93 protein-coding genes, 2 tRNA genes and 1 pseudogene (1 of these 96 running past the window's edge) are annotated in these 115,343 nt (G+C 64.6%); 45 read left to right on the top strand and 51 right to left on the bottom strand.

Annotated features, from left to right (window positions below; genetic code table 11):
- The 3 genes in view from trpD to CBW50_RS11140 are tightly spaced (at most 30 nt apart) and all read left to right on the top strand, a layout consistent with a single transcriptional unit that may run on beyond the window.
- Positions 1 to 591, top strand: the 3' portion of a protein-coding gene (gene trpD, locus CBW50_RS11150; protein ID WP_086145600.1) for an anthranilate phosphoribosyltransferase. Its footprint begins 453 nt before the window's first position; 591 of the gene's 1,044 nt are visible here — the last part of the coding sequence; the start codon falls outside the window, past its left edge; the stop codon is at positions 589 to 591.
- Positions 592 to 621: 30 nt separating this feature from the next.
- Positions 622 to 1,422, top strand: coding sequence for an indole-3-glycerol phosphate synthase TrpC (trpC, locus tag CBW50_RS11145; RefSeq protein ID WP_086145599.1), 801 nt, complete (start codon positions 622 to 624; stop codon positions 1,420 to 1,422).
- Positions 1,423 to 1,442: 20 nt separating this feature from the next.
- On the top strand, positions 1,443 to 1,916 hold the full coding sequence (locus tag CBW50_RS11140; protein ID WP_086145598.1) for a hypothetical protein: 474 nt from the start codon (positions 1,443 to 1,445) through the stop codon (positions 1,914 to 1,916).
- Here CBW50_RS11140 and CBW50_RS11135 read toward each other — a convergent pair.
- The 9 genes and pseudogenes from CBW50_RS11135 to CBW50_RS11095 all read right to left on the bottom strand — a co-directional run.
- The gene (locus CBW50_RS11135) at positions 1,867 to 3,042 is read right to left on the bottom strand and encodes a GGDEF domain-containing protein (protein ID WP_086145597.1); all 1,176 of its coding nucleotides are present in this window, start codon (positions 3,040 to 3,042) and stop codon (positions 1,867 to 1,869) included. The two genes, CBW50_RS11140 and CBW50_RS11135, sit on opposite strands and share 50 nt — an antisense overlap.
- A gap of 251 nt (positions 3,043 to 3,293) precedes the next feature.
- Positions 3,294 to 5,180 (bottom strand): M61 family metallopeptidase, encoded by a 1,887-nt coding sequence (locus CBW50_RS11130; RefSeq protein WP_226936318.1) that lies wholly within the window; start codon positions 5,178 to 5,180, stop codon positions 3,294 to 3,296.
- A gap of 48 nt (positions 5,181 to 5,228) precedes the next feature.
- Positions 5,229 to 5,807, bottom strand: coding sequence for an NTP transferase domain-containing protein (locus CBW50_RS11125; protein WP_086145596.1), 579 nt, complete (start codon positions 5,805 to 5,807; stop codon positions 5,229 to 5,231).
- A gap of 13 nt (positions 5,808 to 5,820) precedes the next feature.
- The gene (locus CBW50_RS11120; RefSeq protein ID WP_086145595.1) at positions 5,821 to 8,085 is read right to left on the bottom strand and encodes a xanthine dehydrogenase family protein molybdopterin-binding subunit; all 2,265 of its coding nucleotides are present in this window, start codon (positions 8,083 to 8,085) and stop codon (positions 5,821 to 5,823) included.
- A gap of 10 nt (positions 8,086 to 8,095) precedes the next feature.
- Positions 8,096 to 8,554, bottom strand: coding sequence for a (2Fe-2S)-binding protein (locus tag CBW50_RS11115; protein WP_086145594.1), 459 nt, complete (start codon positions 8,552 to 8,554; stop codon positions 8,096 to 8,098).
- A gap of 130 nt (positions 8,555 to 8,684) precedes the next feature.
- Positions 8,685 to 9,407, bottom strand: a complete 723-nt coding sequence (locus CBW50_RS11110) for a DsbC family protein (protein ID WP_086145593.1) — start codon at positions 9,405 to 9,407, stop codon at positions 8,685 to 8,687.
- Positions 9,408 to 9,560: 153 nt separating this feature from the next.
- Positions 9,561 to 10,793 (bottom strand): FAD-dependent monooxygenase, encoded by a 1,233-nt coding sequence (locus CBW50_RS11105; protein WP_172404734.1) that lies wholly within the window; start codon positions 10,791 to 10,793, stop codon positions 9,561 to 9,563.
- 79 nt (positions 10,794 to 10,872) lie between these two features.
- Positions 10,873 to 13,077 (bottom strand): S41 family peptidase, encoded by a 2,205-nt coding sequence (locus CBW50_RS11100; protein WP_253251926.1) that lies wholly within the window; start codon positions 13,075 to 13,077, stop codon positions 10,873 to 10,875.
- A 97-nt stretch (positions 13,078 to 13,174) separates the two neighbouring features.
- Positions 13,175 to 13,447 (bottom strand): annotated as a pseudogene (locus CBW50_RS11095) (LLM class flavin-dependent oxidoreductase); the annotation flags it as partial.
- 187 nt (positions 13,448 to 13,634) lie between these two features.
- Here CBW50_RS11095 and CBW50_RS11090 point away from each other — a divergent pair.
- Positions 13,635 to 13,710: transfer RNA gene (locus tag CBW50_RS11090), tRNA-Phe, on the top strand.
- 50 nt (positions 13,711 to 13,760) lie between these two features.
- On the opposite strand, the gene CBW50_RS11085 is transcribed toward CBW50_RS11090, so the two are convergent.
- The 3 genes from CBW50_RS11085 to CBW50_RS11075 form a co-directional block, all read right to left on the bottom strand.
- Complete coding sequence (locus CBW50_RS11085; RefSeq protein ID WP_086145589.1) at positions 13,761 to 13,976, bottom strand: hypothetical protein; 216 nt, start codon at positions 13,974 to 13,976, stop codon at positions 13,761 to 13,763.
- Positions 13,977 to 14,109: 133 nt separating this feature from the next.
- Positions 14,110 to 14,661, bottom strand: coding sequence for a hypothetical protein (locus CBW50_RS29750; protein WP_216356344.1), 552 nt, complete (start codon positions 14,659 to 14,661; stop codon positions 14,110 to 14,112).
- A 234-nt stretch (positions 14,662 to 14,895) separates the two neighbouring features.
- Entirely contained in the window at positions 14,896 to 15,435 is a 540-nt protein-coding gene (locus CBW50_RS11075) for a DUF2058 domain-containing protein (protein ID WP_086145588.1), read from the bottom strand.
- 266 nt (positions 15,436 to 15,701) lie between these two features.
- Between CBW50_RS11075 and CBW50_RS11070 the strand changes: the two genes are divergently transcribed.
- From CBW50_RS11070 to CBW50_RS11055, 4 genes are all read left to right on the top strand, one after another.
- Positions 15,702 to 16,007, top strand: a complete 306-nt coding sequence (locus CBW50_RS11070; protein WP_086145587.1) for a PsiF family protein — start codon at positions 15,702 to 15,704, stop codon at positions 16,005 to 16,007.
- Between the two features lie 127 nt (positions 16,008 to 16,134).
- Complete coding sequence (locus CBW50_RS11065) at positions 16,135 to 16,413, top strand: energy transducer TonB (protein WP_086145586.1); 279 nt, start codon at positions 16,135 to 16,137, stop codon at positions 16,411 to 16,413.
- A 113-nt stretch (positions 16,414 to 16,526) separates the two neighbouring features.
- Positions 16,527 to 18,803 carry a bifunctional diguanylate cyclase/phosphodiesterase gene (locus CBW50_RS11060; RefSeq protein WP_086145585.1) on the top strand — a complete coding sequence of 759 codons (2,277 nt, stop codon included), beginning with the start codon at positions 16,527 to 16,529 and terminating at the stop codon, positions 18,801 to 18,803.
- A 92-nt stretch (positions 18,804 to 18,895) separates the two neighbouring features.
- A complete protein-coding gene (locus tag CBW50_RS11055; protein WP_086145584.1) occupies positions 18,896 to 21,298 on the top strand; it encodes a S9 family peptidase in 2,403 nt (800 codons plus the stop codon).
- Between the two features lie 94 nt (positions 21,299 to 21,392).
- Here CBW50_RS11055 and CBW50_RS11050 read toward each other — a convergent pair whose 3' ends face one another.
- The gene (locus tag CBW50_RS11050) at positions 21,393 to 22,376 is read right to left on the bottom strand and encodes a cytochrome-c peroxidase (protein WP_226936337.1); all 984 of its coding nucleotides are present in this window, start codon (positions 22,374 to 22,376) and stop codon (positions 21,393 to 21,395) included.
- A gap of 217 nt (positions 22,377 to 22,593) precedes the next feature.
- On the opposite strand from CBW50_RS11050, the gene CBW50_RS11045 reads away from it, so the two are divergent.
- Positions 22,594 to 23,022 carry a hypothetical protein gene (locus CBW50_RS11045; RefSeq protein ID WP_086145582.1) on the top strand — a complete coding sequence of 143 codons (429 nt, stop codon included), beginning with the start codon at positions 22,594 to 22,596 and terminating at the stop codon, positions 23,020 to 23,022.
- Positions 23,023 to 23,063: 41 nt separating this feature from the next.
- On the opposite strand, the gene CBW50_RS11040 is transcribed toward CBW50_RS11045, so the two are convergent.
- Positions 23,064 to 23,834, bottom strand: a complete 771-nt coding sequence (locus tag CBW50_RS11040; RefSeq protein ID WP_226936316.1) for a hypothetical protein — start codon at positions 23,832 to 23,834, stop codon at positions 23,064 to 23,066.
- A gap of 119 nt (positions 23,835 to 23,953) precedes the next feature.
- Here CBW50_RS11040 and CBW50_RS11035 point away from each other — a divergent pair.
- From CBW50_RS11035 to CBW50_RS11015, 5 genes are all read left to right on the top strand, one after another.
- Positions 23,954 to 24,029: transfer RNA gene (locus tag CBW50_RS11035), tRNA-Phe, on the top strand.
- Between the two features lie 776 nt (positions 24,030 to 24,805).
- Entirely contained in the window at positions 24,806 to 27,331 is a 2,526-nt protein-coding gene (locus CBW50_RS11030) for a PKD domain-containing protein (protein ID WP_139842474.1), read from the top strand.
- A 325-nt stretch (positions 27,332 to 27,656) separates the two neighbouring features.
- Positions 27,657 to 27,989 carry a hypothetical protein gene (locus tag CBW50_RS30190; RefSeq protein ID WP_086145579.1) on the top strand — a complete coding sequence of 111 codons (333 nt, stop codon included), beginning with the start codon at positions 27,657 to 27,659 and terminating at the stop codon, positions 27,987 to 27,989.
- A gap of 143 nt (positions 27,990 to 28,132) precedes the next feature.
- A complete protein-coding gene (locus CBW50_RS11020) occupies positions 28,133 to 30,502 on the top strand; it encodes an acyl-CoA dehydrogenase (protein ID WP_086145578.1) in 2,370 nt (789 codons plus the stop codon).
- Between the two features lie 72 nt (positions 30,503 to 30,574).
- Positions 30,575 to 30,823, top strand: coding sequence for a DUF1059 domain-containing protein (locus CBW50_RS11015; protein ID WP_086145577.1), 249 nt, complete (start codon positions 30,575 to 30,577; stop codon positions 30,821 to 30,823).
- 29 nt (positions 30,824 to 30,852) lie between these two features.
- On the opposite strand, the gene CBW50_RS11010 is transcribed toward CBW50_RS11015, so the two are convergent.
- A complete protein-coding gene (locus tag CBW50_RS11010) occupies positions 30,853 to 32,061 on the bottom strand; it encodes a TCR/Tet family MFS transporter (protein WP_086145576.1) in 1,209 nt (402 codons plus the stop codon).
- A 105-nt stretch (positions 32,062 to 32,166) separates the two neighbouring features.
- Between CBW50_RS11010 and CBW50_RS11005 the strand changes: the two genes are divergently transcribed.
- From CBW50_RS11005 to gdhA, 5 genes are all read left to right on the top strand, one after another.
- Positions 32,167 to 32,805: a TetR/AcrR family transcriptional regulator gene (locus tag CBW50_RS11005; RefSeq protein ID WP_086145575.1), complete on the top strand. Its 639-nt coding sequence runs from the start codon at positions 32,167 to 32,169 to the stop codon at positions 32,803 to 32,805.
- 190 nt (positions 32,806 to 32,995) lie between these two features.
- Positions 32,996 to 34,384 carry an FAD-binding oxidoreductase gene (locus CBW50_RS11000; RefSeq protein ID WP_086145617.1) on the top strand — a complete coding sequence of 463 codons (1,389 nt, stop codon included), beginning with the start codon at positions 32,996 to 32,998 and terminating at the stop codon, positions 34,382 to 34,384.
- Between the two features lie 92 nt (positions 34,385 to 34,476).
- Positions 34,477 to 35,838 carry a tRNA 5-hydroxyuridine modification protein YegQ gene (yegQ, locus tag CBW50_RS10995; RefSeq protein ID WP_086145574.1) on the top strand — a complete coding sequence of 454 codons (1,362 nt, stop codon included), beginning with the start codon at positions 34,477 to 34,479 and terminating at the stop codon, positions 35,836 to 35,838.
- Between the two features lie 183 nt (positions 35,839 to 36,021).
- The gene (locus tag CBW50_RS10990) at positions 36,022 to 37,269 is read left to right on the top strand and encodes a DUF819 domain-containing protein (protein WP_086145573.1); all 1,248 of its coding nucleotides are present in this window, start codon (positions 36,022 to 36,024) and stop codon (positions 37,267 to 37,269) included.
- 212 nt (positions 37,270 to 37,481) lie between these two features.
- On the top strand, positions 37,482 to 38,825 hold the full coding sequence (gene gdhA, locus CBW50_RS10985; RefSeq protein WP_086145572.1) for an NADP-specific glutamate dehydrogenase: 1,344 nt from the start codon (positions 37,482 to 37,484) through the stop codon (positions 38,823 to 38,825).
- 60 nt (positions 38,826 to 38,885) lie between these two features.
- Here gdhA and CBW50_RS10980 read toward each other — a convergent pair whose 3' ends face one another.
- Positions 38,886 to 39,443 carry a flavin reductase family protein gene (locus tag CBW50_RS10980; RefSeq protein ID WP_086145571.1) on the bottom strand — a complete coding sequence of 186 codons (558 nt, stop codon included), beginning with the start codon at positions 39,441 to 39,443 and terminating at the stop codon, positions 38,886 to 38,888.
- Positions 39,444 to 39,621: 178 nt separating this feature from the next.
- Between CBW50_RS10980 and CBW50_RS10975 the strand changes: the two genes are divergently transcribed.
- The gene (locus tag CBW50_RS10975; protein WP_086145570.1) at positions 39,622 to 40,251 is read left to right on the top strand and encodes a head GIN domain-containing protein; all 630 of its coding nucleotides are present in this window, start codon (positions 39,622 to 39,624) and stop codon (positions 40,249 to 40,251) included.
- A 43-nt stretch (positions 40,252 to 40,294) separates the two neighbouring features.
- Positions 40,295 to 41,092 (top strand): enoyl-CoA hydratase, encoded by a 798-nt coding sequence (locus CBW50_RS10970; RefSeq protein ID WP_086145569.1) that lies wholly within the window; start codon positions 40,295 to 40,297, stop codon positions 41,090 to 41,092.
- Between the two features lie 135 nt (positions 41,093 to 41,227).
- Here CBW50_RS10970 and CBW50_RS10965 read toward each other — a convergent pair whose 3' ends face one another.
- From CBW50_RS10965 to CBW50_RS29745, 5 genes are all read right to left on the bottom strand, one after another.
- Positions 41,228 to 41,965: an AIM24 family protein gene (locus tag CBW50_RS10965; RefSeq protein WP_086145568.1), complete on the bottom strand. Its 738-nt coding sequence runs from the start codon at positions 41,963 to 41,965 to the stop codon at positions 41,228 to 41,230.
- Between the two features lie 3 nt (positions 41,966 to 41,968).
- Positions 41,969 to 42,610: an AIM24 family protein gene (locus CBW50_RS10960; protein WP_086145567.1), complete on the bottom strand. Its 642-nt coding sequence runs from the start codon at positions 42,608 to 42,610 to the stop codon at positions 41,969 to 41,971.
- Positions 42,611 to 42,627: 17 nt separating this feature from the next.
- On the bottom strand, positions 42,628 to 43,245 hold the full coding sequence (locus tag CBW50_RS10955) for an AIM24 family protein (RefSeq protein ID WP_212592260.1): 618 nt from the start codon (positions 43,243 to 43,245) through the stop codon (positions 42,628 to 42,630).
- Between the two features lie 154 nt (positions 43,246 to 43,399).
- On the bottom strand, positions 43,400 to 46,564 hold the full coding sequence (locus CBW50_RS30185) for a S8 family serine peptidase (RefSeq protein ID WP_086145566.1): 3,165 nt from the start codon (positions 46,562 to 46,564) through the stop codon (positions 43,400 to 43,402).
- 1 nt (position 46,565) lies between these two features.
- Positions 46,566 to 47,384 (bottom strand): NF038120 family PEP-CTERM protein, encoded by an 819-nt coding sequence (locus CBW50_RS29745; RefSeq protein ID WP_193068926.1) that lies wholly within the window; start codon positions 47,382 to 47,384, stop codon positions 46,566 to 46,568.
- Positions 47,385 to 47,826: 442 nt separating this feature from the next.
- Between CBW50_RS29745 and CBW50_RS10940 the strand changes: the two genes are divergently transcribed.
- Positions 47,827 to 48,738: a histidine kinase gene (locus CBW50_RS10940; protein ID WP_086145565.1), complete on the top strand. Its 912-nt coding sequence runs from the start codon at positions 47,827 to 47,829 to the stop codon at positions 48,736 to 48,738.
- Positions 48,735 to 49,394, top strand: coding sequence for a response regulator transcription factor (locus CBW50_RS10935; protein WP_086145564.1), 660 nt, complete (start codon positions 48,735 to 48,737; stop codon positions 49,392 to 49,394). Before CBW50_RS10940 ends, CBW50_RS10935 begins: the two co-directional genes overlap by 4 nt.
- Here the strand turns inward: CBW50_RS10935 and CBW50_RS10930 are convergent.
- Complete coding sequence (locus CBW50_RS10930; RefSeq protein WP_086145563.1) at positions 49,391 to 51,892, bottom strand: TonB-dependent receptor; 2,502 nt, start codon at positions 51,890 to 51,892, stop codon at positions 49,391 to 49,393. The genes CBW50_RS10935 and CBW50_RS10930 overlap by 4 nt on opposite strands.
- A gap of 105 nt (positions 51,893 to 51,997) precedes the next feature.
- Positions 51,998 to 52,459 carry an Lrp/AsnC family transcriptional regulator gene (locus CBW50_RS10925; RefSeq protein WP_086145562.1) on the bottom strand — a complete coding sequence of 154 codons (462 nt, stop codon included), beginning with the start codon at positions 52,457 to 52,459 and terminating at the stop codon, positions 51,998 to 52,000.
- Positions 52,460 to 52,558: 99 nt separating this feature from the next.
- On the opposite strand from CBW50_RS10925, the gene ilvB reads away from it, so the two are divergent.
- Positions 52,559 to 54,334, top strand: coding sequence for a biosynthetic-type acetolactate synthase large subunit (gene ilvB / locus CBW50_RS10920; RefSeq protein WP_086145561.1), 1,776 nt, complete (start codon positions 52,559 to 52,561; stop codon positions 54,332 to 54,334).
- A 113-nt stretch (positions 54,335 to 54,447) separates the two neighbouring features.
- Here ilvB and CBW50_RS10915 read toward each other — a convergent pair whose 3' ends face one another.
- On the bottom strand, positions 54,448 to 55,305 hold the full coding sequence (locus tag CBW50_RS10915) for a helix-turn-helix domain-containing protein (RefSeq protein ID WP_226936314.1): 858 nt from the start codon (positions 55,303 to 55,305) through the stop codon (positions 54,448 to 54,450).
- A gap of 148 nt (positions 55,306 to 55,453) precedes the next feature.
- Between CBW50_RS10915 and CBW50_RS10910 the strand changes: the two genes are divergently transcribed.
- From CBW50_RS10910 to CBW50_RS10890, 5 genes are read left to right on the top strand one after another with little or no spacing between them, the layout of a single operon-like run.
- A complete protein-coding gene (locus tag CBW50_RS10910) occupies positions 55,454 to 56,908 on the top strand; it encodes a cytochrome P450 (protein WP_086145614.1) in 1,455 nt (484 codons plus the stop codon).
- Positions 56,909 to 56,944: 36 nt separating this feature from the next.
- Entirely contained in the window at positions 56,945 to 57,406 is a 462-nt protein-coding gene (locus CBW50_RS10905; RefSeq protein ID WP_086145560.1) for a GNAT family N-acetyltransferase, read from the top strand.
- Complete coding sequence (locus CBW50_RS10900; RefSeq protein ID WP_086145559.1) at positions 57,403 to 57,762, top strand: nucleotide pyrophosphohydrolase; 360 nt, start codon at positions 57,403 to 57,405, stop codon at positions 57,760 to 57,762. Before CBW50_RS10905 ends, CBW50_RS10900 begins: the two co-directional genes overlap by 4 nt.
- Before the next feature lie 49 nt (positions 57,763 to 57,811).
- A complete protein-coding gene (locus tag CBW50_RS10895; RefSeq protein WP_086145558.1) occupies positions 57,812 to 58,612 on the top strand; it encodes a hypothetical protein in 801 nt (266 codons plus the stop codon).
- On the top strand, positions 58,609 to 58,917 hold the full coding sequence (locus CBW50_RS10890) for an outer membrane protein assembly factor BamE (RefSeq protein ID WP_086145557.1): 309 nt from the start codon (positions 58,609 to 58,611) through the stop codon (positions 58,915 to 58,917). Before CBW50_RS10895 ends, CBW50_RS10890 begins: the two co-directional genes overlap by 4 nt.
- A gap of 75 nt (positions 58,918 to 58,992) precedes the next feature.
- Here the strand turns inward: CBW50_RS10890 and CBW50_RS10885 are convergent, their stop codons facing one another.
- The 3 genes from CBW50_RS10885 to CBW50_RS29740 all read right to left on the bottom strand — a co-directional run bounded on the left by CBW50_RS10885 (position 58,993) and on the right by CBW50_RS29740 (position 63,692).
- Entirely contained in the window at positions 58,993 to 60,657 is a 1,665-nt protein-coding gene (locus CBW50_RS10885; RefSeq protein WP_086145556.1) for a PAS domain-containing methyl-accepting chemotaxis protein, read from the bottom strand.
- 438 nt (positions 60,658 to 61,095) lie between these two features.
- Positions 61,096 to 63,246 carry a DEAD/DEAH box helicase gene (locus tag CBW50_RS10880; RefSeq protein WP_086145613.1) on the bottom strand — a complete coding sequence of 717 codons (2,151 nt, stop codon included), beginning with the start codon at positions 63,244 to 63,246 and terminating at the stop codon, positions 61,096 to 61,098.
- 200 nt (positions 63,247 to 63,446) lie between these two features.
- Positions 63,447 to 63,692 carry an alpha/beta fold hydrolase gene (locus CBW50_RS29740; RefSeq protein WP_193068925.1) on the bottom strand — a complete coding sequence of 82 codons (246 nt, stop codon included), beginning with the start codon at positions 63,690 to 63,692 and terminating at the stop codon, positions 63,447 to 63,449.
- Between the two features lie 150 nt (positions 63,693 to 63,842).
- On the opposite strand from CBW50_RS29740, the gene CBW50_RS10870 reads away from it, so the two are divergent.
- The gene (locus CBW50_RS10870; RefSeq protein ID WP_086145554.1) at positions 63,843 to 65,459 is read left to right on the top strand and encodes a M28 family peptidase; all 1,617 of its coding nucleotides are present in this window, start codon (positions 63,843 to 63,845) and stop codon (positions 65,457 to 65,459) included.
- 48 nt (positions 65,460 to 65,507) lie between these two features.
- Here the strand turns inward: CBW50_RS10870 and CBW50_RS10865 are convergent, their stop codons facing one another.
- From CBW50_RS10865 to CBW50_RS10855, 3 genes are all read right to left on the bottom strand, one after another.
- Positions 65,508 to 65,924, bottom strand: coding sequence for an SRPBCC family protein (locus CBW50_RS10865; RefSeq protein WP_086145553.1), 417 nt, complete (start codon positions 65,922 to 65,924; stop codon positions 65,508 to 65,510).
- A gap of 140 nt (positions 65,925 to 66,064) precedes the next feature.
- Positions 66,065 to 66,763: a dienelactone hydrolase family protein gene (locus tag CBW50_RS10860; protein WP_086145552.1), complete on the bottom strand. Its 699-nt coding sequence runs from the start codon at positions 66,761 to 66,763 to the stop codon at positions 66,065 to 66,067.
- A 91-nt stretch (positions 66,764 to 66,854) separates the two neighbouring features.
- The gene (locus CBW50_RS10855) at positions 66,855 to 69,779 is read right to left on the bottom strand and encodes a DUF6701 domain-containing protein (RefSeq protein ID WP_139842473.1); all 2,925 of its coding nucleotides are present in this window, start codon (positions 69,777 to 69,779) and stop codon (positions 66,855 to 66,857) included.
- A 115-nt stretch (positions 69,780 to 69,894) separates the two neighbouring features.
- Here CBW50_RS10855 and CBW50_RS10850 point away from each other — a divergent pair, with 115 nt between their 5' ends.
- Positions 69,895 to 70,899, top strand: coding sequence for a GlxA family transcriptional regulator (locus CBW50_RS10850; RefSeq protein WP_086145550.1), 1,005 nt, complete (start codon positions 69,895 to 69,897; stop codon positions 70,897 to 70,899).
- Between the two features lie 22 nt (positions 70,900 to 70,921).
- On the opposite strand, the gene CBW50_RS10845 is transcribed toward CBW50_RS10850, so the two are convergent.
- Both CBW50_RS10845 and CBW50_RS10840 read right to left on the bottom strand, forming a co-directional pair.
- Positions 70,922 to 71,155: a hypothetical protein gene (locus CBW50_RS10845; RefSeq protein ID WP_086145549.1), complete on the bottom strand. Its 234-nt coding sequence runs from the start codon at positions 71,153 to 71,155 to the stop codon at positions 70,922 to 70,924.
- Positions 71,156 to 71,272: 117 nt separating this feature from the next.
- Positions 71,273 to 72,379, bottom strand: a complete 1,107-nt coding sequence (locus tag CBW50_RS10840) for an S-(hydroxymethyl)glutathione dehydrogenase/class III alcohol dehydrogenase (protein WP_086145548.1) — start codon at positions 72,377 to 72,379, stop codon at positions 71,273 to 71,275.
- A 278-nt stretch (positions 72,380 to 72,657) separates the two neighbouring features.
- Here CBW50_RS10840 and CBW50_RS10830 point away from each other — a divergent pair, with 278 nt between their 5' ends.
- The 3 genes from CBW50_RS10830 to CBW50_RS10820 all read left to right on the top strand — a co-directional run bounded on the left by CBW50_RS10830 (position 72,658) and on the right by CBW50_RS10820 (position 75,554).
- The gene (locus CBW50_RS10830) at positions 72,658 to 74,121 is read left to right on the top strand and encodes a sorbosone dehydrogenase family protein (RefSeq protein ID WP_086145546.1); all 1,464 of its coding nucleotides are present in this window, start codon (positions 72,658 to 72,660) and stop codon (positions 74,119 to 74,121) included.
- 152 nt (positions 74,122 to 74,273) lie between these two features.
- Positions 74,274 to 74,717 (top strand): thioesterase family protein, encoded by a 444-nt coding sequence (locus tag CBW50_RS10825; protein WP_086145545.1) that lies wholly within the window; start codon positions 74,274 to 74,276, stop codon positions 74,715 to 74,717.
- A 51-nt stretch (positions 74,718 to 74,768) separates the two neighbouring features.
- On the top strand, positions 74,769 to 75,554 hold the full coding sequence (locus CBW50_RS10820; protein WP_086145544.1) for an ABC transporter substrate-binding protein: 786 nt from the start codon (positions 74,769 to 74,771) through the stop codon (positions 75,552 to 75,554).
- A 129-nt stretch (positions 75,555 to 75,683) separates the two neighbouring features.
- Here the strand turns inward: CBW50_RS10820 and CBW50_RS10815 are convergent, their stop codons facing one another.
- Positions 75,684 to 76,187: a DUF3016 domain-containing protein gene (locus CBW50_RS10815; protein WP_086145543.1), complete on the bottom strand. Its 504-nt coding sequence runs from the start codon at positions 76,185 to 76,187 to the stop codon at positions 75,684 to 75,686.
- Positions 76,188 to 76,623: 436 nt separating this feature from the next.
- Between CBW50_RS10815 and CBW50_RS10810 the strand changes: the two genes are divergently transcribed.
- A complete protein-coding gene (locus CBW50_RS10810) occupies positions 76,624 to 78,135 on the top strand; it encodes a DUF3369 domain-containing protein (RefSeq protein WP_086145542.1) in 1,512 nt (503 codons plus the stop codon).
- Between the two features lie 245 nt (positions 78,136 to 78,380).
- On the opposite strand, the gene CBW50_RS10805 is transcribed toward CBW50_RS10810, so the two are convergent.
- Positions 78,381 to 80,324: a GAF domain-containing sensor histidine kinase gene (locus tag CBW50_RS10805; protein ID WP_086145541.1), complete on the bottom strand. Its 1,944-nt coding sequence runs from the start codon at positions 80,322 to 80,324 to the stop codon at positions 78,381 to 78,383.
- A gap of 184 nt (positions 80,325 to 80,508) precedes the next feature.
- On the opposite strand from CBW50_RS10805, the gene CBW50_RS10800 reads away from it, so the two are divergent.
- The 5 genes from CBW50_RS10800 to CBW50_RS10780 all read left to right on the top strand — a co-directional run bounded on the left by CBW50_RS10800 (position 80,509) and on the right by CBW50_RS10780 (position 88,220).
- Positions 80,509 to 82,059 (top strand): C13 family peptidase, encoded by a 1,551-nt coding sequence (locus tag CBW50_RS10800; protein WP_086145540.1) that lies wholly within the window; start codon positions 80,509 to 80,511, stop codon positions 82,057 to 82,059.
- A gap of 42 nt (positions 82,060 to 82,101) precedes the next feature.
- A complete protein-coding gene (czcI, locus tag CBW50_RS10795; protein ID WP_086145539.1) occupies positions 82,102 to 82,470 on the top strand; it encodes a cation efflux protein, CzcI family in 369 nt (122 codons plus the stop codon).
- Positions 82,471 to 82,561: 91 nt separating this feature from the next.
- On the top strand, positions 82,562 to 83,794 hold the full coding sequence (locus CBW50_RS10790) for a TolC family protein (protein ID WP_139842472.1): 1,233 nt from the start codon (positions 82,562 to 82,564) through the stop codon (positions 83,792 to 83,794).
- A gap of 12 nt (positions 83,795 to 83,806) precedes the next feature.
- Entirely contained in the window at positions 83,807 to 85,012 is a 1,206-nt protein-coding gene (locus CBW50_RS10785; protein ID WP_086145538.1) for an efflux RND transporter periplasmic adaptor subunit, read from the top strand.
- A 25-nt stretch (positions 85,013 to 85,037) separates the two neighbouring features.
- Positions 85,038 to 88,220, top strand: a complete 3,183-nt coding sequence (locus CBW50_RS10780; protein ID WP_086145537.1) for a CusA/CzcA family heavy metal efflux RND transporter — start codon at positions 85,038 to 85,040, stop codon at positions 88,218 to 88,220.
- A 25-nt stretch (positions 88,221 to 88,245) separates the two neighbouring features.
- Here CBW50_RS10780 and CBW50_RS10775 read toward each other — a convergent pair whose 3' ends face one another.
- On the bottom strand, positions 88,246 to 88,755 hold the full coding sequence (locus tag CBW50_RS10775; RefSeq protein ID WP_086145536.1) for a hypothetical protein: 510 nt from the start codon (positions 88,753 to 88,755) through the stop codon (positions 88,246 to 88,248).
- A 180-nt stretch (positions 88,756 to 88,935) separates the two neighbouring features.
- Entirely contained in the window at positions 88,936 to 89,172 is a 237-nt protein-coding gene (locus tag CBW50_RS28780) for a hypothetical protein (protein ID WP_139842471.1), read from the bottom strand.
- A 211-nt stretch (positions 89,173 to 89,383) separates the two neighbouring features.
- Between CBW50_RS28780 and CBW50_RS10770 the strand changes: the two genes are divergently transcribed.
- Positions 89,384 to 89,758, top strand: a complete 375-nt coding sequence (locus CBW50_RS10770) for a hypothetical protein (RefSeq protein WP_086145535.1) — start codon at positions 89,384 to 89,386, stop codon at positions 89,756 to 89,758.
- On the opposite strand, the gene CBW50_RS10765 is transcribed toward CBW50_RS10770, so the two are convergent.
- The gene (locus CBW50_RS10765; RefSeq protein ID WP_226936311.1) at positions 89,759 to 92,803 is read right to left on the bottom strand and encodes a CHASE domain-containing protein; all 3,045 of its coding nucleotides are present in this window, start codon (positions 92,801 to 92,803) and stop codon (positions 89,759 to 89,761) included.
- A gap of 242 nt (positions 92,804 to 93,045) precedes the next feature.
- On the opposite strand from CBW50_RS10765, the gene CBW50_RS10760 reads away from it, so the two are divergent.
- Positions 93,046 to 93,729: an AraC family transcriptional regulator gene (locus CBW50_RS10760; protein WP_086145534.1), complete on the top strand. Its 684-nt coding sequence runs from the start codon at positions 93,046 to 93,048 to the stop codon at positions 93,727 to 93,729.
- 8 nt (positions 93,730 to 93,737) lie between these two features.
- Here CBW50_RS10760 and CBW50_RS10755 read toward each other — a convergent pair whose 3' ends face one another.
- The gene (locus tag CBW50_RS10755) at positions 93,738 to 94,631 is read right to left on the bottom strand and encodes a sterol desaturase family protein (protein ID WP_086145533.1); all 894 of its coding nucleotides are present in this window, start codon (positions 94,629 to 94,631) and stop codon (positions 93,738 to 93,740) included.
- A 79-nt stretch (positions 94,632 to 94,710) separates the two neighbouring features.
- Entirely contained in the window at positions 94,711 to 95,424 is a 714-nt protein-coding gene (gene queC, locus CBW50_RS10750; RefSeq protein ID WP_086145532.1) for a 7-cyano-7-deazaguanine synthase QueC, read from the bottom strand.
- A gap of 223 nt (positions 95,425 to 95,647) precedes the next feature.
- On the opposite strand from queC, the gene CBW50_RS10745 reads away from it, so the two are divergent.
- Together CBW50_RS10745 and CBW50_RS10740 are read left to right on the top strand one after the other, a co-directional pair.
- Positions 95,648 to 97,558, top strand: a complete 1,911-nt coding sequence (locus CBW50_RS10745; RefSeq protein WP_086145531.1) for an autotransporter assembly complex family protein — start codon at positions 95,648 to 95,650, stop codon at positions 97,556 to 97,558.
- Positions 97,558 to 101,982: a translocation/assembly module TamB domain-containing protein gene (locus CBW50_RS10740; protein ID WP_086145530.1), complete on the top strand. Its 4,425-nt coding sequence runs from the start codon at positions 97,558 to 97,560 to the stop codon at positions 101,980 to 101,982. Before CBW50_RS10745 ends, CBW50_RS10740 begins: the two co-directional genes overlap by 1 nt.
- Positions 101,983 to 102,062: 80 nt before the next feature.
- Here CBW50_RS10740 and CBW50_RS10735 read toward each other — a convergent pair whose 3' ends face one another.
- Genes CBW50_RS10735 through CBW50_RS10730 form a run of 3 tightly spaced genes read right to left on the bottom strand, consistent with a single transcriptional unit; the run spans position 102,063 to position 105,036 of the window.
- Positions 102,063 to 102,302, bottom strand: a complete 240-nt coding sequence (locus CBW50_RS10735) for a hypothetical protein (protein ID WP_086145529.1) — start codon at positions 102,300 to 102,302, stop codon at positions 102,063 to 102,065.
- Positions 102,299 to 102,475 carry a hypothetical protein gene (locus CBW50_RS29335; RefSeq protein WP_172404733.1) on the bottom strand — a complete coding sequence of 59 codons (177 nt, stop codon included), beginning with the start codon at positions 102,473 to 102,475 and terminating at the stop codon, positions 102,299 to 102,301. The genes CBW50_RS10735 and CBW50_RS29335 overlap by 4 nt, the downstream gene beginning before the upstream one ends.
- A 56-nt stretch (positions 102,476 to 102,531) precedes the next feature.
- Complete coding sequence (locus CBW50_RS10730) at positions 102,532 to 105,036, bottom strand: prolyl oligopeptidase family serine peptidase (RefSeq protein WP_226936309.1); 2,505 nt, start codon at positions 105,034 to 105,036, stop codon at positions 102,532 to 102,534.
- Positions 105,037 to 105,222: 186 nt separating this feature from the next.
- Here CBW50_RS10730 and CBW50_RS10725 point away from each other — a divergent pair, with 186 nt between their 5' ends.
- Complete coding sequence (locus CBW50_RS10725; RefSeq protein WP_086145609.1) at positions 105,223 to 105,741, top strand: hypothetical protein; 519 nt, start codon at positions 105,223 to 105,225, stop codon at positions 105,739 to 105,741.
- Position 105,742: 1 nt separating this feature from the next.
- Here the strand turns inward: CBW50_RS10725 and CBW50_RS10720 are convergent, their stop codons facing one another.
- The 9 genes from CBW50_RS10720 to CBW50_RS10680 all read right to left on the bottom strand — a co-directional run.
- Complete coding sequence (locus tag CBW50_RS10720) at positions 105,743 to 106,552, bottom strand: hypothetical protein (RefSeq protein WP_086145528.1); 810 nt, start codon at positions 106,550 to 106,552, stop codon at positions 105,743 to 105,745.
- Between the two features lie 31 nt (positions 106,553 to 106,583).
- Positions 106,584 to 106,847, bottom strand: coding sequence for a hypothetical protein (locus CBW50_RS10715; RefSeq protein WP_139842470.1), 264 nt, complete (start codon positions 106,845 to 106,847; stop codon positions 106,584 to 106,586).
- Positions 106,848 to 106,985: 138 nt separating this feature from the next.
- Positions 106,986 to 107,606 (bottom strand): nucleotidyltransferase family protein, encoded by a 621-nt coding sequence (locus CBW50_RS10710; protein WP_226936307.1) that lies wholly within the window; start codon positions 107,604 to 107,606, stop codon positions 106,986 to 106,988.
- 12 nt (positions 107,607 to 107,618) lie between these two features.
- Positions 107,619 to 108,629 carry a DUF4424 family protein gene (locus tag CBW50_RS10705; RefSeq protein WP_172404732.1) on the bottom strand — a complete coding sequence of 337 codons (1,011 nt, stop codon included), beginning with the start codon at positions 108,627 to 108,629 and terminating at the stop codon, positions 107,619 to 107,621.
- Positions 108,626 to 111,457, bottom strand: a complete 2,832-nt coding sequence (locus CBW50_RS10700) for an ATP-binding protein (protein ID WP_086145525.1) — start codon at positions 111,455 to 111,457, stop codon at positions 108,626 to 108,628. The genes CBW50_RS10705 and CBW50_RS10700 overlap by 4 nt, the downstream gene beginning before the upstream one ends.
- 8 nt (positions 111,458 to 111,465) lie before the next feature.
- A complete protein-coding gene (locus CBW50_RS10695) occupies positions 111,466 to 112,200 on the bottom strand; it encodes a hypothetical protein (protein WP_070221592.1) in 735 nt (244 codons plus the stop codon).
- Complete coding sequence (locus CBW50_RS10690) at positions 112,193 to 113,563, bottom strand: hypothetical protein (protein WP_086145524.1); 1,371 nt, start codon at positions 113,561 to 113,563, stop codon at positions 112,193 to 112,195. The genes CBW50_RS10695 and CBW50_RS10690 overlap by 8 nt, the downstream gene beginning before the upstream one ends.
- Before the next feature lie 243 nt (positions 113,564 to 113,806).
- A complete protein-coding gene (locus CBW50_RS10685; RefSeq protein WP_086145523.1) occupies positions 113,807 to 114,571 on the bottom strand; it encodes a DUF3108 domain-containing protein in 765 nt (254 codons plus the stop codon).
- The coding region (locus tag CBW50_RS10680) for a DUF3108 domain-containing protein (protein WP_139842469.1) at positions 114,572 to 115,343 on the bottom strand (772 nt) is incomplete at its 5' end. It lies immediately after the preceding gene.

Below are 115,343 nucleotides of genomic sequence, written 5' to 3'. Positions count from 1 at the left end.
GGCTTCATGTACGCGCCCAACCACCACGCGGCCATGAAACATGCGGCGCCCGTGCGCAAGGAACTCGGCGTGCGCACGATCTTCAATATCCTCGGCCCGCTGACCAATCCGGCCGGCGCGCCGAACATTCTGATGGGCGTATTCCACGCCGACCTGGTCGGCATCCAGGTGCGCGTGCTGCAACGCCTGGGCGCGCAGCATGCCATCGTCGTGTATGGCCGCGACAATATGGATGAAGTCTCGCTGGGCGCGGCCACCATGGTCGGTGAATTGATCAACGGCGAAATCCGCGAATATGAAATCCATCCCGAAGATTTCGGCATGTCGATGATCGCCAGCCGCAACCTGAAGGTGGCCGACTCCGTCGAATCGAAAGCGAAGATGATGGAAGCGCTGCGCGGCGAACCCGGCGCCGCCGCCGACATCGTCGCCCTGAATGCGGGCACGGCGCTGTACGCGGCCGGCGTGGCCAGCTCGATCGAGGATGGCCTGGCGCGCGCGCGCGCCGCCGTCAGCTCGGGCGCCGCGCTGGCGAAACTCGACCAATTCGTACAGGTGACGCAGCAGCTGGGCACCCCGGCGCAAGCGTAATCTCCCCTTCTCTATAGAACAGCGACCATCATGTCCGACATACTCGATAAAATCCTCGCCGTGAAAGCCGAAGAAGTGGCCAGAGCGAAAGCCCACCGCAGCCTGGCCAGCCTGCGCAGCGACGTGGAGGGTGACAGCGCCCTGCGCGCCGACTTGCGCGGCTTTGAAGCAAGCCTGCGCCAGCACATCGCCGCCGGCAAACCCGGCATCATCGCCGAAGTAAAAAAAGCGTCGCCATCGAAAGGCGTGATCCGCGCCGACTTCCGCCCCGCCGACATCGCCGCCAGCTATGCGGCGCATGGCGCGGCTTGCCTGTCCGTGCTGACGGACGAACAGTTTTTCCAGGGGTGCGTGGAATACCTGCAGCAGGCGCGCGCCGCCTGCGCCATCCCCGTGCTGCGCAAGGACTTCATGGTCGACATGTACCAGATCTATGAAGCGCGTGCCATGGGCGCCGACTGCATCCTCCTGATCGTCGCTGCGCTCGACCATGGCTTGATGGCCGAGATGGAGGCGTGCGCCCACGAACTGGGCATGGGAGTGCTGATCGAAAGCCACGACGGCGCAGAACTCGACGCGGCCTTGAAACTCAAGAGCGCGCTGATCGGTATCAATAACCGCAATCTGCGCACCTTCGACACCTCGCTCGACACCACCATCGGCCTGCTGCCGCGCATCCCGCAAGACAAATTGATCATCACGGAATCGGGCATCCTCAATACGGCGCACGTCAAGCGCATGCGCGACGCTGACGTGCACGGCTTCCTGGTGGGTGAAGCATTCATGCGCGCGCCAGATCCAGGCGTGGAGCTGGAACGCCTGTTCAGCTAAATCATGGTAGGCTGGCAGCCATGAGACACGCAATTATCATCGTTGCCGCCGCCGGCCTGCTGGCAGCCTGCCAGAATGCGCCACCGCCCGTGAGCCGCGCGCCCTCGCCAGTGGAGCGCACGCCCCCTGGCACGCCGGCCGCGATACAGCTCGCCGCCAGCATCGATGACTACAAATCCCTGGTAGCGCAGCAGATCATGGCCGCCAACGCAGAATACACGTTCAATGGGCGCCTGCCGCCCATGCTGCCGGCCATCGTGGTGCTTGACCTGAGCGTGGGTCCCGACGGCGAGCTGAAAAGCGTGCGCGTGCACCGTTCGCGCGACAGCGAAGCATCAGCCGCGGCGCTGGCCGCCGTGCGGCGCGTGCAGGTCCTCTTTCCGCCGGCGGCACACCTGATGCGCAGCCACGCCAAAACTTTCGATTTTTCCGAAACCTTCCTGTTCAACGACCAGTACCGCTTCCAGCTGCGGACATTGTCCGGTCCGCAGTAAAGCCGCTGGCATCGAATTCGATACGGTCGCGTCCCCGCTCTTTGGCCAGGTACAGAGCTGCATCGGCGCGCGACAGCAGCTGCTCCAGCCCTTCCAGTACCGATGCCTGACAAGCGACGCCGATGCTGACCGTACACGATGGCAGCCCCGCATGACTGGGCTCGCGCAGCAAGGTGCGGATGCGTTCAGCCACGCCCAGTGCATTATGCGCCGGCATGTCCGGCATCAGCACGACGAATTCCTCGCCGCCGAAACGCGCCACGCAATCCGATTCGCGCAGGGCGCCGCCAATGATGGTGGCCACATGCGCCAGCACCCGGTCGCCCACCGCATGACCGTAGCGGTCATTGATCGATTTGAAGTAATCGAGGTCGATGCTGAGCAGTGTCAGCGGCAAGCGGCGGCGGCGCAGATTGCCTATTTCGCGCGCGTAGGCATCGCCAAAGCCCCGCCGGTTCAACACCTGCGTCAGTGGATCGTGGGTCGAGCGGCGCTCCAGTATCTGCTGCAGGCGCCGCGTCGCCACCGTCATGAAACCCACCGTCAGCAGCAGTGCCATGAAATTGGCGACCGCCAGATAGATGCCGGCCGGCGTACCGGTCACCGTCAGGCTCACGCTGGCGCCGCCATGCAGCAAGGCGGACACGCCACGCGCCAGCACCACGGCGGCCTGCATCAGCATCAGCGCGCCAAAGAAAAAACTCGAAAAATGGCGTTCGCCATGACGCCATACCAGTTGCACCTGGCGCGCATAAAACAGGAAGACCAGCAGCGAAAAGACCGCCACGCGTGCCGAGAAATCGGGGTGCACCAGCAGCCACCAGCTACTGCCGGCAATGGACAGGACGAGTATCAGCAGATAAGCGCGGCGGCTGGGCGCCAGGCCGTAGAATTTCTCCGTGCCCAGCATCGACAATCCAATGCCGGCCACCAGCACCGCATTGGCCGCGATCAGGGACAAGGCCTGGGGCAGCACTTCGCGGGTGCCGAACAGCAGTGACGCACACACCAGCAACAGCAAGCCGGCCGCCCAATGCCCCAGGCCATGCACCTCGCGCCGGAAACTGCGATATACCGAGAACATGACGATGCTCATCGCCCCGCACATCAGGGTCGTCATCAGCATAATCGTTCGAGGATCGAGGGTTTGCACGTTGGGCGCGATCTAAAAGAGGCAGTTTGGCAATTTTAGTTTAGTTAAAGAAAAATTAGTTCATTTGCGGTAAATATGATGCCACTTTGCCAGTATTGGCTGGCAAGGCGGGATCCCAAAACGCGAGCGCCCGGGTCAGGTGAGTCACTTGTGAAAAATGTACTTTGAAATAGAAAACCGGCCTGTCACGGCCGGTTTCCAGTCTTACGGCCCGAAAAACAACGCTATGCCGCGCTAGGACGCTTCGGCCCCGTGGCTTTCTTTGGCGTCGGCGACAAGGCCAGGCTGACGCCAGGCACGCGGTCACCCTGCAGCACGGCCGTAAACGTCATCAGCTCATCGCGGCGGAAGGCGTGGATCGCTACCTTGGCCCCAACGGGGTATCGGCCCAGCAGAGTGTCCAGGTTTGCCGGATTGCCCGTCACGCGCAAGCCATCGACGGCCACCAGTACGTCGCCCGCCGACAGGCCAGCCAGATGCGCGGCGCCGCCCTGATGCACCTGCGCCAGCCTGGCGTCGTTGCCGTCGCGGCCCAGGTTCACGTCCAGGCTCGGTTTTTCCGCTTTGCGCTGGTCGCTGTACTTCACGCCGAATGGGGCCAGCAGACGCTCCAGCGGCACGTCGTCGGTGCCTCGGATGTAGCGCTCGAAAAATGGCTTCATGCGCGTGCCGGAGACCTCATCGAACAGGGCCTCGACTTCGGCCGGCGTCACGCCGCGCGCTTTGCCCTTGTAGAAATCGCGGCCATAGCTCTGCCACAATGCCTGCATCACGTCGTCCAGCGATTTCTCGCCGTTGGTCTTGGAGCGCAAGGTCAGGTCGAAGGCCAGCGCGATCAGCGAACCCTTGGTGTAATAGCTGACGATGGCGTTCGGCGCGTTTTCATCCTGGCGATAGTACTTGCCCCAGGCGTCGAAACTGGAATCGGCCACGCTTTGCTTGGTGCGGCCGCTGCCGCGCAAGACGCTGTTGACGGTCTTGCCCAGCAATTTGAAGTAGGCCGCTTCGTCGATCAGGCCCGCGCGCACCAGCATCAGGTCATCGTAATAGCTGGTGAAGCCCTCAAACAACCACAGCAGCGGCGAGTAGTTTTCCACTTGCAGGTTGTACGGCGCAAAGGCGGCCGGCTTGATACGCTTGACGTTCCAGGTGTGGAAGTACTCATGGCTGCACAGCCCCAGGAATTTCAGGTAGCCATCGCCGATTTCAGTGCTGTTCGAGGCCGTCGTCGGCAGGTCGGCGCGGGCGCAGATCAAGGCGGTCGAGGCGCGGTGTTCGAGGCCGCCATAACCATCGCCGACGGCCATGGTCATGAACACATAGCGGTCCATCGGCGCTTTTTTTGTCTTCGGCTCGAAGAAGGCGATCTGCGTTTCGCAAATGGCTTTCAGGTCGCGGCACAAGCGGTCCAGGTCCAGGTTTGGCACCGTGCCCGTGACAACGATATCGTGCGGCACGCCATACGCGGTGAAGGTGGCCAGCGCAAAGTCACCCATTTCCACAGGGTGGTCGATCAGCTCATCGTAATTGGCCGCCTGGTAGCTGCCGAAGCCATAGCGCTTGGCCTTCAGTTCCGGCAAGGTGGTGGCTACTTTCCAGCTCTTGCAGGCCGCCTCCTTCGGCTGCACGATGTGCACTTCGTGCGGCTCGGTCTCCTGGCCCAGCACGCGCAGGAACACGCTGGTGCCGTTGAAGAAACCGTGGTTCTGGTCCAGGTGGGCGGCGCGCACGGACAAATCCCAGGCATACACGTCGTATTCGACCGTCAACGGGCCCTTGCACGGGGCGGCTTGCCAAGAATGCTTGTCCAGTTTGGACAGCGCCACGGCCTTGCCTTCGGACTCGGCGCGGATACTGACGATATTGCGCGAGAATTCGCGGATCATGTAGCTGCCGGGAATCCAGGCCGGCAAGGACAAGACCTGGCCGATGGCGGCCGGCGACTTGACTGTCAAGGTCACTTTGAACATGTGGCCTGCCAAATCGGCTGCGGCGATGCTGTAGATGATGCCGGCGGCCGGTGTGGTTTTCACTGCGGCTTTGCTTGTGGCTTTGCCGCTTGCCTTGGCTCCCGCCTTGGCGATGATTTTTTTAGTCGCTACTTTCTTCATGTTTTCCTCGTGTCTGGCTAGTCTTCCCGGGAGCGCCACTGGCCCGCCTTACAAATCGTCAGGTGTATCAATATCGCGCAAGACGCCGCTGTCGTCCACTGTCACTTCGCACACGGCATGGCTGTTGACGATGCTGCGCGCGCCCTGATCGCCATCGAGCGCCAGCAGCAGCGGCAAGTGCAAGGCACTGAACGCGACGGGATTGCCGCGCCGGCCCTGGAAGACGGGCACGGCGATGTGCGCGCCATCTGCAATGGCATGCGACAAGGCGGCGATTGTAGCTGCTTCCACGCCAGGCATGTCGCCCAGCGCGATCAGCCAGCCCGGCGCGCCGCGCACGTAATCGATGGCGCAGGTAAGCGAGGCGGCCATGCCCGTGTCCGCGTCGTCGCAGACGCGCACCTCGCAGCCCAGCGCGCCGAGCACGCGCGCCACCTGCGTGTCGTCGGCGCGCACCACGGCCAGCACGCGCGGCAGGGCCGCCAGCATGTTTTTTGCCGCCGCCGCCACCACGGGCAAGCCCGCATGCGGGCCTTCGGCCAGCGGCTGCAATAATTTGTTCTGTACGCCGGAAGGGTCGAACCTGCGTCCCCTTCCGGCTGCCAGCAAGATGCCGACCGTACTCAAAAAAACGCTGCCGTCATGCGGCCGCCAGGTCGAACGGCAGCTTGCGCAGGCGCTTGCCCGTCAGCGCGAACAGCGCGTTGGCAAACGCAGGCGCCAGCGGCGGCACGCCCGGTTCGCCCATGCCCGTCGGCGCATCGCCGGAGGGCACCAGGTGCACCTCGACCACCGGCATGTCGGGCATGCGCGGCACCGGGTAGTCGCCGAAGTTCTGTTGCTCCACCACGCCATCCTTGAGCGTGATGGCCGCGCCGGGAATGGTCATGCCCAGCGCCATCAGCGCGGCACCCTGCACTTGCGCCTCGATCGTCAAGGGGTTGACGGCCAGGTTGCAATGCACGCCGGCCCATACCTGGTGCAGCTTGGGCGCGCCTTCCACCACGGAGGCCGTCACCACGTAGGCAACCACGGAATTGAACGACTCGTGCATGGCCACGCCCCAGGCCTGCCCTTTCGGCAGCTTCTTCCTGCCATAGCCGGACTTGGCCACGGCCAGGTCCAGCGCGGCGAGGTGGCGCGTATGCTTGGCGTCGATCAGCTGCTTGCGGTAGGCGACGGGGTCCATCTTCGCCACGTGCGCCGCTTCATCGATCAGGGTTTCCATGACGAAGGCCGTATGCGTCGAGCCGACGGAGCGCCACCACAGCACGGGCACGTTCGCCTTGGCCGTATGTACGGACAGCTTCATCGGCAGGGTGTACGGCTCGCCCATGCCCTCTACCATCGTGCCGTCGACGCCATTTTTCACCATGAACGCTTCGAACGGCGTGCCGGCCATGATGGACTGGCCCACGATGGTATGGTCCCAGGCGAGGATCTTGCCCTTGGCGTCGAGGCCGATCTGCGCGCGGTGCACATGCGACGGCCGGTAGTAGCCGCCCTTGATGTCATCCTCGCGGCTCCACATCAGCTTTAACGGGCCGCTCTTGCCGGCCGCCCGGTACGCCTTGGCGACGTTGACGGCTTCGACCACGTAGTCGGACGAGGGCACGGCGCGCCGGCCGAAGCCGCCGCCCGCCATCATCGTATGCAGGGTCACCTGCTCGGGTTTCAGGCCCGAGGTGGCGGCGATGGCCGCCTGGTCGCCCGTCTGGAATTGCGAACCGACCCACATCGTGCATTTGTCGGCCTGCAGGTCAACGACGCAATTGAGCGGTTCCATCGGCGCGTGCGCCAGGTAGGGGAACTCGTAGACGGCTTCGATCTTTTTCGGCGCCGAGGCCAGCTTGCCCATGTCGGCAGGCTTGGCGACGGTGCCAGGCGTCCTGGCCAGCGCCTTGAAGGCCGCCATTTGCTGGTCGCTGCTGACCTTTTCCACGGCGCTGCTGTCCCACTCGATCACCAGCGCATCGCGCCCCTGCTTGGCCGGCCAGTAACCGTCGGCGATGACGGCCACGCCGCTGCCGCCACGGTCGGTTTTGACTTCCAGTACTTCCAGCACGCCCTTGATGGCTTTCGCCTTGCTGGCGTCGAATTTCGCCACCTTCGCGCCAAACACGGGCGGGCGCGCCACCATGGCCACTTTCGCGCCAGGCGGCTTGAAGTCGATGCCGAACTGCTGCTTGCCGGTGGACTTGGCTGCCGCGTCGAGCCGCTTCACGGGTTTGCCGATGATGGCAAAATCGCGCGGCTCCTTCAGCTTGACGGTGGCGGGCACGGGTTGGCGCATGGCCGCGTCGGCAAACTCGCCATACGTCGCCTTTTGCCCGCCGGGGCCATACAGCACGCCTTTCGCGGCGCGCACCTGGTCGGGATTGACTTTCCACTGTGCTGCAGCGGCGCCCACCAGCATGGCGCGCGCCTTGGCGCCGATTTCGCGGTACTGCGTAAACGAATGGGCGATGCTGCCCGAGCCACCCGTCATCTGCATGCCGTAGGCGGCATCCTTGTACTGCTCGCCGGCCGGCGCCAGTGCGCCGTGCACCAGGCTCCAGTCGGCGTCGAGTTCCTCGGCGATCAGCATGGGCAAGCTCGTTTGCACGCCCTGGCCGAACTCCAGCCGGTTCACTTGCACCGTCACCGCGTTATCGGGGGCGATGTGCAAAAAGGCGTTCGGCGCATACACGGGCTTGGCGGGAGCGCCATCGGCCGCCAGCGCCAGCTTGCCGGCGCCCGGCAGGAAAAAGCCCAGCATCAAGCCACCGCCGGCCACCGCGCCGGCCTTCATGAAACCGCGCCGCGACACGCCGCCCGCATCCGGCTCCGCCGACGATGCCAGCGCCGCGCCCAGGGTCACGCCGCCATGCTGCAATGCTTCCTGATTCAACCATTCGATACGCATGTCGTTCTCCTCAGGCCAGGGTCTTGGCCGCGTCCTTGATGGCCGCGCGGATACGTTGATAGGTGCCGCAGCGGCAGATATTGCCGCTCATGGCGCCGTCGATGTCGGCATCGCTGGGCGCCTTGTTCGTGCGCAGCAGCGCCGTGGCGCTCATCACCTGGCCGCTTTGACAGTAGCCGCATTGCGGCACGTCGTGGCGTACCCATGCCGCCTGCACCGCCTTGCCCACCTGGTCGTTTTCCATCGCTTCGATGGTGGTGATCTTTTGCGCCCCGACCGAGGAAATCGGCGTGATGCACGAACGGATAGGCTGGCCATCGAGGTGCACCGTGCAGGCGCCGCACAGGGCCGCGCCGCAACCGAACTTGGTGCCGGTCATGTTCAGGTTGTCGCGCAGCGCCCACAGGATGGGCGTGGATGGATCGGCGTCGACCTGCGTGTCGTGCCCGTTGATATTCAATGTAATCATCTGCTGCTCCCCCTTTGAATTGTTATTGAGTCTACAAACAACACCTGATCATACGACAGCGGAAAAAAAAGCAAAAAAAAAGCGCGCCTTGCAAGGGCGCGCCGTCCAGCCTTCCTGGCGACAGCCCGGATTACTTGATGGTCGAGAGTTTCTGTTCCAGGGTCTTCGTATCGATGGCGCCCGGAATGCGGCTGCCGTCGGCAAAGAAGATGGCGGGCGTGCCCGAGACGCGCAACTGCTGTCCCAGCGCGAGGATTTTTTCGTGCGGGTTGGCGCAATTGGCGGCGACCGTGGCGGGCACCTTACCGTTCAGCATCCAGTCGTCCCAGGCCTTGTTGCGGTCTGGGGCGCACCAGACATTGCGCGACTTGACGATGGAATCGGGCGACAGGATGTTGTACATGAAGGTGTACACGGTGACGTTGTCGATTTCCTTCAGCGCATTCTGGCGGAAGCGCTTGCAATAGCCGCAGTTCGGATCTTCGAACACGGCGATCACGCGCTTGCCGTTGCCCTTGACGGTTTTCATGGCCGAATCGAGCGGCAGGTCGGAAAACTTGATGCGGTTGACCTCGTCCAGGCGCACCTTGGTCAGGTCTTGCGACGTCTTGGCGTCGAAGACGTGGCCGACGAACAGATACTGCGCGGCCTTGTCCGTGTACAGGATGTCGCCGCCCGTGCGCACTTCATACAGGCCGCCGTACGGCGTTTCCTTGACCGAATCGACCTTGGCGCCGTCGCCCAGGCGCGGCTCGATCAGCTTTTTGATGTTCGCTTCCGTCGGCGTTTCCGCGCCGGCGCACGACATCATCAGGCCCGAGGCCAGCACTAATGCGATTCTGCTCATTTTCATCACTGTCACTTCTCCACTTGAAACGCCCGGCAAGAGTGGCTACGCAGCCCAGGCCATTATCTTTTTAACAAAACGAGCGCCGCAGACCAGCTGCGGCGACCTTGAATTTTCACTGCTGCCATTATCCAGTGATATCTTAAGATGCACTGATATTTACTGATTTCCCAACGCGTGCGAAATCATTTTGCGCTTCAGGGCAGGTAATTTATCCAGCAAGTTTAATCCCAAATTGCGAACCACGCGCAACGGCTCGAGATCGGCGCCGAACAAACGCGCCAGGCCATCGGTCGCCAGCTGCATCAGCAGCACGTCTTCCTTGCGCGCGCGCGCATAGCGGGCCAGCACGCGTTCGTCGCCGATGCCGCGGTGCGCTTCGCGTTCGCTGATCGTCCTGACAAGCTGCGCCACGTCGGCAAAGCCCAGATTCATGCCGTGGCCCGCCATCGGGTGCACCACGTGGGCGGCGTCGCCCACCAGGGCCACGCGCGGCGCCACCATGGCGTGCGGGCGCATCAGGGTCAGGGGAAACGCGCGCACCAGTTCCGGCTGCAAAGGCGTCAGCTTGCCCAGTTTATCGTGGCCATACGCGGCCAGGCGCGCGGCCAGGGCGTCGGCCGATTCGCTCATCAAGGTATCGGCCAGCGCATCGGGCGCCGACCAGACCAGCGAGACGCGCTCGCCCGGCAGCGGCAGCAGCGCGACGATACCTTCGCTGCCGGTAAACCATTGGTGGGCCGCGCCATGGTGCGGTTTTTCGCAGGCGAAGTTGCTGACCACGCCGCGCTGGCCATACGAACGGTAATCGAGGCCGATATCGCACTGGCCCCTCACCCATGACTGGGCACCGTCGGCACCCACCACCAGCGCGCAGGTGATGGTGTCGCCGCCGTCGAGGTGCACGATGGCCGAGTCATTCGTCCATTCCAGGCGGCTGGCGCGCCCCTGCACCACATTGACGTTCTGCGCGAACTTCAGGGCCGCGTCCAGCGCCTGGCCCAGGTTGCGGTCTTCGATGATCCACGCCAGGGTGCCCACATGGGCGCCGTAGGCGTCGAAACCGAGTCCGCCCGCCTGCGCGCCGTCGCCGTTGACCAGCATGGCGTCGACTGGCGCCACCCTGTCGGCTTCGAGCGCGCCCCACACCTTCAGCGACGACAGCAACTGGTGCGCCGTGTGGTTGAGCGCATACACGCGCACATCCCAGCTGGCTTCGACCGGCTTGACCGCGGGTGCCGGAGGGCTCACCGGGGATAACAGGGTGACGCTTTGTCCTGCCTGGGCAAACGCCAGCGCCGTGGTTTTCGCGATGGCGCCGTTGCCGACGATGCAAACGTCGCTGTGGCTGTGCATGAAGCGCCGCATGGTGGGGGAAGAGGGACTGTTCATGCGGTCATTATAGCGTTTGCCGCCCCCGTTTCAGCATGCTTGCGCGCCAGAGAAAACGGGGGGAAGCCAAAGATTTTGACTATTCTTGATCCTGGCGTAGAAATGCCTGCGCCCGTTCCAGCACTTCATCGCGCCCGGCACGCAAGCCGGCCACCGAGGGCGCGGCCAGGATATGCGGCTGCACGCCCACTCTTTGCAGCTGGCGCCCATCCGCATGGCGCACCTCCAGGCCCGAATACCAGACATGAACATTTCCAGGAAGCACTACTTCGCGCAAGTCGCCATTCGACCCCGCGCTGGGCGTACCGATGAAGGTGACAGGCGTGGCCGCCTCCAGCATCAACGCCAGGTGTTCGGCCGCGCTTTGCGTTTGCTCGTTGATCAGCATGACGACCTTGCCCCGGTACAGCGGCCCTCGCGCCGGAAAGAGAGGGTCCACATACGCCAGTTGCGCGCCATGGCCCGCTTCCAGCGGCATTGCCAGCTGCTGGTACGAGGTGGAAAAGAAGGCGGCATGATTGACATTCAGGCGCCTGGCGATGGCGCGTCCTGTCGCATGCGGATAGCCGCGCATGTCGAGAATCAGCGCGCGGCTATCCTCGATGGTGTCAAACATGGCGTCGACTTCTTCGGGCAGCAGTCGATCCAGGTCGACATAGGCGATGCCCTGCTCCAGCCGCACGGCAGGCAAGGCATGGCGCAAGGGCAGCGCATCGCCCAGCGGCGTTGGCTCGAGTGTCACTGTGCGCCGCGCCCCATCGCCGCCGGAGAGCAGCAGTTGCACCTCGCTTCCGGCCGGGACGATCAACATCTCATACATTGCCTTGCGCCAGTGCCCCGCATCCGTCGAGGCGGCCGTCATGGTGCGCAAGCGCGCAAGGCGCACGGCCACGTCTTCGCCATCGATACTGATGATCTCATCTCCCGCATGCAGCAGGCCCGTGCGCTCCAGCGCGGGGTCGGTCACGCCGGCCACCACGATCTGTGCGTCGATGCGCGCAAGCTGCACACCCAGACCATGCGTACGCTCGTTCCAGCCCAGCGCCCGGCTAGCCGTGCCTACATGACTGTCATCAAGATGCACCGCCATCGCCTGCAGCGCCAGGCCATATTCTCGGGCATCCTGCACTCCCTCCATGCGACGCAGGCAGACCCGCAGGGCCTCGTCCCAGGAAGCGTCCATCAGACGGCGGGCGGGGAAGTACTTATCCATGGTTGCCCACAGCTTGATCGCCGCCAGCATGCGCCATTCGCGCTGCGGAAAACGCATGTCGCGATACGCGGCATCATCCTGCCGCACGGGGTAGATGGCCGCTTGCGCCACAGGCGCCACTGCGCGGGCCGGGCGTGCCAGCAGCGCCAGCGCCGCCTTCACGGGCGCGCTGCCCTGGCCTGTGGCCCGGTCCTCCGGCAAGGTCCGGTCAGCATGCCAGAGCGCCACGCTGCCGTCTGGCCAGACCTGCTGGCCCGCGGAAAACTCCACCGGCAGGCCTACGCCCAGCCACTGTATTTGCAGCGGGCCGGCGCGGCTGCGCCAGGCCCCTTCCTCGGCCACGATGCGCGCGCGCCCCGCACGCTGCAACGCCAGCAAGGCGCCTGGCACGGGCTGCGTATCGTTCACGATCGCCACCATGGGCAGGGCACGCGCACCGGCCGACGGGTACAGGCGCTGCGTTTCCATCTGTATGAAACCGGGCGCGATGCCTTCCCAGTCCTGCGGATCTTGCGGCCGTGGCCCCGTGGAAAAGCGGTAGCGTCCCGCCGGCAGCAACAGCGGCTGGCCGATCAACTGGGCCAGCACCGCGTGCAACCTGACTGGCGACGGCATGGACGGAACTTCAGCGATCGGGCGCAGGTCCAGAATCACCCGCCTGGCACGTGCCGGCAGTACGAACGGCGCGGTATCAAGACGCATGCCCGGGTGCAGATGCAGCAGCGCGGTATCGCCGGGCAGCCATTCCAGCACGGCACCGTCGGCCAACCAACGCACGAACTCCTGGCTTGGCAAGCCAATGCGCAACGCAGCGTCATGTAACGGCGCCATCAGCGTGCGGGCGGCGCCGAGCAAGCTGGCCTCGCTATCCATGCCCTGCAGCTGCGGCAAGGCAGCGACCAGCGCGCGGTCCCAGTCGATGGCGCCATCGGCCAGGGCCGGATGCGTGGCGCGCGCCTCGCTCCACAGCCGCGCCAGCGCGAGCACATCGCCCTCGCCTGCCTGCGCGGCGGCCATGTGCAGGACGAGCACGGACAGGACCGCCAGCCGCCATTTCACCGTCTGTATCACTTTCAATCGCCACTCCCCGCCGGTTCCGCCATGAAAAAGCGCCGCGCATGAACTTCGGGTTCACGAGCGGCGTTGAGTGCTTGATTATCCGGCAACATCATGCGCTACACAAGCGCTCAGACGGATGGACTCTCTCCTTCTGCGTGAAATGCGGCAGCACATATGCCGCGATCTCCTGCAAGGTCTCTGTCAGCGGGCGGCGGTTCTGCCGCAACTGCAGGCCGATATGCCGCACGCCGGCCGCACGCATGGCGTGCAGCTCCGCGATCAGGCCATCGCGCCCCGTGCGGCAGCCGAAGCGGAAACGCTGCAGCGGCATGGGAGGATCTTCATCCAGGTCGAGGTGGAGGTGTGATTGGTGGTGGCGCTCATGCGGCAGTCCTCTCAAACAGATTTCGATGGCCACGCCATGCGCCATCGTTTATTGAGGAAAATACCGTTTACATCAAATCATATTTGATCCACAGGCAAGTAAGCTGATGCCCATGCAGGAAATCCGGGAAAAGTCGCAGCCGGCTCTTGCATTCCCGTTTTGGTCTGCTATAATTCGCCACCTTGGCCTGGTAGCTCAGTCGGTAGAGCAGAGGATTGAAAATCCTTGTGTCGGTGGTTCGATTCCGCCCCGGGCCACCAAGAATTCGTAATACGTTCAAAAACGCCACCTTCGGGTGGCGTTTTTGCGTTTATCGTCCCATCCCGCTTTCAAGCCGAGCATCGCGCTGCCGCGCCAGCGACAAGGCCTTCTGCGGCTCTTGATTCAATGAATCCGGCAACGCGACCACAGCCTGCTCGATGGCTTGCCATTCATGCAGATGGCTGCGAAAGTAGCCGATGTCGATATGAGAATTCCTCAAGCCGTGCAGGAAAATATCGTGCGAGCAGCGGGGATTAATGACCAACTTACGCGCTTCTTCAACGCGTTCGCTCTTTCCGTACCGGGATCGGGAAAAAAATCCGGGTCGCAGACAACCTGCGTTTCTATCCGTTTGCGCGATGGGTATAAATACAAGTCCTTTTCATAAAACACCGTGATCACATCGTGCCGCACGCGCTGCGGCAGATCGTTGTGCTCATCACTCTCCCAAGCTGATCTGCCCGCACCTGTGCATAACCGCTGGCAATGACGCCGCTGATGGTGTCATTGCGCACGACACCCAGCGCCAGCCGCGCATAACGGTCGCCGCCGGCGGCCAGATAGTTCCAGTAGGCTTCACGGTTGCCCTGGGCCGCGTAGAAGCGCAGGATTTCCATGTCGCGCGCGACCTTGCTTGCGTTTGCCACCACGCCTTTGACGGCAGTGGCCGGCGCGGTGCGCGCCAGCAAGGCAGGCGCCGTCTCGATAGCCGCCGTTCGCGCCTGCAAGGACGGATGCCTGGCCAGCGCCAGTTCATTGCGCGCTAGCCACATGGCGACCTTGGGGCCGAGCCGCGCATTGTGCATGGCGGCGCCGAGTATGGCTTGCCGCCGCATGCTGCCATGGCGTAAACCGAGGCTCACGCTGTGCAGCATGGCGGTGACGGCGAGCGCATGGCCATGGGCGAAATCGGCGGCAACCATGCTGGCATGGGGCGCTGGGCGATGCAAGTCAGACACCACAAAGCCGGCGTCCGCAGGTCACGCTCGGCTTGCTGATCGAGCGCCACCAGCATGGCATGCAGGCGCGAGCGGTCATAGGAAAGTATCGTCATGGCATGCCCGATGGGAAGATTCCCACAGCATGCCGCGCTGGGCTGTGCCGACCTTGAGCAGCCTCAGCGATTGCTCTTATTTTCTTGCTTGCAGCATCTGCATTCGTGTCTCAACGCTGCAAGCGCGGCCTTACCACATCAAATCGTCAGGAATCTGGAACGCCGCGTACGGATCGTCTTCATCCACTTCCGTGCTGGCCTGTTTCACGCGCACGACGATGGCCGCGTCGCGTTCGGCGATCTTGTCGGCGATGATGCGCGGCACCAGTTCCACGGCGCCGCCCAGGCAGACGATCACCAGGCGGCCCGCCACCAGATGCGCCTGCACGGCGGCCGTCACGTAGATGCGCTCGATCTTGTTGTTGAACGTGAAGTTATATGGCACGTCGCCGTTGTTGCCCTTGCTCTGGCGGTTCTTTTGCACCATTTGCGCGATCTGCGCCACGATGGCTTTCTGGTTGGCGGCCGCATCGCGCTGGGCGTTCAGTTCGCGTGCGCGCTCGGCATTCTTGCGCTGCGTCTCGAGCGCGGCCAGGCGCACCTCGTCGACGCTCTGCGTGCCGCTCTTGCGCTCGTCCTTTTTTTGCTTGCTCTTGTCCTGGTTGGCCAATTTGACCTTCTTCTTGTCGACCAGGCCGGCCTTTAAAAACTGCTCTTGCAACGAGACCATAACTACTCCGTATTGAGGGTGCGCCGGCCAAGGCAGCGGCATCGGCCGGTGGAAAGACGCTAGCATAGCAAAAAATGGGACCGCTGCCGCCGCAGAATGGCGGCCCTGGCCAGCGGGCGGGCGCCTGGCGCCTGGCAGTAACAAAAAGACACACTCAATTCGAAATCTTGTTGATAAATGTCATATAGTTAGTTACGTTTTGCATATCGGCACTTCCGTGCCGATTGCATGCCCCTTTCCACCGCCAGCGTCTACAAGGATTTGCCATGAAACAATTAATCGCCCTCTGCATCGCCGCCGCGTTTGCCGGTACCGCCTTTGCCGCCGCACCGGAAGCGGCGCCCGTCGCCAAGACGGCGCAGCAATCGAAAATGACCACCTGCAATGCCGATGCCGCTGGCAAGAAAGGCGATGAACGCAAAACCTTCATGAAGGAATGCCTGAGCGCCAAGCCGGCGCCGGCCATGACCCAGCAAAACAAGATGAAGGCGTGCAATGCCGACGCCAAGGACATGAAGGGCGACGCCCGTAAGGCTTTCATGAAAGAATGCCTGAGCGCACCGAAGAAATAAGCGCCGGTTCGAAGCGCCACTGTGCGCTTCACCGCGCAGTGCCAGCCTGAAGGCTGGCTTTTTTTTGCTCCCACCATTTGGAGTTGCCTCTTGCCCTGTCGCCTGTCTCCTTCCTCCGCCGGCCAGCATGCCGGCCGGCTGCACGCCGCCAGCCTGGCCCGCGGGCGCAAAACGGCGCGGCGCCCAAGGCCGGGTGACCTTGCACTGCACGGTGCAGGCAGACGGCAAGGTCAGCGCAGCGGCAGTCATCCGCTCCAGCGGCTATCCCGCCATCGACGAGGCGGCCCGCGATGCGTTGGCCAAATGCATTTTCCAGCCGGAAACACTGGACGGCCAGCCCGTTGCCTGCAAGGTGATCATGCCCTACCAATGGATCAATGAATCGGCCGGCAACACTGAACGCTGAACGCCGGCGATCATGATGAATGATCAAGATGACATGGAGAAAGATAGCGCGTAGTATTTAATCAACCTACTGCTCAGTACGGTTACACGGCATTCTGGAGAAAGGACGGCAGCGTGGCGGCGTCGAACGATCTCGCGCACTGGCGCGGCCAGGTCTTTGACCGCCTGCTGCAGGCGGTGTTGCTGCTTGGCTTCGTCACGGCCATTCCCAGTGCGTTGCTGGCCGCCAGCGAAGCGATCTGGTCCATCGTCGCCCTCGACTTGCTGGGCATCGGCTGGATCGGCGTCCTCTGGCATCTGCGCGCCATGCCCTACCGCTGGCGCGTGTGGCAATTCCTCATCGTCGCCTACCTGGTAGGCGTGGGCCTGCTGCTGAAAATCGGTCCCGTCAGCCAGATCTACATGATGCTCATGCCCGTGCTGGCGGCACTGCTGCTGGGCATGCGGCCAGCCTTGTCGACCCTGGTCCTGACCTCGCTGACCATTTTTTTCCTCGGCCTGCACCCCGACGTCGCCCTGCGCCTGCCGGGCACGCCCGATTCCCCCGTGCTGCGCGCCCTGATCGTGGCCCTGAACTTCCTGTTCATCGCCGCCGTGCTGACCCTGTCCTGCGCCTTCCTGCTGCGCCACCTGGAAGACAGCAGCCAGGCCCTGTCGCAGTTGAACGCCGAGCTGCGCCTGACGGCCACGGCGCTGGCCCGCCTGAACGACATGGTGATGATCGCCGAAGTGGCCGACGCCCCGCCTGCCCCCTCCCTCGGCGCCGGTGCGGCGCCGGCCACTCGCATCATCTTCGTCAACGACGCCTTCGAGCGCAGCAGCGGCTATGCGCGCGCCGAGGTACTGGGCCGCAGCCTGCTGTTCCAGCAGGGCCCTGCCACCGACGCGGACGAACTGGCGCGCGTCGCCGCCGCCATGGCCAGCGCCCAGCCGGCCAGGGCGGAGTTGCTGAACTACAACAAGGCCGGCAAGGCGTATTGGGTGGAAGCGGAGCTGGTGCCGTTTGCGGATGCGGACGGCAGGCAGACGCACTGGGTGGCCGTCGAGCGGGAAATCGGCGAGCGCAAGAAATCGGAAGCGGACATCCACCGCCTGGCCTTCTACGACGTGCTGACGGGCTTGCCCAACCGGCGCCTGCTGATGGACCGCCTCGACCACCTGCTGGCCGCCGCGCCGCGCGACCATACCATCAGCGCGCTGCTGTTCATCGACCTCGACCACTTCAAGCACATCAACGACGCGCGCGGCCACGCCACCGGCGACGCGCTGCTGCGCATGGCCGGCGAACGCCTGGCGCAGCTGATGCGCAAGGCCGACACCGTGGCGCGCATCGGCGGCGATGAATTCGTGGTGCTGCTGGCGCACCTGGCCGATGACCTGGACAGCGCCGCCCGCCCGGCGTCCCAGGTGGCCGAAAAAATCCGCGCCGCCATCGCCCGCGACTTCGACATCGCCGGCCAGTCCTACCACTGCTCGGCCAGCATCGGCGTGACCCTGCTGCCGAAAGCGCAGCTGCAGGCGCACGACCTGCTGCGCGAAGCGGACATCGCCATGTACCGCGCCAAGGCGGAAGGGCGCAACGGCATCGCCTTCTTTGAAGCGGCCATGCAGGCTGGCGTGGAGCGCCGCCTGACGCTGGAACGGGCGCTGGCGCGCGCCCTCGACCTGGGCGAACTGCGCATGCACGCGCAGCCGCAGGTCGACCGCCACGGCCGGGTGACGGGCGCCGAATTGCTGATGCGCTGGCCGCAGGCGGACGGCAGCCATATCGCGCCGGACGTCTTCATCCCCATCGCCGAGGAATCGGGGCTGATCGTCAGACTGGGCAACTGGGCCCTGCACGAAGCGTGCCGCGCCGCCACGGTGCTGGCGCAGGCCGGGCAGCCCGTCGCCCTGTCCGTGAATGTCAGCCCGGCCCAGTTCCGCCAGCCCGATTTCGCCGCCCGCGTGCAGGCGGCGCTGGCCGAACACGGCACGCCGGCCGCCGCCCTGATCCTGGAGCTGACGGAAGGCTTGCTGATCGACCAGCGCGACGCCTCGCTGGCGCGCATGCGCGACTTGGCCGCCCTGGGCATCCGTTTTTCCATCGACGATTTCGGCACCGGCTATTCCAGCCTCGCCTACCTGACCTCGATGCCGCTGTACGAACTGAAAATCGACAAGCGCTTCATCGACGACACGCCGCGCAACGCGCACGACACGGCCATCGTGCAAGCCATCCTGGCCATGGCGCGCCACCTGGGCTTGCGCGTGGTAGCCGAGGGCGTCGAAACGCAGGAGCAGGCCGACTTCCTGATCGCCCATGATTGCGACGGCTTGCAGGGCTACCTGTATGCGCAAGCGATGCCGCTCGATGACTTTGTCACCTGGCTGGCGGTGCCCAGGACTTAGCTTTCCGACATTTCCTGCGTGAAACTCCTCCGCTAGAATACCGGCCTCATAGCCTGCACCTTCACCATCCCCTTTTCTTAAAGCGATCCCCGATGCGTCTGGTTCTTCCCCTGTTGGCCCGTCCTCTGCTGCTCACCTTGCTGGCCGCCGCCCTGCCCGCCGCCCATGCGGCCCCTTCCACCGCTGTCCCCACGCCAATCACGCTGGACCAGGCCATGGCCGATCCCGACTGGATCGGCACCCCCGTCGAAGCGGCATGGTGGGGCTGGAATGGCCAGCTGTATTACAAGCAAAAGCGCCTCGGTTCGCCCCTGCGCGACACGTTTCAGGTAGCCGGTGCAAACGCCACGCTCAATAGCGGCAAGAAGGTTGACGATGCGCAATTGGCGAACCTCGATGGCCAGCAAATGGTCGTCAACCGGGCCGGCACGCGCGCCATCCTGCTGCGCAACGGCGACCTGTTCGAGCGCGACCTGAAAAACGGCGCCTTGATCCAGATCACGCGGGGCGTCTCCGCCATCAGCGACCCGCAGTATTGCGCCGACGGCGGCGCCGTGCAATACCGCAGCGGCAACGACTGGTTCAGCTGGAGCCGCGCTGACCGCCTGAGCGCCCCCGTCGCCCTGCTGCGCGCGGCCAAGGACCCGGACGCCAGGCCGGAAGCGGACGCCCTGCGCGAGCTGCAGCTGCGCCTGATCGTCAACCTGGCGCGCCAGAAGCAAGACCGCGATGCGAGCCGCGAGCGCCGCCACGAAGAGCGCCGCCTGGACGCCACGCGCGCGCCGGAACCGATCTACCTGGGAGATAAAGTGACGATTTCCGGCAGCGCCCTGTCGCCGGATGGCCGCTGGCTGCTGTTCGTCACGCAGGACAAGGCCGCCGAAAAGGGCAAGCTGGGCAAACTGGCCCGCTACGTCACGGAAACGGGCTACCCGGAAGCGGACGACGAACGCACGCGCGTGGGCCGCAACATGCCGATCGCGCAAAGCCTGAAACTGGCGGACTTGCGCACGGGCCAGGTGCGCGACATCGCCTTCGACAGCCTGCCCGGCATCGCCACCGACCCGCTGGCCTCCCTGCGCGACGAACAGAAGCTGCCGCCGCTGAAAGGCAACCGTCCCGTGCGCATCGACGCCCAGCGCGACGGCATCGCCTGGAGCGCCGACGGCAGCAAGGTTGCCGTGCGCGTGCGCGCCATCGACAACAAGGACGGCTGGCTCGCCACCGTCGACCTGGCCAACGCCGCCCTGGTGCCGGCGCACCGCATCAGCGACACGGCCTGGGTCAACCGCCGCGCCGAGGAATTCGGCTGGCTGCCCGACAACGCCACCCTGTGGTATCTGTCCGAGGAAAGCGGCTACGCCCACCTGTACGCGAAAACCGGCGCGGCCCCGGCGCGCGCATTGACGCAAGGCAAATGGGAAGTGAGCGCCGTCGAATGGAGCCGCGACGGCAAGAATGCCTATTTTATGTGCAACCGGCAGGCACCTGGCACGTATGAAGTATGCGCCAGCACGGCCAGCGATGGCGGCGCGCGCGAAGTGACGAATCTGAAAGGCGTGGAAAACTTCGGCCTGTCGCCCGATGGCCGCAAGCTGCTGCTGCGCTATTCGACCAGCTACCTGCCGGCCCAGCTGGCCACGATTCCTGTCTCCGGCGGCAAGGCGACCATCCTGACGGACACGCGCAGCGATGCCTTCAAGGCGCGCAACTGGGTCATGCCGGAACTGGTGCAAGTGCCGTCCACGCATGGCGCGGCGCCGATCTGGGCCAAGCTGTACAAGCCAAGGCAGCTGGAAGCGGGCAAGCAGTATCCTATCGTCATGTTCGCCCACGGCGCCGGCTACCTGCAGAATGTGACCGAGCGCTACCCCGTGTATTTCCGCGAGCAGATGTTCCACAACCTGCTGGTGGAGCAAGGCTACATCGTGCTCGACGTCGACTACCGCGCCTCGATGGGCTATGGCAGCGCTTGGCGCACGGCCATCTACCGCCAGATGGGCCATCCGGAACTGGAAGACTTCATCGACGGCGCCAACTGGCTGGCAGCCCGGCACCAGGGCGACATCAAGAACGTGGGCATCTATGGCGGCAGCTATGGCGGCTTCATGAGCCTGATGGCCCTGATGCGCGCGCCGGAGATCTTCAAGTCCGGCGCCGCCCTGCGTCCCGTGACGGACTGGACCACGTACAACCACGAATACACGGCCAACATCCTGAACACGCCGGACGTCGATCCGCAGGCGTATAAAATTTCGTCGCCGATCGAATACGCCGACAAGCTGACGGGCAACCTCCTGATCGCCCACGGCATGATCGACGATAACGTGTTTTACCAGGATTCCGTGCGCCTGTCGCAGCGCTTGATCGAGCTCAAAAAGGACAACTGGGAAATGGCCAGCTACCCGATGGAGCGCCACGGCTTCGTGCAGCCGGAAGCGTGGTATGACGAGTACCGCCGCATTTATCAGCTGTTCCAGCGCACGCTGAAGTAAACGAAGCAATCACAATGCCCGCCAAACGCGGGCATTGTTTTAACCCCACAGCAAAAAGTCCGGTGCCGGCCCCTGCCGACGGGTTGGCAAGCACTCAGTCAAACGGCACGGGCCGCGGCGTCGTGTCACTCGATGGCGGCAGGATCGGCAGCACGATGTGCGGCTGCCTGCCCGTCAGGGTCTTCAGGAAGGCGACCAGTTTCGCGTTTTCATCGGGCGTGAAGGTGCGGCCCAGCTGCAGACGTCCCATCACGTCGACGGCCTGCGTCAGGGTCGCCGCTTCGCCATCGTGGAAGTAGGGATACGTCAATTCCACGTTGCGCAGGGTCGGCACCTTGAAATTGAAGCGGTCGGCATCCTTGCCCGTCACGGCCGCGCGGCCCTCGGTCGTCATGGCCGTCTTGTACGGCGCAACGATACCCATTTTCTGGAAGGAATTGCCGCCCACGGCGGGGCCGTTATGACAGGCGATGCAGCCGCTGGATTTAAATAGCTGGTAGCCGGCCAGCTCATCTTTTGTCAGCGCGCTTTTCTTGCCCATCAGCCATTGGTCGAAGCGGGAACCGGGCGTCACCAGCACTTCCTCGAAGGCGGCGATGGCGCGCGTGACTTGCTCGATAGTCAACTTATCCTGGCCAAACACTTGCCGAAATTCCGCGCGGTAGGCGGGAATCGAGGCCAGCACGTCAATGGCCAGCTCGTGCGTAAAAGCCATCTCGCCGGGATTGGCGATGGGGCCGCCCGCCTGCTCCTGCAAATCCCTGGCGCGGCCATCCCACATCTGCGCCAGGTTCATGCCGGCATTGAGCACGGTGGGTGAATTGATCGGTCCGCGCTGCCAGTTGTGGCCGATCGAAGTCTTGATATTGTCCGTGCCGCCCATGCTCAGGTTGTGGCAGCTGTTGCAGGAAATAAAACCCGAGCGCGACAGGCGCGGATCGAAAAACAGTTTCTTGCCCAGCTCGACCATCGCCGGATTGGCGACCTTGGCGGCAATGATAGGCTGGATCGGCTCCTTCTCGGCGGCCTGCAGGACACTGCCGAAAGCCAGGCTGGCGATGAAGAGGAAGGGTGACATGGTGCGGCGCATATAAGCTCCTTAAGCATTCCCGAATCGGCGGCGCGTACCGGTGCGGGAATGCAGCGCACCGGCCCGGTTGCCACCCGTACATCGCAGGTTGGATGTTGATTTATATTAACTTTGACTGGTTGGCAATGAAAATGACCGGGATCAAGCATCTGCCAGCACGCGAATCGCGCTTGCCATTTCAGCAATCGTGGCACATGATGAAGCCATGCATACCTCCACCTATTTCCCCCTGCTGCGCGCCGCGTGCGCCGGCATCCTGCTGCTGGCCACCAGCGCCTGCGGCAGCGCCCCCGCACAAGATGCGCCGCCCGCACCGGGCAATGCCGGCTTGCTGGCGCAAATCCAGGCGGAAGTGGGCGCCGCCTCCTGCGATTCCACCCAGCAATGCCAAACCATTGCCATCGGCACCAAGGCCTGCGGCGGCCCCGAGCGCTACCTGGCCTGGTCCAGCAAAAGCAATGACGGCAAGAAACTCAAGGCCTTGGCCCAGGCGCAAGCCGAGGCCAGCCGCAAGCAGCAGCAGGCGGACGGCATGATGTCGACCTGCTCCATCGTCACGGACCCGGGCGCCACCTGTGAGGCGGGACGCTGCGTGCTGCAAAAGAGCGGCCTGGGCGGCAGCTCGGCCATGTAAAAAAGCCGCTGGATCAGCGGCTGTTGGGGTTCTGCAACCAGTCAGGACTGCAGCTGCAAGGTCTTGATGATCTTGCTGTCCACTTTCTCGCCCGCGCCCGAGGTGGCATTCCTGCTTTCCTTGCGCAGCAACAATAAGCGGTCGCCGCTGACGCCATACTGGCGCGTTTCGTCCGTCTTTTGCGTAAAGCTGATGACGACAAAGGCGCGCCCGCTCACATCGAAGTGAAAATGGCTGGCCAGCGGCGTGCCGTCGGCGGCGATCCACACGTCGATGCCGCCGTCGAACTTCTTCACATACTTGCGGTCTTTCTCAGGCACCTTGTCGAGCGACAAGGTAAAACTGAGCAGGCGCGCCGGCTTGCCCTTGTAGCTATCGATTTTCTCGCCGCTGAACACGGCTTCCTCGATCTCGCGCGACAGGGAGTCCGCCGCCGACACCATGGAACGCAACTCCGCCGCCTTCATTTCTCCCAGCGCAAAGCCGATCGGCGCCTTGACCTTCGGATCTTTCACCTTGGCGCGCTGCTCGGCTTCCACTTTCGCCAGCAAATCCTTGCCATAGAGCACTTGCAAGCCCGCCGGCCCGCCCTCGACCGCCACCGTGGCCTGGCCGCTATCGTCTTCCGCCGCCTTGCCCTCTCCCTCGCGGCGCCAGGTTTTCGATTCGATCTGCGCCTTCACGGGCGTTTGTCCCTGCAGCCGCGCCAGCGCCGCATTCAGATCGGCCAGCCCATCGGCCCGCGCCGTACCGCAAAACAAACTGAACAAGCCCGCAGCCGCCAGGCCCTGCACTCCAATACGTCGCTGCATCGCCACATCCCTTCAGGTCATACAAGGATGCCAAAACACCATGTTTTGGCCATCTGTTGCATTTGAACACAGCTAGCTCTGGTCAGGTGGAAAGTCTTTCTGCTATAATTCGCCGCCTTGGCCTGGTAGCTCAGTCGGTAGAGCAGAGGATTGAAAATCCTTGTGTCGGTGGTTCGATTCCGCCCCGGGCCACCAAGAATTCAGCAGCACATAGCAAAAAGCCAACCTTCGGGTTGGCTTTTTTGTTTACCGGCTCAAAAGTCTTTGCCCCGCTCCATCCATGGTGTCCGGTAGGCCACCGTACTTCGGGCAACTCCTCTTATTGCTCAGCGTTTATTTGCTCTGCCATACAAACGTGTCGACTTAAAGCTCATTCACGCCACGCCTTCCGTCGCCGCGGAGGACGACCACCTCAAATCAGAGTGCAAGCTTATTCGGTACTTGGCACCCATGCCTTAACCTTTGCAAACATTTTTTCATGCACCGCATCTGTCTCATCGCGGTCGAAGCTGGCAAGTAGAAATGAGAGATCGTTGCTCTTTATCAACTATGGTTTGATGTGCCCACACCGCACTCGGGGACTCAGGAATGATCTTGAATACAAATAAAAGCGTCATTCATTTAACGTCAATCAACATCGGAATTGAAAATCCTTATTTCGATTTCGCTCCGGGCCACCAGCAATTCAGCCGTACATAGCAAAAAGCCAGCCTTCGGCTTGGCTTTTTTTTCAGCGTTGCCCGCTCTCGCTTCGGCCCCATCGCCAGTCACGCAGCGTTACGCACAGCGATAGCTTGCCCAACGCTGTGGTGGGGCACGCCTTCGTCCAATTCATCGGCTCGGATTTGAAACAAGCAATATTGCTCAAAAGATATATAATTTACATCAACAGCCTGACCCTGGCAAAACCAGGCCATTTCAGTACGACGCAAGCACAGGCATCACTTAAAAATTAGAAATGGATAGATTCAATGAAGATACTGGCAACTGTACTTAGTTCGTGCATGCTCGTTGCATGCGGCGGCGGTGGTGGCTCGTCACCGGCTCCTGTCACCCCAACAAGTCTAACAGTCAACGGCACTGCCGCAACGGGGAAGGCCATTGCTGGCGCCACTATTACTGGCAAATGCCAGACAGGCACCGGCAACGCCACGACGTTGGCTGACGGCAGCTACAGCCTTGCCGTAGCCGGCGGAAAACTACCGTGCCTGCTCCAGATCACCGATCCGGCGGATGGCTCAAAATTACACACGCTCGTGCTGGGAAGCGGCAGCGCCGCCACTGCCAACATAACGCCACTAACCGAAATGCTGACGGCGCGGGTACTGGGGAGCGAACCGACGGTCTTCTTTGCCGCGTTTGACGCCACTATTGCCAACAACAAGGTCACTACCACTGCAGTGAAGGCAGCACAGGCTGATGTGGGGACGGTACTCAACGGTGTCGTCGACACGAGTCCGCTCGTTGATTTCCTTGCCACGCCATTGAAAGCCGCGACGCAGGGCAACCCGGCCGGCGGCGATGCGCAGGACAGGCTTCTGGATGCGCTCAGAGTAAAAATCAACGCCGCCCGCCTCACCCAGGTCGTCACCGCGCTGGCCAAGATCACCAATACAGACGCCATCAAGCAAGTCATCGCCGATATTGCGACCGTCCCCCCTGTCGCCCAGGCGGGACCGCTACAAAGCGTGGTGACGGGGACTGTCGTCACGCTCGATGGCAGCGGCAGCTCGGCGGATGCAGGCCGTACGCTCAGCTATGCTTGGACCCTGCCATCCAAACCGGCAGGCAGCACGGCAAGCTTGTCGTCGCCGACCTCAGCAAGGCCCACGTTCACGGTGGATGTGGCTGGCACTTATGTTGCCAGCCTCGTCGTCAACGACGGCAAGGTCAGCAGCAACGCGGCAGCGGTCAGCGTTACAGCCAGCACGGCCAATGCGGCGCCGGTTGCGCACGCGGGCTACGCGCAACAGGTGCTGTCCGGCAGCGTGGTGGAACTCGATGGCAGCGCCAGTTCGGACGCCAATGGCGATGCCTTGACTTTTGCCTGGGAGCTGACGACAAAACCGGCGAACAGCAAGGCCACCTTGTCTTCCGCCAGCTCGGCCAAGAGCACCTTTACCGCCGATGCCAGCGGTTTGTATGTAGCCAAACTCATCGTCAACGATGGCAAGGCGAGCAGTGCGGACGCAACTGTTACTGTCACCGCCAGCGCCGTCGACAACTCCGGCCCCAACGTGTCGGCCATCACCGTCACCCCCGCTATCGTTGACGTCTCGCAGACAAGTCAACAGGTGACGGCCACCGTCAGCGTGACAGACGCCACCGGCGTCAATCTCAACGCCCTGCCCGCCCCCCATTGGTACAACGTCGCCGACATCGGCGGCACCCGCATCAACAGCCAATGGAAACTAGACGCCACCGGCGTCAATCTCAACGCCCTGCCCGCCCCCCATTGGTACAACGTCGCCGACATCGGCGGCACCCGCATCAACAGCCAATGGAAACTGGCGTCCGGCGACGCGAAGCATGCCACCTTCAGTTCGACGGTGACGATCCCCACAGGCGCCAAAGCGGGCGAATGGGTGGTCGGCTCGCTCGCCTTCCGTGACGTATTAGACTATACGAGTACAAATGGCGGCTACAGCCAGGGTTTCACCGTGCAAAGCAATGGGCTCAGCGACACGTCAGGGCCCGCCGTTTCTGCCATCACTGTCACCCCCGCCATCGTTGACGTCTCGCAGACAAGTCAACAGGTGACGGCCACCGTCAGCGTGACAGACGCCACCGGCGTCAATCTCAACGCCCTGCCCGCCCCCCATTGGTACAACGTCGCCGACATCGGCGGCACCCGCATCAACAGCCAATGGAAACCAGACGCCACCGGCGTCAATCTCAACGCCCTGCCCGCCCCCCATTGGTACAACGTCGCCGACATCGGCGGCACCCGCATCAACAGCCAATGGAAACTGGCGTCCGGCGACGCGAAGCATGCCACCTTCAGTTCGACGGTGACGATCCCCGCAGGCGCCAAAGCGGGCGAATGGGTGGTCGGCTCGCTCGCCTTCCGTGACGTATTAGACTATACGAGTACAAATGGCGGCTACAGCCAGGGTTTCACCGTGCAAAACAATGGGCTCAGCGACACCTCAGGGCCCGCCGTTTCTGCCATCACCGTCACCCCCGCCATCGTTGACGTCTCGCAGACAAGTCAACAGGTGACGGCCACCGTCAGCGTGACAGACGCCACCGGCGTCAATCTCAACGCCCTGCCCGCCCCCTATTGGTACAACATCGCCGACAACGGCGGCACCCGCATCAACAGCCAATGGGAGCTGGCGTCCGGCGACGCGAAGCATGCCACCTTCAGTTCGACGGTGACGATCCCCGCAGGCGCCAAGGCGGGCGAATGGCTGGTCGGCTCGCTCGCCTTCCGTGACGTATTAGACTATACGAGTACAAATGGCGGCCACGACAAGAGTTTCACCGTTAAATAAGCGCATCGGGCAGCACCAGGCTCCAAGTCACGGTGCTGCCGCTCCCAGCTGAACAGCCACAGCCAACCTTCAGGTTGGCTTTTTTGTTTGTTCTGGCATAAAACCGCCATCCCGCCCGCCGCTATGTACGCAAACGAACGGACTGCGGCCGCCCAAGCGGCCATGCTGCAGGCAGACCATCACTTTCCCTCCCGCCGCCAGCGCCCTGCGCGACAGGGCGCAACGGCCACTTGGTCAGCTCTCCCCGCCACACCGCCATGCGAAACTCGCGCCCGACGCCGTCGAGCCGTTCCGTACATTACGGCTCACTGCCAAAGGATGCATCATGAAACCTACCCTGATATTGCTTGCGCTCGCCTCTACCCTCGCCCTGACCGCTTGCCAGCGCGAAGCGCCACCCGCGCCGACCGTCGTACAAGTCGTTCCCGGCCCTGCCGGCGCGCCTGGTCCTGCCGGCGCCACGGGCGCCACGGGCGCTGAAGCGCCTGCCGGCGCGACCGGTGCCACGGGCGCCACGGGCCAGACCGGCGACAGCGGCGCCGCCGGCTACGACGGCGCCAAGGGTGCTGCCGGTGCCCAAGGCAACGATGGCGCCAAGGGCGATGAGGGCGCCAAGGGCAAGACAGGCGACACGGTCATTKTCGTTCCGCAACGTTAATTCCGTTAGCGCCGACGATCACCGGCAAGCTTGTTCCCACGCAAAGCCAACCGATCCGGTTGGCTTTGCGCGTATGCGCAGTACCGCACAGTAACATCGGCCGCTTCGGCCTACCCTGTCGTCATGACACAGGGAGATATCGCATGCTGACGATCATACTGCTGGTGGCCCTGCCGGGCCTGGTTTTACTGTTCGCGCCCGGCCCCGTGCGCCGCGCCCTGATCAGCCCCCGCTTGCTGGCCTTGTTCAAGCGCATCCTGCCAAGCATGTCCGACACGGAACGCGACGCCCTTGAGGCGGGCACAACGTGGTGGGATGCAGAACTGTTTTCCGGCCGGCCCGACTGGTCCAGGCTGCTGGGCTATGGACGCGCCACGCTCAGCGCCGAAGAGCGCCACTTCCTTGAGCATGACGTCGAACGGCTGTGCGAACTGGTCGACGACTGGGAAACGCAGCAGCAACTCGACTTGCCACCGCAAGCCTGGGCCTATATGCAAAGCCAGGGCTTCCTCGGCATGATCATTCCCAAGCAATACGGCGGCAAACAGTTCTCCGCCTATATGCACTCGCAAGTGGTGATGAAACTGTCGAGCCGCTGTTCGGCGCTGGCCGTGACCGTGATGGTGCCCAATTCGCTGGGACCGGCCGAGTTGTTGTTGCACTACGGCACCGAAGAACAGAAAAATTATTATCTGCCGCGCCTGGCCGCCGGCACCGAGATCCCCTGCTTTGCCCTGACCAGCCCGTATGCGGGTTCCGACGCGGCCGCCATCCCCGACCTGGGCGTGGTCTGCATGGGCATGCACGAGGGGAGACCTACGCTGGGTTTGCGCCTCAGCTGGAACAAGCGCTACATCACCCTGGCACCCGTGGCGACCTTGCTGGGACTGGCATTCCGGACCAGCGATCCCGACCACTTGCTCTCCGACAACGATACACCGGGCATCACCTGCGCCCTGATCCCCGCCAGCCACGACGGCGTGGTGATCGGCCGGCGCCACCATCCCTTGAACGCCGCCTTCCAGAACGGCCCCACGTCCGGCAACGATGTCTTCATCCCCATCGACTGGGTCATCGGCGGCCAGGCGCAAGTGGGCAAGGGATGGCGCATGCTGATGGAATGCCTGGCGGCCGGGCGCGCCATCTCGCTGCCCTCGTCCAGCGTGGGCATGGGCAAGATGGCCGTGCGCGGCACCAGCGCATACGCGGCCGTGCGGCGCCAGTTCAACATGCCCATCGGCAAGTTCGAAGGCGTGCAGGAAGCGCTGGCGCGCATGGGCGCCAACCTGTACCTGATGGATGCGGCCCGCACCCTGGCCGCGCACGCCGTCGACCTGGGCGAAAAGCCGGCCGTCATTTCCGCCATCGTCAAATACCACGTCACGGAACGGGGCCGCGCGCTCGTCAACGACGGCATGGACATTCTCGGCGGCAAGGGCATCTGCGTGGGCCCGAACAATTTCCTCGCCAGCGCCTACCAGCAAATCCCCATCGCGATCACGGTCGAAGGCGCCAACATCCTCACGCGCAGCCTGATCATCTTCGGCCAGGGCGCCATCCGCGCGCACCCGTATGTACTGAGGGAAATGGCCGCTGTCAGCGAAAGCGACGGCCGCCAGGCCCTGCGCGATTTCGATGCGGCCTTCTTCGGCCACGTGGGCTTTGTGCTGGGCAACCTGGCGCGGGGGTTGTGGTACGGCCTCGGCGGCGCCCGCCTGGCGGCCGTGCCCGACGCCGGTGCCCCGGCACTGGCGCCCTACTACCGCGCCCTGACGCGGCTGTCGACGGCGTTTGCCGTCATGACGGATATGTCGATGTTCGTGCTCGGTGGCGAACTCAAGCGCCGCGAACGGCTGTCCGCCCGCCTGGGCGACGTGCTGGCGCAGCTGTACCTGGCTTCGTCCGTGCTGAAACGCTACGAGGACGATGGCCGCCCGCCTGCCGACCTGCCCTATGTGCACTGGTCGCTGCAGGACGCGCTGGTGAAAGCCCAGCAGGGCCTGACTGGCGTACTCGACAACTTCCCCGCGCGCGTGCTGGCCGTGCTGCTGCGGGTGCTGCTTTTCCCGTTTGGGCTGCCCCACCGTGCGCCGTCCGATGAACTCGGCGGTGAAGTGACGCAAGCGATGCAAACGCCGGGCGCCGACCGCGAACGCCTGCTGGCCGACGGCTTCGTGGCGCAGGATGCGGCCGATCCCGTGGCCGCTGGCGAGCGGGCGCTGGCCCTGCTGCCGGAAGTGCAGTCCATCGAAAAGCGCCTGAAAGACACGCCCGAAGGCGCGGCCCTGCGGCACCTGCCGCAAAGCCTGTCCGCCATGCAGCCGTGGCTGGCTGCGGCCAAGGCGGCGGGCACCATCAGCTGCCAGGAGCACAATACCTTGCTGGAATATGCGCGCCTGGTTGACGGCTTGATCCAGGTCAACGATTTTGCGCCCGATGCGGCGCATCAGGCTCACAGCGGCGGCGTGCGCCGTCTTGACGACGCGCCGGCCGGCGAGAGCCGCGCGGCCTAGTCCAGGCTGCTTTGCGGCCTATACTGAGATTGAACGGGTGCTGTGCCCGTTCTTTCCAGAAAGGAGTCGATCATGACGCGCAAATTCATCGATTGCCGGGAATTCCCCAGCGACACGCATTGCTCGGTGGCCATTTCGGCCGACAGCGAGGAAGAACTATTGGGCATTGCCGTGGAGCACGCGGTCTCGGTACACCATCACGACGACACGCCGGAGCTGCGCCAGCAGCTGCGTCAGCTGTTCAAGGACGGCATGCCGCCCGAACACCTGCCCATGAGCGGCCAGGCCGTCAGCAGCGGCAGCGCCACGCACACGCACTAGGCGCGCGCCGGTCTTGCCGGATGGATAGTTCAGGACGCCAGCTTGCGGGCTGGCGTTGTAACGTTCAGGGCCAGCACGAGCGGCACGAGCGCCGCATACACGACGATCACCGACAGCCAGACCGCGCCGGGCCAGTATGCGCTGAAGCCGAAATACAGGCTGGAAAACACCAGCGGACACAGCACGGACGCCAGGCTCACGGACGAGGCCAGCACGCCCTGGAACTGGCCCTGCCGCTCGTCGGACACTTGCCGCGTCGCCAGCGACTGCAGGGCCGGACCGCCGAGGCCGCCCAGGGCGAACACGGGCATGATGGCGAAGATCATCCAGCCCCGGCTGGCGAAGGCCATGACGAGCAAGGCCACGCAGGCGCAGGCCACGCCCGCCAGGATGGTGGCGCGCTCGCCCAGCAGTTTCACGGCCGGGCCGGGCAGAAAAGCCTGGGCCAGCGCCTGGCACACGCCGAAGGCGCCCAGCGACAGGCCGATCCACAGCCCGTTCCATTCAAACGCATCGTGGCCCCACAGCGCCCAGCACACGCCATACACTTCGCCGGCCGCGCTGAAGGTAAAGAAGATGGCGGTGATCGGCAGCAAGCTTTTCTGAGACAAAACCCAGCGCAGCGGACGCAGGGGATTCAATGCCGCCAGGTCGATTGTTTCACGCGTGGGCATGCGTGATTCGGGCAGCGCAAACAATGCCAGCAGCAAGTTTCCGGCATTCAAGATGGCCGCCGCCATGAACGGCAGGCGCAGCCCGTAATCGCCGAGCGCGCCACCGAGCACGGGGCCGATGATGAAACCGGCGCCGAACATGGCGTTAAGCAAGCCGAAGCGGCGCGCCCGCGTTTCTTCAGGAGAAATATCGGTGATATAGGCGGCAGCCACGGAAACGTTGGCGCTCGTCAAGCCGGCAATGGCGCGCCCCAGCAGCAGCATCCACAGGCTGGGGGCAAACGCGAGGAACAGGTAATTGACGGCCGCGCCCGCCAAGGAGAGCAGCAGCACGGGGCGCCGGCCCAGGCGGTCGCTCAGCGCGCCCAGCACGGGTGCGAAAACGAACTGCATCAGCGCGTACAGGGCCGTCATGATGCCGATATACGGCGCCACGTTGGCCGCATGCGTGACGTCGCGCAGCAGCGCCGGCAGGATGGGAAAGATCAGGCCGATGCCGACGGCGTCGAGCGCGACGGTGGCGAAGATGAGGGGCAGCGCGGCGACAGGGGGATGGGGCTTCATATACTCAATCTAAATATGTACTCAGTACACAAATAATATGCCCGATAGCCGCGCGCCATCAAGCATTAACTGTACTCAGTACACTTCGTGTATGATCGCAGCAACATGACGATTCCTGCCGACCTCCGCTCCCGCAAACGCCTTGCCACGCGGCAAGCCATCTCGAATGCCGCCACGCGCTTGTTCTTCGTGCACGGCTTCGAGCAGGTGACGGTGGACGAGATCGCGGCGGCCGCCAGCGTGGGGCGCATGACGGTGTTCAACCACTTCCCCCGCAAGGAAGACATGTTCTTCGACCGCGAGGAGGAGGGACGCGAACTGCTGCGCGCCGCGCTGCGCCAGCGCGACCCCGCCGTTTCCCCCATCGAAACCCTGCGCCTGCTGGCGCACCGCCTGGTGGCCGAGGACAGCCCCTACATCGCGTTTTCCGCCGCCGGCCAGGGTTTCATCGCCACCATCGAAGCCAGCGAGACCCTGAAAGCGCGGGCGCGGGCCATCCGCGACGAACTGGCGCACGTGGTCGCGCAAGCGCTGACGGAGAGCACCGGGCGCGACGCGCACGATCCCCTGGCCCGGCTGGCGGCCAGCCTGCTGCTGGCCACCTGGAGCACGGCCCTCATCGAGGCCCACCGCGCCTTCCGCCAACACGGCGACGCACAGCTGGCCAAGGCCGGTCTTCTGGCCCTCGTGGACCAGGGACACGCAGGCTTGAGCGCCGCCATGGCGGGCACGCCTTACGCCTGAAACTTGGCGCAGGACAATCCATCCACTTCCTTTCCTCATTGAGCGGCGCCACTGCTTGCGCACCGCCTGGCAGCTTCCTATCATGAAACCACGCGCTGGCTGTCGCTGCATGCGCGCCGACGCGCCGGAACAGTCCCCCTGTTTTCCGTCACTCTTGCCATAAGCACCTGCAACTGTAGGGAGGTACATGATGAATACCTTGACGAATGGCCATTTCAATGCGCTGCAAGCTTCATTGAGAGGTCAGCTTTTACAAGCGAACGACGCCGGCTACGACGGCGCCCGCACCATCTGGAATGCCATGATCGACCGGCATCCGGCTCTCATCGCGCGCTGCGCCGGCACGGCGGACGTGCGCGCGGCGCTGTCCTGGGCGCGCGACCACGCCATGCCCCTTGCCGTGCGGGGCGGCGGCCACAATATCGCCGGCAGCGCCCTGTGCGACGATGGCCTGGTGATCGACCTGTCGAACATGCGCTCGGTGCATATCGACCCGCGGCAGCGGCGCGCCCATGTCGAAGGCGGGGCCACCTTGCACGACTTCGATCATGAGGCGCAGGCGTTCGGCCTGGCCACGCCGCTGGGCATCAATTCCACCACGGGCGTGGCGGGGCTGGCCCTGGGCGGCGGATTTGGCTGGCTCAGTCGTACGCTGGGACTGGCGGCCGACAATCTGCTGGCGGCCGACATGGTCATGGCCGACGGCCAGTACTTGCATGCCAGCGCAACGGAACATCCCGACCTCTTCTGGGCCATACGTGGCGGCGGCGGCAACTTCGGCGTGGTCACGCGCTTCGAATTCCAGCTGCATTCGGTCGGGCCGGAAGTCACGGCGGGACTCATCGTTTTCCCCTACGCGCAAGCCAAGGCGGTGCTGACGCAATACCGCGATTTCGTCAACGGCATGCCCGATGAACTGACCGTCTGGGCCGTCTTGCGCAAGGCGCCGCCGCTGCCCTTCCTGCCAACGGACGTGCATGGTCAGGACGTGCTCGTGCTGCCCGTCTTTTCGCCGGCGCCGTCGCCGGCCATCGAGGAAGCGATCGAGCGCATCTGCCACTTCGGCCAGCCGCTGGGTATGCACCTGGGCAACATGCCGTACACGGCCTGGCAGCAAGCGTTCGATCCCCTGCTCACGCCGGGCGCGCGCAACTACTGGAAGTCGCATAACTTCGCGCAGCTCAGCGACGCGGCCATCGATACCGTCATCCGCCACGCGGGCCGGCTGCCGACGCCGCAATGCGAAATCTTCCTCGGCCTGCTGGGTGCGCAGGCGAGCCGGCCGGCGCCGCAGGATACGGCCTATCCGCACCGCGACGCCCTGTACGTGATGAACGTGCACACGCGCTGGGACGAACCGGCCGATGACGCGCGCTGCATCGCCTGGGCACGCGACTTCTTCAACGACGCCGCGCCGTATGCGACGGGCAGCGTCTACGTCAATTTCCTGACCGAGGATGAAAGCGGCCGCACGGCCGACGCGTATGGCGTGAACTATCCACGCCTGGCGCGCATCAAGAAACAATACGATCCCGCCAACCTGTTCCGCGCCAACCAGAACATCTGCCCGGCCGCCTAGCCTGGCATGCCGCAGCGCCTTGCAATCCCTTGATCCAGGGCAATGCAATGCGCTCGCCGCCCGCTTACAATCGCCGGCTTTGCCCCTCCTCCATGCGCCACGCTCCCGAACTCCTCCTGCCTGCCGGCTCCCTGGCCAAGATGCATGCCGCCTTCGACTATGGCGCCGACGCCGTCTACGCGGGCCAGCCGCGCTACAGCTTGCGCGTGCGCAATAACGATTTTTCGACCTTGCAAGCCTTGCAGGAGGGAATTGACGGCGCCCATGCGCGCGGCAAGCAATTCTTTGTCGCCAGCAATATCTTCGCCCACAACGCCAAGCTGAAAACGTATTTGCGCGACATGGAACCGGTGATCGCCATGCGCCCGGACGCCCTGATCATGGCCGATCCGGGCCTGATCATGATGGTGCGCGACAAATGGCCGGAGATTCCCATCCACCTGTCCGTGCAGGCGAACGCCGTCAACTGGGCCGACGTGAAATTCTGGCACCGCATGGGCCTGACGCGCGTGATCCTGTCGCGCGAGCTGTCGCTCGACGAGATCGAGGAAATCCGCCAGCGCTGCCCGGAAATGGAGCTGGAAGTGTTCGTCCACGGCGCCCTGTGCATCGCCTATTCGGGCCGCTGCCTGCTGTCCGGCTATTTCAACCACCGCGATCCGAACCAGGGCACGTGCACGAATTCCTGCCGCTGGGATTACAAGGTCAAGAATGCCGAGGAAGACGCCAGCGGCGACCTGGGCGGCATGCAGGTGGTGCCGCTGGAATTTCACCAGGCGCTGGCCGAGGCCGACAACAATGCGTTTTCCGCCCTGCACCAGCAGCCGCGCCACCCGCTGGCCGACCAGCCATACTTCATAGAAGAAGCCCAGCGCCCGGGCCAGCTGATGCCGATCCTCGAAGACGAACACGGCACCTACATCATGAATTCGAAGGATTTGCGCGCCGTCGAGCACATCGAGCGCCTGGTCAAGATCGGCGTCGATTCGCTGAAGGTCGAGGGACGCACCAAGTCGCTGTACTACGCGGCGCGCACGGCGCAGGTCTATCGCCAGGCCATCGATGACGCCGTGGCGGGCCGCCCCTTCGATATCAGCCTGCTGGGCCAGCTGCAAGGCCTGGCCAACCGCGGCTACACGGACGGTTTTTACCAGCGCCACCACACGCAGGCGCACCAGAACTACATGCGCGGCGCGTCCGAGGCGGACCGCAGCCAGTACGTGGGCGACGTGCTGAGCGTGGCCGACGGCTGGGCCAGGGTGGAAGTGAAAAACCGCTTCGCCGTGGGCGACCGCATCGAAGCCCTGCACCCGGGCGGCAACCGCGACTTCACCATCGCCCGCATGCTGGCCGATGACGGCAGCGAAATCCAGGTGGCGCCCGGCAGCGGCCACTTCGTGCGCATCGAACTCGACGGAGCGCTGAACAAAGCCTTGCTGGCCCGCTATTTGTAACCGCCAGTCTGCCGCGCGCGGTGGCGAGCAGTTTCCAAGTGTTTGATTTGACAAGAAAAATTCCAGCCGCCACCGTCTAAATAATTTGTTTAGGCTTCAACATTGCTATACGATACGGCCACCCTGCGCCCGGGGGCCTGATCGGCATCCCGTGCGTTCCTGACACGTTCACCGGAATCCCCGATGCCACCTGCCACACCTGCCCTCATCACCAATGACGCCGTCGTCCTCGGCCTGCTCGCCATGACCCTGGGGGGCGTCTTCTGGACCGCCGCCCGCGCCGACGGTTTCTGGAAAAAGTTTTACACGTATATCCCGTCGCTGCTGATGTGCTATCTGATCCCGGCGCTGCTCAACACCTTCGGCATCATCGACGGCAATGCCTCCGGCCTGTACGCCGTGGCGCGCGACTACCTGCTGCCCAGCGCGCTGGTGCTGCTGTGCGTGGCCATCGATTTCGGCGGCATCCTCCGCCTCGGCCCCAAGGCCATCATCATGTTTCTCACAGGAACACTCGGCGTCATGCTGGGCGCCCTCGTCTCCTTCGAGGCCCTGCGTTTGTTCCACCCGGAAACGGTGGCGGGCGACACCTGGCGCGGCATGACCACCGTCGCCGGCTCGTGGATAGGCGGCGGCGCCAACCAGGCGGCCATGAAGGAAGTGTTTGAAGTGGACGCCACGCTGTTCGGCCAGTTCGTCGCCGTCGACGTGCTGGTGGCCAATGTATGGACGGCCGTGCTGCTGTTCCTGGCCGGCCGCGCGGGCGCCTTCGACCGCTGGACCGGTGCCGATTTGTCCGCCATCAATGCGCTCAAGGACAGCATCGAAAGCTACCGTGCCCAGCATGCGCGCGTCGCCAATCTGACCGACATCATGATCATCCTCGGCGTGGGCCTGGGCGTGACGGGCCTGTCGCACTTCCTGGCCGGCCCCATCATCAGCTGGATCAATACCCTGCCAGCCGCATGGCGCCTGCAGGATTACAGCCTGACATCGAACTTCTTCTGGATCGTCGTCCTCGCCACCACCTTCGGCCTGTTGCTGAGCTTTACCCGGGCGCGCAGCCTGGAAGGCGCGGGCGCCTCGACCATCGGCTCGGCCATGCTGTACGTGCTGGTGGCCACCATCGGCATGCACATGGACTTGAAAGCCCTGCTCGACAAGCCCTTCCTGTTCCTGCTGGGTATGATCTGGATCGCCGTCCACGGCGGCCTGATGCTGCTCGTCGCCAAGCTGATCCGCGCACCGCTGTTCTTCATGGCCGTGGGATCGCAAGCGAACATCGGCGGCGCCGCCTCGGCCCCCGTCATCGCCAGCGCCTTCCACCCGGCCCTGGCGCCCGTGGGCGTGCTGCTGGCCGTGCTCGGCTACGCGCTGGGCACCTATGGCGCCTACATCACGGGCTTGATCCTGCGCAGCATGGCGGGGTGATGCCCATCCCGGCTTGAGCAGCCAAACCTGCAATCATGACCGCAACGCCAGCCTTCGGGCTGGCGTTGTCGTTTCCCCACGCAGCTTTCGCAGAGTCCTGAAAACTCCCCACAATGTAGCAGAAACCCCTCAAAACCAAATTTCCGCACCATTTTTGTGCAAAATCTGCGATGATAGTTGCCCAAATAACCGATTACCTCCATGGAATTCTGATGAAATACGCATCTGCCCACGAGTATGTCCAGCATGTCGCCGCACGCAATCCAGGTCAGCCCGAGTTTCTGCAAGCCGTCACCGAAGTCATGGAGAGCTTGTGGCCGTTCCTCGAGCAGCACCCGAAATACGCGGAACAAGGCTTGCTGGAACGCTTGATCGAGCCGGAGCGCGTGGTGATGTTCCGCGTGTCGTGGGTCGATGACCATGGGCAAGTACAAGTGAACCGCGGCTACCGCATCCAGCACAGCATGGCCATCGGGCCGTACAAGGGCGGCATCCGCTTCCACCCGTCCGTCACCCTGTCCGTGCTGAAATTCCTCGCCTTCGAACAGACGTTCAAGAATGCCCTGACCACGTTGCCAATGGGCGGCGGCAAGGGCGGCGCCGATTTCGATCCGAAGGGCAAGAGCCCCGGCGAAGTGATGCGCTTCTGCCAGGCGTTTGTCAGCGAACTGTTCCGCCACGTGGGCTCGGACACGGACGTGCCGGCCGGCGACATCGGCGTGGGCGGGCGCGAAGTGGGCTATATGGCCGGCATGATGAAAAAGCTCAGCAACCGCGCCGATTGCGTGTTTACGGGCAAGGGCGCCAGCTTCGGCGGTTCGCTGATGCGTCCGGAAGCGACGGGCTACGGCACCGTGTATTTCGCCGAAGAAATGTTGAAAACGCGGGGCCGCTCCTTCGAAGGCATGCGCGTGTCCGTCTCCGGCTCGGGCAACGTGGCGCAGTACGCAGTGGAAAAAGCCATGGCCATGGGCGCGAAAGTCATCACCGTCTCCGATTCCAGCGGCACCGTCATCGACGAAGCCGGTTTTACGCCGGAAAAGCTGGCCATCCTGATGGAGGTCAAGAACCATCTGTATGGCCGGGTCAGCGATTACGCCGCGCGCACGGGCGTGCGCTTCGAAGCGGGCGTGGCACCATGGCATGTGCCGGTCGACATCGCCCTGCCCTGCGCCACGCAAAATGAACTGAACATCGACGACGCGCGCCTGCTCATCGCCAATGGCGTGCAATGCGTGGCCGAAGGCGCCAACATGCCCACCACCATCGAGGCGGCGAAAGCGTTCGAGGCGGCCGGCGTGCTGTATGCGCCGGGCAAGGCCAGCAATGCGGGCGGCGTGGCCACGTCCGGCCTGGAAATGAGCCAGAACGCGGCCCGCATTTCCTGGCCGCGCGAGGAAGTCGACGCGCGTCTGCTGCAGATCATGCAAGGCATCCACGCCGCATGCAAGCAGTACGGCACGCGCGCCGACGGCACCGTCAGCTATGTGGATGGCGCCAATATTGCCGGCTTCGTGAAAGTCGCCGATGCCATGCTGGCGCAGGGGGTCATTTGACCCAATGACAAAATCTGGGGTCGGACCCTCAGGGTCCGACCCCGGCCCTTGCGTTTGGGGTTAACGCATCTCGGGCTTCATCAGGCTCTTGCGGCTGATGGTCCGGCCCGACACCATGAACTCGCCATTGCCCCGGTAATGCAGGGTTTCGGGCAGCTTGGGCGAAGTGGCCACGTGGGCTTTCACGCACTCGAAGATGAAGAAGCCGCCCTTCGGGTTGCCCGCCACCTGGGCCAGCTTGCATTCGAAGTTGGCGTAGCACTCGGCGATCAGCGGCGCGCCCACCTGCTCGGCCGGCTGCGCCGTCAAGCCGAAGGCGGCGAATTTGTCCGTATCTTCGCCGCTGCAATTACCGATGGCGACCATCTGGTCGACCATGTCGGCCGTGGGCAGGTTGATCACGCATTCCATGCTGCGCTTGATCATTTCATAGCTGTGGTTGGCGTCGGAAATGAAGCAGCCCAGCAACGATGGTGACAATTCCATCAGCATGTGCCAGGCCATGGTCATGACGTCGCTCTCGCCCTTCCAGGTGGAACTGACGAGCACCACCGGCCCCGGCTCAAGGAAGCGCCGGATATCGGCGACGGGGTAATCTTCTTTGTGATAATTTTTCATGCAGTCTCCAGGACGCGGTACGCCATAGCATAGCCGAACGGCGCCGCGCCAGGCGCGCGGCTGGCCGGCGGCGGAGCTGTCTCATCCATGCCGCGATTTGTGCCGTTCGTCGCAAATTTCTCCACCTTGGAGATGTTGCAACATAGAATACACTGATCAACTACTCGAGGAAACCGCCATGCGCCATCTGTTCCAGTTGTCCGTCCTGTCCCTTGCTTTCGCCGCGCCCCTCGCGCATGCCGACGAGCAGGCGCGCACGGTCGGCGCCTTCAACGCCATCGATATCCGCGGCCCTATCAGCATCGAAGTGGAATCGGGCAAGGAGCAGACCCTGCTGCTGCGCGGCGACCAGAAATTCCTCAGCGGCGTGATCACGGAGGTGGTCGACGGCGAGCTGAAAATTTCCATGAAGGACAAGGACATCAAGAAGACCGAGGGCGACCCGCGCATCATCATCACCATGCCCACCTTGCGCAAGCTGATCGCGGAAGGCGCGGGCGAGAAGATCTTGACCAAGCTCAATGGCCCAAGAGTCGACATCAGCTACAAGGGCGCGGGCCGCCTGGCCGCCGATGGCCAGGTCGACTGGCTGCGCCTGAAGGCGCAAGGCGTGGGCGAAGTCGACACGAAAGCCTTGCTGGCAAAGAATGTCGACGTCAATTTCGACGGCATCGGCTCCGTCAAGGTGTATTCCTCGGGCGAACTGAACGCCGTCGTGCGCGGCATGGGCGAACTGATTTATTACGGCAAGCCGAAGATCGTGCACAAGTCGATCGCCGGCATCGGCAGCGTGAATGCCGCCAAGTAAGTTTTCCTGAAAATAACAAGGCCATCAGGCCGCTGGAGACCGCATGACCGCTTTGCAAGATACCGATGCGCCGCTGGTGCTGCGCGACGAGCACGATGGCCTCGTCACCCTGCGTTTGAACCGCCCCCTGCAATTCAATGCCCTGTCCGAAGCCATGCTGGCGGCGCTGCAGGCCGAACTCGACCTCATCGCGCAGCAGCCCGACGTGCGCTGCGTGGTGCTGGCCGCAGAAGGCAAGGCGTTTTGCGCGGGCCACGATTTGCGCCAGATGCAGGCCACGCGCCAGCTTGCGTATTATCAAACCCTGTTCGCGCAATGCTCGCGCGTGATGCAAGCCATTCAAACCTTGCCCGTGCCCGTGATTGCCCGCGTGCACGGCATCGCCACGGCGGCCGGCTGCCAGCTGGTCGCCAGCTGCGACCTGGCCGTGGCGGGCGCGTCCGCCCGCTTTGCCGTGTCCGGCATCAACGTGGGCCTGTTCTGCGCCACGCCGTCCGTCGCCCTGTCGCGCAATGTCTCGCCCAAGCGGGCCTTCGACATGCTGGTGACGGGCCGCTTCATCGACGCCGACACGGCCGCCGACTGGGGCCTGATCAACGAAACCGTGGCCGACGCGGCGCTCGACGAGGCCGTGGCGCGCCTGGCGCAGCAGATCATGGCGAAAAGCCCGACGGCCATCCGCTACGGCAAGGCCATGTTCTACCGGCAGCGCCAGCTGCCGCTGGACGAGGCGTATGCGTATGCGGGCGACGTGATGGCGCGCAATATGATGGAAGAGGATGCGGAGGAAGGCGTTGCCGCGTTTTTGGAGAAACGGCCGCCCGGCTGGGCGCGGCCTTGAGTACCTGACCGAACCTACTGCGCGTCGGTATAGGCAGCCTGCGATGCTCACCGTACTTCAGTACGGTTGCGCTTCTCGGCTACCTCTCCCTTCCGCTCGCTACGGTTCTGTCAGGTACTCTTGGACTTCCTGGTCTTAACGACTGTCCTTCATCTGCTGCTGCACGGAAAGACTCAGCTTGCCCAGGTCTTCCTTGCCCAGCAGCGGCAATTGCGCCAGCAGCTGCATCAGGGTGGAACTGCCCGTCACGTCCAGTTCGGACGACTGCACCAGCACCGTGCCGGCGCCCGTGAAGTCGATCTGCTTTTCCTCGCCCGACAAGGTAAAACCCGTGAGTGCGCCGGCGGCCGAGGCCCAGCCCTGCACGTGGGCGTAGTCGTAGTGATACGACGGGCTGGGGCAATCGGCCCAGCCCAGCACGGCCTGCTCGTCCACGCGGCACGGCAATTCCAGGAAGTGCACGGGGCCGTTCGACGAGGCAATCACTTTGCCCGTGCCTATCATGGTGAGATAACCGGGCAAGGTCGATTCCTGGCAGATCACGTCCTTGGTAAAACCCAGCAGGTTTTTCGCGCGGATGGTCATGTTGGCGTCGTCCAGGTCGTAGCAGGCCAGGTCGTTGCCGTTGTCGCCCAAAATTAATTGGCCCTGGCCTTGCGCCACGACAAAGTGATGCACGTATTTCGGCGCATTGAAGGCATTGCGCACGATCAAGTCGAGCACGCTGCTGCCCATGGCTTCGAAGCGCAGCTCGCCATAGAAGGCGATCATCTTGCCCTTGCGAATGAAGATCTGTTCCTTGACGTCGATGACATACGAAAAACGGTTCAGCTTATCGTTCTTCGGCAAGGTATCGGGGGTGTAAATCGTCATGGCTTACCTTTCGCTCGCTTGGATGTAGACCGTGCCCTGGCCCGTGAACTTCACCTGGTAGGATTCGCCGGACGCCTGGCCGACGAAGGTTTTCCAGTTCAGGTCCGTGACGATGGTCGAGCCCAGCTGCCCCGTGTGGCCGATATACGCTTGCGGATCGACAAAGACGGGCACATCCGGCGTGACGGGCAAGCCGATGGCATTGCCGTCGGACAAAATCGCCACTTCGCCCGTGCCTTGCAGGGTGGTGGTAAACAAGCCCTGGCCCGTGGCCATGCCGCGCACCACGCCCTGCACGCCGCCCTGGTTGCCCAGGAACATGGTGCCGGCCGTCAGGCGCGCATCGAAGGCCAGCAGGGAGTCGCTTTCCACATAGAAAGTTTCGCCGCGCACGGGGACGATGGTGACGAACAGGCCGCCCTGCGCATAAAACACGCTGCCCGTGCCGCGCGCCGACATCAGGGCGTAACCCTCGTTCGTGACGGCGCGCATGGCCAGGCTTTGCACGCCCTGGCCGGCCAGGAAGGAGCGGCTGAACGCCACGTCGCCCTGGTAGGACACCATGGCGCCCTTGCGCGCGTACACTTCTTCATTGCCGAGTTTGACCTCAAGCATCTTTTCATTGATCTGCTGATAGACAGGCATGGCGGGTCCTCGCTGACTTAACGTTCGGCGGGCTGGATGAACACCACGCCCTGGCCTGTGAATTTATGCTGGTACGATTCGCCCGAGCTCTGGCCGATCATGGTGCGCCAGTTGACATCAAAAACGAATTCCTGGCGGATATCGCCCTTGAAGCCGACGAAGGCATCCGGGTCCACGCGCAGCGGGTGAGAAGGCGTCACTTCCAGCATGATCAGGTTGCCGCGCGAAATGACGGCCAGGTTGCCGTGGCCTTCGACGGTGGTGGAAAACAGGCCCTGGCCGGAACTGGCGCCGCGCAGGCCCGCAAAGCTGGTGCCCGTCTTCAGGCCCGTGTCGTAGGCCAGCAGGCTGCTGCTTTCGATGGTCAGCTTTTCGCCGGCCAGCGCCATGACGGTGATCTCGGCCGCATTCTGCGCGAAAAACACCGTGCCGCTGCCTGAAGCCTGCATCAGCTGCATGCCTTCGTTCGTCACCTTGCGCTTGAGCGCGCCGAAGATGCCTTCGCCGCCCAGCAGGGATTTCTCAAATTTGATGCTGCCCGTGTAGGCGACCATGGCGCCGGCAATCGCCAGCACTTTTTCATCCTGCAGGCGCACTTCCAGCAGGCGGTCGGTATTGGTGCGGAAACTGGTCACGCGCGACTCCCCAAGAATGCCAGGGCACAAAGCCATGGCTGTTCGACAAGATACCGGGGGCGTTGCCTCCATGCAAGTGCTATTCCTCCCGGACGGGGTGCGTGCATAAAAAAGGCGCGCCCGGAGGCACGCCTTTGTTCGTACCATGAACGACTTACTCGGCCAGTACCGGCCTGGCGCTACGCGCGTTCTGGAACAGCGGCACGGGATCATTGGTATTGACCTCGACCACCGTGACGCCCTGCACCACGCCGCCCACCTGGTAGCCGACGGCGCCCAGGTGGCGCTTGCCTTCGGCCAGGTTGGACCAGCTCAGCGAGACAGACGCCGTGCCGCCCACGTAGGCCGTCCCCGGCATCAGCGCCTTGAAGTTGCCGTTGTTCAAGCCCGGCGCCAGCACCCACGACGACAGGGTGTAGTCGGCCTGGCCGTTTTGCGGCGCGAAACCGATCACGCACACCTTGTAGGTGCCGGCGGCGGGCAGGCGCAGTTCCACTTGCTCATTGGAACTTTCATTGCCGCTGCTGCCGACCAGCACATTGGCGGCGTTGTAGACCTCCATGTCCATGTCGGTATTCGCGCCGCCCGTCGTTTCCGCGTCGTAGGTGGCAAAGCGCGCCGCCAGGGTGCCGGCCGGGACCACCACGTTGTGCACGTTCACGCCCGTGGCGCCGCCGGCCTTGCAGGCGGCCGAAGCGGCGGCGCCCGTCGCCGCCTGGCCGATCGTGCGCGACTCGCGCACGGCTTCGACGAGACCCGACTTGACGCCGACCAGCGCGCCCGTGAAGCCCGTGCCCAGGGTCAGCACCTTGCTGCCCGAGGCCGCTTCGCTGCTGACCAAAGGAATGGCGGCCAGCGAGGTGCCGCGCGCCGTCAGCGGGCTGCGCACCGTGTGCGTGCCATCCGTCCAGCTCAGGGCGCCGTAGGTCCAGGTATTGGCCGGCGCCGTGGTGCGCGTCAGCTTGACCTGGTACTGGCCCTTGGCGCCGGGCGCCAGGCTCAGGCTCGCGGGCGTCACCGCCACCGTGTAGCCGGGCAGGCTGGCCGAGACGTTGTAGACGGCGCTGCTGGCGCCCACGTTCGTCACCGTGCGCGTCAGCACCTGCGTGCCCAGCACGTTGGCCGCCGTCAGCGACGCCAGGTTCAGGTTGTAGGCGGGAATGGTGCCGACGGCCTGGCAGGTGGCGGCCGTGTAGACCTTCAGGTTCAGGCCGCACAGGAAGCGCGCATAGTCGATTTCCGACATGTCGTACACGAGGCCGGGATCGGCCGCGCTGTTGGGCGCGATATGGCCGGCGCCCTGGCCCCATGGCAGCTGGCCCGACGTCTTCGCCGTGGCATCCCACGACACGGAACCGTTCAAGCCATCGGAATACGTGCTGAAGGCCGTCGTCATCAGCGCCGACTTGATGGCCGCGGGCGACCAGCTCGGGTGCTGCTGCTTGAGCAGCGCCGCCACGCCGGCCACGTGCGGGCTGGCCATCGAGGTGCCGGAATAGAAATCCCACTCCGCCGCCGGCGCCGCGCCGCCGGCCGCCACGGCGTCGCGCTGCGCCGGCGTCAGGTCGGCCGTCACGCCGGCCAGCACGTTGGTGCCGGGCGCGGACAGGTCCGGTTTCAGAATGTTTGCGTTGGCCACGTTCGGCCCGCGCGAGGAGCGGTCGCTGACGATGGGCGCCTGCACCGTCGTGTCGGCAATCGTATGGATTTCGCCCAATGCCGCCGCGCCATCGGGCGTCGCCGCCATGAAGGCCTTCAGCGCGTCGCCCTGCGCCTGCGCCAGGTGCACGGTCGACAGCACGTGCGCCTGGTTGATGACGGTGTTGGCGCCGCCGGCCACGTTGGCGATGACCACGCCCGCCGCGCCCGCCGTCCTGGCGTTCGCGCTCTTGTTGACCAGCACGTTGCCGCCACGGTCGCACACGAGCACCTTGCCCGCCACTTTCGCCGGGTCCAGATACGCCGGGGCGGCATCGGCCGCGCCGAAGCAGCGCAGCAGGTTGACGTCCGTCGGCGGCACGCCGGCCAGGCCCGCGTCGCGCGAGCGGATCAGCGGCAGCGCCGGCGTATTCGCGTTGCTCGATGCGCCTTCCAGCTTGCTGCCGTTGCTGAGGATGACATTGCCCGCATACAGGCGGTTGTGGGTGGAATTGGCCACCGTTGCCAGCCAGGGGCTGATGTGCGAGACGGGCGCCGGCACGTCGGGCGCCGGCGTGGCCGGGCCGGAATTGCCGCCGGAGGTGGCGACGAACACGCCGGCCGCCGCCGCGCCGAGGAAGGCGACTTCCGTCGGCTCGTCGAAGGCGCCGCCGCCCGCGTTCGGGCCGATGGAAAAGTTGATGACGTTGACGCCATCCTTGACCGCCTGGTCGATGGCGGCCACGCTGTCGGCCGTGGCGCAGCCGTTGCGGCCCGTCGAGGCGGCCGTCCAGCAGACTTTATAGGCGGCGATGCGGGCGCGCGGCGCCATGCCGGAAGCCTTGCCCAGCGACACGCCGTTCGAGGTGGCGATGGCGCCATTGTTGCCGCCGGCCGTGGAGGCCGTGTGCGTGCCGTGGCCGCCGTGGCCCGTCAGGCCGGCAACGGAATCGCGCGGCGACAAAAATTCCGTCCAGTGCAGGGCCGACGTGGCGGCGCGGTAGTAGCGCGCGCCGATCAGCTTGTTGTTGCAATTCTCGGCGCCAAAGCCTTCGCCCGTCTGGCAACTGCCCTGCCAGCTGGCCGGCGGCGCGCCGTACACGACATTGCTGCCGCTGTGGCTGGGCACGCCGTTCTCGTCGAGACGGTCGGCAAAGGCCGTGTTCTCGGGCCAGATGCCGCTGTCGACGATGCCGATGATGATGTCTTCGCCCGCGTGCGTCTTGCCGCCCAGCTGCTCCCAGATGCCGCCCGGCTTGTCCAGGCCCAGGAAAGTGGGCGTGTAGCTGGTGTCGAGCTGCAGGATGGAGTCGGCGCTGATGCTGGCCACGCCGCTGTTCTTCTTCAGGGCCCGCACTTCATCGTCCGTCAGCAGGGCGGAAAAGCCGTTGAAGACGACGCTGTACTGGTGCGTGATCTGCGCCGCGCCGACGGTTTCGGCCACGGCGGCCTGTTTGCTGTCGAGATAGCTCAGGTAGGCCTGCACGTCGGCGGCGCCCACGTTGATGCGCGCGCCCGGGGCCGGCCTGGTGGCGGCCAGGCCGTCGACCTGGCCCGTGTAGGTGGCGGCCGGCTTGTCGACCAGTTGCACGATGTAGGAGCGGCGTTCCTGCGCCTGCGCCGTTTGCGCCAGGCTGGCGGCCAGCAGGAGGATGGCGAGGGAAACGGGACGTAGTTTCATCTCACGCTCCTTGCACGGTGAACGCGGCGAACTTGCCGCTGCGGCGGCGCGCAACCATGCCGATGGCGCCCAGGCCGGCCAGCAGCAGCATATACGTCGACGGTTCCGGCACGGCGCTGATATTGATGTTGTCGAGCGCGAACTGGCCCTGGTTAAAGGCGGGGAAATCGAGGGAATTGCTGCATACGCCAGTGTCATTGAAAATGCAGGCGCTGAAGGTCAGGCCCGTAAACGCATGGTTGCCGAAGCCGCTCAGCAGGGAAGCGCTCTGGAAATGGTAATTGCCATCGCTGCCCTGGCCGGGAAACGCCAGCGAGGTGCTGATCACCTGGCCGTTGCTGAGGGTGCCGCTCAGCTGCAGCTGGCCCCACTGCATGTCGGGCAAGCCGGAGACGGGGGCGATGAAGGAATAGTCGAAACCGGCCAGGCTGAACGCCTGGTGGTCGGCGCGCGAAAAATTCACGCCGCCATCGTTGAGGATGGCCAGGTAATTGCCGGTGGCGCCCTGCGGGCAGGCGGCGATATCGCACGACGAGCCCACGCGGCCATCGAGGATGGCGCCCACGCCGCTGACGCCGCCGCTGGCCGCCGTCGTCGGGTCGGCCAGGAAATGCAGGTTGTAGCTCGAGGTATTGAGCGTCTGCCCGCTTGCATACACGTCGGGACGCAAGCTGTCGAAGGTCAGGATGCTGGCCGTGGCGGACGCCGAAGACAGCAGCGCCAGCGTGGCCAGGGCGGATAACAGGGTTGTGCGACCGCGGGTAGCGGAGCGATGGACGGTGGCGGGCGATACCCGCACTGCACATGATGAGCGATTCATTCTGGTCCCTTGATTGTTGTGGATAGAGAGGTCGGCAGGTCTGGCGCCCGCTTGCAGCTTTTTCACAAAAGTGCCAATAAATATAGCAAATTGCATAAAATAAATATCATATTTTTAATATCATTTATTTATTTTTTATCTAACATCCCGAAACTTTGTTTTGTCTCGTCTATGAACATTTGACGAATCTCAACGTTACATCCGCACAACGGCCAGCGCGTCGTCAAACGTGCGCGCCTGCATCTGCCGGCAACTTCGGATAAGCTGGAAAACCGCGCCTGGCGTCAGCGTCACGGCGCACCGTCACATCGCGGTACACCTGTTCCATCCTGGAACACCCCGCCCGGCCCCGCCGCCCATGCGGCGCGCCCACGCCCGCCCGGCGGCGGTGGCATGAAGATTGCAGAACATCGGCATCGACCGTGCTCGGGGAGCGTGCATCATGGAACACTATCAATTGAGCGCCCGGGCCAGCACGCGCGGCAGGCCGGCACGCGCCGTCCTGCTGGCCTGCGTGCTGGCGCCGGCGTTTTTCCTGCTGGCCGCCAGGCTGGACCTGTCGGAAAGGCTGGCGCGCGCACTCTGGCGCCAGGAGCACTGGCAACTTGACGAGCTGGCCCTGAGCCTGCTGCTGCTGGCGCTGGCGCTGGCCGGCTTTGCCGTGCGGCGGGGGCGCCAGGTGGCGGTCCTGCTGGCGCAAAACCGGGCGCTGACGCAGCGCCTGATGCGCGCGCAGGAAGACGAGCGCTGCGCGCTGGCGCGCGAGCTGCACGATGAAGTGGGACAGGATTGCACGGCCATCCGCGCCGCCGCCAGCTACATCCTGCGCGCGCGCGACGGCGACCAGGCAAATGTGCAGGCCTGCGCGGCCAGCATCGCCCGCTCGTCGGAAGCGCTGCATGCGATGGTGCGCACCATGCTGCGCCGGCTGCGCCCGCCCGCGCTCGACAGCCTGGGACTCGATGCGGCCCTGCAGGCGCTGTGCGACAGCTGGGCGCAGCAGCACGGCATCGCCTGCCGCTACGCGTCGCACGCCATCCCCGCCGGCCTCGACGACAGCACGGCCACCGCCATCTACCGCCTGGTGCAGGAAGGCTTGACGAACGTGGCGCGCCACGCGGGCGCTGACAGCGCCACGGTGGAATTGCGCGCCGATGCGCACGGCATCCTGCACCTGACCATGGAAGACAATGGCCGGGGTTTGCGCCAGGACAACACCGAATACAGCGGATTCGGCATGCTGGGCATGCGCGAGCGCGTGGCGGGCATGCGCGGCCATATCCGCTGGATCAGCGCGCTGGGCAAGGGCCTGCGCATCGAAGTGGCGATGCCCCTGACGGCTGGCGCGGCATGAACGCGGCGCTGGCCCCGATCCGCGTGATGCTGGTGGACGACCACCCGGTGGTGCGCTCCGGTTACCGGCGCCTGCTGGAGCAAGGCGGCGACATCGCCGTCGTGGCCGAGGCGGGCAATGGCGAAACGGCGTATGCGCTGCACCAGGAACAGGCGCCCGACGTCTGCGTGACGGACTTGTCCATGCCCGGCATCGGCGGCCTGGAATTGCTGCGCAAGCTGCTCGCGCGCGATGCCAGCGCCCGCGTGCTGGTATTTACCATGCACGACACGCCGCAGCTGATCGCGCGCGCGTTTGAGGGTGGCGCCTGCGGCTTCGTCAGCAAGCAGGCCGACCCGGAACACCTGGTCGACGCCGTGCGCGCCGCCCACGCGGGCCGGCGCTACCTGGACCCGCACAGCGCGCCCGCCGTGCTGCAGGGCACGGCCCGCAGGGAAGCGGACCGGTTGAGCAGCCTGAGCCAGCGCGAATTCGAAATCTTCCGCCTGCTGGCCGCCGGCCGCAGCGCCGCCGACTGCGCCCGCCTGCTGCACCTGAGCAGCAAGACGGTGGCCAACCACCAGACCTGCATCAAGGAAAAGCTCGACGTGCCCGGCCCCGCCGCCCTCGTCCACCTGGCGCTGCGCAATGGCATTATTGAAAATACCCACCCTTAAAATGCATAGCGCAGGCCCGCATTCACGCTGCGCGGCGCGCCGGCCGCGTAAAACGTCGCGTTGACCATCGGATAGTCGCCGTTCACGGCGGGCAGCGGGCGGGCGGCGAAATTGCCGCTGGCGTCGAAGCCCGTGGCGCCCAGCTGGGCCGCCGTCGCATACTTGCGGTCGAACAGATTATTCACCTGGGCGAACACGCTCAGGCGCGGCGTCAGCTGGTATTTGCCGTTCAGCTCGACCACGGCGTAGCCGCCGCTCTTGCCGGACCCCAGGTAAGACGGGCCGCCCGCCTGGTGCCGGTTGTTTTCATTGCCGCGCGCGTAAGCGCTCGACACGGCCGTCATGGCCAGTCCCACCGTCCAGTCGCGTCCGCCCTGATAGTCCATGTGCGCTTTCAGGATATGGCTGGGCGTCAGCGGTATCCTGTTGCCGGGCGTGATGACGATATTGCCTTCCAGGCCGGGAGCCGGCGCATCGCTGCTGCTGTTGGCGCTGCCGTTGACGGTTTCGCGGCTTTGATACGTCGCCTGCAGCCATGTGTAGTTGACGCCGAAGTCCAGCGCGCCGGCCTTGCCGTCGGCCGCCAGCTCCACGCCCTGGTGGCGCGTCTTGCCGAAATTCTTGAAGTAGCCGAAACCGGCCTGGTTGTCGGCCACGAACAGGATATCGTCGTGGTTTTCCGCGCGGAACAGGCCCGCGCTCCAGCGCGCCACGTCGCCCCATGGTCCGCGCAGGCCCGCTTCCCACGTCTTGGTGACGACCTGTTTCAAGGGCGGGTCGCCGGCCATGGCGTTGGGCAGGCGGCAGGGGTTTTCCGGGTCGGCGCAACCGAGTTCGATGGCCGTCGGCGTGCGGCTGCCTTCGTTGTAGCCGAGGTAGGCGCTCACGCCCTTCGCCGGCGCATAGGCCAGGCCGATGGCGGGATTGAAGCGGCTGAAACGGTGGTCGCCGTCGAGCGAGCCGCTGCCGCCGCCCGGCGTGATGGCGTCGCGGTTGCGCACGGTGCTGCGGTTGTAGCGGCCGGAGACGGTCAGGGTCAACGCTTGATTCAGCGCCATGCTGTCGCTCGCATACACGCTCCACGTGCGCATGCGCCCGCTCAAGTCGACGCGCTTGTCGACGGGCGTGCCGTCGTCGTCGATTTGCGTGCCGTCGGCGAAGAAGTTGACGGGCGTGATGCTGCGGTCCGGGTTCAGATAGCCGAACTGGCTGCTCTGGCGGAACGTGGCGTGGCTGGCATCGAAGGCGGCGCCGGCCGTGATGCTGTGGCGCGCGCCGGCCAGGTCGGCCAGCACGGTGAGCTGGCCTGACAAGCCATAGTTTTCCTGCTCGGTATGGCTGCGGTTGAGCATGCCGTTGCATTTTTCGGCCGGTTCATCGTTGAGCAGCACGTTGGCGATGCAGCGCCATTTCGGGAATGGCGTATTGCTTGCATTCGCCCCGCTGGCGGGAAAGCCCGTGTAGCCGGCCGCCGCCAGCGCCGCCCGTTCGGCCGCGCCGGGCTGGTAGACGGACTGGTCGAGCGACTCGTCGTTCAGGTCGCCGTTAAACGTGTGCGTGTCGATCTTGCGGTAGTACACATTGCCGGAGAGCAGCAAGCCAGCGCCGGCCTGGTGCCTGCCGGTCAGATTCAACAGAGTGGACTTGTTCTGCGTCAAATCGGGCTTGGTGTAGACGCTGCGGTAGTCGCGCGCCAGCATGCGCTGCTCCTGCAAGCCGTTGCCCGTCAGCGCATTGTCCGCGCGGGCCACGGTGACGGCGATATCCGTGCGCGCATCGCTCCAGCCCAGCTTGCCAAACACCTGGCGCACGTCGGACGGGGAATCGTCGCGCCAGCCGTCTTCGCTGAAACGGTTGCCCGTCACGTACCAGTGCCAGCCGCTGGCATGGCTGCCGCCATGCTCGAATTCGACAGCACGCCGCTGGTGCGAGCCCAGGCGCGCCTCGACGGCCGCGCCGGGGCTGCTCTTGCCATCCTTGGTCTGCAGGGCCAGCGCGCCGCCCAGGGTGTTCAGGCCGAACAGGGGGTTGGAGCCAGGCATCAGGGTCAGCGATTCAATCGCCATGCGCGGAATCAAGTCCCAGCTGACGACGTCGCCGAACGGCTGGTTCAGGCGCATGCCGTCCAAGTACACGGACAGGCCTTGCGGCGTGCCCAGCAGGGGCGAGGCCGTATAGCCGCGGTAGCTGACGTCGGGCTGGAAGGGGTTGTTCTGCACCTCGTTCACAACCACGCTGCCCAGGTTGCGGCGCAGGAAGGCGGAAATGTCGAGCGCGCCACTGGCGGCGATCTGCTGCGCGCCGGCCGTCTGCACGGGCGCGGCCAGGGCATCGCGCGGCTGCTCCACGGTGGGCAGCGGCATGCTGCCCGTGATGATGACTGTCGGCAAGTCGCCCGAGGCAGCCAGGCTGATGGCCGCGCTGGCGTCAGCGGCAAGGTCTGCGGCCTGCGCCTGGCACAGCGCCATGGCGGCGGCGGCCAATAAAGTCAGTTTCATGCGTATCCCCGTTTTTATCGTGGTTTTTATGACTGTCCAGTATCGGACAGCCACCGGGGATGGGCTAGGGAAAAACTCCCGCCGTGCCGGGCAAGGGTAACAAAGTCAACGCTGCAAAGGCAGGTAACTCTGCTTAAGCTGGCGCAACACAAAGCTCGATTTGCTGTGGCGGATGCCGGGAATTTTATACAGGCGCTCGCGCAGCAGGCGTTCGTAGTCGCGCGTGTCGCTGACGGCAATGCGCAGGTAGTAATCGTAGTCGCCCGAGACGAGAAACGCTTCCAGCACTTCCGGGATCATGGCCAGCGCGTGGCCGAACTCGAACAGGGCCTGGTCGGAATGGTCGTCCAGCGTGACTTGCACGATGACGGTATCGGCCAGCCCCACCTTGGCCGCGTTGACGTTCACCGTATAACCCTCGATGACGCCATCGTCCTCCATGCGCTTGATGCGCGCCCAGCACGGCGACGAGGTCAGGCCCACCTTGGCGCTCAGCTCGTGCAGGCTGATGCGGGCATCCTGCTGCAGGGCCGCCAGGATGGCGAGGTCGAATTTATCCAGCTTCATTCTGTTCTTTCACTATTTTGCAGCAAATTTTGCTCAATAATGCATTCTATACGAGAAAACCAGCAGCCTTTTCTGCCGCATCAGGCAGAAAATAAGGCCATGAAACCCGATCCCGCTCCCCTCCTCGCGCACGCCTCCCACAACGGCGCCAGCACCCTGATCGACACCCTGCTGGCGCTCGGCGTCGACACCGTCTTCGGCTACCCGGGCGGCGCCGTGCTGCCCCTGTACGATGCGCTGCACGCCCAGCCCCGGCTGCGCCATATTCTCGTGCGCCACGAACAGGCGGCCGTGCACGCGGCCGAAGGCTATGCGCGCAGCACGGGCCGGCCCGGCGTCGTCTTCGTCACGTCCGGCCCCGGCATGAGCAACACCACCACGGGCTTGCTCGACGCCCTGTGCGATTCGATCCCCGTCATCTGCATCAGCGGCCAGGTGGCCACCACCAGCATCGGCACCGACGCCTTCCAGGAATGCGACGCGCTGGGCATTTCGCGCCCCGTCACCAAGTGGAACCGGCAAATCCGCGCGGCCGACGAAACGGCCGACGTCGTGCGCGAAGCGTACGCGCAAGCCACGCAAGGCCGGCCCGGCCCCGTGCTGGTCGACTTTCCCAAGGATCTGCAGCTGGCGCCGGTGCAGGCAACAACGGTGCCTGCCCCTTGCGCCCCGGCCCCGCTGCCGCCGCCGGCAGCCTCCGATCTCGAACAGGCCGCCAGCCTGATCGCCGCCGCCCGCCGGCCCGTGTTCTATGGCGGCGGCGGCCTCGTCAATTCCGGCCCGGAGGCCTGCGCCGCGTTTCAACAACTGGTGAAACTGGCGGCCGCGCCGTGCACCCTGACCTTATTGGGCCTGGGCGCCTTTCCCGCCTCGCACCCGGCCTTCCTCGGCATGCTGGGCATGCACGGCACGCTGGAGGCGAACCTGGCCATGCACCATGCCGACCTGGTCATTTGCGTCGGCGCCCGCTTCGACGACCGGGTGACGGGGCGGCTGGACGCCTTTTGTCCTGGCGCAAAGGTCATCCACATCGATATCGACCCGGCGTCCATCGGCAAGGTGGTGCGCGCCGACGTGGCCCTGCGCGGCGACTGCGCGCCCGTGCTGGCCGCGTTGCTGGCGCAGCTGCGCGGGCGGTTGCTGGCGGACCGCCAGCCGTGGTGGCGGCGCATCGACGGCTGGCGCGCGCAGGACTCGCTGGCGTTCGACGATACGCCGGACGTCATCGCGCCGCAGGCGCTGATGCGGCGCCTGCAGGCGGCGCTCGACAGCATGGACAGCGGCGACGCCCTCGTCTCCACCGACGTGGGCCAGCACCAGATGTGGGCGGCGCAGCATCTGCGCTTCGAGCAGCCGCGCCGCTGGCTGACCTCGGGCGGCGCCGGCACCATGGGCTATGGCTTGCCGGCCGCCATAGGCGCGCAGATCGCCCACCCCGAAAAATGCGTGGTGTGCGTCAGCGGCGACGCCTCGATCCTGATGAATATCCAGGAACTGGCCACGGCCGTGCAGCACCGTCTGCCCGTCAAGGTGGTGTTGTCGAACAATGGCTACATGGGCATGGTGCGCCAGTGGCAGGAACTGATACACGGCGGGCGCTACAGCCACAGCTACACCGAAGCGCTGCCCGATTTCGTCGCCCTGGCGCGCGCGTTCGGCTGGCAGGCGCGCACGGTCTCCCGGCGCGAGGAACTCGACGCAGCGCTGGCGGACTGCCTGGCATCGAGCGGCCCCTACTTCCTTGACGTGCGCGTGCACGGCGCGGAAAACTGCTTCCCCATGCTGGCGCCCGGCGCGGGGCACCATGAAGTCACTTTGGCAAAAGGCGTGGTATTTCAAGAAAAAAATAGCATTACTCAGCGTCCCGATGCCTGACAAAACCGTAGCGGGCGGAAGGGAGAGGTGGCCAAGAAGCGCAACCGTACTGTAGTACGGTGAGCATCGCAGGCCGCCTATACCGACGCGCAGCAGGTTTGGTCAGGCATTCACTACGCCCATATCCGGTAGACCCAGTAGCTTTCATCGTCGCGGATGGCGCGCGCCAGCTCGGTGGGGCTCAAGCCCGTGATTTCGCGCGTCTCGCGGCAGAAATGCGCCTGGTCGGCGTAACCGCCGCTGGCGGCGATATCGGACCATGACACCGCGCCCTGCAGGATGGCGCCGCGCTCGTCGAGGAACAGCTGTTCCGCGCGGCGCATGCGGCGCAAGGTGCGCATGGGCTGGCCGGCCCAGGCCTTGATGCGGCGCTCGATATGGCGCACGCTGCTGGCCAGCCCCGTCGATGCGGCCTGCACGCCCAGGCGGCGCACCCAGTCCTGCACGGCGCCGGCAGGATGGTCGCTGCCCTTGCGCGCCGCCAGCCAGCGCGGCGCGAGAAAGTCTTCCACCAGGCTGACGCGGGCGGCATCGTCGGGCGCGGCCAGCACGGCGTCGGACAGGGCCAGCCAGTCCGTGCCAAACACGGCGTCGAGCGGGCGGAACCGGTCCAGCAAGGCATCCATCGATACGCCCGTCAAGGCATGCAGGGCGGCCGGATAAAACATCACGACAAACGAGTGCACGGGACCGGGGTTGTAGCTGACCAGCGGATACGAGCGGGGGCCGCCGAACAGCGCGGGCGGCATGCGCACGTCCGGCAGCGACAGGCCCGGCCCGGCCGCTTCCACGTCGCCGGCGACGGTCCAGATGATGCTGCACATGGGCGCGGCGGGAAAACGGTTCAGGCGCTGGGCCGGCGGCAGGAGCGCGCAGCCCGTGGTGTCGCGCACGAGGATGGCGCGCACGCAGGAAGCGAGCGCGGCGCGCGGCGCGATCAAACGGGTCAGGGGCAGAGGGGCGGCAGGCATGGCGACGATTGTACCGGCAATTGCGCATGCCGCGCGATGTCGTATTCGTTCAATACAGGCGGTCCGCAATCGCGTAAAGTATGACTATAATTGCAAGCAAATCTTGCAAGCCATCCTCGTACTTTCACCGTATCGTCAGGAGATGTTCATGCCGCCACTCGACCATGCCGCCGCGCCCGCCGCCCCCCCCGCCATCGCGCGGCCCTTGCGCCAGATCCGCCGCCTGCCGGGGCCATTCGCCCTGCCCATCGTCGGCAACAGCCTGCAGATCAAGCTCACGCGCATCCACCGCGACGTGGAACAGTGGGTGCGGCGCTACGGCCCCTACCTGCGCGCCTGGTTCGGCCGCACGCTGGTGCTGGTGGTGGCCGACAGCGAGGCCGTGTCCGCCGTGCTGCGCGACCGCCCCGACGGTTTCCGGCGTCCGCTCAGCAGCTCCATCGTGTCCGAGGAAATGGGCGGCATCCCCGGCCTGTTCCTGGCCGAAGGCACGGAGTGGCGCAACCAGCGCCGCATGGTCATGGCCGGCATGGCGCCCGGCGCCATCAAGGCCTATTTCCCCGCGCTGGTGACGGTGGCCCAGCGCCTGCAGCGGCGCTGGCATCTTGCCGCCACGCAAGGCCAGGCGATCGACCTCGACGGCGACCTGAAGCGCTACACGGTCGACATCATCGCCGGCCTGGCCTTCGGCACGGAAGTCAATACGCTCGAATCGGGCGAGGACGTGATCCAGCGCCACATGGACGACATCCTGCCCGCCGTGGCGCGGCGCAGCCTGTCCATGTTCCCGTACTGGCGCTACGTCAAGCTGCCCATCGACCGCCGCCTGGACCGCGACGTGGCGGCCCTCTCCGCCGCCGTGGCCGGCCTGGTGCAGCAGGCGCGCGCGCGCATGGCGCACGATCCGGCGCGCCGCGCGCGCCCGCCCAACCTGCTCGAGGCCATGATCGCCGCCGCCGACCTGGAAGGCAGCGGCGTGAGCGACCGCAATGTCGCGGGCAATGTGCTGACCATGCTGCTGGCGGGCGAAGACACGACGGCCAACACGCTGTCGTGGATGATTTATTTGCTGCAACGCAACCCGCACACCCTGGCGCGGGCGCGCGAGGAAGTGCGGCGCCTGGCGCCCGACGTGGGCGCCTTCACGATCGAGCAGATGGACAGCCTCGACTACCTGGGCGCCTGCGCCAGCGAGGCCATGCGTTTAAAACCCGTGGCGCCCTTCCTGCCCGTCGAGGCGCTGCGCGACACGGTCATCGGCGACATCGCCGTGCCGGCCGGCACCCTCGTGTGGTGCGTGATGCGCCACGACACGGTGTCCGATAGCCACTTTCCCGACGCGCAGGCGTTCAAGCCCGAGCGCTGGCTGGCCGATAGCGAGGAAGTCAACGACAAGCGCGCCGCCATGCCCTTCGGCGCCGGCTTGCGCACCTGCCCGGGCCGCTACCTGGCCTTGTTGGAAATCAAGATCGCCATGGCCATGCTGCTGGGCAGCTTCGACCTCGCCGGCGTCGATACGCCGGACGGCGGCGAGGCGCAGGAATTGATGGGGTTTGTGATGTCGCCCATCGGCCTGAGCATGCGCCTGGCGCGGCCGCAGTGATACCATGGGGGCATCTCAGTCAACGTACTTTCCACCATGCAAATTCACCTGGAATCGCCGCGGCAAGCCGACGTGCAAGCCTTGATCGCCGAGCTTGATGCATATCAACAAACCCTGTATCCGGCCGAGTGCGTCTATTCGCTGGACCTGGCGTCCCTGCCGCCGGACACCCTGCTGTTCGCCGTCGCCCGCGATCCAGAGGGCGCGGCGCGCGCCTGCGGCGCCATCGTCGTCACGCCCGATTTCGGCGAGGTCAAGCGCATGTACGTGCACCCGGACAGCCGCGGCCTGGGCCTGGCCAGGCGCCTGCTGGCCCTGCTGGAAGAGCAGGCGCTGGCGCGCGGCTGCCGCTTGCTGACCCTGGAAACGGGCATCCACCAGCCCGAGGCCATCGCCCTGTACGCGCGCCAAGGCTACCAGCGGCGCGGGCCGTACGGCGAGTATCGCGACGATCCGTTCAGTGTCTTCATGGAAAAGCCGCTGCGGGCGGCCGCATGAGCGCGCCCGCCGACAGCCTGCTCGACATCCGCGCGCGCCTGCGCGCCTTTGCCGCCGTGCGCGACTGGGACCAGTTCCACACGCCGAAAAACCTGGCCATGGCCCTGTCCGTGGAAGTGGCGGAACTGGCGGAGCATTACCAGTGGCTGCCCACGGGCGCGGACGCCGAGCTGGACGAAGCCAAGCGCACGGGCATCCGCCACGAACTGGCCGACGTACTGATGTATCTGGTACGCCTGGCCGACAAGAGCGGCGTTGACCTGCACGCGGCCGTGCTGGAAAAAATGGCACTGAATGCGCAGAAATACCCGGCGCAGCAGGTGCGCGGCGACGCGCGCAAATATAGCGAATACTGAAATACCCATCCGTGCGTGGCTGCCGCGCAAAAAGGCGTAGCATCAAGCCATGCGCACTCCTCTCTCCTTGCTGCTCGCTGGCTTGCTCGCTGGTCCACTGTCCAGCGCTGTTGCACTGGCGCAAACCGCGCCCGTGCCGCAAGTAAAAGTGGACGCCACGCGCGACCCCGTCGACAAATCCTACCGCAAGATGCTGCAGGGCGTGGAGCGCTTCGAGCGCGACCATGCACTGGCGCCGCAGGCCGTGCTGCGCTTTCGTTTGCTGCCGCGCCAGCCCGGCGTGGACATGACGGGCGTGCAGCTGCGCATCGCCGGCGATACCGTCAGCATCCCGCTCCCCTTGGCAGAGGACAACAGCTTTGCCCCCGTGCGCAATGCGCAGGCGGCGCGCGAAGACGCCGTGCTGCTCGCCAACCGCAGGGCTTCCACCATGAGCTGGCGCGCGCAGGTCATCACGCCCGGCTTGCCGCCCGGCACGCGGCGCCTGGGCGACCTGCGCCTGGAATGCCGCGCCGGCATGGATTCCGGCCTGATCTCGAACGACCCGCAAATCATCGCCTGGCTGTCGAGCATGCTCTACAGCACCGACAAAGTGTGTTCCGAGCCGGACGGCAATTATCTGTTCTTCACGGAGCGGCCCCTGTTCGGCGTCACCCTCGTGCATGGCGAACGCCGCCTGGCCCTGCCGTTCGCCATGCTGTATGCGGGCGGCGAGCAAACGCCCGCCTCGCTGCCGTATTGCGATTGCCAGGTCTTGCTCGACCGCACGTATTACGCGCCCCTGTGGGATGCCAGCTGGCCCGACGACACCCTGCTGGAATTTGACTACATGGACGAGGTGGCGCCATGAAATGGCTGCTGATCGCCATGCTGGCGCTGCTGGCCGCCTGCTCCGGCACGCGCGCCTTGCAGGCAAGCAAGAACGTGCCTTACGCCACCCTGGAACAGGTGGTGCGGCCGGGCAGCAGCACGCGCGAACAGGTGCGCGCCGCACTGGGCGACAGCACGGCCATCCGCTTCGACAGCGGCAAGGAAGTGTGGATGTACAGCTACCCGGCCGCCGCGGGCGCGCAGGGCGAATATGTGATTCTGTTTGGCGGGGACGGCGTGGTGAAGAAGGTGCGCAGCGGGGAAGTGTATCGGGTGAAGCAGTAAAAGTACCCCAAAAGCAAACTGGGGGGAATGCTCCCAATGGGAAGCATTCCGCTCACGCAGTGACTGCCCCCGGCACTAACCGGGTTGGCGCGCCTTCAGCAAGGCCCGCGACGCCACGCCCGCGCCCGCGCCGCGCCCCGCGCCGGCCACCTTGCGCTTGGGCGAGGCCTTCAATTTGAAGATGCCGATCGACTTGGCCACGCTGTCGGTGCGCTGCGCCAGATTGGTGGCGGCGGCGGCGGCCTGCTCCACCAGCGCCGCATTCTGCTGCGTGATGCCATCCATGTGGATGACAGCCTGGTTGACTTGCCCGATGCCCTGGTTCTGCTCGCGCGTGGTCGAGGAAATCTCGTCCATCACTTCCGTCACGCGGGCCACGGAGGCGATCACTTCCGTCATGGTGGCGCCCGCATTGCTGGTCAGCACGCTGCCCGCATTCACGGTGGCGATCGAATGGTCGATCAGCTGCTTGACTTCCTTGGCCGCCGTCGCCGAGCGTTGCGCCAGGCTCCGCACTTCGCCCGCCACGACGGCGAAGCCGCGGCCGTGCTCGCCCGCGCGCGCCGCTTCCACGGCCGCGTTCAAGGCCAGGATGTTGGTCTGGAAGGCGATGCCGTCGATCAGGCCGATAATGTCGAGAATCTTGCGCGACGAGGTGCTGATTTCGTCCATCGTGGTGACCACTTCGCTGACGATGGTGCCGCCCTTGGCCGCGATGGTCGACGCCTGCGCCGCCAGGTCGTTGGCCGTGGACACGTGATCGGCGCTGTTCTGCACGGTCGACGTCAGTTCTTCCATGCTGGCCGCCGTCTGCTCCAGGCTGGATGCCTGCGATTCCGTCCGGCTGGACAAGTCCATATTCCCCGTGGCAATTTCCGCCGTGGTAATGCGGATATCCTCGAAATTGGCGCGCACGTCGCCGATAATGCTGTGCAGGTTGATATTCGTCTGGCGCAAGGCCGCCATCAATTGACCCATGTCATCATCACGCACCTTGTCGATGACGCCCGTCAAATCGCCGCCTGCCATCTTGCGCGCCGCCGTGATGGCGTCGCCCAGCGGCGCGACGAGAGAGTTGTGCAGATGGACCCAGAAATACAGCATCAGCGCCACGGCGGCGGCGGCAGCGCCGCTGAGCCAGCTGCGCGTGGCCGTGCTTGTCTCACCGTCGATACTCCACACGGCGCAGCCGAGGATGGCCAGCACCACGCCGAAGACGGCGCAATGCAGGGCGATGTCCTGCGACAGGCTCAGCTTGCGCCACTCGGCCAGCCTGGCGGCCCAGCCCTGGCGCACGACGCGGCCATTGCGGATCGCCAGCCTGGCGCTATTGCCGTCTTTAAAACTTTTATACAGGGCTGCCGCTTCGTTGACCTGCTCGCGCGTGGGCTTGGTGCGCACGGACATATAGCCGATCGGGCGGCCGTTTTCGATGACGGGCGTGATATTGGCGAAGACCCAGTAAAAGTCGCCGTTCTTGCAGCGGTTCTTGACCATGCCCGTCCACGGCATGCCCGTCTTGATGGTGTCCCACAGGTCGGCAAACGCTTCGGCCGGCATATCGGGATGCCGCAGGATATTCTGTGGCGCTCCCAGCAGTTCCATTTCTGAAAAGCCGCTGACTTCAATGAAATACTGATTGGCGTAATTGATGTTTCCCTGTAAATCCGTGGTGGAAACAATCGTCATGCCGTCATTTAATACGTATTCATTTTGCGTGATAGGCGTGTTGACCCGCATCGTCGCTCCTCTATTTTTTTCAACTAGCATAACAAAAACATAAAAACAATATACCACATCAAGCACCCACGAGATATCGCCCCGGCGACAATGACGCCAGTCAAACAATATAATAAAAATCAATTCATTTATGTTTTATGATTTACTTTGACTCAACTTGATTGATTTTATTGAAATGCAAAATTCAAATTGCGCACATGCGCAATAATTAATAAAAAATTATGTATCGATGTGGCGGGCAATAAACATGGCGCTTGCGCCGATTAAAAGACGCGCAGCGGACGCAATACAGGCCGGCGCGTGGCTACGCCTGCCTGCAACCATAGCGCGGCAACCATGTTCATTTCTTGAGGGAAAATAAAAACTGGCGCGAATGCGCCAGTGGGGAGATATGTCTCCAATCCGCGACACAGGCGCCGCAGCGCCCGTGGGGATGGCTTACTTGAACGTTTTGCGCGGCGACTTCGGACGCGGTGGCGCAGGCTTGCGCTCCGTCGTGCCGTCATCGAGGCTGATGCGCAGTTTCTGGCCCGAGACCACGACCGATTTCAGGTGGTCGAGGATTTCCGGCGGCATTCCTTCCGGCAAGTCCAGCACGCTGTAGTTGTCAAAGATATCGATGCGGCCGATATGCTTGGCTTCCAGGTTCGCTTCGTTGGCAATGGCGCCGACGATGTTGCTTGGCGTCACGGCGTGCTCACGGCCCACTTCGATGCGGTAAGCCGTCACGCCCGGGCGTGGGCGCTCCTTCTTCGGCGCGCGCGGCGCAGGCGCAGCGTCGCCCGCGTCCGCTGGTGCATCCTTGAACGCTGGCGCGGACTTGGCGGCAAACGGCTTGCGCGGCGCGGCTGGCGGCGCCAGGTCCGGCGCGTCGCCGTCACGGCTGATGCGCAGCTGCTGGCCCGCCACCCACACGGTTTTCAGCTGGTCCAGCAATTCTTTCGGCATGCTGTCCGGCAAGTCCAGGACGCTGTAGTCATCATAGATTTCGATGCGGCCGATGTTTTTCGAATCGATGCCCGCTTCGTTGGCGATGGCGCCCACGATATTGCCCGGTTTTACGCCATGTTGATGACCTACCTCAATACGGAACGTCTGCATGCCGGCGTCGGCCGGGCGCTGGATGCGTTCCTTCTTCGGGAAGGCCGGGCGCTCGCTGCGCTCGAAGCGGTCGCCGCGGTCGAAACGCTCGTTGCGCTCAGGGCGGTCGAAGCGGTCCTGGCGCACGGGACGGTCATCCTGCCACGTGGCTTGCTCGCGCGCCTTGTTCTTGTCCAGCAACAAAGGCACATTGCCACGCGCCATCTTCGCCAGCGCGGCGGCGATTTCGATGGCGGGAATGTTCTGTTCGCGTTCAAAATCCTCGATCAGCGACTGGAACTGTTCCAGTTCGCCCAGGGCCAGGGTTTCGCTGATCTGTTCCTTGAACTTGGCGATGCGCACGTCGTTGACGGCCTGTATCGTCGGCAGTTCCAGCATGCCGATCGGCTGGCGGGTCGAGCGCTCAATGGCTTTCAACAAGTTCTTTTCACGCGGGGTGATGAACAAAATCGCTTCGCCGCTGCGGCCGGCGCGGCCCGTGCGGCCGATGCGGTGGGTATAGCTTTCCGGATCGTGCGGCACGTCATAGTTGACGACGTGGCTGATGCGCTCGACGTCCAGGCCGCGGGCGGCCACGTCGGTTGCCACGAGGATGTCGATCTTGCCGTCCTTTAATTGCTGGATGGTACGCTCGCGCTGCGCCTGCTGGATGTCGCCATTGATGGCGGCCGCCGAGAAACCGCGTGCCTGCAGCTTGCTGGCCAGCTCTTCCGTGCCCAGCTTGGTGCGGGCGAAGATGATCATGCCGTCAAACGCTTCCGCTTCCAGGATGCGCGTCAGCGCGTCGAGCTTGTGCATGCCCGACACGAGCCAGTAGCGCTGGCGGATGTTGTCGGCCGTGCCCGTCTTGGCGGCCACGGTCACTTCGGCCGGGTTCACCAGGTAGGTGGTGGCGATGCGCTTGATGACGGAAGGCATCGTGGCCGAGAACAGGGCCGTTTGATGGCCGTCCGGGGTTTCTTTCAAGATACGTTCGACGTCGTCGATAAAGCCCATGCGCAGCATTTCATCGGCTTCGTCGAGCACCAGCGTCTTCAGCTTGGACAGGTCGAGCGAGCCCTTGTCCAGGTGATCGATGACGCGGCCAGGGGTGCCGACGACGACGTGCACGCCGCGGCGCAGGGCCGACAGCTGCGGGCCGTAGCTTTGGCCGCCGTAGATCGGCAGCACATGGAAGCCGGGAATGTGGGCGGCATACACCTGGAACGCTTCGGCGACCTGGATGGCCAGTTCGCGCGTCGGTGCCAGGACCAGGGCTTGGGGTGAGCTTTGTTTCAGATCAATGCGCGACAGGATAGGCAAGGCGAAGGCGGCGGTCTTGCCCGTGCCTGTTTGCGCCTGTCCCAGCACGTCGCGGTTGGCGAGCAATAATGGAATCGTGGCCGCCTGGATAGGCGACGGTGTTTCGTAACCGACATCCTTGAGCGCGCGAACCAGCGGCTCGCTCAGGTTAAGGTCGGAAAATAAGGAAATTGGTGTATCAGACATGAAATCACTCACAAGTTCGCTCGAATCGCCCAATGCGAAAGAGTGTATCTGCTAGTTTACTCTTTACTGGACCATACCGGGTGGACACAGGCCGCAGAACGCCGTTTTTTGCCATCGACAACGCAGAAAAATCGGCGATCCGCACGCAATTGGTGCAAAAACCAAGCAATATTATATGTTTTACAATAGATTCGGCTGTTTTACAGGTGCGCTTCGATATTGCTTGCCGCATCGACCGAGTGGCGCAGGAACTCCAGCAAGTCTTCGTTCAGGCGGTCCCTGTGCGTCGTCGCCAGGCCGTGCGAAGCCAGGTAAAACATCTGCTCTTCCCAGGCGTCGGACGACAGGGGCCAGCCGTGGCTGAAGACGACGGGCGCGCCGCTGCGCCTGTCCTTGTAGCAGACCAAGGTAGCGTCGGCGGTACGCAAGGTGTTACTCGATTGCAAGTCGGCGGCTAGTCATGGAACGCTCCTGGTCGGCGGGCCAGCGGCCATTGTGGCCGCAATGGCGCGCGCATGCCGCGCGCTACGCTGGAGCATTGCGGTAGAGTAAGATTGCCGCTGCTTTGCTTTCCCGTATTCACTTTTGGAGTTGCCATGCGTTTTCCCCTCGTCCTCGCGGCCAGCCTGTTCAGTACTACCGCCTTCGCCCAAGCGCTCGTTGCCGAAGCGCCCCTGCGCGCCCATCTGTCCTTCCTGGCCGACGATTTACTGGAAGGACGCGGCACGGGCCAGCGCGGCGGCGACCTGGCCGTGCGCTACCTGGAAACCCAGGCGGCCGTGGCCGGCCTGCAGCCGTTGCAGGATGGCAGCTACCGCCAGGCGCTGACCATCGTCGGCAGCAAGGCCTTGCCATCGAGCAAAGTCACCTTCAGCGCGGGCGGCAAGACCTTGTCTCCCGCCTTCGGCAAGGACATCGTCTTTGGCGCGGCCAATGGCCAGGAAAAAGTGGCGTTCGACGCGCCCCTCGTGTTTGCCGGCTACGGCATCCGCGCCCCGGAAGAAAACTGGGACGATTTCAAGGGTGTCGATCTGAAGGGCAAGCTCGTCATCATGATGGTCAACGACCCGCAGCCGACCGCAGCCGAGCCAAACCGTTTCGCCGGCAAGTCGCTGACCTATTACGGCCGCTGGGTCTACAAGTACGAGGAAGCGCTGCGCCAGGGCGCGGCCGGCGTCTTGCTGATCCACACGACGGAATCGGCCTCCTACCCATGGTCGGTGCCGGCCAACGGTTTCGGCCACGAGCGCTTCAGCCTGGCCGGCGCGGGCAATGCGATGGAAGGCTGGCTGCAGGAAGACATGGCGCGCGCGCTGTTCCAGCAAGCCGGACAAGACCTCGACGCCCTGCGCGCGCAGGCCGAAACGCGCGCATTCCGTCCCGTGGCCCTGAACGCGACGGTCAAGGTGGCATTGAACAGCCAGATCCGCAGCATCGAGCAATTCAACGTGGCCGGCATCGTGCCGGGCACGGATCCGAAACTGAAGGACGAAGCCGTGATTTACTCGGCGCACTGGGACCACCTGGGCAAGGATGACGAAGGCAGCGCCCGCGCCGGCCAGAGCGACCACATCTACAACGGCGCCATCGACAACGCCTCGGGCGCGGCGGCCCTGCTGGCCATGGCGCAGGTTGCGGTAAAACAACCGGCGCGCCGCACGCAGATCTTCCTGTGGCCGGCCGGCGAGGAAACGGGCATGCTGGGCAGCACGGCCTACACGCGCGCGCCCCTGTGGCCGCTGGCCAAGACGGCCGCCGACCTGAACCTCGACAGCATGAATTTCGTCGGCAAGACGCGCGACATCGGCGTGGCCGGCGCCGAGCGCAGCAGCCTGTACGCAAGCGCCGCGCGGGTGGCCAAGCGCATGGGCCTGCGCCTCGCGCCCACCATTCCCGACCTGTCCGGCGCCTTTTACCGGGCCGACCATTTTGCCTTTGCCAAGGCCGGCGTACCCGCCTTCAACGTGGGTTCGGCCGTGTTTTCCGGCGACGGCTCCTTCGACTTCGTCCAGGCGCCGAAAGCCTCCGGCGAGCGCCTGGTGGCGTTCAAAAAGGATTACCACCAGGTCACCGATGAATACCACCCGTCGTGGGACTTGTCGGGCATGGTGCAGCAGGCGCAATTCACCCTGAACCTCGGCTACGAAGTGGCAAACGACAAGAACTTGCCGACGTGGAACAAGGGCGAGGCGTTCGGCAAGGTGAAACGCTAAAACTGTCTACGCATAAAAAAAACACCGGCCTGTGCCGGTGTTTTTCATTCAAATCGCCATGATGCGTTTCAGGTCGACGAATGCGGTCTCGTACAGGTGCTGGAACGCGCCCACCATGACCTCTTCCACGCCTTCGGCCGCGTCGAACTCGCTCGACCATTGCGCCACGCAGGAAGCGCCGCCCGGTTCGCCCGTGACGCACAGGGTGGAGCGGTAATTCCTGACGGGGATAGGCCCCGAGACGATGGTATAGCTGTAGCTCTTGTCCGCTTCGCTGTAGCTTTGCAGGCGCTCGGCGATGACGGCGCCGTCCGTGGTTTTCAGGCGGCGCACGCGGCCGCCGTGTTCGGACAGGCTGGTCTTGATCGAGCTCGACCATTCAGCCAACGACTGGAAGCCGCCGATAAAATCCCACACGCGTTCGGCGCTTGCCGCCAATGTTACAGAAACAATTACTTGGGCCATCTTTAATTCGGTTCCTCATCCAGGTTTGCCGGGCGCCGCGCCCGGCCGGCCGGAGTTGCCCGGCACAGCCGCTATTTTAGCGCCCATGCGCCTTTGCTGCTCGGCGCGCAAGGCCGGCGATCCTGTTTTCGGCGCAAGCCTTACAGATTTTCTGCCAGGAAAATCAAGGAATTGCCATGCGCGTGCGCGGCGGCACGCTGCTGGTAGCTGTCGCGGTGGGTGCAGTTGAAACCGTGCTCGGCGCCCGGGTAGATATGGATTTCCACGTCTTGCCGGTCTTCGAAGCGCTCGGCGATCTTTTGCACGGCTTGCGGCGGAATATGGCTGTCCTGGCCGCCGAAATGCATGAGCAGCGGCACCTGGATCTTGTCGGCCAGGTCCAGCTTGTTCTGGATGCCGCCGCCGTAATAGGCGATGGCGGCGTCGACCAGGCCGGCCGCGGCCGTTTGGTACGACAGGCGGCCGCCGAAGCAGTAGCCGACCGAGGCCAGCTTGCCCGTCACTTCAGGGCGGGCGCGCAGGACGGCGACGGTGGCGGCGATATCGCTGTCCGCATGCGGATTGTCGGTGGCCTGCATCAGTTCGACGGCGCGCTTCCAGCCGTCCCCGTCATAGCCCAGTTCAATGTGCGCGCCGGCGCGCCAGAACAGGTCCGGCACCAGCACCACGTAGCCGTCGGCCGCGTACTGGTCGGCCACGGCGCGGATATGCTCGTTGACGCCGAAAATTTCCTGCAACAGGACGATGGCGGGGCCCTTGCCCACGTGCGGCACGGCCAGGTAAGCCTGGAAGCTGCCGTCCGGGCCGGCAATATCGATCCACTGCGAAGTTGTGCTCATAGAAAACTCCAGTCTGAGGTTGGGGGAATGCCACAGCCAGGCATGTTACTGGTTTTTCACGCTGCCTGCGTGCACCCGCCTTTGCCCTGCCTCAATACATCTCGCGCAGATAAATCACGGGGCCCGCTCTGAGGATGCCAAAGACGACGACGCCGACCGTGCTGCCCAGGTAAGGATGATTGCCCACGGAAACGTCCACGCGGCCAGACTTGCCGGTTCCGGGCGCCAGCAGAGTCAGGCGATTGAACTGCGGCAACACGCCTTGGGCGACGGCGTAGGTCCGGTCATCCACAGCCAGCGCAGCGCAGTCCAGCGGTTTCTTGCAGTTGGCCAGCACCACGTCCGACTTGTTGAATGCGCTGATGCTGTCGAGCAAATTCGTCACCCATTTCGTTCCATTCCAATACTGCACTTGCACGGCCAGTTTGACGGGCAACAACTCGGAACCATAACCGTGGGCAACCTGCCATTGCCCCGACAGCACGGTCAGCCGCGCCTCGTTCTGTACCAATGCAGAGGTCGAGCTGACGACGACGCTGCCGAGATATGTGCTGCTGGCGCGCAAGCGCACGCCGGTGGGCGCCAGCGGCGCGCCCGGCTTGCCCGGAAAGCGGTAGGCGACCATGGGCGAGGCGACGCCCAGGGTGAATGTCGCGGGCGCCACGCCGGTGATGGTGGCTTGCGCCTTCTTGCCGTCGGTGAGCCGGCTGCTGCCATCAGAAGTGCTCGGTGGAAAAGCAATCGTGCCCGTGGCCGCATCCCAGCCGTCGAGCAGCACGGGCGCCAGGACGCTCGGATTGAGCTCGTCATAATTTTGCGTCGTCGTCCCGCCCAGGGCGCGCGCCGTCACGCGCACGCCTATCGCCTGCCCCGCATACGCGTAGCGGCCTGTCGCCCCATCGTCGGCGCAGGTGAGCGGCGCGGCGCACGGCGTGGCGATGCCGTTGAGCGCGGCCGGCGCATCACCGTCGCCCTTTTTGATCAGCTCCGTGATGAAGTGATGCGGGATAAACTGCACCGGCTTGCTCACGCTCGGGGCCGGCGCGGCAAGGTTGGCATCCAGGTAGCCCTTGCGGTTGGCCAGATTGAAGGCGATGGTGATGGTTCCCACTTCCGGCCAGTTCATGTCACTGCTGGCAACGCTACCATTGGCGAAGACCACGCCACCTTGCAGGGCAGGCTTGGCGGGCTTGGGGATCTCGCTCGCCGTCGGCCTGACCAGGCTGGCCAGCGAAGGCAGCGCCGTTTCTGCCGGCTTTTCATTGCCGAAGTTCGGCGTCACGGCGCCCGCGCTATTGAGCGCGCTCATGCTGACCGTCACCGGCGCGCCCGCGCGCTGGGGACTGGCAATGACGGGGACGCTGAACGCGGCCGGCACGACGGTGACTTCGGCGTTGCCCGTCATCCTCAAGCCGGCGTCGCCGCTAGCGGCCGACCCCGTATAGGTGGCCGTCATATTCAGCTTGCCCACGTCCGCATACGACATGATGGCCGTGGCAACGCCAGCGTTGTCGAACGCCAGGTTGACAGTCTTCCCCAGGAGACTGCAAGCACTGCTGTTATCCGCGGCCAAGGCGATGAAGGGGCCCGTGCCTTTGATGAAGACGGGCAAGGTGCCGCTGGCGGGATTGCCATAGCTGCAACTGAGGGTCAAATCCTTGCTGGTATTCTTAAACAGGGGCACGCACGCTTGCGGGGTCTGGCTGGGGGCGCCCTGCACGGCGCTGATGCTGAACGACTGTTGAGTGGCAGAAACATGATTGACGGGAATGACCGTCAATCCTGTTGCCGCAAAAGCCATGTTGCAGCTGCTGCTGGCGTCCGAAGCGCGCTTGCACACGAGCGCTTCCTTGGCGCCGGGCACGCTCGCCAGGCTCAGGGTGGCGCTGCCGGCCGTGTACTGGCGCACGCTGGCCGTCGCCACGCCGCTGCTGTCGATCAGCGTCGCCGTGCCGCCGGGACTGACGGTGACATTCGCGCCGCCCGTGTACCTGGTGCTGCAGGCGGCATCCGCGCATGCCGTCACCGTCACCGTCTGCGGCGCGCACGTCAGCGCATTGCCCGGATGGTCGATCTGGAAGTGGTGGGGAGCGGCCTGCGTGCCGGGGCCGCATTTCGGCCCCATCGGTTCATTGAAGGCCCAGCCGCTGTTGTTCGTCACGCAGCTGCACGGGTTCGATGGCGTATAGGCCTTGCAGGTGATGGTTTGCTGCACCCGGCCCTGCCAGCCCAGGGTGATGTGGTCAACCTTGGCGTTGCCCGTGATATAGGCGTTGGACGAGTCGAGGGTGACCTCGCCGGCATCCACATTGCCCCTGATGCCATTGCCCGAGGCGATCGACAAGGAATTGCTCGCGTCCACGTCGCCGATGACGAGCAGGCCGGACGCCTTCAGGTCGATGGTCGGCGATTTCAGGTCGCCCGTCACCTGGCTGCCCGAACCGATGGTCAGCGAAACGCTGGCCGTGATATCGCCCTGGATGCGGGTGCTGGCGGCCAGGATATTGACGATGGTGCCGCTGATCGGCCCGTTGATGACCGAACCGGAGGCGATTTCCACCGGGCCCTTGGCGCTGATCTTGCCCGTCACCGTGACGTTGTTCGAGCCCATCTTGATGGTGGTGGCGGCAATATTCGCCGTGACGGTCTGTTCCTGCGCGCCCATGAGGAAGGTGCCGCCTTCGGCGCTCAGGCTGCCCCCTGTCACCTTCAGATTCGACGGCTTGATGTCCTTGATATCGAGATTGCCCCTGACGGTCAGCGCGGCGTTGCCGCTCATCGTCAAGCCCTGGTTATAGCTCATCGCCAGCGAACTGTTGACCGTCACGCCATACGCGCTGCCGATGACGATGACGTCGGTAGAGTCCAGCGCCAGCGAGGGGCACGTGTATTGCAAGCCATCCGTGCTCAGGCTGCAGCCGCTGACGGCGCCGCCATTGAAGTTGAGCGTGGCAGCCTGGGCAATAGTTGAGTACAACAATAGTGTCAGGGTGGCAAAAAAGGGAAGTAAGCGCACGATATCCAGGAATCTGATGAATGGGAAACCAGCGGGCGCGTGGCTTATTCCATGCTAATCTACGCCCTCGCTGTTGTTGCATTATGGCAGTATTTGTCACCCTCGCGCATATCGCATGATCAAGCAAAGCCCCAAGGAATTTCCCCTGCGCACCGTCGACATCATCGTCTATCCCGGCTTCAAGGCCCTCGAAGCCATCGGCGCCATGAAAGTGTTTGATTACGCCAATACGCATTTGCGCCTGCGCAATCTGCCTGGCGGTTACGACGTGCGCATCGCCTCGACGGCCGTCGGGCCGGTCGAGTCCGACACCCTGATGTCGCTGCACGCCAGCAAGGCGCTCGACGCCAGCCGCTTGCCGGACCTGGCCGTCATCGTCGGCTGCCACCACGTCGAGCAAGTCTTGCAGGACATCCCCGCCCTCGCCGCCTGGGTGGCCGAGGCGGCGCCCCGCATCACTGCGCTGGCGGCCCTGTGCACGGCTTGCTTCTTCCTGGCCGAGGCGGGCGTGCTCGACGGCAAGAGCGCGGCCACGCACTGGAGCGCCGTGGACAGCCTGCGCCAGCGCTACCCCTTGATACAGGTCAATGCCGATGCCATTTTCGTGCGGGAAGGCAAATTCTGGACGTCGGCCGGCGTGACGGCCGGCATCGACCTGGCGCTGGCCCTGGTGGAAGACGATTTCAGCCGCGATATCGCGCTCGAAGTGGCGCGCGACCTGGTCGTGTATCTGAAGCGGCCCGGCGGCCAGTCGCAGTTTTCCGTGCACCTGTCGAGCCAGATGACGACGCACCCGACCATCCGGCAATTACAGGGCTGGATCATCGAACATCTTGCCGACGAGCTCACGGTGCCGCTGCTGGCGGCCAGGCTGGCCATGAGCGAGCGCAATTTTACGCGCGTGTTCCAGCGTGAAACAGGCACCAGCCCCACGGAATTCATCGAAACGGCCCGCTTCGAAGTGGCGCGGCGCTTGCTGGAAGACAATGTGTCTTCCTTAAAACAAGTGGCCGCGCAGGCAGGCCTGCACAGCGAGGAAAGGCTGCGCCGCCTGTTTCAGAAGAAACTTGCCATCACGCCGCGCGACTACCGCGAGCGCTTTTCCAGCACGGCGCGCTAGGCGCAGCGACGGTGCGCGAGACTCAGCGCGACTTGTTGCTGCGCACGTGGCGCGTGGCCAGCTGCTGGCGCCGTCCTTGCAGCGGCGTAAACATCAGCGCGCACAGCAGATACGTGGCCAGCAGCCCCAGCCAGATGGCGGGCGTGGCCAGGATGGCGGCATTGCTCCACCACAAGGCCAACAGGGAGGACAGGGCCGCGCCGATAAAGACGGGCAGCATGCGGCGCAAGGTGGCGAGATAGGCAGTGGCAAACATGAACGGCTCCCAAAGCAAGGCGGTGATGCCTTCACACTAGCAGGGGCGGGCAGCGAAGTACAGCCTGCCGCCGTGCCCCGTCCGTCAAGTGTTGCGCAATGAGGACATCCGATAAGATTAGTACAACACGACGGAACGGATCGACTCACCGCTCTTCATCAGGTCGAAGCCTTCGTTGATGCGTTCCAGCGGCAAGCGGTGCGTGATCAGATCGTCAATATTGAGCTTGCCTTCCATATACCAGTCGACAATCTTCGGCACGTCCGTGCGGCCGCGCGCGCCGCCGAAGGCCGAGCCGCGCCATTCGCGCCCCGTCACCAGCTGGAATGGACGCGTGGAAATTTCCTGGCCGGCCGCCGCCACGCCGATGATGAACGATTTGCCCCAGCCCTTGTGCGTGCACTCGAGCGCCTGGCGCATCAACGTGGTGTTGCCCACGCATTCGAACGAATAATCGGCGCCGCCGTCCGTCAGCTGCACGATGGCGTCGACGACGTTGTCCACCTCGTTCGGGTTGATGAAATGCGTCATGCCGAACTTGCGCGCGATTTCCTGGCGCGCCGGGTTGATGTCGACGCCGATGATTTTATCGGCGCCGACCATCTTCGCCGCCTGGATCACGTTCAGGCCGATGCCGCCCAGGCCGAACACGGCCACGTTGGCGCCCGCCTCGACCTTGGCCGAGAACAGCACGGCGCCCACGCCCGTCGTCACGCCGCAGCCGATGTAGCAGACCTTGTCGAACGGCGCGTCCGCGCGGATCTTTGCCAGCGCGATTTCCGGCACGACGATGTAATTGGAAAAGGTGGACGTGCCCATGTAGTGGTACAGCGGCTGGCCGTTCAGGGAGAAGCGCGAGGTGGCGTCCGGCATCAGGCCGCGGCCCTGCGTCGAGCGGATGGCCTGGCACAGGTTCGTCTTTTGCGACAGGCAGAATTTGCACTGGCGGCATTCCGGCGTGTACAGGGGAATGACGTGGTCATCCTTTTTCAGGGTCGTCACGCCCGGCCCCACGTCGACGACGACGCCGGCGCCTTCATGGCCGAGGATGGCAGGGAAGATGCCTTCCGGATCGGCGCCGGACAGGGTGTAGTAATCGGTATGGCAAATGCCCGTCGCTTTCAGCTCGACCAGCACTTCGCCGGCGCGCGGGCCGGCCAGGTCGACTTCTTCGATGGTCAAGGGCGCGCCCGCCTTCCAGGCAATTGCTGCTTTGGTTTTCATGGGGATTCTTCCTGCTCGGTTTCAGATGCGCCATTATCAGGCGCAGGCGGGCACAGCGGCGTAGCTGGCCTTGCGCTTGTCTGAAAACGCGGCGCATTTGTCCGATGCCGCCGCACGGTGCAGCAGCGCACGGAAAAACGGCAGGCGCGAGGCGTATGCTGGCGCCAGTGCGATGTCCGTTTGCGCCAGCTCAAACTTGCCTGCACACAGACGCGCATTCTTGGCACAAGCCCATTGTTTGTTGAGCCGCCGTTGCATCGTTCCCGCAGGAGACTGCCATGCGCCATATCTCGTCCCGCTTTCCTTGCCGATCTCCCCGGCCCTGGCTGGCCCTGCTGCTGGCATGCTGCCTGGCCCTGCTTGCCGCCTGTGGCGGCGGCCAGGACCACCCGGCGCCCGGCGCCACCACGGGCAGCCTGACGGTCAGCATCGGCGGCTTGCCGGCCGGCGTGGCGGGCGCCGTCACGGTCACGGGGCCCGCGTCGTACAGCACGACGCTGACGGCCACCGCCACGCTCACCAGCCTGGCGCCCGGCGCCTACACCGTCAGCGCCGCCAGCGTGGCGCAGGGCACGGGAACCCTGGCGCCCACGCCCGTCACGCAGCAGGTGCAGGTGAATACGGGAGCCACGGCCAGCGCCAGCGTCAGCTATGCGGCCACGGCGCCGCTGGCCCTGGCCCTGCAGGAAGTGGCGAGCGGGCTGGACGCGCCCATCTTCCTCACGGCGCCGCCCGGCGACAGCCGCCTTTTCATTCTCGAGCGCCCCGGCCGCATCCGCGTGCTGCAGAACGGCAGCGTGCTGCCCACGCCCTTCCTCGACATCAGCACGCTCACCACCACCAGCGGCGAACGGGGCCTGCTGTCGCTGGCCTTCCATCCGCAGTACGCCAGCAACGGCTATTTCTTCATCTATTACACCAACCTGGCCGGCGATATCGTCATCGAGCGGCGGCAAGTGTCAGCCGGCAACGCCAACGTGGCCGATCCCCTGTCCGCGCTGACCATCATTACCATCCCCCACCCCACGTTCAGCAACCACTATGGCGGCCTGCTCAGCTTTGGCCCGGACGGCTACCTGTACGCGGGCACGGGCGATGGCGGCAGTGGCGGCGACCCGCCCGGCAATGCGCAAAACACGAACGTGCTGCTGGGCAAACTGCTGCGCCTGGACGTCAACGCCAGCACCGTGGCCCAGCCGTATGCCATTCCCTCTGGCAATCCCTTTGCCGGCACGGCGGGCGGGCGCGGGGAAATCTGGGCCTACGGCTTGCGCAATCCGTGGCGCTACGCCTTCGACGTGCCGGCCCAGCTGCTGTACATCGCCGACGTGGGCCAGGCCAACTGGGAAGAAGTCGACGTGCGTCCCGCCGGACAGGCGGGCAACAACTATGGCTGGAACATCATGGAAGGGTTGCATTGTTACAACAGCAGCAGCTGCAACCAGGCGGCGCTGGTGCTGCCCGCCATCGAATACGGCCACGACACGGCCGGCGGCTGCTCGATCACGGGCGGCTATGTGTACCGCGGCACGGCGCTGCCGGAACTGGCGGGGCACTACCTGTATTCCGACTACTGCAGCGGCTGGCTGAAAAGCTTCACTTATAGCAATGGCGCGGCATCCGCCGTGACGGACTGGGGCATTACCAACGTGGGCAATATCCTGTCCTTCGGGCAAGATGCACAGAACGAGCTGTACATGTTGAGCGGCACGGGCAAGGTGTACCGGATCGTGCGCAAATAAGGTATGCAAACAGGTATGCAAACAGGTACGCAAATAAGCATGCGTAAACAGTCATGGCCGCGCGCGGCTGGGGCCTTTTTCGACGGGGCGCGGGGAACCGGCTAGAATTGGTTTTTTCCGCCGCGCCCTGCGCACCAGCTCAAGAGAACACCATGGCCCGTTTGACACTTGAATTTCCCGAAGACCAGTACTGCTATTCCTCGCAACTGACGGTACGCACGACGGACATCAACGCCGGCAACCATCTCGGCAACGATTCCATGATTTCCATGATTTCCGAGGCGCGCGCCCGCTTCCTGTTCGAATATGGCGTGCGCGACATCGAGGCGGACGGCACCGGCATCATCGTCACCGACCTGGCCACCACCTACCGCGCCGAAGCCCATGCGCGCGACCAGTTGCTGTTCGAAGTGGGCGTCATGGATTTCAACAAGTATGGCGGCGACATCACCTTCCGCATCACGCGTCCGCGCGACAACACCCTGATCGCCATGGCCAAGTCCGGCTTTGTCTTCTTCAACTACAAGCGCAGCCAGGTCGTGCCCATGCCGGAGGATTTCGGCAGCAAGTTTCCACAAGTGAACTGGATCGACTAGTCGCGGCGCCATGCTGTATGCTTGCCAGGAAGACATTGAATCTGGAGCGGCATGCAATCAGCAATAACGGCAAGACTGTGGCTCACCGTGGCGCTGCTGGGCATATTGCCGCCCGCCCTGGGCGCGCCGCAAACCGTCATCCTGTACGGCGACGACGATTACGCTCCGTACAGCTACGTGGAAAATGGCGTGTTCAAGGGCATGTACGTCGATATCCTGCGCCTGGCGGCTACCAGCATGCCCGATTACCGGCTGGAATTGCAGCCGCGGCCCTGGAAACGGGGCCTCGATGCGCTGGAAAAAGGCCAGGTATTCGGCCTGTTTCCGCCCGGACGCAAGACGGAACGGCCGTACGTACGACCGTATTCCGCCACGCTGTACCGCGAATCGGTGGTGCTGTTCTGCCATGACGCCGTCATGCGCACGCAGCGCACGCACTTCCCGACCGACTTTGCCGGCCTGACCATCGGCGTCAACACGGGTTTTCTGCTGTCGGAAAAACTGATGGCGCCGGCGCGCCAGGGCGTGCTGCGCCTGGAGGCGGCCAAGGGGAACGAGGCCAACCTGAAAAAACTGGCCTTGCGGCGCATCGATTGCTACGCCAGCGACCGCGGCGCGGCACGCCACACGGCGCGCCAGTTGCACGGCGAGCTGGCCGGCTACGGCTTTGAACTGCGCGAAGTGCTGGAATTGTCGTCCGAAACCACGCATATCGCCTACAGCGCGCGCAATACGCCCGCCTACAAGACCGATTTCATCGACAAGATGAATGCGGCCCTGCTGGCCATGCGGCACAACGGCCAGCTGGCGCGCATCGAAGGGGTGTATTTGCATTAAAGCTGCGCCGCGGCAAGCGCATGACGGGCTGGCCGGAGCCCGGCTTGATCCCGGACTGGCAAGCGTTGCCGCTGGCGCTGACCTTGTGTGCGAGCGCAGGCGCCGCACGGGGCGGCGCGCGCTGGCCGCTTACTTGCGGGCCGGACGCTTCACTGGCGTACCGAAGGTGGCCGAGAACCAGTCATCGATCATCTGTTTCTCGTAGCGCAGCTTGTCGCCGCTGGAATAGCGGTTGATGCGCGTCATATAGGACATATCGGACAGGGCCGCATCAGCGCTACCGATGACCTTGCCATCCTGCTCCAGCACGTAGTGCAGGCGCATGCGCGGCCAATCGGCCTGTCCTGTCATCACGCGGAAATCCTGCGTGGTGCGCATGGAGGGGTTCTCGCGCCCGGCCATGTCCAGGTCGGTCACGTCGATCTTCAGGGTTTGCCCTGGTTTGAGCGACTCTCCCAGTTTCTCGAAATGCGCCGCCAAATCCTTGAGTACCTTCTCGCGCTCCATCTGATCGAATGATACATCCGTGAATTGCTCCGGCTTGTTGAAATGTACTTGCGCGCCCGCCCAGGCGGCACTGCTCGCCAGCAAGGCAAGACCGGCAATAAAGCCGCGCGTCGTGTTCTTTTTCATGGTGTGCCCTTTCAAGAGATGTTGGTGGCCTCAGGCCACTTCTATACTTTTCAGTATATCGCCACCAGTTTCATTCTAAAGTGAAACTTATACATTGTTACTTTTCTTGCACAGCGTAACGAACAAGGGGCGTTCGCCGACTTTTTTTACAGATTCATTGGCAATATTAATTAAAACAAAGTATTGTCTTGAAAATATAGTTGCCTAAGCGATAAAGTATGGATAGTGTTGCCAGCATGAATTTAAAGTGTTTTTAAAGCATGAATGTTGCATGATTTTAGTCAATTCTTCTTGCTTATTGTTAATACCTAGCTGTCGGTCTACAATCGACAAAATGCGCCCGAAAAACGCGCAACGCCGGTAGTGGCGCACAGGAATTCCTGGCGCGGGCGTCTCAGCATTGCGTCAGTTATGCCTTTTAGCGGAACTCGCCCCTATGTCATTTTTGTCTTCAGCATCGCCCAAGTTACCTCCCTGGAAAGTCCTGCTCGTCGACGATGAACCCGATATCCACGACATCACCAAACTGACACTGAGCCGTTTCCGCCTCGAGGGCCGCGCCCTGAGCTTCGTGCACGCCTACAGCGGCGCCGAAGCCAAGCAGGTGCTGGCGCGCGAGGACGGCATCGCGCTGGTCTTCCTCGACGTGGTGATGGAACGCGAAGACAGCGGCCTCGAGGTGGCGCGCTGGATGCGCGAAGACCTGGGCAACCAGTTTACGCGCATCGTGCTGCGCACGGGCCAGCCGGGACAGGCGCCGGAAGAGCGGGTGATCGTCAATTACGACATCAACGACTACAAGGAAAAGACGGAACTCGACCGCACCAAGCTGTTTACCACCACCTTTGCCGCCCTGCGCGCCTACCGCGACATCATGAAGGTGGAAGAAGCGCGCCAGGCCCAGCTCCATTACCGCGAAGGCCTCGAGCGCGTCATCGCCGCCTCCGCGCACATCTTCAAGCAGCGCAACCTGCGCGACTTTGCCAGCGGCCTGCTGCAGCAGGTCGTCGCCCTGCTGCGCCTGGAAACGAGCATGCTGCTGCGCCTGCGCGGCGCCAGCGCCATCACGGGCGAACAGGACTATGAAATCCTCGCGCAGATCGGCGACCTGGACGCCGACGGCGGCATGCTCAGCCCTTCCCTGCTGTCGCAGCTGGACCACGCCAAGAGCAACAAGATTTCGCGCCTGCACGGCGACACCTATGTCGGCTATTTTCCCAACAGTAGCGGCAAGGCCTCCTTGCTGGTACTCAAGGGGGTGGAAGAGATTTCCGACCTCGACGCGCAGCTGCTGGAAGTGTTCTGCTCCGGCGTGGCCATCGCCTTCGACAACATCCTGCTGACGCAGGAAATCACCGATACCCAGGCCGAGCTGATCCTGCGCCTGGGCGACGTGGTCGAATCGCGCTCGCACGAAGGCGGCAACCACGTGCGCCGCATGGCCGAAGTGTGCCAGCTGCTGGCGCAGGCGTCCGGCATGTCGGAAGAGGAAACCATGGTGCTGCGCCACGCGGCGCCCATGCACGACATCGGCAAGATTTCCACGCCCGACGCCGTGCTGCTGAAACCCGGCAAGCTCGACGCGGCCGAATGGGAAATCATGAAGCAGCATCCGACGGTGGGCATGTCCATCCTCGACGGCTCGCAGCGCCCGCTGCTCAAAGCGGCGGCCGTGATCGCCCACCAGCACCATGAAAAATACGACGGCAGCGGCTACCCGCAAGGCCTGGTGGGAGAGAACATCCACAAATACGCGCGCATCGCCGCCGTCGCCGACGTCTTCGATGCCCTCATGCACAAGCGCTGCTACAAGGACGCCTGGCCTTTGGCCCGCGTGGTCAGCTATTTGCGCGAAGTGAGCGGCAGCCACCTCGATCCGCAGTATGTGGAGTTGCTGATTGCAAACCTCGACGAGGCGCTTGCGTTAAATCAACGTTTCCCGGATTAGGCTCCAGATTTAACCCAAGAACAAATACCGGGGTCAGACCCTGAGGGTCTGCCCCCCGCACACTGGCAAACCAGGCTGCGGCGCAAGACCACAACACGGGCATTCCAGGCCAAGCGGAGCTGAAAAATGCCGAGGGCAAGGCGCGGCGACGCAGACAGTACGCATGTACGGCAAGGAGCCGCAACGCCGCCATCGGCATTTTCTCAGGCCCGCGTCTCCGGCCCGCCGTTTTCAAGTTTCAAATTTCAAGCACTCTTCGGCTCCAGCGGGAAACGTATCTTGTAGTGCAAGCCCATCCCCGGCGCACTGACCACCTTCACCGTCCCGCCCAGCGGCCCCGTCACCAGGTTATACAGGATGTGCGCACCGAGGCCGCTGCCGCCCGAGCCCCGCTTGGTCGTGAAGAAGGGGTCGAACAGCTGGCCCAGGGTGGCGCTGTCCATGCCCATGCCGTCGTCGCTGTAGTCGAGTTCCAGCATCTCGCCGGCCGTCCGGGCGGACAGCTTGATCTTGCCCGGTTCGCCTTCGGCAAAGCCGTGCACCAGTGAATTGACCACCATATTGGTGACGATCTGCGACACGGCGCCCGGATAGCTGCGCAGCTGCACCTCGGGCGCGCAATCGATTTCCACCTTGACGGGCTTGCCCTTGAGCTTGGGCTGCAAGGACAGCAGGACTTCATCGAGGTATTTGCGCAAGTTAAAACTGCGCAGCTCGTCCGAGGACTGGTCCACGGCCACCTGCTTGAAGCTGCGCACCAGCGCCGCGGCGCGCTGGGTGTTCGTCGTCATGATGCGCAGGGTCTGGTCGACGATGTCGAAAAACTGCTGCAAGCCGTCTTCGTCGAGCTGGCCGCCCGCCAGGTCTTCGCGCGTGAGCTTCAATTCCTGCACCAGATGGCTGGTGGCCGTCACGCAGATGCCCAGCGGCGTATTGATTTCATGCGCCACGCCCGCCACCAGGCGTCCCAGGGACGCCAGCTTTTCCTGGCGCACCAGTTCCGACTGCGCTTCCTGCAAGGCGCTCAGGGCGCTGTTCAGGGCCGCGTTCTGCTCTTCCAGCGCCGCCTTGGCCTCGCGCATGGCGCGGTCGGCCTGGATGCGGGCCATCGCCACGGCCACGTGGCTGGCCATGAAGGCCAGCACGTCCAGTTCCGCCTGGCCATACACGACGGATTCGTCGTAGCTTTGCACGATGATCACGCCATACTTTCTCTCGCCCAGCAGCATGGGCGCGCCCATCCAGCTGGCGATGCCGGTATTGCCCAGCGGCTCGTCCATCTCGCCGCTGGCCACCAGCGCCGCATAGCTGCCGGCATCGAGCAAACAGGCCTGGCGGCGCGCCAGCACATAGGAACTCATGCCGATGCCGTAATGAAAGCGTTTCACGGGCGCCTGGGCATCCTTTTCATCGACAAAATACGGGATCGTGATGTCCTTGTTGTCCGGGTGGTACAAGGCGATGAGGAAATTCTTCGCCGTCACCAGCCCGCTGATGATGGCGTGCAGGCGCGTGTACAGGGTCGTCGCATCGGCCGCCTGCGCCGACAGGCTGGCGATTTCATACAGCGCATGCTGCAGGTTTTCCGCGCGCCGGCGCTCGGCCACCTCGTGCGCCAGCAGGGCCGTGCGCTCCTGCACCGCCTTTTCCAGCCGGTCCATGCTCTGCATGCCCTGCAGGGCGCTCGACACGTGCGTGGCGATCAGCGCGAACAGGGCCTGGTCTTCCAGGCTGAAGCGGTGCTGGGCGTCGTAACTCTGGATGACGATGGCACCGAGCACCTGGTGCTGCTGGTCCAGCAGCGGACAGCCTATCCAGTGCTCGGCCGCCGTGCCGCCGCCCCAGGCGCCGCCGCCGATGGCGCGCATGGCGTCGTCGTCGGCCGTCATCACCAGCTGCTTGCGGTTGACGATGACCCACGCCGTGGGCGACTGCGCGGCGCTGGCCAGGCGCACGCCCGCGTCCGGGTCGGGCGCGGCGTCGAATTCGTCGACAAAATAGGGAAAACGCACGAGGCCGTCTTCGCGGTCGCTCAGGGCCACGTAAAAGTTGGCCGCATACATGATGCGTCCCAGCGCCGCATGCACCGCCTGCAGGAACTCGCTGATATCGCTGCAGGTGCTCGAGCGCTGCCCGATTTCCAGCAACACGGTTTGAACGGCTTCCAGGCGGCTGAGACGGCTTTCCATGGGGTGACTGTGTCCCTTGTGTCGATATGTTCTGAAAATCAATATTATCAGTTCAGTCCCGCCTTGGCACGGCATAAAATGTGGAATCTTGCCTTGAAGCAGAGCAACACACGTCACGCGCGCATTTGCCACCTTGGCGATACGGTGGCAGACTAGGCCCCTTCCTACAGACCAGACCGTCCTCATGACCGCCACGCTACGCGCCTCGCTTCGCCCCTACACCCTCGCCGCCCTGCTGGCGTTTGCCGCACTGGGCATGCCGCCGCTGTGCGCCGCGCCGGACGGACGGGCGCCGGCGGCGGAAACGGCCGACGGCGGGCGCTATTTCGGCCCCCTCGTCGACGGCAAGATGCACGGCCAGGGCCGGCTCGAATACGCGAGCGGCGCGTTTTACGAGGGCGGCTTCGCGCGCGGCGTGTTTGCCGGCCAGGGCAAGCTGCGCCAGGCCTCGGGCGTGGAATACACGGGCGAGTTCCGCCAGGGCGCCTTCGACGGCCAGGGCAGCTACACCTCGCCCAAGGGCGAGATTTATGCGGGCAGCTTCGTCAAGGGCAGCTTCGAAGGAACGGGCCGCTTCCAGGGCGCCGACGGCGCCACCTTCGAAGGCCAGTTCAAGCACTGGCGCCCGCACGGCGCCGGCAAGCTGACCGACACGGACGGCACCGTCTTCGAGGGCGAATTCGTCCAGGGCCAGGTGCTGGGCAAGGCAAAGGTCACCACCAGCGACGGCATCCGCTATGAGGGCGCGCTGAAAGACTGGAAATTCGACGGGCTAGGCGTGCTGCGCACGGCCGACGGCGATGAATACCGGGGCAGCTTCAAGAATGGCCAGTTCGACGGCAAGGGCGTGCTGCGCTACGCCGTGGCGCAGGCGGACGGCCGGCGCGAAGACAGCGGCAACTGGACGGAAGGCCAGCTGGACGACCCGGCCGCCGACAAGCTCACGCGCGACAATATCGAACTGGCCCTGTACCAGCAGAGGCGCCTGCTCGACGGCGCCCTGGCGCGCATCGCGCCGCGCGATGCGGCGAAAAAGATCAATCTCTACCTGCTGGGCGTGGCCGGCGACGGCGCGCAGGAAGTGTTTCACCGCGAAACGGCCTTCGTGCAGCGCCAGTTCGACCGCGATTTCGGCACCGTGGGTCGCTCCTTGATGCTCGTCAATAGCCGCAACACGGTGGCGCAGCAGCCGATGGCCACGCGCACCAGCATCCGTGCCAGCCTCGACAGCATGGGCGCGAAGATGGACAAGAAGAACGACATCCTGTTTTTGTTTCTCACCAGCCACGGCTCGCCCGAGCACGAACTGGCGCTGGCGCAAAACGGCATGGACCTGCACGGCCTGCCCGCGCAGGAGCTGGCGTCCATGCTCAGGCACAGCGGCATCCGCTGGAAAGTCATCGTCATCTCGGCCTGCTATGCGGGCGGCTTCATTGCACCATTGAAAGATGACAACACCCTCATCATCACGGCCGCGCGCAGCGACCGCACCTCGTTCGGCTGCGACGACCAGAACGATTTTACCTACTTCAGCGAAGCGTATTTCAAGGAAGCGCTGCCGAACAGCGCCGGCTTTGCCGAGGCGTTCGACAAGGCCAAGGTGCTGGTGCAGGCGCGCGAGGCGGCCGATTTCCTCGAGGGCGGCATGGAGGAAGAAGAGCATTCCGAACCGCAGCTATTCCAGGGCAAGGCCATCGCCGCGCACCTGAAGGCGTGGCGCGCCCAGCCGCGCTGACATGGGCACGGCCGCCCGCCTTTCTGTACAATAGCCACACACATGAAAAAATTCTTCCTCATTTTGCTGCTGTTCGTGCTTCCGCTCCAGATGTCCTGGGCCGCGGCGAGCGCGTATTGCCTGCACGAGGAAGGCAAGGCAGCACAGCACCTGGGCCACCACAACCACCAGCACAAGGCGGATGCGGACAAGAAACCCGGCGCCGACAAAAAAGTTGCCGATAAGCAATCAAAAGGCCAGCCGCACAGCGACTGCAACGTCTGCCACGGCATCGGCCACGCGTGGCTGCCGGCCGGCTCCAGCCTGCCCGTCGGCGACACGGCGTCCGTGAATGCGGACAGCTCTCCCTTCTTTTACGCTTCCCACATCCCGGACGTGCCCAAGCGCCCTGACTGGTCGTCGGCCACCTAGGCCGACGGGACGTTTCTTTCACTGATCGCAATAAGCCAGGCGCCCGCCTGCGCGTCCCGTCGAATTCTTTTCCATGCTTTTGGAGAATTCGATGTACCGAATCATCTTGTTATTGTCCGCTGGCCTGCTGGCCGGCAACTTTGCGCACGCGCAAACACCTGAAGAACCCGCCGGCCCGCTGACGCTGCCTGCCGCGCTGGCCCTGGCCGAAGGCGGCAACGCCMCCCTGTCGGCCGCCCGCCATGAACTGGCGGCCCAGGGCGGCGCCCTGCAGCAGGCGCGCGCCCTGCCCAACCCGGAACTGCAAACCGTGCTGGAAGACACGCGGCGCGCCACGCGCAGCACCACCGTGCAGCTGAACCAGTTGATCGAGCTGGGCGGCAAGCGGGGCGCGCGCGCCGCCGTCGCCCAGCAGGGCCAGGAACTGGCGCAGGCCGGCCTTGCGCTACAGCAAGCCGACACGCGCGCGGCCGTCACGTCCGCCTTCGTCGACGTGCTGGCGGCGCAGGAAGGCTTGCGCCTGGCCGACAGCGCGCAGGCGCTGGCCGCCCGCGCCAGCGACATCACGGCGCGCCGGGTGACGGCCGGCAAGGCCTCGCCCGTCGAGGAAACCCGCGCCCGTGTCGCCGAAGCAAGCGTCAAGCTGGAACTGAACCTGGCCCGCAGCGCCCTGGCTGGCGCCCGCAAGCGCCTGGCCGCCCTGTGGGGCAACGCCGCGCCCCGCTTTGGCGTGGCCGAGGGCCGCCTGGAAACCTTGCCGTCGCTGCCGCCAGGCAGCGAACTGGCGGCACGGCTGGAGCAAGCCCCGGCCGTGCGCCAGGCGCGCAGCGCGCTGGCCCAGCGGCAAGCCATGCTGGACGTGGAACAGCGGCGCGCCACGCCCGACGTCACGGTGAGCATCGGCATGAAGCGCTCGGAAGAACTGGGCCGCAACCAGGCCATCATCGGCCTGGCCCTGCCGCTGCCCCTGTTCGACCGCAACGCGGGCAACAAACTCGACGCCCTGCGCCGCAGCGACAAGGCCAGCGACGAGCTGGCCGCCGCCCGCATCGCCGTGCAGACGGCCGTGGCCGTGGCCAGCGAACGCCTGGCCACGGCCCGGCTCGACGTGGACAGCTTGCGCCAGGACATCTTGCCCGGCGCCCAGAGCGCCTACGACGCGGCCAGCAAGGGCTTTGAGTTCGGCAAGTTCGCCTTCCTCGACGTGCTCGACGCCCAACGCACCTTGCTGCAAGCCAAGAACCAATACCTGCGCGCGCTGACGGAAGCGCAGCACGCCGCCGCCGAGATCGAGCGCCTGCTGGGCGCCCCTGCCTCCCTGTAAGGAACACCCTCCATGAACATCACACTCAACAAAAAACAGGCGATCGCCATCGCCTCCATCGCGGCCGCCGGCATCGTGCTGGCCATCTTCATCCTCGGCACGGGCAATTCCAAGGCTCCGCCGCCCGCCGCCGCCAAGGCGGAAGCCCATGCTGAAAAGAAAGACGAACACGGCCACGAGGCAGTGGAAGGCCGGCTGGAATTGACGGCGGCGCAAGGCAAGGCGGCCGGCGTCGTCATCGCCACGGCCGCGCCCGCCCGCATCAAGACGACGGTGGCCCTGCCCGGCGAAATCCGTTTTAACGAAGACCGCACGGCCCACGTCGTGCCGCGCCTGGCCGGCGTGGTGGAAGCCGTGCAGGCGGACCTGGGCCAGCTGGTGAAAAAGGGGCAGATCCTGGCCGTCATCGCCAGCACGGAACTGTCGGAACAGCGCAGCGCACTGCTGTCGGCGCAGCGGCGGCTGTCGCTGGCCCGCTCCACGTATGAGCGCGAAGAAAAACTGTGGCGCGAGAAAATTTCTGCCGAGCAAGATTACCTCCAGGCCCAGCAAGCGTGGCGCGAGGCGGAAATCGCCGTGCAGAATGCCCAGCAAAAGCTCAGCGCGCTGGGCGCCAGCAGTAGCAGCAAGGGGCCGCTGAACCGCTACGACATCCGCGCGCCGTTCGACGGCATGGTGCTGGAAAAACACATCACCCTGGGCGAAGCCGTCAAGGAAGACGCGAACATCTTCGTCATTTCCGACCTGTCAACCGTGTGGGCGGAAATCGCCGTGCCGGCGAAGGACCTGGCCACCGTGCGCATGGGAGGCAAGGCGGAGGTGAAAGCCAGCGCTTTTGATGCCAGTGCGCAAGGCACGATCACCTACGTGGGCGCGCTGCTGGGCGAGCAGACGCGCACGGCGAAAGCTCGCATCAGCTTGCAGAACCCGGACATGGCGTGGCGCCCGGGCCTGTTCGTCACGGTGGAAGTGGTGTCCGGCGAAGCGGACGCGCCCGTCACCGTGCAGAGCACGGCCATCCAGACGGTGGAAGACAAGCCCGTCGTCTTCGTGCAGGTCAAGGACGGCTACCAGGCCACGCCCGTGGTGCCGGGGCGCAGCGATGGCACGTTGACGCACATCAAGCAGGGCCTGGCCGCCGGCACGCCATACGCGGCGCAAGGCAGTTTTGTATTGAAATCCGAGCTGGGCAAGGACTCCGCCGGCCACGAACATTGATCACGTCAAACGAAAGGAAACCATCATGTTTGAACGCTTGATCCGCTTCGCCATCGACCAGCGCTGGCTGGTGATGCTGGCCGTGGCCGCGATGGCAGGCCTGGGCATCTACAGCTATCAAAAGCTGCCCATCGACGCCGTGCCCGACATCACCAACGTGCAGGTGCAAATCAATACCCAGTCCGCCGGCTATTCGCCGCTGGAAACCGAACAGCGCGTGACGTTCCCCATCGAGACGGCCATGGCCGGCTTGCCGAACCTGGAACAGACGCGCTCGCTGTCGCGCTATGGCCTGTCGCAAGTGACCGTGATCTTCAAGGATGGCACGGACATCTATTTTGCGCGCCAGATGATCAACGAGCGCCTGCAGGAAGCCAAGGAAAGCTTGCCGGCCGGCATCACGCCGAAGATGGGGCCCGTTTCCACGGGGCTCGGTGAAATCTATTTGTGGACAGTGGAAACGCAGGAGGGCGCGAAAAAGCCGGACGGCACGCCGTACACGCCGACGGACTTGCGCGAAATCCAGGACTGGATCATCAAGCCGCAGTTGCGCAATGTCACGGGTGTGACAGAGATCAATGCCATCGGCGGCTACGCCAAGCAATACCAGGTGGCGCCGTATCCGGAAAAACTGGCCGCCTACGGCATCAGCCTGCAAGACGTGGTGACGGCGCTCGAGCGCAACAACAGCAACGTGGGCGCCGGCTACATCGAAAGGCAGGGCGAGCAGCTGCTGATACGCGCGCCGGGCCAGGTGGCATCGAAGGACGACATCGGCAACATCGTCGTCGCCAATGTGCAGGGCGTGGCCATCCGCATCCGCGACGTGGCCGACGTGGTGCTGGGGCGCGAGCTGCGCACGGGCGCAGCCACGGAAAACGGCCGCGAAGTGGTGCTCGGCACCGTCTTCATGCTGATCGGGCAGAACAGCCGCGCCGTCTCGCAAGCCGTCGACAAGAAGATGATCGAGATCAACCGCAGCCTGCCGAAAGGCGTGCACGCCGTCACCGTGTATGACCGCACGGTGCTCGTCGACAAGGCCATCAATACGGTGAAGAAAAACCTGCTGGAAGGCGCGGTCCTGGTAATCGCCATCCTGTTTTTGTTCCTCGGCAATATCCGCGCGGCCGTCATCACGGCCATGGTGATACCGCTGGCCATGCTGTTCACGTTTACGGGCATGGTGCAATACCATGTGAGCGCCAACCTGATGAGTCTGGGGGCGCTCGATTTCGGCATCATCATCGATGGCGCCGTGGTGATCGTGGAAAACTGCGTGCGCCGCCTGGCCCATGCGCAGCAAAAACTGGGACGCTCCTTGACCTTGCAGGAACGTTTTCACGAAGTGTTTGCGGCATCGCAAGAGGCACGCCGTCCCTTGCTGTATGGTCAGCTGATCATCATGGTCGTGTACCTGCCCATCTTCGCGCTGACGGGCGTGGAAGGCCGCATGTTCACGCCGATGGCCCTGACGGTGGTGATCGCCCTGCTCGGCGCCATGCTGCTGTCGATCACTTTCATCCCGGCCGCCGTGGCGCTGTTTATCGGCGACAAGGTGGCGGAGAAGGAAAACGCCATCATGCGCGCGGCCAAGCGCTGGTACGAACCGCTGCTCGGTAAAGTGATGCGCAACACGCCCGTCGTGTTGACGGGCGCGGCGGTTGCCGTCTTGCTGTCGGGCTTGCTGGCCACGCGCATGGGCAGCGAATTCGTGCCCAGCCTGAACGAGGGCGACATCGCCATCCAGGCCCTGCGCATCCCCGGCACCAGCCTGAGCCAGTCGCTGGCCATGCAGCAGCAACTGGAAAGCAAGCTGATGGCAAACCACCCGGAAATCGCCCGCGTGTTCGCCCGCACGGGAACGGCCGAGATCGCGTCGGACCCCATGCCGCCGAATATTTCCGACGGCTACATCATGCTGAAACCCCGCGACGCATGGCCGCAACCGAAGAAGTCGCGCGAGCAATTGCTGGCGGAAATCGAAGCGACGGCCACCAGCTTGCCGGGCAATAACTACGAGTTTTCGCAGCCGATCCAGCTGCGCTTCAACGAACTGATTTCCGGCGTGCGCAGCGACGTGGCCGTCAAACTGTTCGGTGACGATATGGGCGTGCTCGACAGCACGGCGGCGAAGATCGCTGGCGTGCTGGGCAAGATTCCCGGCGCAACAGAGGTAAAAGTCGAGCAGACCACGGGGCTGCCCATGCTGACGGTGCAGATCGACCGCGAGCAGACGGCGCGCTACGGATTGAATATTGCCGACGTGCAAGCGGCGATCGCCACGGCCATCGGCGGGCAAGAGGCGGGCACGCTGTTCCAGGGCGACCGCCGCTTCGACATCGTCGTGCGCCTGCCCGACAGCCTGCGCAGCGACCTGGAGCAACTCAAACGGCTGCCCATCGCCCTGCCCCTGGGCGCGGCGGCGGAAGGCCGCGCCCGCTTCATCCCGCTCGGTGAAGTAGCCAGCCTGCAAGTGGCGCCGGGGCCGAACCAGATCAGCCGCGAAGACGCCAAGCGCCGCATCGTCATCAGCGCCAACGTGCGCGGGCGCGATATCGGCTCGTTCGTGGCCGACGCCACGCAGCAGTTGCAGACGCAGGTGGCCATTCCCGCCGGCTACTGGACCAGCTGGGGCGGCCAGTTCGAGCAGCTGCAGTCGGCCACAAAACGCCTGGAACTGGTGGTGCCCGTGGCGCTGGCCCTCGTCTTCGTGTTGCTGTTCGCCATGTTCGGCAACGTGAAGGATGGAGTATTGGTCTTCAGCGGCATCCCGTTCGCCTTGACGGGCGGCATCGTCGCTCTGTGGCTGCGCGACATCCCCATGTCGATCTCGGCCGCTGTCGGCTTCATCGCCCTGTCCGGCGTGGCCGTGCTCAACGGCCTGGTGATGATCGCCTACATCCGCCAGCTGCGCGAGCAGGGCATGCCCTTGCAGGAAGCGATACGCGAGGGAGCGATCACGCGCTTGCGGCCCGTCTTGATGACGGCGCTGGTGGCCTCGCTGGGCTTCGTGCCGATGGCCATTGCCACGGGCACGGGCGCCGAAGTGCAGCGCCCGCTGGCCACCGTGGTCATCGGCGGCATCTTGTCGTCGACGGCATTGACGCTGCTGGTGCTGCCGCTGCTGTACCGGCTGGCTTACCGCAGGGAAGACGAGCTGGAAATGCAAGCCGCGCCCGAAGGCGTGGCGGTACAGCTGAGTAAATAGAGGCGCGCGCTACCGCAATCGCCTTTCAAGGCCTGCGGTAGCCGCCTTCGATCCAGTTCGCGGCGGCTGTGGCGTTGAACTTGAACGCGGCCGAGGTGCGCACTTTGGCGATCTGTTCGCCGTCGGCGTCGTAGGCGCTCAGTTCCGCGTACGGGTGGTCTTCGTCGGGCACGATGTCGAACATCACCTTGATCTGCCCCTCGTCGGTGGCGACGAAGACATTCTTGTGCAGTTGCGCATGCAGCTGCTGTTCGTGGCGGCGCAGCACCTCGGACGCCGTCTTGACCAGGGTGTTGAAGGCGTTGACGTCGAGCGGCTTCGGGTTTTTCTTGTCGCGGCCCATGGTCCACGGGCCCACGAGGGCCGGTTCCGGCTCGCCGTCCTTGATCATGGCCACGGCCCAGCCTTCATCTTCCTCGTTCTTGATCACGCGCGCCGTCCAGCCGTTGCCTACCCACAGGCGCGGCTCCTGGATCGGGGCGTCATTGTCCTGCTCGGCGGATTCATCGGAAAAATCGGGAAAATCGGTACTCATGGCGGTGCTCGTGATGGAGGGTCGGGGCTAGCATGATAGACGAAATCAGCCCGCCGTGCCGCCTTGCCGCAGGCGCGGCGGCACGCTCAATATTTCCTTCCAGCACAGGCTGGCGACAGCCGCAGGCACGTCCGTGCCGCCGGCTGCGCGGCACGGACGCGCCTGCCTCCCCGGCTGCGGTCAGCACATGGACATGGCAGGCCGGTTGGGCCAGGTCAGGGGCGGACCGGGCGGCACCCAGCGCGGGTCGATGGCCGGCAGCGGTGCATGGTAATTGAATGGGGTGATGATGATCGGCGGAATCGCCGATGGCGCGCCGACGGGCTCGGCGCAGGACTGCGGGGCGCTACGCTGGCGCGTGGTTCGATGGTGGGAAAGGGATAGCGATTGATCCCCGGTATCTGCAAACAAAAGCATGTTGCCCTCCTTGCGAGACTGAGGTATTCAGTATAGGACGGCTTGCGCGTATTACAAGAAAAGAAATCTTGTTGCAGATCAGTGTTTTTTGCCCGTACAGACCTTCCATACCGCGAAAATGACGGCCTGTCGCACGCCGCTGGCCGCGCCTGCCGCGCGCCGCTACAGTGTGAGCATGCAGTACCCAGTCACCCATCCACAGAGGCCCATCATGAAAAAATTGCTCACCTTCGCCCTCATCGTCATGCTTGCCTGTCTGTTCCTCGACAAGATAGCCGGCAGCGACATGCACATGGCGTTCAACGGCGACGAGATCGACGGTCCGCTGGAGTGGCTGTTCGGCCTCGTGTTTGCCGGCGGCGGCCTGCTGATCGCGGCCATCGCGGTGGTGTGCGCCGCCGTCGTCACGGGGGTCGTGCTGGCCGGCGTGGGCGTGGTGCTGGTGGCCGGCGTGGCCTTCTGCGTGGTGCTGGCCCTGGCGCTGAGCACGCCCGTGCTGCTGCCGCTGCTGATCCCCGTGGCCATTGTCTGGTACATCGTCAGCCGCAACCGCAAGCAGGCGCAGGCGCGCCAGCACAGCCTGTAGTCACTGGGCCATGAACTTGCTGAGCACGCCGTCGCCGCCGCCGTCATTCTGCTCGATGCGGTTGCGCCCGCCCCGCTTGGCCCGGTACAGCGCCTCGTCGGCGCGCGCCAGCACGGCGTCGCAATCGGCATCGGTGCCGGCCATGGCGGCCATGCCGATGCTCACCGTAATGGTGATCACTATGCCGCCGTCGATGGTCAGCGAACTTTCCGCCACGCGCCGGCGCAGCCGTTCGGCAAACACGGCCGCCGCCGCCAGATCGGTGCCCGGCAACAAGATGGCAAATTCCTCGCCGCCCACGCGGCCCGGCACGTCGACCTTGCGCAGCGCCTGGCACATCAGCGCACCCAGGTGACGCAGCACGGCATCGCCCACGGCGTGGCCATGCTCATCGTTGACGCGCTTGAAATGATCAATATCTAGCATCAGCACGCTGGCGCAGCTGGCCAGCTCGCGCTGCAGCCGCGCATGCTCGTTTTCCAGCGCCGCCATGAACTGGCGCCGGTTCGGCAGGCCGGTCAGGAAATCCGTCGTCGCCAGCTGCAGCAGTTCCGCATTCATGCGCTTGCGTTCGGTGATGTCGAGCGAGGACACCATGATGAAGTCCAGGCTGTCCGCATGGCCGGGCATGACCAGCAGGCTCAGCTCATTTTGCCGCGCCGCGCCGTCCAGGCGCACGAAGCTGCTCTCGCATTCGTACAGGTGGGCGCCGCCGGCCAGCGCCAGCAGGGCGTCGCCAAAACGGGGCAAGGCGCTGTCGTCGAAATTCTGCGCCAGGCCCAGGGCGCCGCGGCGCTGGTCTTCCTCGTTGGCGCGCACCTGCGCCAGCGCCGCGCCATTCGCGTCGATGATGCGCACCAGTCCCGCCAGCCGTTTCAGCTCTTCCGGATGGGCCTGGAAATGCGCGCCCAGGTCGCCCGTCTCCGCTTGCTCCAGGGCATCGAGCGCGGCGCGCACGGCCGACCAGTCCTGTTCCCACAGGGCAACGGGCGCATGGTCGTACAGGCTGCGGAAACGCGCTTCGCCGGCGCGCAGGGCCAGCGCCACCTGCGCCTGCTCGATGGCCATGCCGGCCAGGTGCGCCGCCTCGCCCAGGCGCGCCAGGTGCGCGGCGCTGGGCAGCGCGGGCTGGCGGTGATACGCCATCAGCACGCCCAGCAGCTTGCCCGAACCGCCGCGCACGGGCTCGGCCCAGCACGATTGCAGCTGGGCCCGCCAAGCCAGCTCCATCGTCTGCTGCGCATCCGCATCGCCGTGCAGGTCGGCCACGATCACGCGCTGGCCGCCGCGCACGGCTTGCGCCGCGATGCCATGCACGCCCTGCAGGGTATCGAGGTCATGGCCGTGGCTGGACAGGTTGAAGAATGCGGGCAAGCCCGGCGCCGCCCCCAGCACCAGCCGGTGGCGGCTCTCGTCGAGCAGCAGGATGCTGCACAGCATGGCCGGATGGTCGGCCTGCACGCTGAGCACCACGCTTTCCAGCACCCGTTCCAGCGGCGCGCCCGTGGCCAGCATTTCCAGTACCTGGCGCCGCGTGTGTTCGCGCCGCTCCATCTGGCTGCGCTCGCTGATGTCGCGGAAGGTCCACAGCCGTGCCTGCTCATTGCCCAACTGCATGCTGCGCACGTACTGCTCGATCACCCGGCCATCGCGCAAATGCAGCACGTCGCGCCGCTCGCGATGGCCTTGCGGCGCATGCGCGCGCGCCGCCAGGAACGGCGCCGCCTGCTCCAGCTGGCTTCCGACGTGGTGCACGAGCGCATCGCCGTCCGCTTGCCAGTCGAGCGCGTCGGGCACCTGCCACAGGTCGCGGAAGCGCCGGTTCGAGGTGAAGATGCGGCCGTTGACGTTATCGACCAGGATGCCGTCGATGGTGGAATCGAGGATATTGCGCAGCATGGCCTGGCTGCGCTGCGCTGCCTCGGCCATCGCCAGCACGCTGGCCTGGCCCTGCTCGAGCTGCCCGGCCAGCTCGCTGGCGCGCGCCAATGCCGCCTGCGCGCGGGCCCGTCCCGCCGCCAGCAGCCAGGCCGCCAGCGCCAGCACCAGGCTGGCCAGCACGCCGGTCCAGGCCACCACGCGGGGCCGCGCCAGCATCTCGCCGTCGAAGCCGGGCATGGCGCGCACGCGCAGGCTCCAGGCATGGCCGGCGATGGTGATCGCCTGCTGCGCCGCCAGGGTGGAAGAAGCGCCGGCCGACTGCGCGCCCGGCAGGCTGTCATACATCAGGGCCGCCTCGGCCAGCTGCGCGCCGTCATAGATTTCCAGGTCCAGCTGGCGCGAACCCTCGCCGCCCACGCCCGCCATCAGGTCGCCCATGCGAAATGGGGCAAACACCCAGGCGCGCAGGGCGGCGCGCCGCTGCTCTACAGTGCCCTGCGGCAAGCCATTCTCATACACGGGCAGCACGATCAGAAAGCCATACACTTCAGCATTGCCGCCATCCTGCACCAGGCGGATCTTGCCCGTCATGGCGGCCTGCCCCGTGTCGCGCGCCTGCTCCAGCGCGGCGCGGCGCACGGGTTCGGACAGGATGTCGTAACCAAACGCCAGCAGGTTGCTGTCGCTCAAAGGTTCCAGATAGGTGATGGGCGCATGCCATGGCCGCTGGCCGGGCGGGCGCACGGCATAGCCGGGATAGCCTTGCGCGCGCACCTGGGCCTCGTGCCGCGCCAGCTTGCCGCCCGCCAGCAGCGGCAGGTAGCCGATGCCGTGGATGCCGGGAAAATGCCGGTCCACCTGCTGCACCGCCAGGTAGGCATGAAATTCGCTGCGCGTGACTTCCTGCGAGCTCGCATACAGGCCCTGTACCCCATGCAGCACCTGGATATAGGTCTGCATGCGGCCCACGATGCTGCCCACCAGTTCGCGCACGCGGAAATCGAAATCGGCCTGTACCTGCTGCTCGCTGGCGTCGTCGGCATTGTGCCAGGCGCCGTAGGTCAGTCCCAGGCACAGGGCCAGCACCAGCGCGGCAAACAGGCGCGGCCCTATCCACTGCGACACTGGCCTGGAAAACCACGACGGGAACACGCGTGTATGCATGACGGGCTCATCAAACCACCTCGGGGCCGCAGGCTGGCAGCGGGCTGCACGACTACCATCGGTAGTCGATGAGAATGATAGTACGTTACAGCGGGCGGGCTGGCAATGCTGTATTTTGTGTTAAAAAGACCACACATTTCATGCGAGAAATTATGTATGCCCGCAGAAAATTCGATGCCATGGGAACCATCGCTCGCCTGCTGTTATGATCGCCCCGCCGATCCATCAACAGGGAGTTTCGTTTGCAACAAGCCAGCTGGCAGGGAAGCTTGTGGCTGGCGCCGGATTTTGCCATCCTGCATGGCGCAGCGGGCGCCACGGACAGCCACGCCCATTACGCGCACCAGCTGATGCTGAGCACGGGTGCGCCCTTCACGGCGCAGCGCGACGGCGTCGTCCACACGGCGCGGCACTTGCTGGTCGACAGCCTGCGCCCGCACGCCATCGTGGCCGCGCCGTCGCCCATGCTGACCATCTATGCGGAACCGCAGCGCCTGGGCGGCGCGGCCCTGCTGGCGGCGGCCGGCGGCGCAGACGCGCCCACGCCGGACGGCATCGCCGCCGCATTGCAGGCGCAGCCGCGCCTGGCCCTGGCCGACGCGCGCGTGCAGCGGGCGCTGGACCGGGTCGATGCGCTGCTGTCGGGCAAAGTCAGCGCGGCCGCCGTGGCCGAAGCGGCACACTTGTCGCTGAGCCAGCTGGAACGCCTGTTCAGCGCCCAGCTGGGCTTGCCCGTGCGGCGGCTGGTGCTGTGGCGCCGCTTGCGCCTGGCCATCCGTTTCATCTTGCTCGGCAGTAGCCTGACGGAGGCGGCCCACGGCGCCGGCTTTGCCGACGCCGCGCATTTTTCGCGCACCATGCGCAGCCTGTTCGGCGTGCGCGCCGACCGCAGCTTGCGCCAGCTCAAGGTCACGCTGCTCGATTGACCTGTCGCTCAAGCCCCCTTGCGCAAGCCGGCCGGCAGCTCGGGCGCGCGCACGCCCTCTTCCGCGCGGAACGGTTCGAGCAATTGCGGCAGGTAGGCCACGGGATAGTCGGGACGGCTGCCGATGCCCAGGTCCTCGCCCCGCATGCGGTAGCCCGGTGCATCGAAACGCGTGCCCAGCATCCGGTCCCAGCAGGTAAAAAACAGGCCGAAATTCACGTCGCCGGCCGTGCCGTACTTCATGTGGTGGAAACGGTGCAGCGGCGCCCAGGCGAACACATGGCGCAGCCATCCCATGCGCATGTCGACATTCGCATGCTGCAGCAACAGCTCGATGGCCACGGCAAACGCCAGCACGGCCATGACACGCTCCGGGATGCCTAGCAGCAGCAAGGGCAGCATGCCGCCCGCCGCTTCCAGCAGCAGATGCAGCGGGTGTTTCATCCAGCCATTGAAACCGTACAGACGCTGCACGCTGTGGTGCACGGCATGCAGTTTCCACAGAAAATAATAGCGGTGGCTCAGGTAATGCACGAGCGTGATGCCGCAATCGGCGATGACGATGGCCAGCAGCAGCTGCGCCCAGAACGGCCAGGCGCCGGGCCAGAACGGCCCCAGCGCCAGGTGCCCCGCCAGCAGGGGAAAGGCCGCCAGGCCCAACAGGTACAGCGCCTCGTTGACGAGCGCGTGGACGGCATCGCGCCAGCCGTCGCCTTGGGCGTGGTTCCACGCGCCATCGTAGGGAAGATAACGTTCCGCAAGAAACGAGGTGAGCAGGGCCAGCAGCAGCAAGGGCGGCAAGACCCAGAGGGAATGTTGTCTAACAGCAATTAACCAGCTGGCGGCGCCGATGAAGCCGGCCCAGAACACGGGGCCGTACAGCGCGGCAAAGACGGATGTCATGGCAAGATGCTCCTGTGGCAAAAACCACAGCATGGCTGGTTCCCCTGCCGCGCCGCTTGAAGAAACGGCGCAAAATTCCTTACTTGGCGGCCTTCCTCGCCGCGTACTGCTGGTAGCCGTTGGCGCGCAAGGCGCAGGCGGGGCAAGTGCCGCAGCCATAGCCCCAGTCGTGCAATTGGCCCCGTTCGCCCAGGTAGCAGGTGTGCGTGCCGCTGCGGATCAGGTCGACCAGCGGCTGGCCGCCCAGGTCTTCCGCCAGGTCCCAGCTTTGCGCCTTGTCCAGCCACATCAGCGGCGTTTCCAGCTTCAGGCGCGTGTTCATGCCCAGGTTCAGGGCCACTTGCAGCGCTTTCATCGTGTCGTCGCGGCAATCCGGGTAGCCGGAAAAATCCGTCTCGCACATGCCGCCCACCAGCACCGTCAAGCCGCGGCGGTAGGCCACGGTGGCGGCCACCGTCATGAACAGCAAGTTGCGTCCAGGCACGAACGTGTTCGGCAAGCCGTTTTCCTGCATGACGATCTCGACGTTCTGCGTCATGGCCGTATCGGAAATGGCGGAAATCAGCGACAGGTCGATCATGTGGTCGGGACCCAGGCGGCTGTCCCATTCGGGCGAGTGCCGGCGCATCTGCTCGAGCACGCCGGGACGCACGGTCAGCTCGATCGCATGGCGCTGTCCATAGTCAAAGCCGATAGTTTCCACGCGGTTATAGTGCTTCAAGGCCCAGGCCAGGCAGGTGGTGGAATCTTGCCCACCGCTAAAGAGCACCAGTGCGGAGTCAGTTGCTAGCATAATTTCTTTCTTTTCAATTTTATTCTGTTGCAATCGTGCGCGGGGAAACGTGATTCCCGGCGCAAAAAATACTTATTCGTCCGCCATCAGTTTACCTATTCCGGTAACATGCAGTCAGCATTTACTCATCTGGAGCACCATGTTTTCTGCACGACCCATACGGCACACAGCTGCCGGCAAGGCGATACGACCACGAATTTTGGCACAAGTGGTGACAAAAGTAATGGGTCAACTGACACTGGCCGCCGCCGGCAGCGCCATCCTGCTGTTTCCCGCCGCCCATGCGGCCGCGCAGGAAGGCACGCAAGAGAGCGCGCAAGACGCCGCCGCAGAGAGCAGCGCCGCCACGGAGGCGGCGACCGCCACGCTGCAGTATGAAGTCAAGGTGAACGCGCCCGGCGACCTCGATGAGTTGCTGGAAAAGAACCTGGACCTGGAACGCTTCCGCGGCAACCCGCGCATGGACCGCGAGCAATTGCAGCGCCTCGTGCGCGATACGCCCGAGCAAGCCAAAAACCTCATCGCCACGGCCGGCTATTACACGCCCGTCGTCACGGTGCGCGTCGATACGACGGGCGCCAAACCCGTCGTCATCGTCGACGTCGAGCCGGGCCAGCCCGTGACCGTCGACAAGGTCGAGCTGGAATTGCGCGGCTTCGACCCCACGCCGCCGCTGGCCGCCTCCGAGCCTTTCGATACGGAAGCCTTGAAACGCAGCTGGCCGCTGAAATCGGGCAGCGTGTTCCGCCAGGCGGAATGGGAGTCCGCCAAGCGCGCGCTGCTGCGCGAAGTGGTGCAGACGCGTTATCCGCGCGCCCAGCTGGTCGATACGCAAGCCGTGGTCGACCCGGAAACGCACAAGGTCTCCTTGCTGGTGGTGCTCGACAGCGGCCCCGAGCTGCGCTTCGGCGAGCTGCGCATCGAAGGCTTGAAGCGCTACGATGCCAGCATCATCCGCAACCTCGACAAGATACGCCCGGGCGACTACTACAGCGAGTCGGCGCTGCAATCGTTCCAGGCGCGCCTGCAGGACACGGGCTACTTTGCCAGCGTGGAAGTGAGTGCCGACATGAGCAGCATCCTGGGCGAGCAGATCGAGGCGGGCCAGGAAAGCCAGCAAGCCGAGGCCGCAGGTGCCGCGCCAGAAGCCAGGGCCGCCAGCCGCGGCCCCGCGCCGCTGCTGCCGCTGGTCGTGCGCGTGACGGAAAACAAGCAACAGAACGTCAGCGCCGGTCTCGGTTTCAGTACGAACACGGGCAATCGCGCCCAGCTCAACTATGACAACCTGAACGTGTGGGGCACGCGCTTCAAGAGCGCGATCACCATGGAAACGAAAAAACAGGCGGCGCACGCCAATTTTTACTTTCCCACCACCGAGCGCGGCTACAACGACAGCGCGGGCGCCTCGTTCGAGCGCAGCGACATTTCCAATGAAATCACGGCCGTCACCACCATCTCGGCCAAGCGCAACTGGGGCGGCACCAACCTCGAACGCAGCCTGACGTTCGAGTTCCTCAGCGAAGACAAGACCGTCGTCGGCCTGGAGCAGACGCGCAGCAAGAGCTTGCCGCTGACCTATGCCATCACCAAGCGCAGCCTGGACAGCCTGCTGTTCCCCACCAGGGGCTACGTCATCAACGCCCAGGTGGGCGGCGCCCTGCTGCCCGTGCTGACGGACGAGCGCTTCGTGCGCGTGGCCGGCAAGGCCGTGTATTACCGTCCGCTCGGTGAAAAGGGCGAGCTGATCGTGCGCGGCGAAATGGGCGCGCTGGGCTCGAAGGAAAAACGCGGCGTGCCGGCCGTTTACCTGTTCCGCGCAGGCGGCGACCAGTCGGTGCGCGGCTACGGCTACCAGGAACTGGGCGTGAAGGAAGGCGACGCCACCATCGGCGGGCGCTATATGCTCACCGGCAGCGCCGAATACCAGTACTGGTTCAAGCCGAAGTGGGCCATTGCCGCCTTCTATGACGCCGGCAACGCGGCCGACACGGTCAAAACGGCCATGACGCCGAAATCCGGTTACGGCCTGGGCGGGCGCTACAAGAGCCCCGTCGGCCCCATCAATGTCGACGTGGCGTATGGCCACGCCGTCCACGCCTACCGTTTGCACTTTTCTCTGGGATTCACTTTCTGATGTCCGATATTTCTACCGAGTCCCACGACGCCGCGCCGCCACCGCCGGCGAAAAAACCGCGCCGCTGGGTGCGCTACGTGCTGATCGCCGTTGCCAGCCTGGCCGTGCTGCTGGGCGCCGCCTTCTGGTTCCTGGGGCGCGAATCGACCTTGCAGATGCTGGTGCAAAAAGTGGCCAGCGCCAGCGGCGGCGACATCGCGGTGTCGGGCGTATCCGGCTCGCTGTACAACCGCATGCACCTGGGCCACGTCAGCTACCGCAGCAAGACGCAGCACATCACGGCCGACAACATCGACATCAACTGGTCGCCGTTCCAGTTCTTCTCGGAAGGCATCGCCATCAGCGAACTGCATGTGGCCAGCCTGTCCGTGGCAAGCACGGCGCCGTCCGAGGAACCGTCGACCATGCCCGCCAGCCTGGCCGCGCCCTTTAAAATCGGCATTGCCGACGCGCGCCTGGACAAGGTGACCCTCGTCAGCGCGGGCGGCAACACGGTGTTTGAAAAGATCCATTTCACCCTGTCGGGCGACAAGTCGCAATGGCAGCTGGAAGACGCCTCGGCCGTCACGCCGTTCGGCCAGGCCACGGCCAGCGCGACGATTGCCGCCACGCAGCCGTTCAAACTGTCAGGCAAGGCGGCCTTGACGCAGATCAACCCTGCCGCCGGTGAAAAACCGGCCGCCCTCGCCCTGCAACTGGGCGGCGACTTGAACCTGCTCAACGTCACGGCCAAGGGCAGCGCGGGCGCGGCCACGGCCGACGCCCGGCTGGCGCTGGCGCCGTTCGACCCCGTCATCATCCTGCGCTCGGCCAGCATCCGTGGCCGCAACATCAATCCGGGCAAGTTCGACGCCACCATGCCGCAGGCGGACCTGAGCCTGGAACTCGATGCCGCCATCGATACCCGGCCGGCCAGGCAAACCGTATCGGGCAAGCTGGCCATCCTCAACCACGCCACGCCGGGCCCCATCGACCAGCAAAAGCTGCCGCTGCGCCAGTTCGAGGCGCGCCTGGGCGGCACCCTGACGGCCACGACCTTGGAATCGGCCATCATCGATTTCGGCAACGCGGGCAAGTTCACGGGCGGCGGCAAGCTCAACCGCGACGCCGCCGACGCGCCCATCGGCACGGCGCAGCTGGCCTTGCACACGGACAAGATCGACTTGCAGCACATGTACAGCAGCATCAACAGCACCAAGATCGCCGGCGATATCGTGCTCGACAGCGACGGCAAGACGCAAACCCTGCGCGCAACACTGGGCGAAGCCAAGCTGCGCCTGGACGTGGAAGCGACGCTTGCCGATTCCCTCGTGCAATTGCGCAAGGCCACCTTGCAGGCAGGCAAAAGCAGCGTCAACGCGACGGGCCAGATCAGCCTCAAGGATGAGCAACCGTTCAAGGCCGTGGCCAGCGCCAGCCGCCTCAATCCCGCCGACTTCGGCGCCTTCCCCGTGGCCGACCTGAACCTCGACGTGCGCGCCAACGGCCATGTGGCGCCCCAGTGGCTGGCGAATGCGGACGTTACCGTGCGCCCCAGCAAGCTGCTCGACCAGCCTTTGTCGGGCAAGGGCAAGCTGACGGCCGATGCGGCCCATTTCAGCGGCATCGACGTGCAATTGGCGCTGGGCAAGAACAACATGACGGCCAAGGGCAACTTTGGCGGCGCCGGCGAAAAGCTGAACTGGAATGTCGATGCGCGCCAGCTGTCCGCGCTGCAGGGCGACTTGCTGGGCACGGTGCTGGCCAGCGGCGTGCTGCAGGGCACACTGCAGCAGCCGCGCACGAGCTTTGTGGCCGACGCGAAAGGACTGGGCCTCGCCAGCGGCAAGCGCCCGGCAGCGGACAGCGCCATCCACGCCAGCGGCGACGTGGGCTTGACGGGGCCGAAGCAGCAGGCGGCATTGAAAATGACGGGTTCCTTGCAAAAGATCAACCCGGCCGCGTTTGGCGCATCCCTGCCCAACGGCAACGTCAACGCGGACTTCAACGGCAGCGGACGCTTGACGAGCGACTGGCAAGTGGCCCTCAACCTGGCCCTGCGCGAATCGACCCTGCAAAACGCGCCGCTGGCCGGCTACGCCAAATTGTCCGCCAACGCGCAACGCATCGACAGCGTCGATACGGAATTGCGCCTGGGGCCGAACAGCCTGCTGGCCAAGGGCGCGCTGGGCGGCGCCACCGACAAGCTGACGTGGAAGCTCGACGCGCCGCAACTGTCGACCCTGGGCCCCCGCTTTGCCGGCGTGCTGCATGCGGCCGGTTCCGTCTCGGGCAAGATGGACGCGCCCGCCGCGCAGCTGACGCTCGATGGCAAGGACCTGACCTTCTTTGGCGACCAGCAATTGAAAGCCGTGAAAGGCAGCGCCAGCGTGGGCGCCGGCCAGGGCGCGCTCGATCCCATGGTCAGCAGCCTGGAGATCACGGGCTACGCCACGCCCACCTTCAAGCTGGCCAGCGCCCGCCTGGGCACGACGGGCACGCGCGGCAGCCATACGGTCAGTTTGACGGCGCGCAATGACGATTTCGATGCCACAGTGCAAGTCAAGGGCAGCCAGAGCGGCGCCGCCTGGACGGGCACGATCGACAGCCTGCAAAACAAGGGCCGCTATGCGCTCGTGCTGCAGGCGCCCGTGCCCGTGAAGGTGGCGGGAGCGGCCGGCAGCGGCGTGGCGGGCCTGGGCCAGCCCGAGCAGATCAGCGTGGGCAATACCGTCATCAAATTGCCGGCAGGCAGCTTCACCATGCAAAGCCTCGTCAAGAACGGCCCCCGCTGGACCAGTTCCGGCCAGGCGGCCGGCGTGGCCCTGACCTATCTGGCGCAAGTCATTCCTTCGCTGCAGGCCAATGCGCGCAGCGACCTGACCCTGGGCGCGCAATGGTCGCTCGACATGCAGGTGCCGACGGCGAAACAGAAAGATCCCTCGCTGGCCGGCATGCTGCACGTCTACCGCGAAAAAGGCGACGTGACGGTGGGCGTGGAACAGCCGCTGGCGCTGGGCTTGCGCACCTTCGATGCGCGCGTGGATGTCGCCAACCAGCAGCTGCGCCTGGCCGTGAAACTCGACGGCGCGCGCGCGGGCCAGAGCGATATCAATGCCACCGTGCAAATGCTGGGCGGGCGCATCAGCAACGACAGCGCCCTGTCGCTGACGGGCACCACGAATATCGATTCGTTGGCGTGGCTGGCGCCGCTGACGGGCCAGCCGGGCCTGGAACTGGGCGGCGCCCTGAAAGTGGCGCTGTCCGGCAGCGGCACCATCGGCGCGCCGCAATTGAATGGCGACATCAACGGCAGCAAGCTGCTGGTGAACTGGGCCGACCAGGGCTTGAAATTGCGCAATGGCGTGCTGCAAGCCAAGCTGGCCGGCGATCAGCTGCAATTGCAGCGCCTGAGCTTTGACGGCGGCGACGGCAAGGTGCAGGCCGATGGCTGGGTACGCTTTGCGAATGGCGAAGCGAGCCTGGAACTGAAACTGCTGGCCGACCGCCTGCAGGCGCTGTCGCGTCCCGACCGCACCCTGGTGCTGTCGGGCAACAGCACCCTGGTGCGCAACGACAAGCGCTTCAGCTTCGAGGGCAAGTTCAAGGCCAACCGCGCGCTGATCGAACTGGCGCCGCAGGATACCCCCACGCAAAGCAGCGACGTGGTGGTGCTGGGCAAGGAAGCCAAGGGCGGCAAGGAAGCGCCGTCGCTGCCCCTGAATATCGACCTCGAGTTTGACCTCGGCAACAACTTCCACCTGCGCGGCATGGGGCTCGACGCCGACCTGGCGGGCAATGTGCGCGCCCGCGTCATCAACCGCGCCGCGCCGCGCGTGACGGGCAGCATCAAGGTTGTCACAGGTCAATACGCAGCCTACGGCCAGAAACTGTCGATCGAACGGGGCCTGATCGCCTTCACGGGCGCCTACGACAACCCCTCGCTGAATATCCTGGCCGTGCGCAAGCGTCCCGAAGGCGAGGCCCTGTCGGAAACGAATGTGGAAGCGGGCGTGGAAGTGCGCGGCACGGCCCAGGCGCCGACGGCCAAGCTGGTGTCCACGCCAAGCGTGTCGGACAGCGACAAGCTGGCCTGGCTGATCCTGGGCCACGGCGCGGAAACGGCGGCCGGCGATGAAATGGCGCTCTTGACGACGGCCGCAGGCGCCCTCTTCGGCGGCTCCGGCGGCGGCTTGCAGGGCAAGCTGGCCAATTCGCTGGGCCTCGACGAAGTGGGCCTGTCGCAGGCGCAAGGACTGGAAAGCACGGTCGTCACCGTCGGCAAGCGGCTGTCGTCGCGCGCCTACCTGACGTTCGAGCAGGGCACGAGCACGGCGACGAGCCTGGTCAAGCTGCGCTACAAGCTGAACCGCCGCATCACCCTGCAATTCCAGACCGGCACCAATAATGCGCTGGACGTCCTTTACACGTGGGCGTTTGATTGATGCATTGATTGATTCAACGCAAGCGAAAAACACAAAGGGCGCCGCGGCGCCCTTTTCCTTGCTCTGCCGCAAAGGCAAACTTACTCGGCCACGTCGAGGCCCCGCTCGATCATGCCTTCGACGTAAGCGCGCAGATATTGTTCCAGCGCGGGGCCGGACAGCACGTTGGCCGTCAGCGCGCCGTGCGGCGAGCCTTTCAGCACGCCGTCGTGGTACACGCGCGCAATCCAGGCGACATCGGCGCCCTGTGTATAGTCGAGCTCATAGTCGAACGTTTCACCGCTGACTTTGCGTGTGTAGACTTCCTTGACAATTGTCATCTAAAACAGCCTTTCTTGACGAGATTGGGATGCGGGTGCGGCACGGGATCTTCCTGCGGCACCGGGTGCACGGGGCCCGGGTGGTGGCCGGGCGCTTCCTGCGGCTCCGGCGCCGGCATGGGTTCATCGACAGGCGCCGGGTCGGGCGCGCGGTGGACATGGATAACGGTCATGGCTGGCCTCCCTGCAGACAAAGGAAGACCATACCACGAGATGCGCGCCGCTGCCCTTATTTGCCTGCCGGCTGGACGTCGGCGGCTGGCGGCGCCGCGTTCTTCACATATTTTTCCAGCCAGTTGTTGCTTTCATACAGCATCTGCATGATCGATTCGCGCGCGCGGTAGCCATGGCTTTCGTTCGGCAGCATCACCAGCCGCGCCGTGCCGCCCAGGCCCTTGACGGCCTGGAACATGCGCTCGCTCTGGATGGGGAAGGTGCCCGAGTTGTTGTCCTGTTCGCCATGGATTATCAGCAGGGCATCCTTGATCTTGTCCGCGGAATTGAACGGCGACATGGCCTGGTAGACGGCCGGCGCCTGCCAGAACGGGCGCTCTTCCGCCTGGAAGCCGAACGGCGTCAGGGTGCGGTTGTAGGCGCCGCTGCGGGCGATGCCGGCGCGGAACAGCCGCGTGTGCGCCAGCAGATTGCCCGTCATGAAGGCGCCATACGAGTGGCCGCCGATGGCGATGCGGTTGCGGTCGGCCACGCCACGGCGCACCACTTCGTCGACGGCCGCCTCGGCATCGGCCACCAGCTGCGGCAGGTAGGTGTCGTTCGGCTCCTGCTCGCCGTTGCCGACGATGGGGAACGATGGATTGTCGAGCACGGCGTAGCCCATGGACAGGAAGGCGGCCGGGCCCCAGTAGCTGACGGCGTTGAATTTATACGGCGAGCCCTTGGTCTGGCTGGCGGCGCTGGCTGTCTTGAATTCCTGCGGATACGCCCACATCAGGATCGGCAGCGGGCCGTCGCGTTTCACGTCATAGTTTGGCGGCAGCATCAATGTGGCCGTCAGGTCGACGCCGTCGGCGCGCTTGTAGCGGATCAGCTCTTTCTGCACGTCCTTCAGCTGCGGCAGCGGATGGGGGAAGTGCGTGAGGGCCGTCAATTGCGCGGCGCCCTGCTTGAGATTGCGCACATAGTAATTGGGCTGCTCGGTCGGCGACTCGCGCGTGGACAGCAGGCGGCTGCCGTCCTCGTCCAGCACGGCCACCACGTTTTCATAGTAGGGCGCGGCGCTCTGGAACAGGCGCTGCTTCTGTTTCGTCGCCAGGTTCAGGCGGTCGATGAAGGGCCGGTCGCCATCCTTCGATGCGCCCTGGCCGTCGAGCAGGATGGAACCGTCAGCGGCGATCAGCAACCGCGGCAAGCCGGCAGCGTCCGCGCGCATGACGGGCGTGCCCGGATCGTTGTAGCGGTCTTCGAACGAGCCGGCATACACGAGGTCGCCAGGCGTGCCCGCCACGGCGGACGGCTGGTCCGGCTGGATGCGCCACTGCTTGACGGCGCGCGTCTTGTACCACGCTTCGCTGAGCAGGGCCAGGTCGCCGCGGCCCCAGGCCACGCCCGCGTAGCGCGATCCGAGCCTGGCCAGCACGGCCGGTTTGCTGGTAAACGGCGCCGCCTGCGTGTAGACGATGTCGCGGATCTCGGCCGCCCTGGCCGGGTCGCCGCCGTCCTGCGCTTCGGCCCACACCAGGGTGGCGGGCGCATCGACGCGCCAGCTGACGGAGCGCACGCCGGCGGACACGGCATCATTGCCTGGAGGCAAGCCTTCTTCCAGCGGCAGCGCCGCCACCGCGTGCTCCACCTTGCCATTCAGGTCGCGCACATCGATCCTGTGGCCGAAGTCGTGCGCCGGCACGATATACGAATACGGACGCATGATGCTGGTCGTCAGCAGGTGCTTGCCATCAGGCGAAGCCGACACGCGCGAGAACTGGCCCGGCTGGCCGACCAGACGCTGCTTGCCCGCCACGTCCAGCAAGGCCAGCTGCACGGTCGTGTAATGTTCGAACAGCTGCGCGTCCTGCGCGTTTTTCAGCAGGTCGGGATAGGTGCGCAACTGCTTGACGCCGCCGCCGGGCACGCTGTCCTGGATGGACGGGCCTGTCGGAATGCCGCTCGGCACGGGCGCCGCGCCCAGCCTGGCCGGCTTCAGCTGCACCAGCAGGGTCTTGCTGTCGGGCATCCACGAAAAGCCGCGCCCATACACGGTCGACAAAGGCGTGCTGGCCAGCTTGCGCGCCGCTTTCGTCTGCACGTCGAGCAGCCACAGTTCCACGCCCGACGCCTTCACGCCCCTGGCGGGATCGGCAAAGGCGACGTGGGTGAACGCCAGGTAGCGCTGGTCGGGCGACCAGGCCAGGTCGGCGATGCGGGGCGCCGCCGGCAAGCCGCTGACCTTGACTTCCTTCTGCGTATCGATGTCGAGCAAGCCCAGTCCCGTATGGAAACTGAAGCGGCTGGCCGAATACGTGCGGGGATTGATGCGCAGGCCGGCCAGCTTCAGTTCCGGCTGCGCCACCTCGCTGATGCCGGGCAGGGACGGCGTGGGCAGCACGGCGGCCAGGTTGCGTTTCGGGCTCAGGCTCAGGGTCGGCGCGCGCGGCGCATCGACGATGGCTTGCAGCGGTGCGGGCGGCATTTGATAACCGGCATCCTGCGCCATGGCCAGGGGAGACGAGGCCAGCAAGCCTACGGTGATGGGCAACAAGGGGAAGCGAACAGACATGGCACTCCAGTGAGGTGGATGAAAACGATGACCGATGGCACCGCGCCGCTCATGGCGGCAAGGTGTGACAGAACATAGTGCTTTCATGCCATGTAAATGTCAATAAGCAACTTTTGCCATATGACAATTTTCGCCCGCATCGCCATCTGGCTTACAATCGCTGTTTTACCCGTACCCGAAGCCTACATGGAAACCACTACCCTCGCCCTGCTGTTCCTGGTCCCGCTGCTGGTCTGGCGCATCTATTCGCGCCTGAAAAAACTGGTGGCGCGCCAGAAATCGCAGCTGTGGCGGCACTGGCTGGTCGCCGTCGGCTTTCCCGCGCTGCTGCTGTTCCTGGCGACGACGACGAAATTCGAGCTGCTGCCCCTGTCGAGCCTGGGCGGGGCCGCGCTGGCCGGCGGCTGGCTGGGCGTGCTGGGCCTGAAGCTGACGCGCTTCGAGCAGGTGGGCAAGGATTTCTTCTTTACCCAGCACCGCTACCTTGGATTAACCATCACGATGCTGTTCATCGCCCGCCTGCTGTACCGCGGCATGCAAATCTATATGAACACGCGCCTGGACGTGCCCGTGCCGCCGCCGCCGTTCGGCCAGAGCCCGCTGACCATGGCCGCCTACGGCCTCGTCATCGGCTACTACGCCGTGTACGCCTGGGGACTGCTGCGCTGGCGCCAGCGCAGCAAGCCCCTGCAAGCCGCCGAGTAAATCAATAGTACTGGCACAGGCCGGTACACGTCGTCACGGCCAGCGCCGCGCGTATCGTCGCCAGCCCCGGCGCCAGGGCGGGATCAAGGTCCTTGTCCGCGTCGGCCAGGCTGGCCAGCATACGTTCGCGCAGGGGCGGCGCCATCAGATTGGCATTCGCCGTGGCGTGCTGCGCCGCCGCTTCCAGCATCCGCTTCTTTTGCGCCACGCTCCAGAACGGCGCTTGCACGAACTGCACCACGCCAGCATACAGGGAGGTCGAACCCTTGCTGAAGGCGCGCGCGCGCAGGCGCTCCGCACTGCTCACCGCCTGCAGCGGCTGGCTACTGAATTCCTGCTCCATCAGCCCGATCACATGGCCATGGCAATGCATGCCAAAGGCAAACAAGGTGCTCATTTCATCGCCATAATTGGCCAGGTTCCGCGTCATCTGCTCCTTGCTCGCCTTCAGCAGCTCAGCGGCGGGCAGCGACAAAGGCATTGAGAGGGCAAACGTATAGTACGCTTTGCCCAGCCGCATGGCCTGCTCGCACACGGCCGCGCTCTGGTTCATGTCCTGCAGCGCCGCGACGGGCGCCTGGAACAGGCGCGGGCCGTCGGCGATCTGCGCAAACAGCTGCGCCACCTCGGGGTCGCCCAGGCGCGGCAAGCCGCTTTGCGGCGTCGCCTTGTCCATCAGCGCTTCCAGCTGGCCGCTGGCTTGCTGGAAATCGGTATAGCTGTCAGCCCAGGCAGCGGGCGCCACGAAGGCGGAGGAAAGGCAAAGCAGGCGGCCGATGCGGCGCAGCGGCGTGGAAATCGATAACATCATGTTGTAGGGATCAAATAAAGAGGAATCGTCCTCAGGCGGCCCGGTACAGGCGGAACTGGTGCGCCGCCGTATAAAACAGGCCCAGCGCGACAGGCATGTAAATAAATGCAAGCAAAGTCGGTACAAAGGTGTGGATGTCGCGTCCAAGGTAGAAAGGCAGGGCAAACAGCACCCCCCATACGAAGGGCATCAGCAGCAGCCATGCCCAGCGGTTACCGCGGCCTACCATGGCGAAACTGATGCCCAGTTGCGCGGCCGCCATCAACAGGCCGGCCAGGACCATAGGCGCCGTCATGAAAACGGCCGCGAGGCAATACAGCAACAAGACGACGCCGCACCAGGCGAGTACACGCTTCAGAAAATGGAACAATGGCATGACAGAGCGCAGCATTAAATAATTGGCAATTATAAACAATGTGTATCCACAGTGCAATTAATTGCTTTTTAAATATGTGCCATCGCGTGGCACGCAATGCCAGGCGATGATGGTGACGCGCGGCCAGCGCGCCGCGTAGTCCTTGCTGGCCAGCCGCTGCGCATAGCCGTCCGGGCTGATGCGCGCCGGGTTGCGCCGCACCACCATATTGAACAGGTCATCGAGGCCATGCGGCGCGACGATGCCGATCTCGCCGTCAGGCTGCAGATGGATGCCGACGGCGGTGGCAAACTCGGGCCAGGAAGCGATGGCGTCATCGAGCGACAGCAACGGCGGCACGGCATAGCCGAACTCTTCTTCAAACCACAGGTGCACCCTGGCCTGGTTGCACACTTCCCACGGCACGCCGGGCAGCGCCGTTTCCAGGCGCTGGCGCAGCTGCACCTCGCTTTCCGCAAGCAAATCGTGCGCATCGAAATACGCCACGTCGACGTCGCTCAATGCCGATGGTTGCGCATAGCCGTGCAAGGCATCCCACACGAGGTTGCGCACGGCGCCGGCGCCGATGCAGCAATCAGGCAAGCCCAGCTGCGCTACGGCTTGCAGCGCCTGCATGCACCACGGCGTGGCGCGGGCGATGGCGCGCAGGCGCGCCGCCAGTGCCTGCTGCTCACTCATGCGCTCACGCGCTCACGGCCGGATCTGCGGCGCCACGCCGTCGTTGCTCACCGTGCCTTCGACATTGCCGAAGTACACGTTCAAGTCCTGCTTCGGGCGGAAGTTGCGCAGCTTGACTTGCAAGGTGGTGGGGTTGATCTTGGTGAACGTGCCGGGGAAGCACAGACTGATCAGCTCGTCCGGTTTGCCCTTGATCAAGTTCAAAGTGAAATCCTCGATGCCATTCTTCCAGGTGTTGCCCGTCGTCAAAATGTATGACACCCAGACAGCGTTGACGAAGCCGCTTTCGCCCTGCTGGGCCGCCAGGCGGTTCCACGTCTTGTAGAAGGCCTTGTCGCCGCAGTACTTCTTTTCAAACTCGTTGCCATCGCCCAGGTAGGAAGCGCCGGGGCCGGCCGCGACGAAGGGCGCATATTGATGGCGCACGCGCACGACCTTGCCAGCCGGGAACTTCTGCTGCCACAGGTAGATGACCTTGACGGTCCAGGCCGGCACCCATTCCTCGTCGTAGAGCTGGGCCAGCAAGCCCTCCTTGATCATGGTCTTGCTCTGCGCGGCCGTCAACGGCGCCACCTTCTTGTCGAACGGCGTGTGCGACGGGAAATACGCGATCTGCGCGTCCGACAAACCCAGCTGGCGCAGCCGGGCCGTCACGTCGGCGCTGGCGAGCTTGGCGACAAACGTGGTGGTATAGTCCTTGCGCTTGCCGTCCACGTCGACGGTAAACTGCTGCGGCTGGCCGTAATACGTGGGCGAGCCGTGGTAGCCGGCCGCGTATTCGGGCAGCGGGAAGAAAATCGTCTCTTCCACGTCCTTCGCCGATTCATTGAGGAATTCGTACTCGACCTTGATCAAGTCCGTGCTCACGCTGAGCACTTCCTTTTTCATGGCCACGGCATCCGTCTTGCCGAACAGGATGCCGCCTGCGCTGACGGAGCCGATGCCGTCGTTGGCGAGCGCAGGACCGGCCGCCATGGCCAGCGCCACGGCGCAGGCTGTGGCGAGCTTGCGCACGGCCATCATGCGGCCTTGCCCGGTGCGGGATCGACCCTGCGCTGCAGTACGAAAATCGGTTGCGCCCATTGCGTATCCTTCTTTTTCTTGCTCGTGATCAAAGTGAGTTCCGATGGATCGTAGACATCCGTGTTGTGCGTCAACGGCGTCGTCATCAGGTATTGCGCTTCCGTGTTTTTCAGGAATTCGCCCACCAATTGAATATTGCGGATATCCAAATGGGCAAACGGTTCGTCGATGAAGACGAAGCCGCCGGAACCGTCTTCCGATTTCAGCAGGCCGATCAGGAGCACCAGCGATTTCATCACCTGCTGGCCGCCCGACGCTTCGCCATCGTTCATGCCGATCACGCCCTTGCCGTCGAACTTGAAGCGCACGTGCAGGCCCGCCTGCGACAGCTGCACGTCGTCGTTTTCCAGGCGCACGGGGTCGGCATGGACTTCGATGCCGGCCAGTTCGCCCAGCTCCTTGATGTTCTTGCTGTAAGTCTTGATGGTGTAGCGCAGGCGCTCCATGTAGGCGCCGCGGGCATTGCCCGTCGCTTCGATGGCGCGGTTGTTCTGGTAGCGGCGCTCGTCCGTTTCCGACTGGCGGCCGTGCAGCTGGTCCGACAGGCGGTGGTGCTGGTCGATGACGGTGGCGTCGAGTTCCCAGTCGTCGCGCGCCAGGCTGTTTTGCAGGCTGGCCACGCGCAAGTCGACCTGGTGCGCATTCTGGTGCTCGGCCACGAGGGCCGCGCGGCGTGCGGGACGGCGCCAGCTTTTCGGCAAATGGCGCCACGCATGGCGCAGGGCCAGCAAGGCGCGCGCATGCTCGGCGCGCTGTTCGATCTGCTTCTTGTAGCCCAGACGCGCCCCCGCTTCCGCCTCGGACAGGGCCAGGCGCGCGTTTTGCCACACGGTATCGGCACGCGTGCGCGCCACGGTGGCGCTCTTGGTCAGATTCTGCAGCTCGCCCAGGCGGCCGCCCACTTCCAGGCGTTCTTCCTTCAAGGGCTTGGAATTGCGCAGCGCTTCGGCGAATTCCTCCTGGCGCGCACTGAGTTCCTTGGCCGCGTCGACGCCGGCGATGCGCGCTTTCAGGGCGCCCACTTCCGCCGCCAGCTTGGAAATGGCCAGGGTCAGTGTGTCTTCCTGGCCTTCCAGGCCCGGCAGCGAGCGCAGCAGCGCTTCCAGGCGGCCGCTGCGGCCAGCCTGGCCGAAGCGGTAGCGCGACGCTTCCACGAACAGCGAGCGCCCGCCGCGGCGTTCGCGGTGATACGCCTCGGGCGTGATCCACTCCTCGTGGTTGCCCAATTTAAAGCCCGCTTCGACGGAATCGACGCGGGCGATGCGCGACAGCTGCTCGATCAGCCAGCTGGGCACGGGCGCGGAAAATTTCACCACGGCCAGCAAACTCTCGTCCTTCGCCACCGGCGCCGTGACCAGGTCGGGCACGATGAAGTGGCGGTAGCGTTCCTTCTCGGCCAGGCGATAGGCAGCGGCCGCATCCTTGGCCTTGTCCAGCAGGACGACCGAGGCGTAACCGCCCAGCACGCCTTCGACGGCGCCCTGCCAGCGGCTGTCCGTCACTTCGACGATGTCCGACAGCATCGCGTGCGAAATCCCCGCGTCGCGCAGCGCACGGCGCATGCCGCGTACATTGTCCGGCTCCGGCATGGCCGTCTTGCCTTGCAGCGCGGCAATCGTCGCCTGCTCAGCCGCGATACGGGCCGACAGGGCGTCGCGCTGCTGGCGCTGGCGCAGCAGTTCCGCTTCTTTCTGTTCCAGCTGGGCCGCCACTTCGGCGATGTCGCTGCCCGAGTCGGCCGCCAGCTTGTGCAAACGGTCCTTCTGTTCCAGCAGGCTGTCCAGCGGTTTCAGTTTTGCATTGATCAAGGACAAACGGCTCTGCAGACCGATCGATTCCTGCTCCAGCAGGGTTTCGTTCATCTGCGCGTCGGACAGGGCCTTCGCTTGCGCGGCCAGCGCATTGCGTTTATCCGTCAGCTGCTGGTCGGCCTGCGCCATTGGTTTACGCGCATCGCGCAATTGTCGGCTGGCAATGGCTGCCTTTTCGCGCGCCTCGTGGTACTGCAGGCTGGGCAATACTTCTTCCAGCAGGTTGCGGCGTTCCTTATGTAAACCTTCCCACTGGTGGTAATTGGCCACGCGCAGGCGCAAGCCTTCCAGGTTGGTTTTCGACGCTTCCAGTTCCGTTTCGAAGCGTTTCAGCTCCACTTCCGTATCGCGCTGGTGGCGCTTGGCTTCGTCGTAGGCGTCCAGCACTTCCTTGTCGCCGAACACCTGGAACACCAGGTCGAGCAGCTGGCGCGGCGCGTATTCGCACAGTTTGTCCGTTTCGCCCTGCTCCAGCGCCAGCACTTTCGACATGGCCGGCGACAGGCCCGCATTGGCCAGGCGCTTGCGGTAGTTTTCCACGCCGAGCCAGTCGTTGGCGTCCGTGATGTCCTCGATCTGCACATTGCCCGGACGCATCAGATACTGGCGCTTCCAGTCGCCGCCGTTCTTCTGGATCTGGCAAAACAGCGTCACTTCATCGTCGCTGAAGAAGCCGGAACTGCGGAACGGGCGGTTCGACAGCTGCTTGCCCACGTTCTTGTTGTCGACCACGGCGCGCAGCCAGGCCGTCTGCTGGCCCGAGTGGCGCGCATAGTGTTTATACGTGCGCCCCATCGAGCAGTCGAGGCCGAACAGGGTGCGCAAGGCATCGAGCAAGGTGGTCTTGCCCGAGCCGTTCTGCCCCGCGATGGTGATGATCTTCGCGTCGAGCGGAATATTCTTGATGCGCTGCCAGTAATCCCAGTGCACCAGTTCAAGTGATTTGATATGAAACATGGGCGCTTTCAGTGAGGGAGGTCGGACGCAGGCTCGTCGCCCGCGTCAGGCAGGTCGCCGATGTCGGCGGACAGGTCGGCAGACAAGTCAGCGTCCAGGTCGACGGCCACCAGGCGCGCCGGCGCGCGCTTGAAGACGTCGGCCAGGGCGCCGTTGATGATGCGCTCTTTCAGCACGTCGGTGTCCATCATCAGATCCAGCAGCGGGCCTTCCAGGATGACATCGCCGCGCCGCTCGATGAAGCCCAGCTTGGCCAGGGTGCCCAGGTTCATGTCCATGCGCGTCTTCTTGCCCAGCTTGTCGCCGAAGTCCGACAGCAGCGCCTTGTAGGAAATGCCGATCGACGCGTCTTCGGCGCGCGGCAGCGGTTTTTCCGTGCCAAACATATCATTTTGATCATCATCGGCGTGCTGGTGCGTTTCCTGGCGTTCGCGCTTGGGCAGGATGATCTGCGCCCACAGCACCACCAGCAAGGCCACGCCATCGCGCGCCAGGCCGAAGTTGTTGTTTTGCCACACATCGCGCGCGCCGAAGATCTTCGGCTCGATGGTGCGCGTCAGGGCCAAAGTCACATGGTCGGCATACACGTTGTCGAGCAGTTTCAGGCCGCAGGCCAGCAGGCGCGCATCGATCTCGGCGCGGAACAGCTCGTCGGACAGCACGCGCTTGACGAGCTTGTCGTCGCGGCGCAGGGTTTGATGCGTGAGCAGGCGCGCAATCAGGATTTGGGAATCGTCATTCATCGGCTGTGCCGCTATCTAAATCAAGTGAAACATTCAGTGAAAGCGAGGCGATCGACATGGCCGCCACGTGGGGGTCGGTCAGTTGGACCATCTCGTCGGTCGGTGTAAAGGTAATCGGCAAGCGGGCCAGTTCGGCCGTCGCGCCCTGCAGGCTCGCTTCGGACACGTCGCCGAGCAGCGGCAGCATCGAGGCGCGGTACGAGGCCACGGCAAAGCTGGCCGGCAGCAGGGAATCCTGCACGGGCACGCTTTTCGGCCCTTCCTCGCCTATGCTGGGGAAATTGCCCAGGCTGGCGAAGTTCGACAGGCGTTCGAGCAAGTCATCGAGTTCAAGTTGCATGGCGGGGCCGTCGCTGATGGTGGTGGGCGCGTCCTCGCCGCTGGGCAGGCCCGTGTTGGTAACGCCTGCCGCCCGCTCGGACAGCAGTTCCGTTTCGGCCACGTCGATCATCTCGGCCGGCGTGGAGAACAGCGGCACGACGGGCTGGTCGATGGCGCCGTCGGCCAGGCTGGCCAGGTCGTCGTGCAGCAGGAGCCAGCGCTTGATGTCGGTGGTCGACAGGCCGGACTGGCCCAGGTGCACGCGCTGGCGCTCGATCTGGTTCAGGGCGCGCGAAAACATGCCTTGCATGTTCAACAATTTACTTTGCGCCCGGCCGATGGCCTGCGCCGCCTTGTGCGTGGCGCTGTCCGCGTTTTCATCGGAAGTAATCGCCACGAGAATCTCGGAGCCCTTCTCGACCCAGTCGCAGGCCATGTTCCACTTCGCCTGCGCCGTGCGCAGCCGGAATTCGGAACCGGAGGCAATCGCGTCGGAAAATTCTTCCGTCAAGTCGACCAGGCGCCCCAGCAGATGCTGGAGTTGCTCGACAGACACACCGCCCACGGCTTGCGCACCGGCCACCTGCGACAGCAGAAAGCCCATTTCCGCCTCGTCTTCCGTCTGGCCCAGGCCCAGCAGGCTGTCGATGGCCGACAGCACATTGCGCGCCATGGGCGTGACGCGGTACACGCCCTGCTGCGCATCCCAGGCCAGCAACTGGTTCGAGCGCAGGCGCAGCAAGACCGTTTCCAGGCTTTCCGGCAATAAATACGCGAGCTTGGTATTGATGTCGGCGCGCGTATAGGCGGACGTGGCCGCATCGGACGCCAGCTCGCGCAACACCAGCAGACGCACCAGCACGCCATCGAAACCGCCGTGGAACAGGGCCGTAAACACTTGCAGCAAGGGCTGCGCCCGCTTCAAGTGGAAAACCTGCTCGATCTCGTCGGCCGAGATATTCGGCTGGAAATGCGCCTGCAAGGAATCCTGGTGTTCTTGCTCTGTCTGATGTGCATCCGTAGCCACGGCTGCACTTGCCATTATATCAATCATTCTTTTCCGGATGAGTGTTCAGCGGGCGGCGCAGCGGGCTAACGCGGCGCTGCGGGGCGGGGGCGTCAGTATATCAGTTCTGACATGCAATTCGACTGATCGCAGGAGGCGGCAATCCGGGGTCAGGCCGGCCTGGGGGAATGCCTTCCAATGGAAGGCATTCCAATCCCTCAGGACTGACCCCAGTACTTGCTTTGGGGTAAGAAAAACGTTCCCGGCAAACGTCAGTACTTACTTCTTGACGATCTTCTGCAAGGTTTGCTCGACGTAATCGCCGCCATCCGCATCGGCGAATGTCACCTTGACGGGATACCATTCCAGCGACGGCGCCAGCCACAGGTCCACTTGCTGGCCCTTCTTGTCCGGCGGCGGCGCCTTGACCAGGTGGATGGCGGCCACGTCGCCCATGCCCGTGGCGACTGGCTCTTCCTTGACGACCTTGAAGGTCCACGGCTCGGCATCATGCGCGCCGGCGACAAAAAACGCCCATTCCGAGCCGGGGACGAATTTCTCGGGCGCGGCGCGCGCCACGCTGGCCAGTTGCCAGACGGCGCTGTTGCGGTCCTGTTCGCCGCCTTTCAGCGGATAGCTGTCATCGCCTTCGCCAAAGACGATGGTCTTGCTGTCGCGCTTGAAGGTGGTCGTCACGGCATCCTTGCGGAAGCGCTTTTCCACGAATTGCGCCGGCGCCAGGCCGTAATCGTCGACCGTGCCTTCGCTGCGCTGCTCGAGGATCTTGCCGAACAGGGCCGCCTTGGTTTCGGCCAGCAGCGAATACTTGCCGTCGCCCACGCGCCAGTTGCTGACCGATTCGCCGGACAGCCCGATGCCGCGCTGTCTGGCCTTGATCGAATAGACGAGGTCAGCCGATGGCACCAGCTTGTACGGGCGCTTGATGGCGGGATGCTCCAGGGGGGCGTCGGCCATGGCGGGCGTCAGGGCGGCGGCCAGCAGGCTGGCGAGCAAAATGCGTTTCAAAGCAGTCAAAGTGGTCATTTATTTTCCTGTAGCGTCATTGACGCGAATATTGGTCACGGTTTGCGTGGTCAAGGCCCCGCTCGCCTCGGTATTGCGTATTTGTACCGGATACCATTGCATGGACGGCGCCAGCCAGATATCGAGCTGCGACGAATACGTGCCCGGCTTGGGCGGGCGGCGCAGATGCCAGGTCACCAGCCGGCCCATCCTGGTATCGAGTTCTTCCTCGCCCACCAGCTGGAAGCGGAACACGGTCGCCTCCTTTTCCTCGCCGACGAGAATATCGATATTTCCGGCCAGCTGGTTGACGTCGGCGCGGCCGATGGCGGCCAGCTGGAACGGCACGCTGGCCTTGTCCTGCGCCCCCTCCTGCCACGGCGCCGTGGCCGTCGTGGCCGAAAACGTGATGGCCTTGGCGTCGCGGTTGAAATGCGTGGCCGTTTGCGCGCGGCCCTTGCGTTTTTCCGTGGCCGTGACGGGCACGATACCCGTGCCGTCGATCACGCCTTCGCTGGTCAGCACCAGCAGGTTGATGCGCGTGATCAGCATGCTCAAGCCCACTTCCAGCGTCAGCTGATACGTGTCGCCCTTGTTTTGCCACGCCATGGCGGCCACGCCCTTCCATTTGGTGCCATCGGCATCCTGGCGGTCCACCTGCAGCTCGAACTGGGCCGAAGCGGGCACGTTGGTCTTGTAGTGCCGCGCCTGCTCAAGCGCCGGTGGCGGCGGGCCGGGCGGCGCCGGCGCCTCCGCCACGGCCGCTGCGGGCGCCGTGATGGCCCGTGATGGC

This window comes from Janthinobacterium sp. GW458P, assembly GCF_002127585.1.
Lineage (GTDB): Bacteria > Pseudomonadota > Gammaproteobacteria > Burkholderiales > Burkholderiaceae_D > Janthinobacterium.
This window is presented reverse-complemented; position numbering and strand designations above follow the sequence as displayed.

Excerpts from the sequence above, each read along its gene's own strand:
- trpC (WP_086145599.1), top strand. The coding sequence starts at position 622 with ATGTCCGACATACTCGATAAAATCCTCGCCGTGAAAGCCGAAGAAGTG.
- CBW50_RS11140 (WP_086145598.1), top strand. The coding sequence starts at position 1,443 with ATGAGACACGCAATTATCATCGTTGCCGCCGCCGGCCTGCTGGCAGCC.
- CBW50_RS11135 (WP_086145597.1), bottom strand. The coding sequence starts at position 3,042 with ATGCTGATGACGACCCTGATGTGCGGGGCGATGAGCATCGTCATGTTC.
- CBW50_RS11130 (WP_226936318.1), bottom strand. The coding sequence starts at position 5,180 with ATGAAGAAAGTAGCGACTAAAAAAATCATCGCCAAGGCGGGAGCCAAG.
- CBW50_RS11120 (WP_086145595.1), bottom strand. The coding sequence starts at position 8,085 with ATGCGTATCGAATGGTTGAATCAGGAAGCATTGCAGCATGGCGGCGTG.
- CBW50_RS11115 (WP_086145594.1), bottom strand. The coding sequence starts at position 8,554 with ATGATTACATTGAATATCAACGGGCACGACACGCAGGTCGACGCCGAT.
- CBW50_RS11110 (WP_086145593.1), bottom strand. The coding sequence starts at position 9,407 with ATGAAAATGAGCAGAATCGCATTAGTGCTGGCCTCGGGCCTGATGATG.
- CBW50_RS11105 (WP_172404734.1), bottom strand. The coding sequence starts at position 10,793 with ATGAACAGTCCCTCTTCCCCCACCATGCGGCGCTTCATGCACAGCCAC.
- CBW50_RS11075 (WP_086145588.1), bottom strand. The coding sequence starts at position 15,435 with ATGGTCTCGTTGCAAGAGCAGTTTTTAAAGGCCGGCCTGGTCGACAAG.
- CBW50_RS11070 (WP_086145587.1), top strand. The coding sequence starts at position 15,702 with ATGAAACAATTAATCGCCCTCTGCATCGCCGCCGCGTTTGCCGGTACC.
- CBW50_RS11065 (WP_086145586.1), top strand. The coding sequence starts at position 16,135 with ATGCCGGCCGGCTGCACGCCGCCAGCCTGGCCCGCGGGCGCAAAACGG.
- CBW50_RS11055 (WP_086145584.1), top strand. The coding sequence starts at position 18,896 with ATGCGTCTGGTTCTTCCCCTGTTGGCCCGTCCTCTGCTGCTCACCTTG.
- CBW50_RS11050 (WP_226936337.1), bottom strand. The coding sequence starts at position 22,376 with ATGTCACCCTTCCTCTTCATCGCCAGCCTGGCTTTCGGCAGTGTCCTG.
- CBW50_RS11045 (WP_086145582.1), top strand. The coding sequence starts at position 22,594 with ATGCATACCTCCACCTATTTCCCCCTGCTGCGCGCCGCGTGCGCCGGC.
- CBW50_RS11040 (WP_226936316.1), bottom strand. The coding sequence starts at position 23,834 with ATGCAGCGACGTATTGGAGTGCAGGGCCTGGCGGCTGCGGGCTTGTTC.
- CBW50_RS11030 (WP_139842474.1), top strand. The coding sequence starts at position 24,806 with ATGAAGATACTGGCAACTGTACTTAGTTCGTGCATGCTCGTTGCATGC.
- CBW50_RS11020 (WP_086145578.1), top strand. The coding sequence starts at position 28,133 with ATGCTGACGATCATACTGCTGGTGGCCCTGCCGGGCCTGGTTTTACTG.
- CBW50_RS11015 (WP_086145577.1), top strand. The coding sequence starts at position 30,575 with ATGACGCGCAAATTCATCGATTGCCGGGAATTCCCCAGCGACACGCAT.
- CBW50_RS11010 (WP_086145576.1), bottom strand. The coding sequence starts at position 32,061 with ATGAAGCCCCATCCCCCTGTCGCCGCGCTGCCCCTCATCTTCGCCACC.
- CBW50_RS11005 (WP_086145575.1), top strand. The coding sequence starts at position 32,167 with ATGACGATTCCTGCCGACCTCCGCTCCCGCAAACGCCTTGCCACGCGG.
- CBW50_RS11000 (WP_086145617.1), top strand. The coding sequence starts at position 32,996 with ATGAATACCTTGACGAATGGCCATTTCAATGCGCTGCAAGCTTCATTG.
- yegQ (WP_086145574.1), top strand. The coding sequence starts at position 34,477 with ATGCGCCACGCTCCCGAACTCCTCCTGCCTGCCGGCTCCCTGGCCAAG.
- CBW50_RS10990 (WP_086145573.1), top strand. The coding sequence starts at position 36,022 with ATGCCACCTGCCACACCTGCCCTCATCACCAATGACGCCGTCGTCCTC.
- gdhA (WP_086145572.1), top strand. The coding sequence starts at position 37,482 with ATGAAATACGCATCTGCCCACGAGTATGTCCAGCATGTCGCCGCACGC.
- CBW50_RS10980 (WP_086145571.1), bottom strand. The coding sequence starts at position 39,443 with ATGAAAAATTATCACAAAGAAGATTACCCCGTCGCCGATATCCGGCGC.
- CBW50_RS10975 (WP_086145570.1), top strand. The coding sequence starts at position 39,622 with ATGCGCCATCTGTTCCAGTTGTCCGTCCTGTCCCTTGCTTTCGCCGCG.
- CBW50_RS10970 (WP_086145569.1), top strand. The coding sequence starts at position 40,295 with ATGACCGCTTTGCAAGATACCGATGCGCCGCTGGTGCTGCGCGACGAG.
- CBW50_RS10965 (WP_086145568.1), bottom strand. The coding sequence starts at position 41,965 with ATGACGATTTACACCCCCGATACCTTGCCGAAGAACGATAAGCTGAAC.
- CBW50_RS10960 (WP_086145567.1), bottom strand. The coding sequence starts at position 42,610 with ATGCCTGTCTATCAGCAGATCAATGAAAAGATGCTTGAGGTCAAACTC.
- CBW50_RS30185 (WP_086145566.1), bottom strand. The coding sequence starts at position 46,564 with ATGAAACTACGTCCCGTTTCCCTCGCCATCCTCCTGCTGGCCGCCAGC.
- CBW50_RS29745 (WP_193068926.1), bottom strand. The coding sequence starts at position 47,384 with ATGAATCGCTCATCATGTGCAGTGCGGGTATCGCCCGCCACCGTCCAT.
- CBW50_RS10940 (WP_086145565.1), top strand. The coding sequence starts at position 47,827 with ATGGAACACTATCAATTGAGCGCCCGGGCCAGCACGCGCGGCAGGCCG.
- CBW50_RS10935 (WP_086145564.1), top strand. The coding sequence starts at position 48,735 with ATGAACGCGGCGCTGGCCCCGATCCGCGTGATGCTGGTGGACGACCAC.
- CBW50_RS10930 (WP_086145563.1), bottom strand. The coding sequence starts at position 51,892 with ATGAAACTGACTTTATTGGCCGCCGCCGCCATGGCGCTGTGCCAGGCG.
- CBW50_RS10925 (WP_086145562.1), bottom strand. The coding sequence starts at position 52,459 with ATGAAGCTGGATAAATTCGACCTCGCCATCCTGGCGGCCCTGCAGCAG.
- ilvB (WP_086145561.1), top strand. The coding sequence starts at position 52,559 with ATGAAACCCGATCCCGCTCCCCTCCTCGCGCACGCCTCCCACAACGGC.
- CBW50_RS10915 (WP_226936314.1), bottom strand. The coding sequence starts at position 55,305 with ATGCCTGCCGCCCCTCTGCCCCTGACCCGTTTGATCGCGCCGCGCGCC.
- CBW50_RS10910 (WP_086145614.1), top strand. The coding sequence starts at position 55,454 with ATGCCGCCACTCGACCATGCCGCCGCGCCCGCCGCCCCCCCCGCCATC.
- CBW50_RS10905 (WP_086145560.1), top strand. The coding sequence starts at position 56,945 with ATGCAAATTCACCTGGAATCGCCGCGGCAAGCCGACGTGCAAGCCTTG.
- CBW50_RS10900 (WP_086145559.1), top strand. The coding sequence starts at position 57,403 with ATGAGCGCGCCCGCCGACAGCCTGCTCGACATCCGCGCGCGCCTGCGC.
- CBW50_RS10895 (WP_086145558.1), top strand. The coding sequence starts at position 57,812 with ATGCGCACTCCTCTCTCCTTGCTGCTCGCTGGCTTGCTCGCTGGTCCA.
- CBW50_RS10890 (WP_086145557.1), top strand. The coding sequence starts at position 58,609 with ATGAAATGGCTGCTGATCGCCATGCTGGCGCTGCTGGCCGCCTGCTCC.
- CBW50_RS10885 (WP_086145556.1), bottom strand. The coding sequence starts at position 60,657 with ATGCGGGTCAACACGCCTATCACGCAAAATGAATACGTATTAAATGAC.
- CBW50_RS10880 (WP_086145613.1), bottom strand. The coding sequence starts at position 63,246 with ATGTCTGATACACCAATTTCCTTATTTTCCGACCTTAACCTGAGCGAG.
- CBW50_RS10870 (WP_086145554.1), top strand. The coding sequence starts at position 63,843 with ATGCGTTTTCCCCTCGTCCTCGCGGCCAGCCTGTTCAGTACTACCGCC.
- CBW50_RS10865 (WP_086145553.1), bottom strand. The coding sequence starts at position 65,924 with ATGGCCCAAGTAATTGTTTCTGTAACATTGGCGGCAAGCGCCGAACGC.
- CBW50_RS10860 (WP_086145552.1), bottom strand. The coding sequence starts at position 66,763 with ATGAGCACAACTTCGCAGTGGATCGATATTGCCGGCCCGGACGGCAGC.
- CBW50_RS10850 (WP_086145550.1), top strand. The coding sequence starts at position 69,895 with ATGATCAAGCAAAGCCCCAAGGAATTTCCCCTGCGCACCGTCGACATC.
- CBW50_RS10845 (WP_086145549.1), bottom strand. The coding sequence starts at position 71,155 with ATGTTTGCCACTGCCTATCTCGCCACCTTGCGCCGCATGCTGCCCGTC.
- CBW50_RS10840 (WP_086145548.1), bottom strand. The coding sequence starts at position 72,379 with ATGAAAACCAAAGCAGCAATTGCCTGGAAGGCGGGCGCGCCCTTGACC.
- CBW50_RS10830 (WP_086145546.1), top strand. The coding sequence starts at position 72,658 with ATGCGCCATATCTCGTCCCGCTTTCCTTGCCGATCTCCCCGGCCCTGG.
- CBW50_RS10825 (WP_086145545.1), top strand. The coding sequence starts at position 74,274 with ATGGCCCGTTTGACACTTGAATTTCCCGAAGACCAGTACTGCTATTCC.
- CBW50_RS10820 (WP_086145544.1), top strand. The coding sequence starts at position 74,769 with ATGCAATCAGCAATAACGGCAAGACTGTGGCTCACCGTGGCGCTGCTG.
- CBW50_RS10815 (WP_086145543.1), bottom strand. The coding sequence starts at position 76,187 with ATGAAAAAGAACACGACGCGCGGCTTTATTGCCGGTCTTGCCTTGCTG.
- CBW50_RS10810 (WP_086145542.1), top strand. The coding sequence starts at position 76,624 with ATGTCATTTTTGTCTTCAGCATCGCCCAAGTTACCTCCCTGGAAAGTC.
- CBW50_RS10805 (WP_086145541.1), bottom strand. The coding sequence starts at position 80,324 with ATGGAAAGCCGTCTCAGCCGCCTGGAAGCCGTTCAAACCGTGTTGCTG.
- CBW50_RS10800 (WP_086145540.1), top strand. The coding sequence starts at position 80,509 with ATGACCGCCACGCTACGCGCCTCGCTTCGCCCCTACACCCTCGCCGCC.
- czcI (WP_086145539.1), top strand. The coding sequence starts at position 82,102 with ATGAAAAAATTCTTCCTCATTTTGCTGCTGTTCGTGCTTCCGCTCCAG.
- CBW50_RS10785 (WP_086145538.1), top strand. The coding sequence starts at position 83,807 with ATGAACATCACACTCAACAAAAAACAGGCGATCGCCATCGCCTCCATC.
- CBW50_RS10780 (WP_086145537.1), top strand. The coding sequence starts at position 85,038 with ATGTTTGAACGCTTGATCCGCTTCGCCATCGACCAGCGCTGGCTGGTG.
- CBW50_RS10775 (WP_086145536.1), bottom strand. The coding sequence starts at position 88,755 with ATGAGTACCGATTTTCCCGATTTTTCCGATGAATCCGCCGAGCAGGAC.
- CBW50_RS28780 (WP_139842471.1), bottom strand. The coding sequence starts at position 89,172 with ATGCTTTTGTTTGCAGATACCGGGGATCAATCGCTATCCCTTTCCCAC.
- CBW50_RS10770 (WP_086145535.1), top strand. The coding sequence starts at position 89,384 with ATGAAAAAATTGCTCACCTTCGCCCTCATCGTCATGCTTGCCTGTCTG.
- CBW50_RS10765 (WP_226936311.1), bottom strand. The coding sequence starts at position 92,803 with ATGCATACACGCGTGTTCCCGTCGTGGTTTTCCAGGCCAGTGTCGCAG.
- CBW50_RS10755 (WP_086145533.1), bottom strand. The coding sequence starts at position 94,631 with ATGACATCCGTCTTTGCCGCGCTGTACGGCCCCGTGTTCTGGGCCGGC.
- queC (WP_086145532.1), bottom strand. The coding sequence starts at position 95,424 with ATGCTAGCAACTGACTCCGCACTGGTGCTCTTTAGCGGTGGGCAAGAT.
- CBW50_RS10745 (WP_086145531.1), top strand. The coding sequence starts at position 95,648 with ATGGGTCAACTGACACTGGCCGCCGCCGGCAGCGCCATCCTGCTGTTT.
- CBW50_RS10740 (WP_086145530.1), top strand. The coding sequence starts at position 97,558 with ATGTCCGATATTTCTACCGAGTCCCACGACGCCGCGCCGCCACCGCCG.
- CBW50_RS10735 (WP_086145529.1), bottom strand. The coding sequence starts at position 102,302 with ATGACAATTGTCAAGGAAGTCTACACACGCAAAGTCAGCGGTGAAACG.
- CBW50_RS29335 (WP_172404733.1), bottom strand. The coding sequence starts at position 102,475 with ATGACCGTTATCCATGTCCACCGCGCGCCCGACCCGGCGCCTGTCGAT.
- CBW50_RS10730 (WP_226936309.1), bottom strand. The coding sequence starts at position 105,036 with ATGTCTGTTCGCTTCCCCTTGTTGCCCATCACCGTAGGCTTGCTGGCC.
- CBW50_RS10725 (WP_086145609.1), top strand. The coding sequence starts at position 105,223 with ATGGAAACCACTACCCTCGCCCTGCTGTTCCTGGTCCCGCTGCTGGTC.
- CBW50_RS10720 (WP_086145528.1), bottom strand. The coding sequence starts at position 106,552 with ATGATGTTATCGATTTCCACGCCGCTGCGCCGCATCGGCCGCCTGCTT.
- CBW50_RS10715 (WP_139842470.1), bottom strand. The coding sequence starts at position 106,847 with ATGACGGCGCCTATGGTCCTGGCCGGCCTGTTGATGGCGGCCGCGCAA.
- CBW50_RS10710 (WP_226936307.1), bottom strand. The coding sequence starts at position 107,606 with ATGAGTGAGCAGCAGGCACTGGCGGCGCGCCTGCGCGCCATCGCCCGC.
- CBW50_RS10705 (WP_172404732.1), bottom strand. The coding sequence starts at position 108,629 with ATGATGGCCGTGCGCAAGCTCGCCACAGCCTGCGCCGTGGCGCTGGCC.
- CBW50_RS10700 (WP_086145525.1), bottom strand. The coding sequence starts at position 111,457 with ATGTTTCATATCAAATCACTTGAACTGGTGCACTGGGATTACTGGCAG.
- CBW50_RS10695 (WP_070221592.1), bottom strand. The coding sequence starts at position 112,200 with ATGAATGACGATTCCCAAATCCTGATTGCGCGCCTGCTCACGCATCAA.
- CBW50_RS10690 (WP_086145524.1), bottom strand. The coding sequence starts at position 113,563 with ATGGCAAGTGCAGCCGTGGCTACGGATGCACATCAGACAGAGCAAGAA.
- CBW50_RS10685 (WP_086145523.1), bottom strand. The coding sequence starts at position 114,571 with ATGACCACTTTGACTGCTTTGAAACGCATTTTGCTCGCCAGCCTGCTG.